At 66.7% G+C, this 99,192-nt stretch carries 97 protein-coding genes, 6 tRNA genes and 1 pseudogene; 33 read left to right on the plus strand and 71 right to left on the minus strand.

The window, feature by feature from the left end:
- Positions 1-251: 251 nt before the first annotated feature.
- The 6 genes from ACW4E8_RS31095 to ACW4E8_RS31120 all read right to left on the minus strand — a co-directional run bounded on the left by ACW4E8_RS31095 (position 252) and on the right by ACW4E8_RS31120 (position 6,392).
- Entirely contained in the window at positions 252-1,982 is a 1,731-nt protein-coding gene (locus ACW4E8_RS31095) for an ABC transporter substrate-binding protein (RefSeq protein ID WP_456808109.1), read from the minus strand.
- 116 nt (positions 1,983-2,098) lie between these two features.
- Positions 2,099-2,407 (minus strand): DUF2160 domain-containing protein, encoded by a 309-nt coding sequence (locus tag ACW4E8_RS31100; RefSeq protein ID WP_035818272.1) that lies wholly within the window; start codon positions 2,405-2,407, stop codon positions 2,099-2,101.
- Between the two features lie 42 nt (positions 2,408-2,449).
- Positions 2,450-3,280 carry a carbohydrate ABC transporter permease gene (locus ACW4E8_RS31105; protein ID WP_456808033.1) on the minus strand — a complete coding sequence of 277 codons (831 nt, stop codon included), beginning with the start codon at positions 3,278-3,280 and terminating at the stop codon, positions 2,450-2,452.
- Complete coding sequence (locus ACW4E8_RS31110; RefSeq protein WP_035818277.1) at positions 3,273-4,157, minus strand: carbohydrate ABC transporter permease; 885 nt, start codon at positions 4,155-4,157, stop codon at positions 3,273-3,275. The genes ACW4E8_RS31105 and ACW4E8_RS31110 overlap by 8 nt, the downstream gene beginning before the upstream one ends.
- Positions 4,154-5,260, minus strand: coding sequence for an ABC transporter ATP-binding protein (locus ACW4E8_RS31115; RefSeq protein ID WP_456808034.1), 1,107 nt, complete (start codon positions 5,258-5,260; stop codon positions 4,154-4,156). Before ACW4E8_RS31115 ends, ACW4E8_RS31110 begins: the two co-directional genes overlap by 4 nt.
- Before the next feature lies 1 nt (position 5,261).
- Complete coding sequence (locus tag ACW4E8_RS31120; RefSeq protein ID WP_456808035.1) at positions 5,262-6,392, minus strand: ABC transporter ATP-binding protein; 1,131 nt, start codon at positions 6,390-6,392, stop codon at positions 5,262-5,264.
- Between the two features lie 156 nt (positions 6,393-6,548).
- On the opposite strand from ACW4E8_RS31120, the gene ACW4E8_RS31125 reads away from it, so the two are divergent.
- Positions 6,549-7,319, plus strand: a complete 771-nt coding sequence (locus ACW4E8_RS31125; protein WP_456808036.1) for a DeoR/GlpR family DNA-binding transcription regulator — start codon at positions 6,549-6,551, stop codon at positions 7,317-7,319.
- A gap of 91 nt (positions 7,320-7,410) precedes the next feature.
- Here the strand turns inward: ACW4E8_RS31125 and purU are convergent, their stop codons facing one another.
- Both purU and ACW4E8_RS31135 read right to left on the minus strand, forming a co-directional pair.
- Positions 7,411-8,277, minus strand: a complete 867-nt coding sequence (gene purU, locus ACW4E8_RS31130; protein ID WP_316150550.1) for a formyltetrahydrofolate deformylase — start codon at positions 8,275-8,277, stop codon at positions 7,411-7,413.
- Positions 8,278-8,373: 96 nt separating this feature from the next.
- Entirely contained in the window at positions 8,374-9,273 is a 900-nt protein-coding gene (locus ACW4E8_RS31135; protein WP_456808037.1) for a DUF4743 domain-containing protein, read from the minus strand.
- A gap of 56 nt (positions 9,274-9,329) precedes the next feature.
- Here ACW4E8_RS31135 and glpK point away from each other — a divergent pair, with 56 nt between their 5' ends.
- The 4 genes from glpK to ACW4E8_RS31155 all read left to right on the plus strand — a co-directional run bounded on the left by glpK (position 9,330) and on the right by ACW4E8_RS31155 (position 13,451).
- Positions 9,330-10,901, plus strand: a complete 1,572-nt coding sequence (glpK, locus tag ACW4E8_RS31140; protein WP_456808038.1) for a glycerol kinase GlpK — start codon at positions 9,330-9,332, stop codon at positions 10,899-10,901.
- A 39-nt stretch (positions 10,902-10,940) separates the two neighbouring features.
- Complete coding sequence (locus ACW4E8_RS31145; RefSeq protein WP_456808039.1) at positions 10,941-12,545, plus strand: glycerol-3-phosphate dehydrogenase/oxidase; 1,605 nt, start codon at positions 10,941-10,943, stop codon at positions 12,543-12,545.
- Positions 12,546-12,623: 78 nt separating this feature from the next.
- Entirely contained in the window at positions 12,624-13,001 is a 378-nt protein-coding gene (locus tag ACW4E8_RS31150) for an MliC family protein (RefSeq protein ID WP_456808040.1), read from the plus strand.
- A 69-nt stretch (positions 13,002-13,070) separates the two neighbouring features.
- The gene (locus ACW4E8_RS31155; protein ID WP_456808041.1) at positions 13,071-13,451 is read left to right on the plus strand and encodes a hypothetical protein; all 381 of its coding nucleotides are present in this window, start codon (positions 13,071-13,073) and stop codon (positions 13,449-13,451) included.
- 55 nt (positions 13,452-13,506) lie between these two features.
- Here ACW4E8_RS31155 and ACW4E8_RS31160 read toward each other — a convergent pair whose 3' ends face one another.
- The 6 genes from ACW4E8_RS31160 to ACW4E8_RS31185 all read right to left on the minus strand — a co-directional run bounded on the left by ACW4E8_RS31160 (position 13,507) and on the right by ACW4E8_RS31185 (position 15,938).
- On the minus strand, positions 13,507-13,791 hold the full coding sequence (locus tag ACW4E8_RS31160) for a hypothetical protein (protein ID WP_456808042.1): 285 nt from the start codon (positions 13,789-13,791) through the stop codon (positions 13,507-13,509).
- A 77-nt stretch (positions 13,792-13,868) separates the two neighbouring features.
- Positions 13,869-14,093, minus strand: a complete 225-nt coding sequence (locus ACW4E8_RS31165; protein ID WP_010814355.1) for a hypothetical protein — start codon at positions 14,091-14,093, stop codon at positions 13,869-13,871.
- 113 nt (positions 14,094-14,206) lie between these two features.
- Positions 14,207-14,629 carry a YXWGXW repeat-containing protein gene (locus ACW4E8_RS31170; protein ID WP_456808043.1) on the minus strand — a complete coding sequence of 141 codons (423 nt, stop codon included), beginning with the start codon at positions 14,627-14,629 and terminating at the stop codon, positions 14,207-14,209.
- A gap of 110 nt (positions 14,630-14,739) precedes the next feature.
- On the minus strand, positions 14,740-14,940 hold the full coding sequence (locus ACW4E8_RS31175; RefSeq protein WP_456808044.1) for a hypothetical protein: 201 nt from the start codon (positions 14,938-14,940) through the stop codon (positions 14,740-14,742).
- Between the two features lie 67 nt (positions 14,941-15,007).
- Positions 15,008-15,310: a lysozyme inhibitor LprI family protein gene (locus ACW4E8_RS31180; RefSeq protein WP_456808045.1), complete on the minus strand. Its 303-nt coding sequence runs from the start codon at positions 15,308-15,310 to the stop codon at positions 15,008-15,010.
- Positions 15,311-15,476: 166 nt separating this feature from the next.
- Entirely contained in the window at positions 15,477-15,938 is a 462-nt protein-coding gene (locus ACW4E8_RS31185; RefSeq protein ID WP_456808046.1) for a CopD family protein, read from the minus strand.
- 305 nt (positions 15,939-16,243) lie between these two features.
- On the opposite strand from ACW4E8_RS31185, the gene ACW4E8_RS31190 reads away from it, so the two are divergent.
- The 3 genes from ACW4E8_RS31190 to ACW4E8_RS31200 are packed head-to-tail and all read left to right on the plus strand — an operon-like array spanning position 16,244 to position 18,635.
- The gene (locus ACW4E8_RS31190; protein ID WP_456808047.1) at positions 16,244-16,843 is read left to right on the plus strand and encodes a YfiR family protein; all 600 of its coding nucleotides are present in this window, start codon (positions 16,244-16,246) and stop codon (positions 16,841-16,843) included.
- A complete protein-coding gene (locus tag ACW4E8_RS31195; RefSeq protein WP_456808048.1) occupies positions 16,840-18,105 on the plus strand; it encodes a diguanylate cyclase domain-containing protein in 1,266 nt (421 codons plus the stop codon). Before ACW4E8_RS31190 ends, ACW4E8_RS31195 begins: the two co-directional genes overlap by 4 nt.
- An 8-nt stretch (positions 18,106-18,113) precedes the next feature.
- Positions 18,114-18,635 carry an OmpA family protein gene (locus ACW4E8_RS31200; protein WP_456808049.1) on the plus strand — a complete coding sequence of 174 codons (522 nt, stop codon included), beginning with the start codon at positions 18,114-18,116 and terminating at the stop codon, positions 18,633-18,635.
- Positions 18,636-18,651: 16 nt separating this feature from the next.
- Here the strand turns inward: ACW4E8_RS31200 and ACW4E8_RS31205 are convergent, their stop codons facing one another.
- From ACW4E8_RS31205 to acs, 5 genes are all read right to left on the minus strand, one after another.
- On the minus strand, positions 18,652-18,927 hold the full coding sequence (locus tag ACW4E8_RS31205) for a hypothetical protein (RefSeq protein ID WP_013957332.1): 276 nt from the start codon (positions 18,925-18,927) through the stop codon (positions 18,652-18,654).
- A 51-nt stretch (positions 18,928-18,978) separates the two neighbouring features.
- Positions 18,979-19,827, minus strand: coding sequence for a D-amino acid aminotransferase (locus ACW4E8_RS31210; protein WP_456808050.1), 849 nt, complete (start codon positions 19,825-19,827; stop codon positions 18,979-18,981).
- A gap of 459 nt (positions 19,828-20,286) precedes the next feature.
- Positions 20,287-20,377, minus strand: a tRNA-Ser gene (locus tag ACW4E8_RS31215).
- An 85-nt stretch (positions 20,378-20,462) separates the two neighbouring features.
- On the minus strand, positions 20,463-22,514 hold the full coding sequence (locus ACW4E8_RS31220) for a VC_2705 family sodium/solute symporter (RefSeq protein WP_456808051.1): 2,052 nt from the start codon (positions 22,512-22,514) through the stop codon (positions 20,463-20,465).
- 100 nt (positions 22,515-22,614) lie between these two features.
- Entirely contained in the window at positions 22,615-24,597 is a 1,983-nt protein-coding gene (gene acs / locus ACW4E8_RS31225; RefSeq protein ID WP_456808052.1) for an acetate--CoA ligase, read from the minus strand.
- Between the two features lie 259 nt (positions 24,598-24,856).
- On the opposite strand from acs, the gene ACW4E8_RS31230 reads away from it, so the two are divergent.
- From ACW4E8_RS31230 to murI, 4 genes are all read left to right on the plus strand, one after another.
- Complete coding sequence (locus tag ACW4E8_RS31230; RefSeq protein ID WP_456808053.1) at positions 24,857-25,828, plus strand: DMT family transporter; 972 nt, start codon at positions 24,857-24,859, stop codon at positions 25,826-25,828.
- A 113-nt stretch (positions 25,829-25,941) separates the two neighbouring features.
- Positions 25,942-26,484, plus strand: a complete 543-nt coding sequence (locus ACW4E8_RS31235) for a TIGR00645 family protein (RefSeq protein ID WP_456808054.1) — start codon at positions 25,942-25,944, stop codon at positions 26,482-26,484.
- Positions 26,485-26,685: 201 nt separating this feature from the next.
- The gene (locus tag ACW4E8_RS31240; protein ID WP_456808055.1) at positions 26,686-28,209 is read left to right on the plus strand and encodes a fumarate hydratase; all 1,524 of its coding nucleotides are present in this window, start codon (positions 26,686-26,688) and stop codon (positions 28,207-28,209) included.
- Between the two features lie 98 nt (positions 28,210-28,307).
- Positions 28,308-29,117, plus strand: a complete 810-nt coding sequence (gene murI / locus ACW4E8_RS31245) for a glutamate racemase (RefSeq protein ID WP_456808056.1) — start codon at positions 28,308-28,310, stop codon at positions 29,115-29,117.
- A 12-nt stretch (positions 29,118-29,129) separates the two neighbouring features.
- On the opposite strand, the gene ACW4E8_RS31250 is transcribed toward murI, so the two are convergent.
- A complete protein-coding gene (locus ACW4E8_RS31250) occupies positions 29,130-31,430 on the minus strand; it encodes an AAA family ATPase (RefSeq protein WP_456808057.1) in 2,301 nt (766 codons plus the stop codon).
- A gap of 486 nt (positions 31,431-31,916) precedes the next feature.
- Between ACW4E8_RS31250 and ACW4E8_RS31255 the strand changes: the two genes are divergently transcribed.
- The 4 genes from ACW4E8_RS31255 (at position 31,917) to ACW4E8_RS31270 (ending at position 34,371) form a co-directional block, all read left to right on the plus strand.
- The gene (locus tag ACW4E8_RS31255) at positions 31,917-32,576 is read left to right on the plus strand and encodes an energy transducer TonB (RefSeq protein WP_456808058.1); all 660 of its coding nucleotides are present in this window, start codon (positions 31,917-31,919) and stop codon (positions 32,574-32,576) included.
- 62 nt (positions 32,577-32,638) lie between these two features.
- Complete coding sequence (locus tag ACW4E8_RS31260) at positions 32,639-33,367, plus strand: MotA/TolQ/ExbB proton channel family protein (RefSeq protein WP_340520398.1); 729 nt, start codon at positions 32,639-32,641, stop codon at positions 33,365-33,367.
- A gap of 21 nt (positions 33,368-33,388) precedes the next feature.
- Positions 33,389-33,802, plus strand: coding sequence for an ExbD/TolR family protein (locus ACW4E8_RS31265; protein ID WP_456808059.1), 414 nt, complete (start codon positions 33,389-33,391; stop codon positions 33,800-33,802).
- Positions 33,803-34,041: 239 nt separating this feature from the next.
- A complete protein-coding gene (locus tag ACW4E8_RS31270; protein WP_018309364.1) occupies positions 34,042-34,371 on the plus strand; it encodes a hemin uptake protein HemP in 330 nt (109 codons plus the stop codon).
- A gap of 271 nt (positions 34,372-34,642) precedes the next feature.
- Here ACW4E8_RS31270 and ACW4E8_RS31275 read toward each other — a convergent pair whose 3' ends face one another.
- From ACW4E8_RS31275 to ACW4E8_RS31285, 3 genes are all read right to left on the minus strand, one after another.
- Entirely contained in the window at positions 34,643-35,050 is a 408-nt protein-coding gene (locus tag ACW4E8_RS31275) for a heme-binding protein (protein WP_456808060.1), read from the minus strand.
- A gap of 158 nt (positions 35,051-35,208) precedes the next feature.
- On the minus strand, positions 35,209-35,502 hold the full coding sequence (locus ACW4E8_RS31280) for a hypothetical protein (protein ID WP_456808061.1): 294 nt from the start codon (positions 35,500-35,502) through the stop codon (positions 35,209-35,211).
- 274 nt (positions 35,503-35,776) lie between these two features.
- Entirely contained in the window at positions 35,777-36,136 is a 360-nt protein-coding gene (locus ACW4E8_RS31285) for a hypothetical protein (protein WP_340520388.1), read from the minus strand.
- Between the two features lie 208 nt (positions 36,137-36,344).
- On the opposite strand from ACW4E8_RS31285, the gene ACW4E8_RS31290 reads away from it, so the two are divergent.
- Positions 36,345-36,431: transfer RNA gene (locus ACW4E8_RS31290), tRNA-Leu, on the plus strand.
- Positions 36,432-36,524: 93 nt separating this feature from the next.
- Here the strand turns inward: ACW4E8_RS31290 and ACW4E8_RS31295 are convergent.
- Positions 36,525-37,619, minus strand: coding sequence for a YeiH family protein (locus tag ACW4E8_RS31295; RefSeq protein ID WP_456808062.1), 1,095 nt, complete (start codon positions 37,617-37,619; stop codon positions 36,525-36,527).
- Between the two features lie 98 nt (positions 37,620-37,717).
- Here ACW4E8_RS31295 and ACW4E8_RS31300 point away from each other — a divergent pair, with 98 nt between their 5' ends.
- Positions 37,718-38,647 carry a LysR family transcriptional regulator gene (locus tag ACW4E8_RS31300; RefSeq protein ID WP_035818344.1) on the plus strand — a complete coding sequence of 310 codons (930 nt, stop codon included), beginning with the start codon at positions 37,718-37,720 and terminating at the stop codon, positions 38,645-38,647.
- An 18-nt stretch (positions 38,648-38,665) separates the two neighbouring features.
- Here the strand turns inward: ACW4E8_RS31300 and ACW4E8_RS31305 are convergent, their stop codons facing one another.
- From ACW4E8_RS31305 to uvrC, 6 genes are all read right to left on the minus strand, one after another.
- Positions 38,666-39,898: a cation:proton antiporter domain-containing protein gene (locus ACW4E8_RS31305; RefSeq protein ID WP_456808063.1), complete on the minus strand. Its 1,233-nt coding sequence runs from the start codon at positions 39,896-39,898 to the stop codon at positions 38,666-38,668.
- Between the two features lie 395 nt (positions 39,899-40,293).
- Positions 40,294-40,367 (minus strand) — tRNA-Cys (locus tag ACW4E8_RS31310).
- A 120-nt stretch (positions 40,368-40,487) separates the two neighbouring features.
- Positions 40,488-40,563, minus strand: a tRNA-Gly gene (locus ACW4E8_RS31315).
- 60 nt (positions 40,564-40,623) lie between these two features.
- Positions 40,624-40,699: transfer RNA gene (locus ACW4E8_RS31320), tRNA-Gly, on the minus strand.
- Positions 40,700-40,871: 172 nt separating this feature from the next.
- Positions 40,872-41,471, minus strand: coding sequence for a CDP-diacylglycerol--glycerol-3-phosphate 3-phosphatidyltransferase (gene pgsA / locus ACW4E8_RS31325; protein ID WP_316150654.1), 600 nt, complete (start codon positions 41,469-41,471; stop codon positions 40,872-40,874).
- 113 nt (positions 41,472-41,584) lie between these two features.
- The gene (gene uvrC / locus ACW4E8_RS31330) at positions 41,585-43,657 is read right to left on the minus strand and encodes an excinuclease ABC subunit UvrC (protein WP_456808064.1); all 2,073 of its coding nucleotides are present in this window, start codon (positions 43,655-43,657) and stop codon (positions 41,585-41,587) included.
- A 122-nt stretch (positions 43,658-43,779) separates the two neighbouring features.
- On the opposite strand from uvrC, the gene earP reads away from it, so the two are divergent.
- Entirely contained in the window at positions 43,780-44,940 is a 1,161-nt protein-coding gene (gene earP, locus ACW4E8_RS31335; RefSeq protein WP_456808065.1) for an elongation factor P maturation arginine rhamnosyltransferase EarP, read from the plus strand.
- A gap of 211 nt (positions 44,941-45,151) precedes the next feature.
- Positions 45,152-45,712 (plus strand): elongation factor P, encoded by a 561-nt coding sequence (efp, locus tag ACW4E8_RS31340; RefSeq protein ID WP_456808066.1) that lies wholly within the window; start codon positions 45,152-45,154, stop codon positions 45,710-45,712.
- Between the two features lie 88 nt (positions 45,713-45,800).
- Here the strand turns inward: efp and nagZ are convergent, their stop codons facing one another.
- The 23 genes from nagZ to ACW4E8_RS31455 all read right to left on the minus strand — a co-directional run bounded on the left by nagZ (position 45,801) and on the right by ACW4E8_RS31455 (position 65,960).
- On the minus strand, positions 45,801-46,850 hold the full coding sequence (nagZ, locus tag ACW4E8_RS31345) for a beta-N-acetylhexosaminidase (RefSeq protein ID WP_456808067.1): 1,050 nt from the start codon (positions 46,848-46,850) through the stop codon (positions 45,801-45,803).
- A gap of 29 nt (positions 46,851-46,879) precedes the next feature.
- Positions 46,880-47,287, minus strand: a complete 408-nt coding sequence (acpS, locus tag ACW4E8_RS31350; protein ID WP_114132452.1) for a holo-ACP synthase — start codon at positions 47,285-47,287, stop codon at positions 46,880-46,882.
- Complete coding sequence (gene pdxJ / locus ACW4E8_RS31355; RefSeq protein WP_456808068.1) at positions 47,284-48,066, minus strand: pyridoxine 5'-phosphate synthase; 783 nt, start codon at positions 48,064-48,066, stop codon at positions 47,284-47,286. Before pdxJ ends, acpS begins: the two co-directional genes overlap by 4 nt.
- A 41-nt stretch (positions 48,067-48,107) precedes the next feature.
- Positions 48,108-49,001 (minus strand): DNA repair protein RecO, encoded by an 894-nt coding sequence (gene recO, locus ACW4E8_RS31360; RefSeq protein ID WP_456808069.1) that lies wholly within the window; start codon positions 48,999-49,001, stop codon positions 48,108-48,110.
- 19 nt (positions 49,002-49,020) lie between these two features.
- On the minus strand, positions 49,021-49,959 hold the full coding sequence (gene era / locus ACW4E8_RS31365; protein WP_456808070.1) for a GTPase Era: 939 nt from the start codon (positions 49,957-49,959) through the stop codon (positions 49,021-49,023).
- Positions 49,956-50,726, minus strand: coding sequence for a ribonuclease III (rnc, locus tag ACW4E8_RS31370; protein WP_010814690.1), 771 nt, complete (start codon positions 50,724-50,726; stop codon positions 49,956-49,958). Before rnc ends, era begins: the two co-directional genes overlap by 4 nt.
- Position 50,727: 1 nt before the next feature.
- Entirely contained in the window at positions 50,728-51,120 is a 393-nt protein-coding gene (locus ACW4E8_RS31375; RefSeq protein ID WP_456808071.1) for a DUF4845 domain-containing protein, read from the minus strand.
- Between the two features lie 50 nt (positions 51,121-51,170).
- Positions 51,171-52,070: a signal peptidase I gene (gene lepB / locus ACW4E8_RS31380; RefSeq protein WP_456808072.1), complete on the minus strand. Its 900-nt coding sequence runs from the start codon at positions 52,068-52,070 to the stop codon at positions 51,171-51,173.
- Between the two features lie 108 nt (positions 52,071-52,178).
- Positions 52,179-53,972: a translation elongation factor 4 gene (gene lepA, locus ACW4E8_RS31385; protein WP_456808073.1), complete on the minus strand. Its 1,794-nt coding sequence runs from the start codon at positions 53,970-53,972 to the stop codon at positions 52,179-52,181.
- Positions 53,973-54,181: 209 nt separating this feature from the next.
- Positions 54,182-54,466 carry a glutaredoxin family protein gene (locus tag ACW4E8_RS31390; RefSeq protein ID WP_456808074.1) on the minus strand — a complete coding sequence of 95 codons (285 nt, stop codon included), beginning with the start codon at positions 54,464-54,466 and terminating at the stop codon, positions 54,182-54,184.
- Positions 54,467-54,492: 26 nt separating this feature from the next.
- Positions 54,493-55,977 carry a DegQ family serine endoprotease gene (locus ACW4E8_RS31395; RefSeq protein WP_456808075.1) on the minus strand — a complete coding sequence of 495 codons (1,485 nt, stop codon included), beginning with the start codon at positions 55,975-55,977 and terminating at the stop codon, positions 54,493-54,495.
- A gap of 133 nt (positions 55,978-56,110) precedes the next feature.
- Positions 56,111-57,190 carry a MucB/RseB C-terminal domain-containing protein gene (locus ACW4E8_RS31400; protein WP_456808076.1) on the minus strand — a complete coding sequence of 360 codons (1,080 nt, stop codon included), beginning with the start codon at positions 57,188-57,190 and terminating at the stop codon, positions 56,111-56,113.
- Between the two features lie 8 nt (positions 57,191-57,198).
- Positions 57,199-57,828 (minus strand): sigma-E factor negative regulatory protein, encoded by a 630-nt coding sequence (locus ACW4E8_RS31405; RefSeq protein WP_456808077.1) that lies wholly within the window; start codon positions 57,826-57,828, stop codon positions 57,199-57,201.
- 115 nt (positions 57,829-57,943) lie between these two features.
- Positions 57,944-58,543, minus strand: coding sequence for an RNA polymerase sigma factor RpoE (rpoE, locus tag ACW4E8_RS31410; protein WP_456808078.1), 600 nt, complete (start codon positions 58,541-58,543; stop codon positions 57,944-57,946).
- A 111-nt stretch (positions 58,544-58,654) separates the two neighbouring features.
- Positions 58,655-59,200 carry a hypothetical protein gene (locus tag ACW4E8_RS31415; protein WP_456808079.1) on the minus strand — a complete coding sequence of 182 codons (546 nt, stop codon included), beginning with the start codon at positions 59,198-59,200 and terminating at the stop codon, positions 58,655-58,657.
- On the minus strand, positions 59,181-60,413 hold the full coding sequence (gene fabF, locus ACW4E8_RS31420; protein WP_456808080.1) for a beta-ketoacyl-ACP synthase II: 1,233 nt from the start codon (positions 60,411-60,413) through the stop codon (positions 59,181-59,183). The genes ACW4E8_RS31415 and fabF overlap by 20 nt, the downstream gene beginning before the upstream one ends.
- 190 nt (positions 60,414-60,603) lie before the next feature.
- Positions 60,604-60,843, minus strand: a complete 240-nt coding sequence (acpP, locus tag ACW4E8_RS31425) for an acyl carrier protein (protein WP_008644813.1) — start codon at positions 60,841-60,843, stop codon at positions 60,604-60,606.
- 170 nt (positions 60,844-61,013) lie between these two features.
- Positions 61,014-61,763 carry a 3-oxoacyl-ACP reductase FabG gene (fabG, locus tag ACW4E8_RS31430; RefSeq protein ID WP_018309408.1) on the minus strand — a complete coding sequence of 250 codons (750 nt, stop codon included), beginning with the start codon at positions 61,761-61,763 and terminating at the stop codon, positions 61,014-61,016.
- Between the two features lie 16 nt (positions 61,764-61,779).
- A complete protein-coding gene (gene fabD, locus ACW4E8_RS31435; RefSeq protein WP_456808081.1) occupies positions 61,780-62,709 on the minus strand; it encodes an ACP S-malonyltransferase in 930 nt (309 codons plus the stop codon).
- Positions 62,710-62,792: 83 nt separating this feature from the next.
- Entirely contained in the window at positions 62,793-63,773 is a 981-nt protein-coding gene (locus ACW4E8_RS31440; protein ID WP_456808082.1) for a beta-ketoacyl-ACP synthase III, read from the minus strand.
- 52 nt (positions 63,774-63,825) lie between these two features.
- A complete protein-coding gene (gene plsX, locus ACW4E8_RS31445; protein WP_456808083.1) occupies positions 63,826-64,905 on the minus strand; it encodes a phosphate acyltransferase PlsX in 1,080 nt (359 codons plus the stop codon).
- A gap of 165 nt (positions 64,906-65,070) precedes the next feature.
- Positions 65,071-65,250, minus strand: coding sequence for a 50S ribosomal protein L32 (gene rpmF / locus ACW4E8_RS31450; protein ID WP_010814675.1), 180 nt, complete (start codon positions 65,248-65,250; stop codon positions 65,071-65,073).
- Between the two features lie 119 nt (positions 65,251-65,369).
- Positions 65,370-65,960 carry a DUF177 domain-containing protein gene (locus ACW4E8_RS31455; protein WP_456808084.1) on the minus strand — a complete coding sequence of 197 codons (591 nt, stop codon included), beginning with the start codon at positions 65,958-65,960 and terminating at the stop codon, positions 65,370-65,372.
- A 206-nt stretch (positions 65,961-66,166) separates the two neighbouring features.
- On the opposite strand from ACW4E8_RS31455, the gene ACW4E8_RS31460 reads away from it, so the two are divergent.
- Both ACW4E8_RS31460 and ACW4E8_RS31465 read left to right on the plus strand, forming a co-directional pair.
- Positions 66,167-66,766 (plus strand): Maf-like protein, encoded by a 600-nt coding sequence (locus ACW4E8_RS31460; RefSeq protein ID WP_456808085.1) that lies wholly within the window; start codon positions 66,167-66,169, stop codon positions 66,764-66,766.
- 16 nt (positions 66,767-66,782) lie between these two features.
- A complete protein-coding gene (locus ACW4E8_RS31465; protein WP_114132440.1) occupies positions 66,783-67,514 on the plus strand; it encodes an SAM-dependent methyltransferase in 732 nt (243 codons plus the stop codon).
- Positions 67,515-67,571: 57 nt separating this feature from the next.
- On the opposite strand, the gene ACW4E8_RS31470 is transcribed toward ACW4E8_RS31465, so the two are convergent.
- From ACW4E8_RS31470 to ACW4E8_RS31485, 4 genes are all read right to left on the minus strand, one after another.
- On the minus strand, positions 67,572-68,756 hold the full coding sequence (locus ACW4E8_RS31470) for a S49 family peptidase (protein ID WP_456808086.1): 1,185 nt from the start codon (positions 68,754-68,756) through the stop codon (positions 67,572-67,574).
- Between the two features lie 79 nt (positions 68,757-68,835).
- Entirely contained in the window at positions 68,836-69,234 is a 399-nt protein-coding gene (locus tag ACW4E8_RS31475; protein WP_456808087.1) for a Rieske (2Fe-2S) protein, read from the minus strand.
- On the minus strand, positions 69,227-69,886 hold the full coding sequence (locus ACW4E8_RS31480; RefSeq protein ID WP_456808088.1) for an HAD-IA family hydrolase: 660 nt from the start codon (positions 69,884-69,886) through the stop codon (positions 69,227-69,229). Before ACW4E8_RS31480 ends, ACW4E8_RS31475 begins: the two co-directional genes overlap by 8 nt.
- A gap of 30 nt (positions 69,887-69,916) precedes the next feature.
- The gene (locus ACW4E8_RS31485; protein WP_456808089.1) at positions 69,917-70,921 is read right to left on the minus strand and encodes an RluA family pseudouridine synthase; all 1,005 of its coding nucleotides are present in this window, start codon (positions 70,919-70,921) and stop codon (positions 69,917-69,919) included.
- A gap of 793 nt (positions 70,922-71,714) precedes the next feature.
- Here ACW4E8_RS31485 and ACW4E8_RS31490 point away from each other — a divergent pair.
- The 5 genes from ACW4E8_RS31490 to ACW4E8_RS31510 all read left to right on the plus strand — a co-directional run bounded on the left by ACW4E8_RS31490 (position 71,715) and on the right by ACW4E8_RS31510 (position 78,577).
- Complete coding sequence (locus ACW4E8_RS31490) at positions 71,715-74,840, plus strand: Rne/Rng family ribonuclease (RefSeq protein ID WP_456808090.1); 3,126 nt, start codon at positions 71,715-71,717, stop codon at positions 74,838-74,840.
- Between the two features lie 220 nt (positions 74,841-75,060).
- On the plus strand, positions 75,061-76,185 hold the full coding sequence (moaA, locus tag ACW4E8_RS31495; protein WP_456808091.1) for a GTP 3',8-cyclase MoaA: 1,125 nt from the start codon (positions 75,061-75,063) through the stop codon (positions 76,183-76,185).
- Positions 76,186-76,205: 20 nt separating this feature from the next.
- Positions 76,206-76,805 carry a molybdenum cofactor guanylyltransferase MobA gene (gene mobA / locus ACW4E8_RS31500; RefSeq protein ID WP_114132433.1) on the plus strand — a complete coding sequence of 200 codons (600 nt, stop codon included), beginning with the start codon at positions 76,206-76,208 and terminating at the stop codon, positions 76,803-76,805.
- 6 nt (positions 76,806-76,811) lie between these two features.
- Entirely contained in the window at positions 76,812-78,101 is a 1,290-nt protein-coding gene (moeA, locus tag ACW4E8_RS31505) for a molybdopterin molybdotransferase MoeA (RefSeq protein WP_456808092.1), read from the plus strand.
- Between the two features lie 194 nt (positions 78,102-78,295).
- The gene (locus ACW4E8_RS31510; RefSeq protein WP_010814663.1) at positions 78,296-78,577 is read left to right on the plus strand and encodes a hypothetical protein; all 282 of its coding nucleotides are present in this window, start codon (positions 78,296-78,298) and stop codon (positions 78,575-78,577) included.
- A 79-nt stretch (positions 78,578-78,656) separates the two neighbouring features.
- Here ACW4E8_RS31510 and rmuC read toward each other — a convergent pair whose 3' ends face one another.
- From rmuC to ACW4E8_RS31540, 6 genes are all read right to left on the minus strand, one after another.
- The gene (gene rmuC, locus ACW4E8_RS31515; RefSeq protein ID WP_456808093.1) at positions 78,657-80,135 is read right to left on the minus strand and encodes a DNA recombination protein RmuC; all 1,479 of its coding nucleotides are present in this window, start codon (positions 80,133-80,135) and stop codon (positions 78,657-78,659) included.
- A 27-nt stretch (positions 80,136-80,162) separates the two neighbouring features.
- Positions 80,163-81,158 carry a 2-hydroxyacid dehydrogenase gene (locus tag ACW4E8_RS31520; RefSeq protein ID WP_456808094.1) on the minus strand — a complete coding sequence of 332 codons (996 nt, stop codon included), beginning with the start codon at positions 81,156-81,158 and terminating at the stop codon, positions 80,163-80,165.
- Positions 81,159-81,162: 4 nt separating this feature from the next.
- Positions 81,163-82,587 (minus strand): sodium:proton antiporter, encoded by a 1,425-nt coding sequence (locus tag ACW4E8_RS31525; RefSeq protein ID WP_456808095.1) that lies wholly within the window; start codon positions 82,585-82,587, stop codon positions 81,163-81,165.
- A gap of 156 nt (positions 82,588-82,743) precedes the next feature.
- Complete coding sequence (locus ACW4E8_RS31530) at positions 82,744-83,430, minus strand: LutC/YkgG family protein (protein ID WP_456808096.1); 687 nt, start codon at positions 83,428-83,430, stop codon at positions 82,744-82,746.
- A gap of 108 nt (positions 83,431-83,538) precedes the next feature.
- Positions 83,539-84,717 (minus strand): nicotinate phosphoribosyltransferase, encoded by a 1,179-nt coding sequence (gene pncB / locus ACW4E8_RS31535; protein WP_456808097.1) that lies wholly within the window; start codon positions 84,715-84,717, stop codon positions 83,539-83,541.
- Between the two features lie 65 nt (positions 84,718-84,782).
- A complete protein-coding gene (locus ACW4E8_RS31540) occupies positions 84,783-85,355 on the minus strand; it encodes a hypothetical protein (protein WP_456808098.1) in 573 nt (190 codons plus the stop codon).
- Between the two features lie 315 nt (positions 85,356-85,670).
- On the opposite strand from ACW4E8_RS31540, the gene fdxA reads away from it, so the two are divergent.
- The 3 genes from fdxA to ACW4E8_RS31555 all read left to right on the plus strand — a co-directional run bounded on the left by fdxA (position 85,671) and on the right by ACW4E8_RS31555 (position 87,498).
- On the plus strand, positions 85,671-85,994 hold the full coding sequence (gene fdxA, locus ACW4E8_RS31545; protein ID WP_010814656.1) for a ferredoxin FdxA: 324 nt from the start codon (positions 85,671-85,673) through the stop codon (positions 85,992-85,994).
- A gap of 77 nt (positions 85,995-86,071) precedes the next feature.
- On the plus strand, positions 86,072-87,181 hold the full coding sequence (locus ACW4E8_RS31550; RefSeq protein WP_456808099.1) for an NAD(P)/FAD-dependent oxidoreductase: 1,110 nt from the start codon (positions 86,072-86,074) through the stop codon (positions 87,179-87,181).
- Between the two features lie 241 nt (positions 87,182-87,422).
- Positions 87,423-87,498, plus strand: a tRNA-Asn gene (locus ACW4E8_RS31555).
- 105 nt (positions 87,499-87,603) lie between these two features.
- On the opposite strand, the gene ACW4E8_RS31560 is transcribed toward ACW4E8_RS31555, so the two are convergent.
- From ACW4E8_RS31560 to ACW4E8_RS31590, 7 genes are all read right to left on the minus strand, one after another.
- A complete protein-coding gene (locus tag ACW4E8_RS31560; protein ID WP_456808100.1) occupies positions 87,604-88,371 on the minus strand; it encodes an IclR family transcriptional regulator in 768 nt (255 codons plus the stop codon).
- Positions 88,372-88,440: 69 nt separating this feature from the next.
- On the minus strand, positions 88,441-89,604 hold the full coding sequence (locus ACW4E8_RS31565) for a CaiB/BaiF CoA transferase family protein (protein WP_456808101.1): 1,164 nt from the start codon (positions 89,602-89,604) through the stop codon (positions 88,441-88,443).
- Between the two features lie 12 nt (positions 89,605-89,616).
- Positions 89,617-90,783, minus strand: coding sequence for an acyl-CoA dehydrogenase family protein (locus ACW4E8_RS31570; protein ID WP_456808102.1), 1,167 nt, complete (start codon positions 90,781-90,783; stop codon positions 89,617-89,619).
- 48 nt (positions 90,784-90,831) lie between these two features.
- Positions 90,832-91,809, minus strand: a complete 978-nt coding sequence (locus ACW4E8_RS31575; protein WP_456808103.1) for a tripartite tricarboxylate transporter substrate binding protein — start codon at positions 91,807-91,809, stop codon at positions 90,832-90,834.
- Between the two features lie 50 nt (positions 91,810-91,859).
- Positions 91,860-92,249 (minus strand): cupin domain-containing protein, encoded by a 390-nt coding sequence (locus ACW4E8_RS31580; protein WP_456808104.1) that lies wholly within the window; start codon positions 92,247-92,249, stop codon positions 91,860-91,862.
- A gap of 173 nt (positions 92,250-92,422) precedes the next feature.
- Positions 92,423-93,118 carry a two-component system response regulator KdpE gene (gene kdpE / locus ACW4E8_RS31585; protein ID WP_456808105.1) on the minus strand — a complete coding sequence of 232 codons (696 nt, stop codon included), beginning with the start codon at positions 93,116-93,118 and terminating at the stop codon, positions 92,423-92,425.
- Positions 93,119-93,149: 31 nt separating this feature from the next.
- The gene (locus ACW4E8_RS31590) at positions 93,150-95,999 is read right to left on the minus strand and encodes a DUF4118 domain-containing protein (protein WP_456808106.1); all 2,850 of its coding nucleotides are present in this window, start codon (positions 95,997-95,999) and stop codon (positions 93,150-93,152) included.
- A gap of 388 nt (positions 96,000-96,387) precedes the next feature.
- On the opposite strand from ACW4E8_RS31590, the gene rpsU reads away from it, so the two are divergent.
- The 3 genes from rpsU to ACW4E8_RS31605 all read left to right on the plus strand — a co-directional run bounded on the left by rpsU (position 96,388) and on the right by ACW4E8_RS31605 (position 98,593).
- Positions 96,388-96,600 carry a 30S ribosomal protein S21 gene (gene rpsU / locus ACW4E8_RS31595; protein ID WP_010814647.1) on the plus strand — a complete coding sequence of 71 codons (213 nt, stop codon included), beginning with the start codon at positions 96,388-96,390 and terminating at the stop codon, positions 96,598-96,600.
- A gap of 200 nt (positions 96,601-96,800) precedes the next feature.
- Positions 96,801-97,712 (plus strand): nodulation factor ABC transporter ATP-binding protein NodI, encoded by a 912-nt coding sequence (gene nodI, locus ACW4E8_RS31600; RefSeq protein ID WP_456808107.1) that lies wholly within the window; start codon positions 96,801-96,803, stop codon positions 97,710-97,712.
- Between the two features lie 14 nt (positions 97,713-97,726).
- Positions 97,727-98,593 (plus strand): ABC transporter permease, encoded by an 867-nt coding sequence (locus ACW4E8_RS31605; RefSeq protein WP_456808108.1) that lies wholly within the window; start codon positions 97,727-97,729, stop codon positions 98,591-98,593.
- A gap of 19 nt (positions 98,594-98,612) precedes the next feature.
- Here ACW4E8_RS31605 and ACW4E8_RS31610 read toward each other — a convergent pair.
- Positions 98,613-98,837: pseudogene (locus ACW4E8_RS31610) on the minus strand (DMT family transporter); the annotation flags it as partial.
- Positions 98,838-99,192: the final 355 nt, after the last annotated feature.

The following is a 99,192-nucleotide window of genomic DNA, read 5'->3' on the forward strand; positions in this document are numbered from 1 at the left end:
AGCTGAAGCTCAAAGGACTGAGCCCCGTACAGTACAGGGCTCAGTTCGGTTCCACCTAGCTTTGACTCTCCAACTTTACGGGGTCAGTTCATTGCGGGAGAGGGTTGGGGAGAGGGCCGGTGCGTCAACGAAGTGAGGTGTGCCAGTATGCCAGTGCCTGCCCTCACCCCCTGCCCCTCTCCCGCAAGCGGGAGAGGGGAGCAAACCGCCAGCATTCGAGCGTTGCCGGCAACCTAAAGTACACCAAAGCCTCAGCGCACCTTCCCTTCCTTCCACGCCTGCAGCAGCTTGTCGTAAGGAATGGTCTCGCCCTTCGGCTTTTCGTTGGCCAGCTTCTTCCACGGCGCATGGTCGTTCGACAGCCACTTGCCCGGATCTCCCTTCGGGTTGAGCTTGGGCGCGCAGTTGCTCATGCCGGCGCGTTGCAGCCGCGCCATGACCTGGTCCATCTCTTCGGCCAGCGTGTCCATAGCGGCTTGCGGCGTCTTCTCGCCGGTCACCGCGGTGGCCACGTTCTTCCACCACAGTTGGGCCAGCTTCGGGTAGTCGGGCACGTTGGTGCCGGTCGGCGTCCAGGCCACGCGCGCGGGGCTGCGGTAGAACTCGATCAGCCCGCCGTACTTGGCCGCGTTCTTGGTCAGGTAGTCGTGGTGGATGTCGCTGTCGCGGATAAAGGTCAGCCCGGTCAGCGACTTCTTCAGCGAGACCGTCTTGGACGTCACGAACTGCGCGTACAGCCAGGCGCCCGCCAGCTTGTTGGGATCGGTGTTCTTGAAGAAGGTCCACGAGCCCACGTCCTGGTAGCCGTTCTGCATGCCCTGCTTCCAGTACGGGCCGTAAGGCGACGGCGCCATGCGCCACTTGGGCGAGCCGTCGGCGTTGACCACCGGCAGGCCCTTCTTGGTCATGTCCGCGGTGAAGGCGGTGTACCAGAAGATCTGCTGCGCCACCTGGCCTTGCGCGGGGACCGGGCCGGCCTCGGAGAAGGTCATGCCCATCGCCTGCGGCGGCGCGTACTTCTTCATCCAGTCGATGTACTTGGTCAGCGCATAGACTGCCGCCGGGCTGTTGGTGGCACCGCCGCGCGACACCGAGGCGCCCACCGGCGTGCACTTGTCCTCGGCCACGCGGATGCCCCACTCGTCCACCGGCATGCCGTTGGGCAGGCCCTTGTCGGCGGTGCCGGCCATCGACAGCCAGGCGTCGGTGAAGCGCCAGCCCAGCGACGGGTCCTTCTTGCCGTAGTCCATGTGCCCATAGACCTTCTTGCCGTCGAGCTCCTTCACGTCGTTGGTGAAGAAGTTGGCGATGTCTTCATAGGCCGACCAGTTGGTCGGCACGCCCAGGTCGTAGCCGTACTTGGCCTTGAACTTGTCCTGCAGGTCCTTGCGTGCGAACCAGTCGGCGCGGAACCAGTACAGGTTGGCAAACTGCTGGTCGGGCAGCTGGTACAGCTTGCCGTCCGGCGCGGTGGTGAACTTGGTGCCGATAAAGTCCTTCACGTCCAGGCCGGGGTTGGTCCATTCCTTGCCGGCTCCGTTCATATAGTCGGTCAGCGGCAGGATCGAGCCATAGCGGTAGTGCGTGCCGATCAGGTCCGAGTCGGAGATCCAGCCGTCGTAGATCGACTTGCCGGACTGCATCGAGGTCTGCAGCTTCTCGACCACGTCGCCTTCCTGGATCAGGTCGTGCTTGACCTTGATGCCGGTGATCTCCTCGAACGCCTTGGCCAGCGTCTTGGATTCGTACTCGTGCGTGGTGATGGTTTCAGACACCACGCTGATCTGCGTGACACCCTTGGCCTTGAGCTTGGCGGCGGCGTCGATGAACCACTTCATTTCGGCCTGCTGCTTGTCCTTGGCCAGCGACGAGGGCTGGAACTCATTGTCGATCCACTTCTTCGCTTCCGCCTCGCCCGCCCAGGCGGACTGGCCGCAAGCCAGCGCAGCCGCGCAGGCAAGGGCTGACATCCCCAACTTCACGTGCACTTTCATCGGTGTCTCCTCAAGAATTCCCCCTCCCCGGCTTGTCGTCTGGGTGGCGGCCCCGGGGCAGGGACAAGCCGCGTTTCCCATTCATGCCTGTTGTTCAGGTACCGCTAGCCTTTGCGCATGATCAGCGCCAGCACCAGCATGGACACCACAAAGCTGATCCACACTGATGGCTCCTCGGCCAGCGACAGCCAGGCCGTGACCTTCTCGCCCAGCCCCACCCATGCCAGGTTGACCCAGGCCGCGCACATCAGGCCGATAAACAGCCGGTCACCACGCGTGGTCGCGATCGGCAGGAAGCCCTTGCGCAGCACCGAAGGCGCGCGTATTTCCCAGATAGTCATGCTGATCAGCATGACCACGATGCAGCCGAAGAACACCGCTACCGGCGTCGTCCAGACCATCCAGCTCAGCATTGCGCCGTCTCCTTGTGTTGTGATCAGGGTTACGCCGTGCGCCTACACGCGGCCCATCGCGAAGCCCTTCGCGATGTAGTGCCGCACGAACCAGATCACGATGCCGCCGGGCACGATGGTCAGCACCCCGGCCGCGGCCAGCACGCCCCAGTCCATGCCCGAGGCCGACACCGTGCGCGTCATGGTGGCGACGATGGGCTTGGCGTTGACCGAGGTCAGCGTGCGCGCCAGCAGCAACTCCACCCAGCTGAACATGAAGCAGAAGAACGCCGCCACGCCCACGCCGGCCTTGATCAGCGGCAGGAAGATGGTCAGGAAGAAGCGCGGGAACGAGTAGCCATCCACATAGGCGGTCTCGTCGATCTCGCGCGGCACGCCCGACATGAAGCCCTCCAGGATCCACACCGCCAGCGGCACGTTGAACACCAGGTGCGCCAGCGCCACGCCAAGGTGGGTATCCATCAGCCCGATGGTGCTGTAGAGCTGGAAGAACGGCAGCAGGAACACCGCGGGCGGCGTCATGCGGTTGGTCAGCAGCCAGAAGAACACATGCTTGTCGCCGATGAACTGATAGCGAGAGAAGGCATAGGCCGCCGGCAACGCCACCGAGATCGAGATCACCGTGTTCATCGCCACGTAGATCATCGAGTTGACGTAGCCCGAATACCAGGACGGGTCGGTGAAGATGGTCTTGTAATGCTGCAGCGTGAATTCCGCGGGCCACAGCGACAGCGTGGAGACGATCTCCTCGTTGGTCTTGAACGACATGTTCACCATCCAGTAGATCGGCACGATGGCGAACAGCAGGTAGACCAGCAGGAAGCCGGCGCGCCACCAGGTGGCGCGGTTGGCGGTAGTGCGCAATTCAGCCATGAGGCATGTCCTCGCTGCCGGCGGTGCCCGCGCGCTGCATCCAGTTATAGAGGATGAAGCACATGAGCAGGATGATCAGGAAATAGACGATGGAAAACGCCGCCGCCGGGCCCAGGTCGAACTGGCCCACGGCCTTCTGCGTCAGGTACTGCGACAGGAAGGTGGTGGCGTTGCCGGGGCCGCCGCCGGTCAGCACGAAGGGCTCGGTATAGATCATGAAGCTGTCCATGAAGCGCAGCAGCACCGCGATCATCAGCACGCCGCGCAGCTTGGGCAGCTGGATATAGCGGAACACCGCCAGGCGCGAGGCGCCGTCGATCTGCGCGGCCTGGTAGTAGGCGTCGGGAATGGCGCGCAGGCCGGCGTAGCACAGCAGCGCCACCAGCGGCGTCCAGTGCCAGACGTCCATTACCAGCACCGTGACCCAGGCATCGAAGGCGCTGCCGGTGTAGTTGTAGTCGAAGCCCATCGCTGCCAGCGCGGCACCGAGCAGGCCGATATCGGTGCGCCCGAAGATCTGCCAGATGGTGCCGACCACGTTCCACGGGATCAGCAGCGACAGCGCGATGATCACCAGCACCGCCGACGCCTTCCAGCCCCTGGCCGGCATTGACAGCGCCAGCAGGATGCCCAGCGGGATCTCCACCAGCAGCACCGCCAGCGAGAAGCCCAGCTGGCGCAGCAGCGCGTCGTGCAGCTCGCCGTCGCGCAGCACGGTGCGGAACCATTCGGTCCCGACAAACACGCGCCGCTCGGGCGAGATGATGTCCTGCACCGAGTAGTTGACGATGGTCATCAGCGGCAGGATGGCGGAGAACGCCACGCATGCCACCACCGGCAACACCAGCAGCCAGGCCTTCTGGTTGACGGGCTTCATGGCACCAGTTCCTCGTTGACGTAGTAGCAGGTATGGCGGTTGAACACCGACAGCCAGGCCGTGTCGCCCGGGCGCAGATCGGCTGCCTCGATACCCAGCCGCGCGCGCAGCGTGCCGGCCAGTGCGCCCGCCTCCTGCACGCCGCCGGTCAGCAGCCAGTAAGTGCCGATGTCCTGCGCGCGCTCCACCCGCACCGGCACCGCCTGCACGTCGCTCTCCGGCGCCAGGTGCAGGTACTCGGGCCGCACGCCGATGCGGAAGCTGCCAGCCTCGCGCAACGCCGCTTCGACTGACGGCGACAGCTCAGGCATGTAGCGGCGCCCGGCCAGCTCAATCGCGCCGTCGCGCCACTGCCCGGGCAGGAAATTCATGCCCGGCGAGCCGATGAAATGCCCGACGAAGGTATGCGCAGGCCGCTCGAACAGCGCATCGGCCGGCCCCACCTGCACCGCCTTGCCGCGCGACATCACCACCACCTGGTCGGCAAAGGTCAGCGCCTCGGTCTGGTCGTGCGTCACGTAGATCAGCGTCAGGCGGAATTCGTGGTGGATTTCCTTGAGCTTGCGCCGCAGCTGCCATTTGAGCTGCGGGTCGATCACCGTCAGCGGCTCGTCGAAGAGGATGGCCGACACGTCCTGGCGCACCAGCCCGCGCCCCAGCGAGATCTTCTGCTTGGCATCGGCGGCCAGGCCGCTGGCGCGGCGATCGAGCGTGGCCGACAGGTCCAGCATCTCGGCCACGCGCCCTACCCGCTCGCGCACCTGGGCTTCCGGCACGCCGCGGTTGCGCAGCGGGAAGGCCAGGTTCTCGCCGACGGTCATGGTGTCGTAGATCACCGGGAACTGGAACACCTGGGCGATGTTGCGCGCCTGCGGCGTGGCAGCGGTCACGTCGCGGCCATCGAAGGCAATGGTGCCGTGCGAGGGCCGCAGCAACCCGGAAATGCAGTTCAGCAGCGTGGTCTTGCCGCAGCCGGACGGGCCCAGCAGCGCATAGGCGCCGCCGTCTTCGAAAGTGAACTGCAGGGGCAGCAGCGCATAGTCCTCGTCGGTACGCGGATTTGGCACATAGGAGTGCGCAAGGTCCAGGTCGATGCGCGCCATCTCAGGCCCCTGCCCCGGCAGCCGCGGCCGCGCCGCCGGGCACGTCCGCCGCCAGCCCGCCCGGCCGGCGCGGCGCGTGGATGCGGCGTCCTTCGGCGTCGAACAGGTAGATCTGCTCGGGCAGCAGGTGCAGCGACACCGGCTCGCCCAGCGCCAGGTCGAGCACGCCGGCGAACTGCGCCACCAGGTTGCCCACCGGAGTATCGGCGTGGACAAAGGTGTCTGAGCCTGACAGCTCGGCCAGCGCCACGCGCCCGGGCACCACCACCGCGCCCGGCTCACCGGCCAGGCGCAATGCCGATGCGCGCACCCCCATCGTGACCGGGCCGTCGTGCCCGCCCGCGCCGGGCACCGGCACTGAGATATCGCCGGCCAGCGTGACCCAGCCGCCCTGCAGCCTGCCCTCGACCAGGTTCATCGGCGGATCGTTGAACGCACGCGCCACGCGCAGCGAATCGGGATAGTGGAAGACCTGGGGCGTCGGGCCGTACTGCAGCAATTCGCCGGCGTCCAGCACCGCGGTATGCCCGCCCAGCAGCAGCGCTTCGCCGGGCTCGGTGGTGGCATAGATTACGGTGGCGTCGCCATGCGCGAACAGCTGCGCCAGTTCCTCGCGCAGTTCTTCGCGCAGCTTGTAGTCAAGGTTGACCAGCGGCTCGTCCAGCAGCATCAGCGGCGCCTCCTTGGCCAGCGCGCGCGCCAGTGCCACGCGCTGCTGCTGGCCGCCGGAGAGCTCGGACGGATAGCGGTCCAGCAGGTGCTCGATATGCAGCCGCCCGGCCAGCTCGCGCACGCGCGCGGCAATCTCGCCGGCCGGCGCCTTGCGCCGCAGCCGCAGCGGCGAAGCGATGTTGTCGAAGACCTTGAGCGACGGGTAGTTGATGAACTGCTGGTAGACCATCGACACATTGCGCTCGCGTACCGGCATGCCGGTCACGTCGTCGCCGTCGACCAGCACGCGGCCGGCGCTGGGCCGGTCCAGCCCGGCCATCACCCGCATCAGCGACGTCTTGCCCGCCTGCGTGGCGCCCAGCAGGATGGTCACCGCGCCCGGAACCGGCGCGAGCGTCATCGGATAGAGATACGCCTGCGAACCTGCCTGCTGTGCGACGCCGTCCAAACGTAGCTGCATCCGGTCTCCATGTTCGATATGCTTCCCGCATCACAGCTTTGGCTCGATGCAGGCGCACAAGTCTTGGCTTTACGCTCGTTTTAGCAACAAAACGAACATAAAACAATAGTGCACCGCATCATTTGTTTTCGTTTCTGTTTGAACTAGAATCCCGGCATGACCCTGAATCCCCGCCAGACGGCCCTGCTCGAAGAAGTCCGCACCCAGGGCTTTGCCTCCATCGACGAACTTGCGCGCAAGTTCGGCGTCACGCTCCAGACGGTACGCCGCGACGTCAACCTGCTGGCCGAGAACGGCATGCTGGCGCGCTTCCATGGCGGGGTGCGGGTGGATGGCTCCACCACCGAGAACATCGCCTACCGGCAGCGGCAGGTGCTCAATGCCGAGGGCAAGGCGCGCATCGCGCGCGCGGTGGCCGCCGCGGTGCCCGAGGGCTGCTCGCTGATCCTGAACATCGGCACCACGGTGGAAGAGATAGCGCGCGAGCTGATGCACCACCGCGGGCTGCGCGTGATCACCAACAACCTGAACGTGGCCAATATCCTTGCCGACAACCCCGATTGCGAGGTCATCGTCGCCGGCGGCGTGCTGCGCTCACGCGACCGCGGCATCGTGGGCGAGGCCACGGTGGAGTTCATCCGCCAGTTCAAGGTGGATATCGGGCTGATCGGCATCTCGGGCATCGAGACCGACGGCACGCTGCGCGACTACGACTTCCGCGAGGTCAAGGTGGCGCGGACCATCATCGAGCATTCACGCGAGGTGTGGCTGGCGGCGGACGCCAGCAAGTTCAACCGCCAGGCGATGGTGGAGCTGGCGCATGTGTCGCAGGTCGACCGGCTCTTTACTGATGAGCCGCTGGCAGCGCCGTTCGACCAGATCGTGGCCGACAGTGGGGTGAAGTGTGTGGTGGCGGAGCGGGACTGACCCGCTGGCCCGGCATCCCCGCGCCGGCGGGGATGCGGCAACCGTGAAGCGGCAGGATTCCCGCGGGCGCGGGAACCGGGAGGCGGCGAGCTTACTTGAACACCACGGTCTTGTGGCCGTTCAGCAGGATACGGTGTTCGGCATGCCACTTGACCGCGCGCGCCAGTGCCACGCATTCCACGTCGCGGCCGACGGCGGTCAGTTGCTCCGGGTCCATGCTGTGGTCCACGCGCTCGATCTCCTGCTCGATGATCGGGCCTTCGTCCAGGTCGGCGGTGACGTAGTGCGCGGTCGCGCCGATCAGCTTCACGCCGCGGTCATGCGCCTGGTAGTACGGCTTGGCGCCCTTGAAGCTGGGCAGGAACGAGTGGTGGATATTGATCGCGCGGCCGGCCAGCTTGCGGCACAGGCCGTCGGACAGCACCTGCATGTAGCGCGCCAGCACCACCAGGTCGATCTTCTGCTCCTGCACCACGTCGAAGACGCGCGCTTCCTGCGCGGCCTTCTGCTCGGCCGAGGCGTTCATCAGCGGCAGGTGGAAGAACGGCACGTCGTACGACGCCGCCAGCTGGTAGAAGTCGCGGTGGTTCGAGACGATGGCCGCGATCTCGACCGGCAGGCCGCCCACCTTGGCGCGGAACAGCAGGTCATTCAGGCAGTGGCCGATCTTGGACACCATGATCATCACGCGCGGCTTGACGGCGGCGTCGTTCAGCTCCCACTGCATGCCGAACTGGTCGCCCACCGGCGCGAACGCGGCCTTCAGCGTGTCCAGGTCCGGGCCGCCGGCGGCCGGCGTGAAATGCACGCGCATAAAGAAGCGGCCGGCGTACTCGTCACCGTACTGGTCGGAATCGACGATATTGCAGCCGTGCTGGAACAGCAGGCCCGAGACGGCATGGACGATGCCCGGCTGGTCGGGGCACGAGAGGGTCAGGATGAATCCGGTGTTGCTCATGGTGTGTTGTTCTGTCGGAGTGGCGCGGCGCAAGGCCGGGAAAATCAGGTCAGCGAGGTCGGCAAGACCGGCACAGGCGGAACCCGCGGCGTCGGCTCAGGGGCGATGGTCAGGACCAAGCCAGCCGCGCCGCCCAAGGGCATCCAGCGTCACCAGTGTCGCATCGACCGTCATGGCGCCGGCCGACATGATAGCAAGCAATGCGGCCACGTCGACACGCCGGTGCTCGCTGACCTCGCCATCCTGGTTGCGCGGCGTAAAGCCGGGCGGCAGCAGCAGGTCGTAGACGTAGACCTGCTCCCACTGTACGCCTTCGGGCAGGTCGCGCAGCACCTCGATCATGCCGTGGGCCTGCGCGCCCTGCGCCAGCGCGGGCGGGATGCCGGATTCTTCCTCGCATTCACGCACCAGCGTCGCCAGCGGATCGCTGCCGTGCGGCATGCCGCCGGCAACCAGGTTGTCCCACATGCCGGGGTCGACCGACTTGGCGGGGCTGCGCCGCGAGATCCACAGGGCGGGACCGCCACCCACATCGCCATCGACAATGCCGTTCATGTGCGAGGCAAAGGTCAGCAGCCCGAGAAAGCGCGCCGCCGCGCGCTCCACCACGGCGAGTGCGGGCGCGTCCAGCGCGGGCGTGACCGCGAACAGTTCGTCGCGCCAGCCGCGCACGTGGCCGGCATCGGCCAGCTGGCGGGCCAGCGCCTGCAGCGCGGCGCTGCGCGCGTCGAAGTCATTGCGCCCGGGCAGCAGTTCAACCGCCGTGGTGCCATCGGCCAGGCGCTCGTCCGGGCCGAGGATGGCGCCCATGCCACGCAGGATTGCCGCATGGGCACGCGGCAGCCAGCCAACCTGCTGGCCGGCCACCACCAGGCGCAGCTTGGCGGCGGCATCGAAACCGCTGCGCGCCGCCAGCGAGGCGGCGATCTGCGCGGCGGGATCGGCGGCAAGGTTGCCCGCGGGGTCCGCGGGCGGCAAGGAAGACGTTTCAGCCATCAGGAATCCATGCGCCGGCCGGGCCGGCTTGCTTTGTCATTATCAGGATTGAACGCATGAACCAGCCAGCCGCGCAGGCCCAGCGCCCTGCATCGTCCCAGCTTCCCACCGAGCCGCAATATGTGCTGGCGCTCGACCAGGGCACCAGCAGCTCGCGGGCCATCCTGTTCGACCATGCCGGCAATGTGGTGCGACTCGCGCAGCGCGAGTTCCGCCAATATTACCCACATCCCGGCCATGTCGAGCACGACCCTTACGAGATCTGGCAATCGCAGCTGGCGGTGGCGCACGCGGTGCTGGCCGATGCCGGCATCTCGGCCTCGCAGGTGCGCGCCATCGGCATCACCAACCAGCGCGAGACCACCGTGCTGTGGGACCGCAAGACCGGCGAGCCGGTCGGGCGCGCGCTGGTCTGGCAGGACCGCCGCACCGCGCCCATGTGCGAGGCGCTGCAGGCCGCCGGCCACGGCGAGCTGTTCCGCGACAAGACCGGCCTGATCATCGATGCGTATTTCTCCGGCACCAAGCTGCGCTGGATGCTCGACAACATCGAAGGCGCGCGCGAACGCGCCCAGCGCGGCGAGCTGGCCTTCGGCACCGTCGACAGCTGGCTGATCTGGCAGCTGACCGACGGCGCGCGCCATGTCACCGATGTGTCAAATGCCTCGCGCACGATGCTGTTCAATATCCACAGCTTCGAGTGGGACGACGCGCTGCTGGCGCTGCTCGACATCCCGCACGCGCTGCTGCCCGAGGTGGTGGCGTCCAGCGGCGAGGTGGCGCGCACCTCGGCGCGGCTGTTCGGCATGCAGATCCCCATTGCCGGCATCGCCGGCGACCAGCAGGCCGCCACCTTCGGCCAGGCCTGCCTGTCGCCGGGCATGGCCAAGAACACCTACGGCACCGGCTGCTTCCTGCTGATGAATACCGGCTCGCAGCCGGTCACGTCGCACAACCGGCTGCTGACCACGATCGGCTGGCAGTTCCGCGGCCAAACGCAATATTGCCTGGAAGGCAGCGTGTTCATGGGCGGCGCCACCATCCAGTGGCTGCGCGACGGCCTGAAGATCATCAACAGCGCGCCCGAGGTCGAGCCGCTGGCGCGCCAGTGCGACGACACCGGCGGCGTGGTGCTGGTGCCCGCCTTTGCCGGCCTGGGCGCGCCGCACTGGGACGCCTTTGCACGCGGCACGCTGGTCGGCATGACACGCGGCACCGGCCGGCCGCAGATCGCGCGCGCGGCGCTGGAATCGATCGCGATGCAGAGCGTCGATGTGCTGGAAGCCATGCAGAAGGACGCCGGCATCTCGCTGGCCGAGCTGCGCGTGGACGGCGGCGCCTCGCGCAGCGACCTGCTGATGCAGATGCAGGCCGACCTGCTCGGCACCCCGGTGGTGCGCCCGCGCGTGACCGAAACCACCGCGCTGGGCGCCGCCTACCTGGCGGGCCTGGCCACCGGCTACTGGAGCGATCCGGCAGAGATCGCGCAGCAATGGCAGGTGGAGCGGCGCTTTGAGCCGAACCTGTCGGCTGACGCGCGTGGCCACCAGCTGGCGCGCTGGCATCGCGCCGTCGACCGCGCGCGCGACTGGGCGCGCGAGGACGAAGCCAACGGCAGCCACGCCTGAGCGCCGGTCCACCCCGAACACACCCCCAAGAAAAGCGTCATGCAGAGAGTCTCCACCCCGATCCAGCCCCCCAACCGCGCCGCCCTGCTCGCCACCCTGGAGCGCGAGCCGCGCTGGGACGTGATTGTCATCGGCGGCGGCGCCACCGGCCTGGGCACCGCAGTCGACGCCGCCTCGCGCGGCTACCGCACGCTGCTGGTCGAAGCCGCGGATTTTGCCAAGGGCACCTCCAGCAAGGCCACCAAGCTGGTGCATGGCGGCGTGCGCTACCTGGCCCAGGGCAATATCAGCCTGGTGCGCGAGGCCCTGCACGAGCGCGGCCTGCTGGCGCGCAACGCGCCGCACCTGGTGTGGCCGCTGGGCTTCGTGGTGCCGGCCTACCAGCTGTTCGACCAGCCCTTCTACGGCATCGGCCTCAAGGTCTACGACATGCTGGCCGGTGACCTCAACCTGGCCGGCAGCCGCTGGCTGAACCACCGCGAGGTGCTGGCCGAGGCGCCCAACCTGGCCGAGCACGTCGGCGGGCGTCCGCTGCGCGGCGGCAACCTGTATTTCGACGGCCAGTTCGACGATGCGCGGCTGGCGGTGGCGCTGATGCGCACGCTGTTCGACGTGGGCGGCACCGCGGTCAACTACATGCGCGTGACGGGCCTGAGCCAGCAAGGCGGCGTGATCAGCGGCGTGACCGTGCAGGATGCGCTGGGCGACGCCACCTTCCACCTGCGCGCTGACTGCGTGATCAACGCCACCGGCGTGTGGGTCGATGCGGTCCGGCAGATGGAGGACGGCCACGCGCGCGCCATGGTCGCGCCCAGCCAGGGCGTGCACCTGACGCTGCCGCACAGCTTCCTGCCCGGCGAGCGCGCCATCCTGATCCCCAAGACCGACGACGGCCGGGTGCTGTTCGTGGTGCCCTGGAACGGCCACACCATCGTCGGCACGACCGACACGCCGCGCCGCGACCTGCCGCTGGAGCCCGACGCCGGTGCCGACGACGTCGATTTCATCCTGGAAACCGCGTCGCGCTACCTGGCCAGGGACCCGACCCGTGCCGACGTCACCAGCGTCTGGGCCGGCCTGCGGCCGCTGGTGCGGGCCACCGGCGAGGCCTCTACCGCGTCGCTGTCGCGCGAGCATACGATCCTGGTGTCCAGGGCCGGGCTGATCACCGTCACCGGCGGCAAGTGGACCACTTACCGCAAGATGGCCGAAGACGTGATCGAGACCGCGATCCAGCGCCAGATGGTGCGCGCGGCCCCGTGCGTGACTGCCGAGTTGCCCCTGCACGGCGCGGTGGGGCTGCCGGCCGGGCTGCCGCCGCCGGATTCAGGCTCGCCGGACCGCTACTACGGCAATGAGCTGGACCTGCTGCGCGCGCTGCCCGGATATGACCGGATGCTGGCACCGGCGTCGGGCCTGACCGAGGCGCACGTGCGCTTTGCGGCCCGGCACGAACTGGCCCGCCGGGTCGAGGACGTGCTGGCCCGCCGCAACCGCGCGCTGTTCCTGGACGCGCGCGCCGCCGTGGACGCCGCGCCGGCCGTGGCCGCGATCCTGGCCGAGGAGCTCGGCGAGGACGAGGCCTGGCAGGCGCGCGAAATCGAGAGCTTCCGTACGCTCGCCGCCGGCTACATGCTCGGCTGACCCGGACGCCGGCGCAACCGCCGCCGGCGCCGCCCCTCTCAACTGGCTGGCACGCCACCCATCGACCAAGGCAAACCCATGACCACTCGCCCGATCCTGTCCTGCGCCCGCGCCGTGGCCCTGCTCGCAACCCTCGGCGCCTGCGCCGCGGCGCACGCCGCCCGCGCGCCCGGCATCGACGGCGTGCGCTTCCCGGACGTGCGCACCGTGCGCTACCAGTGCGACGGCGGCAAGACGCTTTCCGTGCGCTATTTCAACAGCCCGGACAACCAGGCGGCGGTCTTCCGCATCGAAGGCAAGCTGGTGCTGGCGGTCAGCACCGTGTCGGCCTCCGGCGCGCGCTATGTCGGCGGCCGCTACGAATGGTGGACCAAGGGCGAGGAAGGCACGCTGCGCGACCTGATGCAGGCCGAAAACGCCGCGCCGGCGCTGGCCAACTGCCAGGCAAAGCCCTAAGCGCCACGTCACCGTTTGAGGTGGCGGCGTTCCGGGCGATAATGCGGGGATTGAATCAGGGAGAACACCATGGACGAGATTGAAGATCTGTCCGATCTGCCGATGCCCCGCTTTATCTGGGGCTTCGCCGTTATCGCAGGCAAAGCCGGCGAGGTCATGCACGACGAGTTCGAGTATCTGACCCACACCCGCAGCCCGCGCTTCACCTGCCGCGTGGTCGAGCTCGAGGACATGCCGGCGGAAAGCGAGGAAGACGCCATCGATGGCCGCATCGTCCATGAAGACGATCCGAGCCGGATGTTCTATATCACCGATGCCGGCATGGCGCTGGTCAATTTCCAGCTGTTCGACAAGATGCCGGACAAGCAGAAATTCAAGCGCATCTGCGACGAAGCCATCGCCAACTGGATGCTGCGCCGCGAATTCCTTGACGATGAAGAGGAGGACTGACCCGCTCGTAACCTGATGGGGTCAGGCAGGTGGCCGCGGGCGCGGCCACCATGTTTCAGCTCTCGCCCTGCTCCGGCGGCAACGCGCCCGCCAGCAGTTCATTGAGCAGCCCGGTCATGCCACCCGGGTGATCCACGGCAAGCGCCTGCAGGCGCTTGACCAGCGTGCCGTCCAGCTTGCACGCAAAGGGCACCAGACCTTGCTCCTGGTCCAGCCGGCGCTGTTCGCGCCGGTCCGGGCGCGCAGCGCCGCCGGGAATACCGCCCCGCCCCGCCGTAGCCTGCTTCAGGCTGTTGGCGAGCTTCAGGCCCTTGTTTTTTTCCAGGTCCGTTTTCTTCACGGCATTATCCGAAAGTCTGTAGAGGCCGGTATTGTACTCACCCGCGGCATCCACCGGCCGCAAGGCGACCGGCACCGCTATTCGTTGCCGACTTCGATCAGTTCGGCAGCCACCCGCTGGATTTCCGCATAGACCGGAATGGCCTCCATCGGCCCGGTGCAGCCCACGGCCGTGGCCTGGCTGGCATCGGCGCCAGGCGGCAGGAACACAAAGGCCATGCCGGGCTGCCAGCCGGGATGCTTGCGCAGGCTGTCATTGAGGATGTCGAGATACTGCGCGCGCGTGAAAACGTGCTTTGCCATTGCTACCTCCGGTATCCGCTGCCGATGCGCCGCGCGGGCGCAGTTGTCATGGCGGCGATCGTAGCATGGCAAAGCCACCCGTCGTCACCGTGCGGCGCCGGGCGGCTGGCACATCAGCACTCGCCCTTCTTGGCGTGGCCGGGCGGGCAGTGATAGCCCTTGTCCTTGTGGCCCTTATCCTTGTGCCCCTTGTCGTTGTACCCGCCCTGGTCCCAGCGACCCGGCACCAGCACCCAGCCGTCGCGCGACTGGATCCAGCGCGGCGACTCATAGACATAGCCTGGGCGTTCCCGTTCCCAGCGTCCCTTCTTCCAGGCGTGCTTGTGGTGGTGATCATCCCAGTCCCAGTAGCCCGGCATCCAGACATAGCCTGAGCGCGCCGCGGGCACGACCTCGTAGATCGGGGCCGGCGGTGGTACGCCAATGGCAATGTTGACCGACACCTGCGCCATCGACGCCGCACTGAACGTCAGGCCAGAACCCAGCAGGGCCGCCAAAAGGAGGGCCTTGGCCGGCCGGAGCGCGCGATGTGTCATGGGAGTCCTTTCTTGTGGAGGAACATGCCCACAGTCTAGCGCGCACCGATCCCGGCGCAATGTAAGAAACGGTATCCGTTGACCACAAAGATGCCGGCGCGCAACACTCGCTAGTGGTCTTCGGCCATCGCCTTGAGCTGGGCCTCGCCCGCTACCCGCGCGGCATCCGAGGTGGTGAAGGTGTCGTCCGAGACGATGGCGCGCCGGATCTGCTGCGCGCCAAAGTCCACCAGCGCGATGACCCACACATAGCGCCCCGCCTGGGGCGCGGTCTGCACAAAAGCCTTCATGTTCCGCGATTCACTTGCCATGATCCATCTCCTGGTGAGACGTGCCGCAGCACAGGTGTCTGAGAACTCTAGCACATGGCCCGCCCGCTCACCGGGCGCCGGCCTCGGTGGCGAAGTCACGCAATTCGCGCGCCCGCGCGGCCGTCATCTGGGCCATGCAGGTCGCCCCGGCCACGCGCGCGGCCGTGCCGCCGGCCGGATTGGCCACATAGGCGCAATTGGCCTGGCGGAACTCCAGCCAGACACGCTGCGCCACCCGCAACTGGCCGGTGCGCGGCGCTTCCAGCCGCCTCAGCAAGGTTTGATAGGCACTGTTCAGCGCCACGTCCTGGATCCGTGCTTCGGCCGAAGCGCAGCCGAGCATGTCGGCAGTCGACATGGCCTTGGCCATGCAGCGTTCATATTCAGCGCTCAGGCCATTGCTTTGCGCGGCGCGGGCCGGTGCGCCCGCCACTGCAAGACCAAGGACGGCAAGACATGCGATGACGCGCATAACGGCTCTCCCTTTGCCTGGTGGTGACACGACGATGCAGGGCCATGCCGGGGCATCGGGCCGCTCAGGCCAGCCAGCGCCCCAGCGTGGCCACGGCGATATTGACCAGCCCGAGCACCAGGTTGGTCCCCACCGCCTGCCGGATGCGGTTCAGCGCGGCACCGGCGGCCGGCCAGTCCTGGGCATCCACGGCCCGGCCCAGCACACGATACGGCCCGAACCACACGTAGCAGAAAATCACCGTCATGACGAGGCCGATGCCCATCATCAGGTGCCAGTTGCGTGGGGCAGCGGACATGCCCACTGCGGCCATCATCGCCGCGCCGCTCAGCAGGATCGCGATCACCGCCGCCCACACCCACGGGAAGAAGCGGGCAAACACGCCGCGCCAGAGCCGCAGCCGCGGCGGCGGTTCCAGCACGGTGCCGGCCACGGGCCGCAGGCACAGGTAGGCGAAGAACATGCCGCCCACCCAGACGGCAACGCCGGCAACGTGCAGGAAGCGGAAAAGCGGGTCGGCAATCATGGCGGCATGCGGCGGCGAGGCGCGCGTTGGGGACGATGGCCCCATTCTAAGTGTTGTGTCCGCCACGGCGAAGCGCTGCGCGCGTTCCCGCCTGACTTCAGGAAAACGACTCAAAACCGTTAAACATTCCGTATCACGCCGCGTCGCAAACGGGCCCCACGGAAGCATGCCCGCACAAGCGCGTTCCGGGGCCGGGCCCGCCCGTGCCGAACGCTTGACCGCCCGGAACCCGCCCCCGGACAATAACCGCGGCTGCGGCCAGCCAGCCACCCATACCGGCCGTACCGAACCTCCTGCCCCAGACCATGGCTCCTGCCCCAGCCAGCGCCCTTCCCAGTGCCGATTCCGCCCGACGGCCCCCGCTGCTGCGCCGCGCCCTGCCGGCCCTGCTCGCCGTGACGCTGGCGGTGCTGCCGGCCATGCTGCCGCCGGCGGTGACGGCGCAGCCCGCGCCGCAGCGCACCGACCTGGTCGCGCGCGTGGTCTTCAGCCTGCTGGGGTATGCACGCTGGCCAGTTGAGCGCGACCCCGTGCGGCTGTGCGTGGACAGCACCAGCCGCTACTCCGCACGGCTGATGGAAGGCGGCACACTCGCCAACGGCCGGTCGGTGCGCACGCGCCAGGTCGACGTGCTGGCGGACATGCTGCATCCGGCCTGCGATGCCCTCTATGTCGGCGCCATGAACGAAGCCCGCCGCAAGCGCCTGTCGGGCGAACTGACCGGCCGCCCGGTGCTGGTGATCGCCGAGGAAGACTTCGAGTGCGAGGTCGGCAGCATGTTCTGCCTGAACATCCGCGACCAGCAGGTCTCGTTCCGCGTCAACCTCGACACGCTCGCCCGCAGCGGCGTGCACGTGCACCCCGGCGTGCTGCAACTGGGCCGCCGCAAGGGAGCGCCGTCATGAGCGCCCGCCAGCCGGCGCGCGGCAACGGCGCCCGCCCCACCCTCTACAGCGTGCTGCGCCGGATCCACCTGGGCGTGGCGCTGATCGCGGTATTTACTGCCGGGGTGTCGCTGACCGCCCTTGGCCTGACCGCACTGCGCGTCTATGCCGAGCACAACGTGCGGCTGGTGGCCCGCTCGATCGCCTACACGCTGGAAGCGCCGGTCGTATTCCGCGACCAGGCGGCCACCGGCGAGACGCTGGCGGCCATCGCCGCGTCCGAGGACATCGCGCGCGCCACCGTCTACGACCACGACAACCACGTGCTGGCCGAATGGCAGCGCCCCGGCCAGGCGCCACTGACCGGCTTGCGCCGCGTGCTGAGCGAGTGGCTGAGCATGGGCGTCGTGGAACAACCGATCCTGCACCAGACGCAACCGGTCGGCATGCTGCGCGTCAGTGGCGACCCCCGCAACCTGCTGCATTTCCTGCTGCAGGGCGCGCTCGGCCTGCTTGGCTGCCTGCTGCTGACCGCCGTCGGCGCCCACTACCTGGCCAGCCGGCTGCTGGTGCAGATCGTCGAGCCGCTGCGCAACCTGATGCGCGTGGCGCACGCGGTGCGCTCCAAGCGCGATTTCGCGCAGCGCACGCCGCCGGCCAGCATCGCAGAACTCAATGCCCTCAGCGAGGACTTCAACGGCCTGCTGGATGAACTGCAGACCTGGCAGAACCAGATGCAGCACGAGAACCGCTCGCTCGCCCACCGCGCCAACCACGATGCACTGACCGGCCTGCTCAACCGCGCCGCCTTCGTCGAAGCGCTGGAGCACGCCGTGCGCCATGCCGCGGCCAACGCCGAATACGCGGCCGTGCTGTACCTGGACAGTGACGATTTCAAGAATATCAACGACCGCCACGGCCATGCCGCCGGCGACGCCGTACTGGTGGCCGTGGCCCAGCGCATCCGCGCCAGCCTGCGCGCCGGCGACACCGTGGCGCGCATCGGCGGCGACGAATTCGCCGTGCTGGCCGCAGCGCTGCGCGCGCCGCACGACGCCATCCATATCGCCGAGCATATCCTGCAGGCGATATCCGCCCCGATCGACCTGCCCGACGGCAGCACGGTGCAGGCCTCGCTCAGCATCGGCCTGGCCGTCTTCCCCGTCCACGCGCAAGGCAGCCAGGCGCTGCTGCACGCGGCCGACGCCGCCATGTACGGCGCCAAGCGGCGCTCCGGCGGCACCTGGCAAAGTGCCGAGCCGCGCCTGGACGTCACGCAGTGAGAACCCGCATGCCCGAACGCCTGACCCTGCCCTACTGGAAGTCCCTGTGGAAACTCTGGCTCGCCGCCGTCGTGCTGACGGGGCTGTCGCTGGCCGGCTGCCAGACCGCGCCGCCAGCCACCGGACTGTCTCCGGCCCAGGTCGCGGTGCTGAAGCAGGAAGGGTTCGCGTTGACCGATGAAGGCTGGGAACTCGGCTTGTCAGACAAGCTGCTGTTCGGATTCAATGAGGACCTGATCGACGCTGAGCGCGCCGCCAATGTGCAGCGCCTCGGCCGGGCGCTGAAGGGCGCGGGCATCGAGCGCCTGCGCGTGGATGGCCACACCGACGACGCGGGCTCGGCCGAATACAACCAGTCGCTGTCAGTGCGGCGCGCCGAAGCCGTGGCAAAGCTGCTGGCGGGCGCCGGCTTTGCGCCGGAAAACATCGAAGTTCGCGGACGGGGCAAGACCCGCCCGGTAGCCGACAACCGCACCGCCGCCGGACGCAGCGAGAACCGGCGCGTCGCCATCGTCGTATCGGTCGACTAGGACGGCGGCCGGCGCTTCAGTCCCCGAACGGATTGGGCGCGCGGTTCTCCGGCGCTTCGCTCAGGTCGAACTCGTCGCGCACCTTGTCGACCACCGCGCGGATGCTGGCCTCGTAGCCGGACGCATTGCCGAAGCCCGTCATATTCCAGTTGCGCCCGCGGGCATCGCGCGCGTGCGGCACAGGCGCCGGCACCCGGACCTTGGCGCCGTCCTCGCCGATTTCATAGATTTGCTGGATGCGCCGGCTCACCTCGTCCTGCAGGGCACGCCGGCCACGCTCACGCTTGGCCATGGCTGACTCCTCGATGAATCCCGAGGCATCCTAGCACGCACGCAAATCAGCTCAAAGCGCAGCCTTGGCAGCCTGGTACGCAGCGTAAAGCCGGGCAAAGACCGGCCCCGGCACCCCCTTGCCGATGGTGCGGCCATCGATGGTCACCACCGGCAGCAGCTCCTTGCTGGCCGACGACAGCAGCACCTCATCGGCGGCGAACACCTCTTCCTTCGCGATGCGGCGCGCCTCCAGCGCAATCCCCATCGCGGCACAGACCTCTTCCATGAACCCGTAGCGGATGCCTTCCAGGATCAGGTTGTCCTTGGGCGGCGCCATCACGCGGCCATCGCGCACCACCCACACATTGGACGCCGACGCCTCGGTCAGCCAGCCATCCCGGAACTGGATCGCCTCGATCACGCCGTGCTCCACCGCATGCTGCGCCGCCAGCACGTTGCCCAGCAGCGACGTCGACTTGATCTGGCAGTTCAGCCAGCGCCGGTCCTCCATCGTCACGCACGCCACGCCCTGCTCAAGCATCTGCGCCGACGGCAACGCCATCGGGTTGGTCATGATCAGCACCGTCGGCACGACCTCCTTCGGAAACGCATGCGTGCGCTTGGCGACGCCGCGCGACACCTGGATGTAGACCAGCTGGTCCGACAGGCCGTTGGCCTGGGTCACCTCGCCGACCAGCTCCAGCCACTGCCCGGCGCTGTACGGATCAGGAATCCCGATGCCCTCCAGGCTGCGGTGCAGGCGGGCCAGATGCTGGTCCCCGCGGAATGGCTTGCCGTTGTAGTAAGGGATGACTTCGTAGATGCCATCGCCAAAGATGAAGCCGCGGTCGAGGACGGGGATGCGGGCTTCGGAGAGGGGGGTCAGGGTGCCGTTGAGGTGGACGATGGGGTCGGACATGGGGGCAAGTGCCAGAGATTCGAAAGAGATGCCTGATTCTTTCACGGGCAGGCAGGCAGGTTCATGCAATTTGCGCATGAGGTTGGCTACCCGTGCCATGTCGGCGCCGGCGCGCAGACTCAGGCTGGCGGCACCCACGGACACTGAAATTTGGCGGACAGAGCAACTGGATCGGCGCGCTCAGCCAATCCGGCACGCCGAGATGGAAGCCATGCCTTCGTCGCGGTGACTGACATAGCCATGTCGCCTTGCGGCAACACCTCTATTTAGAGGGATGCGCGATACAAGGTCCTATACGACCATCCTCACGGGCGATCCCGCGACTCGCCCACTACTATTTCAAGCCCTCGCCTACCCTGGCCGAGGGCTTTTCTTTGAGCCCATCAGGCATCACGAAACCACCAGGGACTGGAAACAAAAAAGCCGCCCAGACGGGCGGCTTCGCTGTGAACAGTGTTCTGGCGGAGAGACGGGGATTCGAACCCCGGATAGGCTATTAACCTATACACGCTTTCCAGGCGTGCGACTTAAACCACTCATCCATCTCTCCGGGAAGTCCGAGATTATAGCAGAGTTGTCTGGCGAATCCAGTGCTTCGTCGCCGTATCCCGCCTTACTTGACAACCCCACCCGCCCTACCCCTTGCGCAGGTAGCTCACCAGCCGGTCGATCACCGGCGCATTGCGTGGCGTCAGCAGGCTGACGATGATGGCCACGGCGAAGCCGGCGGGCACGCCGAAGGCGCCGGAGGCGATCGGGTCGACGCCGAACCAGCGGTTGCCGAAGATGCCGGTCATGCGGGTGAAGAACGGGTAGTTGACGATGATGTAGTAGACCGCCACGCCCAGCCCGGCGGCCATGCCGGCGACGGCGCCGGCGGCGGTGGTGCGGCGCCAGAAGATGCCGAGGACCAGTACCGGAAAGAAGCTGGAGGCGGCCAGCGAGAACGCGGCGCCGACCAGGAACAGGATATTGCCTGGGCGCAGCGATGTGACGTAAGAGGCAAAAAGCGCCACGCCCAGCAACACGATCTTGGCGGTGGTGACGCGGCGCTGGTGGCTCGCCTGGCGGTCGACCATGTGATAGAAGACGTCGTGCGAGAGCGCATTGGCGATGGTCAGCAGCAGGCCGTCGGCGGTGGACAGCGCCGCGGCCAGGGCGCCGGCGGCGATCAAGCCGGAGATCACGTATGGCAGGCCGGCGATCTCCGGGGCGGCCAGCACGATCATGTCTGGCTGGAGCAGGATCTCGGCCCATTGCACGATGCCGTCGCCGTTGACATCGCGGATGCCGAACACCGGTGGATCGACCTTGCGCCATTGCACCACCCACTGCGGCAATTCGGCGTAGGAGGTGCCCACCAGGTGCTGGAAGAACTCGTATTTCACCAGCGCAGCCAGCGTCGGCGCGGAAACGTACAGCAAGGCGATGAAGAACACGGCCCAGGCCACGGAGTTGCGCGTTTCCTTGACCGACGGCGTGGTGTAGAGCCGCGTCAGGATGTGCGGCAGGCTGGCGGTGCCGACCATCAGGCAGAACACCAGCAAGACAAAATTCAGCCGCTTGGTCTCGCGTTCCTGCTCCGATGCCGCGGGATAGGGCTCAGTCGATGACAGCGAATGGCGGCTGCGGGCCAGTGCGTCGGCCCGCTGCTGGTTCCACTGCTGCTGTGCCGCCGCGGGGTCACGCGGGAATTCCAGCCGTTCGCGCTCCAGCGACTTGATCTCGCGCAGCGGGGCATTGCGCGTGCGCAGGTCCTGCAGGCGCGCGTCGAGCGCGTCGCGCTCCTGGGCAAAGGAATCGGGCAGCCGGGCGATGCGCTCCTGCAGCAGGATGGCCTGCTGCCGGTAGTACTCGCGCACGGCCTGCTCGGCCGGCTCGCGCTCCAGCTGTTGCTCGCGCGCGTCGAGTTGCGACAACAGCGTGCCGTAGCTGAGCTGCGGCAGCGGTTCCTGGTGATGCTTCCAGGCGATCATCGATACCGTGACCAGGAAGGCCACGATCATCATGATGTACTGCGCCACCTGCGTCCACGTGACCGCGCGCATGCCGCCAAGGAACGAGCACACCAGGATGCCGGCCAGCCCGAAGAAGATGCCGACGGCAAACTCCACGCCGATAAAGCGCGTCACCACCAGCCCCACGCCCTGGATCTGCGCCACCAGGTAGACGAAGGAGCAGAGCGAAGCCGCCAGCACCGCGATCGCGCGCACTGGCAGGTTGCCGCCCGGCTTGCCGTTGCCATAGCGCGCTGCGAGGAAATCGGGAATGGTGTAGCCGCCGTACTTGCGCAGGTATGGCGCCAGCAGGAAGGCCACCAGGCAGTAGCCGCCGGTCCAGCCCATCACGTAGGCCAGCCCTTCGTAGCCCGAGGAAAACAGGATGCCGGCCAGGCCGATGAAGGACGCCGCGCTCATCCAGTCGGCGGCAATCGCCATGCCGTTGAACAGCGCCGGCACGCGCCGCGAGGCAACGTAATACTCGTTCAGGTCAGAGGTGCGGCAGATCAGCCCGATGCAGGCATAGATCGCAATGGTGATGAAGAGGAAGACGTAGCCGAGCCACAGCGCATCGGCATTGGAGCGTTCCAGCAGCCCCATCATGCCGACGAAGCCGAACAACCCTAGCGTGAACAGGCCGTAGTACAGCAGCAACCGTCGGCGAAAGCGCGACTGGGCTTCAGGCATGGGACGGTCCGTGGTCGGTGGGGGGCTATCGTAACAAACCCGCCGGCGCGCGGGAACGCGGCGGCGGGTTCAAGGGCTCGATCGGGCCGAAGCTAGACGATCACTGCGCCTGCTTGAGCTGCTCCAGGATGGCCGGATTCTCCAGCGTCGAGGTGTCCTGCGTGATCTCCTCTCCCTTGGCCAGCGACCGCAGCAGGCGCCGCATGATCTTGCCCGAGCGCGTCTTGGGCAGGTTGTCGCCAAAGCGGATGTCTCTGGGCTTGGCGATCGGACCGATCTCCTTGCCGACCCAGTTGCGCAATTCCGTCGCGATCTTGACGGCCTCTTCGCCAGTCGGACGCGAACGCTTCAGCACGACGAAGGCGCAGATGGCCTCGCCGGTCATGTCGTCGGGGCGGCCCACCACGGCGGCTTCGGCCACCAGCGGGTTGGACACCAGCGCCGACTCGATCTCCATTGTCCCCATGCGGTGGCCCGACACGTTCAGCACGTCGTCGATGCGGCCCATGATGGTGAAGTAGCCGGTGTCCTTGTCGCGGATCGAGCCGTCGCCGGCCAGGTAGAGGTTGCCGCCGAGTTCTTCGGGGAAATAGCTCTTCTTGAAGCGCTCCGGATCGCCCCAGATGGTGCGGATCATGGCCGGCCACGGGCGCTTGACTACCAGGATGCCGCCGTTGCCGTTGGGCACGTCATGGCCGGTCTCGTCGACGATGGCGGCCATGATGCCCGGCAGCGGCAGCGTGCACGAGCCCGGCACCAGCGGCGTCGCGCCCGGCAGCGGCGTGATCATGTGGCCGCCGGTCTCGGTCTGCCAGAAGGTGTCGACGATCGGGCAGCGCTCGTTGCCGATGTTCTTGTAGTACCACATCCACGCTTCCGGATTGATCGGCTCGCCCACGGTGCCGAGCAGGCGCAGGCTGGACAGGTCGTATTGCTTCGGATGGATCTTCTCGTCGGCCTCGGCGGCCTTGATCAGCGAGCGGATCGCGGTCGGCGCGGTGTAGAAGATGCTGACCTTGTGGCGCGCGATCATGTCCCAGAAGCGGCCGGCGTGCGGGTAGGTCGGCACGCCTTCGAACACCACCTGGGTCGCGCCGGCGGCCAGCGGACCGTAGGCGATATAGGTGTGGCCAGTGACCCAGCCGATATCGGCGGTACACCAGAACAGGTCATCGGGCTTGATGTCGAAGCTCCACTTCATCGTCATCAGCGCCCACAGCAGGTAGCCGCCGGTGCTGTGCTGCACGCCCTTGGGCTTGCCGGTGGAGCCGGAGGTGTAGAGCACGAACAGCGGATGCTCGGCGCTCACCGGCTCGGCTTCGCAGGTATCGGGCTGACCGGCGCTGACGTCTTCCATCCAGCGGTCGCGGCCTTCGGTCCAGGCGACCTTGCCGCCGGTGCGGCGGTAGACGATCACGTTCCTGACGGCCTCGCAACCGCCCAGTGCCAGCGCGTCATCGGCGATGGCCTTCAGCGGCAGCGCCTTGCCGCCGCGCATCTGCTCGTCGGCGGTGATCAGCGCCACCGCGCCCACGTCCACCAGCCGCTCCTGCAGCGACTTGGCCGAGAAGCCGCCGAACACCACCGAGTGCGTGGCGCCCAGGCGTGCGCAGGCCTGCATCGCGACCACGCCTTCGACCGACATCGGCATGTAGATCACCACGCGGTCGCCCTTTTTGACGCCGAGCGACTTCAGGCCGTTGGCAAAGCGGCACACCTTCCCGTGCAGCTCGCGGTAGGTGACGCGGGTCACGGTGCCGTCGTCGGCCTCGAACACGATCGCGACCTTGTCCGCATTGCCGTTCTGCAGGTTGCGGTCCAGGCAGTTGTATGAGGCGTTGAGTTCGCCGTCTTCGAACCACTTGTAGAACGGTGCGTTGCTTTCGTCCAGCACCTTGGTGAAGGGCTTGGTCCAGTGCAGCAACTCGCGCGCATGGCGGGCCCAGAAACCTTCGTAGTCGCGTTCGGCCTCGTCGCACAGGGCGCGGTAGGCCTCCATGCTGGGGATCGCGGCCTGGCTGGCGAAGCCTTCAGGCGGGTTGAACACGCGATGCTCTTGCATCACCGACTCGATGGCGGACATAGGCTTGTCTCCTGATTTTGGACTGGCTTTGGCTGCCAAGTTACGCCCGACGGCTTACTTAAACCTGACGGGGTGTTGACAGTCCGCCGGGGCGTGACATGCAACTTGTTGCAATGCAGCGGGAAAAGTCTGGGCGCTCGCCGCGAAAGTGCAGCCTTCTCCATTAGGCTAGCACAGCTATAATGCCGCGAGCCCTATACCTGAACGCGGCGCTTCCTTTTGCCGCTTCCCTCCCGCTCTTGCGACCGAGGCAGTATCCGTGTCCGCCAATCCTCCCGCCCGAACCGTCGCCTACCACCCTGTCTACGCCCTCTTCCTGATCGCCTCGATGGCGCTGGTCGGCAGCAATGTCGGACTCGGCAAATCGATCATCGCGCATGTGCCGGTGCTGCTGTTCGCGCTGCTGCGCTTTGTCATTGCCATCGTCTGCCTGGCGCCCTGGTACCGGCCCGCGCGCATGCGCCGGGTCTCGCGCGGGGAATGGCTGAACCTGTTCCTGCAGGCGTTCTTCGGCACCTTCCTGTTTACGCTGCTGATGCTCAATGGCGTGCGGCTGACCAGCGCCATGGCTGCCGGCGTGATCACCAGCACCATCCCCGCCACGGTGGCGATCCTGTCGTGGCTGCTGCTGCGCGAGCGGCTGTCGCGGCGCACAGTGGCGTCGGTGCTGCTGGCGATGACCGGCATCGCGGTGCTGAACATCGCCCGGGGCGATGCGCACGGTGCCGGCAGCGGCAGCCAGGCATGGCTGGGCAACCTGATGATTATGGGCGCGGTGGTATGCGAGTCGATCTACGTAATCCTGTCGCGCCGGCTCACGCAGACCCTGGCCGCGATCGAGATCTGCGCCTACACGCACCTGATCGGCGGGCTGCTGATGCTGCCGCTGGGGCTGGTCCCGCTGCTGAGCTTCGATGCTGCCACGGTGCCGGCGCAGACCTGGCTGATGGTGCTGTGGTATGCGCTCTCGGCCAGCGTGTTCTCGTTCTGGCTGTGGATGAAGGGCATCCGCCATGTGCCGGCGCAGCTGGCGGGGGTGTTCACCTCGGTGCTGCCGGTGGCGGCTGCCACCTACGGCATCGTCGTCCTGGGCGAGCAACCGGGCTGGCCGCATGGGGTGGCGCTGGCGTGCGTGCTGGCCGGGATCGTGATGGCCAGCTGGCCGGGGCGGATCGCGCGCGGCGCGTGGCGTGGCAAGGCGGCCGGCGCCGATCCTGGCGCCGCGGGTTGAGCCACGCCGGCGACAAACGGTAACCGTCTTCGGTTACGGTCGGTAACACCGCCCGGTCATCGGCGCTTGGTACAATCCACGCCGACTTTCAACTCGCCGACACCGCCCCGCCCATGGCTTCCAATCCAATGACCAGGCCGCAGACCATGCGGCCGATCCCGAGCATCATCTTCGCGTCGCGCTGGCTGCAGTTGCCGCTTTACCTGGGCCTGATCGTGGCCCAGGGCGTCTATGTCTACCACTTCCTGGTCGAGGTCTGGCACCTGCTGGCGCATGTGACCGAGTTCGACGAGAACAAGATCATGCTGGTGGTGCTGGGCCTGATCGACGTGGTGATGATCTCCAACCTGCTGATCATGGTGATCGTGGGCGGCTATGAGACCTTTGTTTCGCGGCTGGGCATCGACAACCACCCGGACGAGCCGGAATGGCTGGACCACGTCAACGCCGGGGTGCTCAAGGTCAAGCTGTCGATGGCGCTGATCGGGATTTCGTCGATCCACCTGCTCAAGACCTTCATCGATGCCGAGCAACGCACGACGCACACCATCATGTGGCAGGTGGCCATCCATATTGCCTTCCTGCTGTCGGCGGTCGCCATGGCCTGGGTGGACCGGATGGTGACGCACCCGGCCGGCGCACATGGCAAGCACTAATCACATTAGTGTGCCATCGGACGCCTAGTCCCAGCCAGACCGCGGCCATGTGCCGCGGTTTTTGCTTTTGGGGCCGCCCCCACGCAGCCAGCGGCGTTTGCCGCACATTATCGGCTGTGGACGGATGTATGCAGCCGGGCAGAGCGCCCTGGCTCAGTGTATGATTTCAGGCTGTGTTTCACCGCTGCCCTCCCCCACAAAATGACTGTCATCAAGCAAGAAGACCTCATCCAGAGCGTCGCCGACTCCCTGCAGTACATCAGCTACTACCACCCGATGGACTACATCACCAGCCTGGGCCGCGCCTATGAGCTGGAGCAGAGCCCGGCGGCCAAGGACGCAATTGCGCAGATCCTGACCAACAGCCGCATGTGCGCCGAGGGCAAGCGCCCGATCTGCCAGGACACCGGCATCGTCACGATCTTCGTCAAGGTGGGGATGGACGTGCGCTGGGACGGCGCTACCATGGGCCTGACCGACATGATCAACGAGGGTGTGCGCCGCGGCTACACGCACCCGGACAACGTGCTGCGCGCCTCGATCGTCAGCCCGCCCGAAGGCGGCCGCAAGAACACCAAGGACAACACCCCGGCCGTGATTCACTACGAAGTGGTGCCGGGCAACACCGTCGACATCCAGGTCGCGGCCAAGGGCGGCGGCTCGGAGAACAAGTCCAAGTTCGTGATGCTGAACCCGTCCGACTCGATCGTCGACTGGGTGCTGAAGACCGTGCCGACCATGGGCGCCGGCTGGTGCCCGCCGGGCATGCTGGGCATCGGCATCGGCGGCACCGCCGAGAAGGCCATGGTGATGGCCAAGGAATCGCTGATGGAGTCCATCGACATCCAGGACATCATCGCCCGCGGCCCGAAGGACTGGGTCGAGGAACTGCGCGTCGAGCTGTACGAGAAGGTCAATGCGCTGGGCATCGGCGCCCAGGGCCTGGGCGGCCTGGCCACCGTGCTGGACGTCAAGATCATGGCCTGCCCGACGCACGCCGCGTCCAAGCCGGTCGCGATGATCCCCAACTGCGCCGCCACCCGCCACGTGCACTTCACGCTGGACGGCAGCGGCCCGGCCAAGCTGGAAGCGCCTGACCTGTCGCAATGGCCGAAGGTCGAGTGGGCACCGAACACTGAGACCTCCAAGCGCGTCGACCTGAACACGCTGACGCCGGAAGAAGTCGCCTCGTGGAAGCCGGGCCAGACCCTGCTGCTCAACGGCAAGATGCTGACCGGCCGCGACGCCGCGCACAAGCGCATCGCCGACATGCTGGCCAACGGCGAAAAGCTGCCGGTGGACTTCAAGAACCGCGTGATCTACTACGTCGGCCCGGTCGATCCGGTGCGCGACGAGGCCGTCGGCCCGGCCGGCCCCACCACCGCCACGCGCATGGACAAGTTCACCGAGATGATGCTGGCCGAAACCGGCCTGATCTCGATGATCGGCAAGGCCGAGCGCGGCCCGGTGGCAATCGAGGCCATCAAGAAGCACAAGTCGGCCTATCTGATGGCCGTGGGCGGCGCCGCCTACCTGGTGGCCAAGGCGATCAAGGAAGCCAAGGTGGTCGGGTTCGAAGACCTCGGCATGGAAGCGATCTACGAGTTCGACGTCAAGGACATGCCGGTGACGGTCGCCGTGGACAGCGAAGGCACCTCGGTGCACAAGACTGGCCCGGCCGAATGGCAAGCCAAGATCGGCAAGATCCCAGTCGCCGCGCTGTAAGCTTGGCAAGACGGTAGAATCTGCCGTCGCGCTCGAAAAAAAAGCCGGGTTCCGACCCGGCTTTTTTCTACCTCGTTTCTTGTCGTCCCTGCACCCCCGTGAACCCCGCACCCATCGGCGTCTTCGATTCCGGCCTCGGCGGCCTGTCCGTGCTGCGCGAGATCCGCGCGCTGCTGCCCCATGAATCGCTGCTGTACCTGGCGGATTCGAGGTACGCGCCCTATGGCGAGAAGCCCGAGGCCTTTGTCGAGGCGCGCACGCTGCAGGCCTGCGAATGGCTGCTCGGGCAGGGTTGCAAGGCACTGGTGATCGCCTGCAATACCGCCACCATGCATGCGGTGCAGACGCTGCGCGAGCGGCTGACGGTGCCGATCATCGGCGTCGAGCCCGGCCTGAAGCCCGCCGCCGCCGCCAGCCGCAGCAAGGTGGTGGGCGTGCTGGCCACCGCCAATACCCTCAAGAGCGCCAAGTTCGCGCGGCTGCTGACATCGCTGGAAGGCGAAAGCCGCTTCCTGTGCGAGGCGGGCCTGGGACTGGTGTCGCTGATCGAACAAGGCGAGACCGACGGCCCGGCCGTGCGCCAGCGCCTGGACGCCTACCTGACGCCCATGCTGGAGGCCGGCGCCGACACGCTGGTGCTGGGCTGCACCCACTACCCTTTTCTCTCCGGCACCATCCGCGCGATGGTTGGCGACCAGCTGGCGCTGGTTGACACCGGCAGCGCCATTGCGCGCCAGCTGGCGCGCAAGCTGGCCGAACACAAGCTGGCCGCCGCGCCCGATGCCACCCCGCACGACCGCTTTGCCTCCACCAAGGACGCCGCGCACCTGCGCGCGATGGCAGCCACGCTGCTGCAGGTGGAAGCCGATACTGAAACGGTGGTGATCGAGCCGGCGCCGGCGCTCTGACCGGCGCCCTGCTTACTGCAGGAAGCCCAGTGGCCGGTGCTCCCGCACCTCGGGCTTGATCGCGTGTTCCTGGCGCAGCTGCGCCAGGAACTCATCCGGCGTCAGCGCCTCGCCCAACAGCACGCACTGGCGCTTGACCGTGGCGAAGTCGCCCGGCGTCAGGCAATCCATCGTATCCAGCTCACGGCGCATGCTGTCGGTCAGGCCGGCGGCGTCGCCGTCGAGCGCCTCGTCGACAAACATCGCCATACGCTGCGCGGGCTTGAGCGCCAGGAAGCGGATCTTGAACGAGAAACGGCGCAGCGCGGCCTCATCGATGCGGTCGAACAGGTTGGTGGTGCAGATAAAGATGCCGTTAAAGCGCTCCATGCCCTGCAGCATCTCGTTGACCTCGGAGATCTCATAGGTGCGCACCGCCTGCTGGCGGCTCTGCATGAAGCTGTCGGCCTCGTCCAGCAGCAGCACCGCCCCATCCTCTTCGGCGCGCGCGAACATGGCGGCGATCTGCTGCTCGGTCTCGCCCACATATTTGCTCATCAGGTCGGAGGCGCGGCGGATCATCAGCGGCAGGTCCAGCTCGGCCGCGATATGCTCGGCCAGCGCGGTCTTGCCGGTGCCGGGCGGGCCGTAGAAGCACAGCGTGCCGCGCTGGCGCACGCGCAGCGCGTCGACGATCTTGACCACCTCGTAGCGGGTTTCCAGGTGCAGGTTCTCCAGCCGGTAGTGCGTGACGACCGGGCGCGCCTCGGCCTCGGGGCGCAGCCCCATGGCGCGGTCGGCGTGTTCCAGCTGGCGCAGGATCAGCGCTTCCACCGGTTCTTCCACGTCGGGCCGTGCCAGCTCGACAAAGCGCGCGGCCGACTGCACCTGTGCCGGCGTCAGCGTCTTGCGCCCGGCCAGCCCGGTGATAAAGGCGTCGCTGACATCCAGCCCGCCCAGGTGCTTGCGAATGATGTTCTCGCGCACCAGCGGCGGCGGGATCTTCAGCTCCAGGTGGAACTGGAAGCGGCGCAGGTAGGCCGGGTCGATCTGCCGGATCGAATTCGAGATCCAGATCACCGGCACCGGGTTCTGCTCAAGCGTCTGGTTGACCCAAGCCTTGCCGTTCACCGATGCGCGCGTGTCTTCCTGGCCGAACAGGCTCATCAGCTCGCGCGCGCTGCCGGGGAAGACGTCTTCCACCTCATCGAACAGCAGCGCGGTATGGGCACGCCCGCGCAGGAAGGCCTGCGACACCTGCAGCGAGCGGTAGCGGTCCTTGCCCGACAAGCTGTTGCCGTCGCGGTCCAGGCAATCGACTTCGTACAGCTCGCAGCCCGCCTCGCGCGCCAGCAGCCGCGCAAACTCGGTCTTGCCGGTGCCGGGCGGACCATAGATCAGCACGTTGACGCCGCTGGCGTGCTGGCGCGTGGCATTGCTCAGCAGCGCGCACAGGTAGCGCGCGTCGGTCTCGACATGGGGATAGTCGGCGGTGGTCAGCGTGGGCGGCGCGGCCGGGCGGGTGAAGACCGCCATCATCTCGGCTTCGTTGGCGTAGTTGCCCAGCAGCACGTGCAGCAGCCGGTCTGAGAGCCGCATCAGGTCGCCCAGGTCGGTCACGCTGTTTTCCGGCAGCGGCTGCTCGATCAGGTTCAGCGTCTCGAGCCGCGAGCCCGGCCGCAGCGAGGCGGCCACGTCAGCCGCGCCGGCGCCGGTCAGCCCGGCCAGGATCTGGAACGCTTCCTGGCTGTGCGCCACCTTGCAGTCGACCATCACCGCGCGCAGGTCGCGCTTGTACTTGGCCAGCGCCGCGTACAGCAGCAGCGTGCGCTCGTGCTCGGGCAGGTCCAGCACATGGCTGAGCATGTCGATATTGCGCACCAGCAGCACGCGCTCGCCTTCCAGGCGCTGGGCGATGGCAGCGGCCGAAGCGTCGAACACGGCGAACATGTCCTTGGCGTGGTGCTTGACGTACTCGTCCAGGTAATAGAACAGCGCGCTTTCGTCGAAGGCGCTGTTCCACTGGCCGTGGCGGTCAAGGAATTCCTCAGGGGTCAGGCGGGCGGTGCCCTTCCAGGCGGGCATGTCGGCGCAGCGCGCGGCCAGGAAGCGCTGCACGCGCAGCACCACGCCGTACGGCCACACCATCTCCTGCGCGCTGACGGTCAGGACATCGTTGATATTGCTGCGCAGGTTGAAGCGCGGGCCCAGTGCGCAGACCACGCGCAGGGCAAACTGGGCGCACATCCAGTCCAATGCTGAACTGGACGATGCGCCAGGCATGGAGCGCAGAATCGTCGAACGGTCATCTTCAGCAAAACGTGTGAAGTCCATGGACGGGTCCCCGAGCGCGCTGTGCGCGATGGCGGGGCCGCGACCGGGGCACCGCCACGTCTGCAGTTTCTTCCTATGCTAGCGCGCTTTGGTGCCAACCGCGCATGCCTGTGCGCAACGGGCACCGGCGATTGTGGCCTGGGGCACCGAAGCGCAGCAAAGTGCCAGAGCGCGCCAGCGCGCGTGCACCGCTGCATCACCTCCCGAAATGCTGCCTGGACTTGCCGGTATAACGTGCCGCGCCAGAAAATTCCAGTTGCGACGCACAAATCACAACAAATAAGAATCATTATCGTTTATACTCGCCGACTGACACGCTGCCCCAGAGTGGCGCTCCCACGGCAACCCAGTTGAAGGAGCGTTTATCATGGAATTGCTGCTTAGCCTGCTGGTCGGTTGCGGCATCTCGCTGATCCTGTTTTATCGCAAGTGACGGCGCACAGCGCCGCTGCGGTGCCACCGCTGGCAGACTTTTGTTGTTGACACATGTTCGACCAACGCTTCTTCAAGATTACGCTCGCCGTACTGCTGTTCCACGTCGGCCTGCTCTACCTGATCCAAAGCGGCCTGGGCCGCAAGCTGACCGAGGCGGTGATCTCGCCGGAAATCGTCGCGCGCATCATCCCGCTGGAGCTTCCCAAGCAGGAAGCCCCGCCGGAGCCGCCCAAACCCAAGCCCAAGCAGGAAACCCCGCCCAAGCAGGTGAAGGTGACCACGCCCAAGCCGACCCCGCCGCAGCCCAAGCCAACCCCGCAGCCGGTAGCCAGCCTGCCGCCGACACCGAACGCGCCCGAGGCCCCTCCCGCGCCGCCGGCACCCCCGGCACCGGCCGCTGAGCCCGCCCCGGCGCCGGTATCCGCCGCGCCGCGCGCAGTCGGCATCGGCGAAATCCAGTGCACGCCGCCGCAACCGAAGTATCCTTCCCAGTCACGCCGCATGGGCGAGACCGGCAAGGCCGTGGTGCGCCTGACCACCGACGAAAGCGGCAAGGTCGTGAAGACTTCCGTCGTATCCTCGAGCGGTTCGTCGCGCCTGGACCAGGCCGCGGTAGAGGCCGTGCAGACCATGCGCTGCAAGCCTTACATGGACAACGGCCGCGCCGTCGCCGTCACGGCGCAGCAGCCGATCGGCTTCGAACTGAACTGACCGCCCCAGATTTCCGATCTCTGATCTGACCTAAACCAAGCGAACTCACCAGGAACCAACACATGCAGGACCTCGGACTCTCCCACCTCTGGACGCAAGGCGACTTCGTCATGCGTGCGACCGCGATCATTCTGCTGATCATGTCGCTCGCCTCATGGATCGTGATCCTTACCAAGGCGTGGGATCTGGTGCGCCTGAAGAAGATGGCGCACGGCGCGGAAAAGCGCTTCTGGCACTCGGACGACTTCGACCACGCACTCGAAACCCTGGGCGCCGGCGATGCCAACCCGTTCCGCACGCTGGCCATCGCCGGCAAGGAAGCCGCCCAGCACCACCGCGCCAGCCAGCCGCAGCTGCACGACGTGATGGACATCTCCGACTGGCTGACCCGCTCGCTCAAAAGCTCCATCGACGAGTCGGTGGCGCACATGCAATCGGGCCTGGCAGTGCTGGCCTCGGTGGGCTCGACCGCACCGTTCGTCGGCCTGTTCGGCACCGTGTGGGGCATCTACCACGCGCTGATCGGCATCGGCGCCTCGGGCGTGCCGACCATCGACAAGGTTGCCGGCCCCGTGGGCGAGGCGCTGATCATGACCGCCTTCGGCCTGGCCGTGGCAATTCCCGCCGTGCTGGGCTATAACGCCCTCACCCGCGGCAACAAGTCGGTGATCTCGAAGCTCAACCGCTTTGCCCACGACCTGCACGCCTACTTCGTCACCGGCGCGCGCGTGCGTCCCACCGGCGCCCGCACCGAAGACGGCACCGTGCGCCTGGCCGCGGCACAGCGCTAAACCGCTAGCAAGGAAGTCATCATGGCATTCGGTACTATCGACGGCGACGACGACGAGGTGATGAGCGAGATCAACATGACGCCGCTGGTCGACGTCATGCTGGTGCTGCTGATCATCTTCATCATCACCATCCCCGTGATCAACCACGCGGTGAAGATCGACCTGCCGCGCGCCTCCAACACCCCGAACGACCCCAAGCCGCAGAACATCAACGTCTCGATCGACGCCAGCGGCAAGGTCTTCTGGAACCAGGTGGAAGTGGACCAGACCACGCTGGAAAGCAATATCGCGCTGGCCGCGCAGCAGCAGCCGCAGCCTGAGCTGCACCTGCGCGCGGACCGCGAGGTGCGCTACGAGCGCGTGGCCGAGGTCATGGCCGCCGCGCAGCACGGCGGCCTGGGCAAGATCGGCTTTATCACCGAACCCAAGCACTAAGCGGGTGCCGCCAGGCGCTCCGGAACGACAAAGGGCACCTCAGGGTGCCCTTTGTCGTTGATGCCGCCGATTCATGCCACCAGCCTGCGCTGCGTCGTCCCTGCGCCCCTTCCCAGCCGCTCATGGTCGTTCCGCGAATCTTGGTCGGAGTCTATTGTAATGATAACAATTCTCATTTAATATTCTTCCATCGACTGCGCCATGACCGGCGCGCCCTTATTGCAGAACGGAGCCAGAAGATGAGCACACTTTCCCTGCCGCTGTCGCAACCGCGTGAAGTCACCCGCCGCCGGCTGTCGCTGCGCCGCGTCGAGGTCGCCGCGCAACCGCGCCGCGAGGCCAGCGCGAAGGCTGCACCGTCGACCATCGCATCCGTGAAGTCCGCGGTGGCGGCCCTGCCCGCCCGGCTGGAGGCACTGGTGCGCGACAGCCTGTCGCCGGCGCCTGTCGGCGAGCCGGTGGCCCTGGACGCCATCATGCACGGCGCCAGCACCCTGCCGATCCTGCACAACGGCGATGTCTACACGCTGCGCGTCACGCGCTACGGCAAGCTGATCCTGACGAAATGACGCGGCCCTGCGGCGATACCGCAAGGTTGAAGCCAGAGGGAAGCGATCGAGACCCGCGTTGGGCGCGGGTGCCACGTACGTGGCAGTAAAGACTTTTGTGGGGACCACCTCGGAACGAGGTGTTGGGCAGTAGCCAGGTACTGGTGTCGCGGGCGGGATTCAGACCCCACGCCGGGCCGACCGTACCCAGCCATGCCCTCTTTTATGCCGCCCCGCAGGCCATGCCTGCGGGGCATTTTCATGCGCCGGCACAGTGGCCGGCGCAAAGGCTTTACAGGCCCAGCGCAGCGATGCCGGCACGCGCGATCTGCGCGTCTTCGGTCGACTTCACGCCCGACACGCCCACGGCACCGACCACCTGATCGTTGCAGACGATGGGCACGCCGCCCTCCAGCATGCCTTGCAGCACCGGCGCCGTCATGAACGAGTAGCGGCCGTTGTTGATCATGTCTTCGTAGACCTTCGACTCACGACGGCCCAGCGCCGAGGTACGGGCCTTTTCGCCGGCAATATAGGACGAGATCGGCGCGGCACCATCCAGGCGCTGCATCGCCAGCATATGGCCGCCATCGTCCACCACGACGATCGACACGGCCCATTGATGATTCTTCGCCTCGGTTTCCGCTGCGGCCATGATCTTCTTCACGTCGTCTGCCGTCAGAACCGTTTTTTGCTGCATGCCACTCTCCTGGTCACTCATTTGGTTGAGGCCGAAGTATAGCGCCGCACCCCGGCCATCGTCATGACAGGAGCCCCGTTGCGGTACGCCGGAGCACGGGCGAAAACAAAAATGGCCCGCGTTTAGCGGGCCATTCATCATGGACGGACAACAGCGATTCAGGCGCCGTCCGAGAACGGATCCGGCTTGCCCGTGCGTGCGCCGTCGGTAAACGGATCGGGCTTGCCCATGCGCGCGCCATCGGTGAACGGATCGGGCTTGCCGAGGCGGGCACCGTCGGTGAACGGATCAACCTTGCCCATCTTGGCACCATCGGTGTACGGGTCCGCCTTGCCGACCCTGGCGCCGTCCAGGTACGGATCGACCTTGCCGACGGCGGCAAATGCGGAGGTGGAAAGCGCGCCCAGCGCGGCCAGCGCTGCGACGGCAGCAACGGCTTGTGTGATCTTCATGGATATTCCCCTTGCTATTCTTGGTTGGTCGAGGCACCGTGCAGCACTTTGCGGTGCCGTCATCACGATGTCACAACAGTAGTTTAGGGGAAAACCCTTATGCCGATAGAGGTGACGCTTTGAGCAGTCTGTTCAAATAATTTGACTACGCTCAGCAAGGGGGCGAATTTCCGGGAACTGGCTTCAGCGCCTCATGTCGCAGTGCGGCAGGAAAAAGGAAAGGGCCCCGGAGGGCCCCTTCTCTTTCAAAAAGCTTGCGCAGGTCGAACGACGATCAGTCGTCGTGCCAACGGCCGTGGCCGTGTCCGTGGCCATGACCACGGCCACGATGGTATCCCGGCGGGCCATAGTAGCCGCGGTGGCCGCCGTAATAACGCGGCGGGCCGTAGTAGCCAGGACCGTAGTAGACCGGACGCGGGCGTACCACCACCGGGGGCGGGCCGTAGTAGACCGGCGCAGGCGCCACCACGACAGGCGGCGGTGCATAGTAAACCGGGGCTGGCGGATAGTAGGCGGGCGCGCCAACCACTACGCCCGGCACGCCGATTGCCACGCCGACGCTCACATGGGCCATTGCTGCCCCAGACGCAAGCCCGGCTGCGACACCGAATGCTGCGAGCCACCAACGTTTCATATCCGCCTCTCAATGTGAGATTTCTCTTAATTGGTATTGTAGAGGTTCGGAATTTTCCAGGTGCAACGGCGAGGTCGACATTGTTACCAGCCGTAACAATGACGTCACTTTTTCGCGCGCCCGGCGCGCTTTCGGCCACCGCCGGCGCCCGCAGCAGCAACGCGCTTGCATCCGGGATGCGGAGCCACCACAATACCGGGCTTGCCGTGCGGCCGTGGAGAAATTGGTAGACTCAGCAGACTTAAAATCTGCCGCCTTTCCAGGCTTACGGGTTCGAGTCCCGTCGGCCGCACCAGAGCGCACAGCCGCCCCCTTCCGCTCCCGCCCCAAAACAAAAGAAGGGGGCCATCGCCCCCCCTCTTCTGATGCCTTCAGGTCCGCGAGCGCGTCAGGCCATCGCGTAGCACATCAGCGCACCCACACCCATCAGGAACACGAACAGCACACCGGCCAGCGCCAGCGGCTTGCGTCCGGCGCGCACCAGGTCGCCGATGCGGGTGTGCAGGCCGATCGCCAGCATCGCGCAGGCCAGCAGCCAGTTGTCCAGCGCGATCAGCGGCGCCTTCCAGGCCATGGGCACGGCGCCGGCCGAGTTGACCGCCATCACCGCGACAAACCCTACCGCGAACCACGGCACCGACTTCAGGATGCCTTGCAGGCGGCTGCCGCCTGCAGTGCCTTGCTCCGCTTGCTCGCCGCCCTGCGGCCACAGCGCCATCACCAGCAGCAGCGGACCCAACGCCAGCACGCGCACCATCTTGGCCACCACGGCAGCGTCGGCGGTCGGCTCGCTGATCATCTTGCCGGCGGCGATCACCTGGGCCACCTCGTGCAGCGTCGCGCCGGTAAAGATGCCGAACATGCGCTCGCTGACGGCCCAGTGCCAGTGGCCAGTCGCCAGTTCGTACAGATAGGGATAAAGCAGCATGCCGACGGTGCCGAACAGCACCACCGTCGCCACCGCCACGGCGGTCTGCTTGTCGTCGGTGCGCACCACCGACGATACGGCGATGGCCGCGGCGGCACCGCAGATGGCGCTGCCGGAGCTGACCAGGATCGCTTCGCGGCGGCTCAGGCCGAAGAACTTCGTACCCACCCAGGTGCCGAACAGCAGCGTGGCCACCAGCATGGTCAGCGGCACCACGATGCCCGGCAGGCCCAGCGCGACGATCGAGGCAAAGGTCAGCCGCAGCCCATACAGCGCCACGCCCAGGCGCAACAGGTAGTGGCGTGCGACCTGCATGCCGGGCGCCAGCGGCGCCAGCCAGTGGCGCGGCAGTGTATTGGCCGCGACCATGCCGGCACACATGGCCAGCGTCAGCGCGCTGAGCCCATAGCGCGCCACGGCCGGATGCTCGGCCAGCGCAATCGCCAGCCAGGCAATGCCGCCCAGCGGGACCAGCGTCAGCAGGCGCTGCGACCACGGCGGCGGCAAGGCCGGCGCAGCGGCCGGGGGGGTGCGGGGGGCGGAGACGGAGGACATGGCAGGCTCGGGTCGTGTTCTTTAGTGACTCAAGCGTACTGGCGCCCATCTAACCCGTAAAACGGGTAATATCGTTATGCGTTATTGATTATATCGATATGGACCATCGCCCCGACCCCCGTCCTGAACACCGCCCCCTGCGCCTGACGCTGCGCCAGCTGTCCGTCTTCGTTGCCGTGGCCCAGCATGGCAGCACCATGGCGGCGGCGCAGGCACTTGCGATGTCGCAGTCGGCCGTCAGCGCCTCGCTGGCCGAGCTGGAGCGCGCGCTCGACAGCCCGCTGTTCGACCGCGTGGCCCGCCGGCTGAGCATCAACGAGACCGGACGCCAGTTTTTCCCGCGCGCGCTGTCGCTGCTGGACCAGGCCCAGGAACTGGAGCGCTTTGCCACCCAGACCGGCGTGCAGCTGCGCATCGCGGCCAGCAATACCATTGGCAGCTACATCCTGCCGCCGCTGCTGGCGGGCTTCCGCCATTCGCGCAGCGGCCCATGCACGCTGGACCTGCGCATCGGCAATACCCGCGAGGTGCTGCAATCGTTGCTGCAGTTCGACGCCGATATCGGCCTGGTCGAAGGCGCCAGCCATGAGCGCGACCTGCGCAGCGTGCGCTGGTGCGACGACGAGATGGTGGTGGTGGTCGGCCCCTCGCATCCGCTTGCGGCCGTGCCGCATGACCTGGTGGCGCTGCGCGATGCCGAGTGGATCGTGCGCGAGCCCGGCTCGGGCACGCGCGAGGTCATCGAGGAACGGCTGGTGCCGCTGCTGGGCGAGTTGCGCTTCGCGCTGGAGCTGGGCAACGCCGAAGCCATCAAGCGCGCCGTGATGAGCGGCTTCGGCGTCAGCTGCTTGTCGCTGCATGTGGTGCGCGATGAACTGGAACGCGGCACGCTGGTGGCGATCCGCGACGGCCTGCCACGCATCGTGCGGCCGCTGCAGCTGGTGGTGCACCAGGACAAGTTCCCGACCCAGGGGCTGCTGGCCTTTACCGAATACCTGCGCACCATGGCGCCGCGGATCGGCGGCTGAGCCGCACCCAGGCTCCGGTCAGGCCGGCTGCGGATCCGCGCTGCGATTGCGCCGCGCCGTGTACAGGTCGAGCAGGTGGAACAGCACCGGATTGAGCATGATCGACAGCAGCGCCCCGGCCAGGATCAGCGCCTGGCCGCGCTCGGGCAGGATCTTCAGGTAGACGCCGAGGCTGGCGAGAATGAACGAGAACTCGCCGATCTGCGCCAGGCTCACGGCAATGGTCATGGCGGTCTGCCCGGAATGCCCGAAGGCACGCACGATGCCCAGCGCCGCCAGCGACTTGCCCACCACGATGATAAACACCGTCGCCAGCACGCCCCACGGGTCGTTGACCAGCACCATCGGGTCGAACAGCATGCCCACGGAAACGAAGAAAAGCACGGCGAAGGCATCGCGCAGCGGCAGCGACTCTTCGGCCGCACGATGGCTGAACTCGGACTCCGCCAGCACCATGCCGGCAAAGAACGCGCCCAGCGCGAACGACACGCCAAAGAGCGCATAGGCGCCGTAGGCCACGCCCAGCGCCGTTGCCAGGACGCCCAGGCGGAACATCTCGCGGTTGCCGGTCCAGACGATGCGCTCCAGCATCCACGGGATAAAGCGCCGGCCGATCACCAGCATCACCGCGACGAAGGCGGCCACCTTGCCCAGCGTCGCGAAGATCGCGAACACCACGCCACCGGTAGCCGGCGCGGCCTCGCCCGATGTTTCGCCGGCGCCCGCCAGCAGACCTGCCATGGCCGGCAGCAGCACCAGGGCCAGCACCATCGCCAGGTCTTCCACGATCAGCCAGCCGACCGCGATGCGGCCCTGCGGCGATTCCACTAGGTCGCGCTCCTGCAGGGCCTTGAGCAGCACCACGGTGCTGGCCACCGACAGCGCCAGCCCGTACACCAGCCCCTGCCCCCATGACCAGCCGAAGCCCCAGGCCACCAGCATGCCCATCAGCGTGGCGATGCCAATCTGCACCACCGCCCCCGGAATGGCGATGCGCTTGACCGCCATCAGGTCCTTGATCGAAAAGTGCAGCCCCACGCCGAACATCAGCAGGATCACGCCAAGCTCAGCCAACTCCGGCGCCAGGGCCTGGTCGGCGGTATAGCCGGGTGTATGCGGACCGACCACGATGCCCGCGCACAGGTAGCCGATCAACGGCGGCAGGCGCAGCCGGCTGGCGATGGCGCCAAGGATAAAGGCCAGGACGATACCGCCGACGATGGTACTGATAAGCGGGGTGGCGTGATGCATGCGTGCGGGATTCCTCGTGTCAGGGGCTGAACGGCTAACCCGCTCCCTGCCCAGGCAACCGCAACAGCGCATCCGGCGCGCACCAGCGGTCAGCGCGGGAAAGTCGCCGCAACAATCGGCAGCAGCATCGGAACGGGGAAGAACGGGAAGTGCCGCAGCGGCCCCGGACACGCCGGCGGCGCGTCACGGATCGGGGATGGCGATTGACATGCGGCCCCGCTATCCATCACGCGGAGCCCCCCGAAAAGCGTACGACAGGAGTAATGTAACATGCCCGCCACGTGCCCGAGGCGCGGAGATGGCGGACGATCCGGTGCCTGCTTGCCTGAACGCGAGGTAAGGAACTGGCCCGGAAAACAAAAACGGCGCCGCGAGGGCGCCGTTCTGCATGCAACTGGAGGCGGAGGTCGGAATCGAACCGGCGTACACGGCTTTGCAGGCCGCTGCATAACCACTCTGCCACCCCGCCAGGTGACGTGCTGCTGGATTGTATCCGCATTCAGCCGATGCTGCCGGAGCGCAGCTTTCGGCAATGTCTTGCGGCGATTCAACCCAAACAAAAAGGGAAGCGGTGCTTCCCTTTGGGGATTGGAGCGGGAGACGAGTCTCGAACTCGCGACCTCAACCTTGGCAAGGTTGCGCTCTACCAACTGAGCTACTCCCGCATACAACTTTTTACTGCCAGCCCCGCATCGTGCGAGCACGCTGCCGGACCTTCTTTAACCTGGAGCGGGAGACGAGTCTCGAACTCGCGACCTCAACCTTGGCAAGGTTGCGCTCTACCAACTGAGCTACTCCCGCAGGGGCACTACCGAAATCCAACTAAGGTGTTTTATGCCACAACACGCTGTTATCTCACAACATCTTGCGCTAAACCAACCTTATCTCGCTGCTTTCGTTTGCGTCGTCAGCAACGAGAATGAGATTATGCAAAGAACTGCTCTCGTCGTCAACACCTTTTCAAAAATTCTTTTCACTTCTGCGCGCCGGCGCGCGCCACCATCCCGCTGCGCTCGCGGATCTGCGGCCAGGCAAGCTTCATGTAATAGAACATCGACCACAGCGTCAGCACCGCCGCCACGTAGATCATCCACGTGCCGAGCAGGTGGGCATCGAAGCCGAGCAGGCGGTCGCTGTACAGCAGCAGCGGGATCGCCACCATCTGCACCGTGGTCTTGAGCTTGCCGAGGAAGTTCACCGCGACGCTCTTGGAGGCGCCGATCTGCGCCATCCATTCACGCAGCGCCGAAATGGTGATCTCGCGCCCGATGATCACCAGCGCGATCAGGTCCGTGACCCGGCCCAGCGCCAGCAGCGAAAGCAGCGCCGCCGTCACCATCAGCTTGTCGGCGACCGGGTCCAGGAAGGCGCCGAACGACGAGGTCTGGTTCCAGCGCCGCGCAAGGAACCCGTCCAGCCAGTCCGTGACCGCGGCAATGATGAAGAACGCCGCCGCCGTCAGGTTCTTGACGTGCATCGGCAGCCACGCGTCGGGCAGGTAGAACACGCCTACCACCAGGGGAATCATGGCGACGCGAAGCCAGGTCAGCAGGATCGGGAAATTGAAGGGCATGGAAATCGGGCGGCGGGGGACGGTAACCAATCTTGCGATTGTCGCCGATTTCCGGACCAATCGACCATCATTGGCCAATTTCCCACCCCGCACGCCCCCGCGGCCCCACGCGCTCAGTGCAACTGCCGGTAGATCTCTTCGGCCAGGCCGCGTGAAATGCCCTCGACGCTGGCCAGCTCATCGATGCTGGCGGCCATCACGCCGCGCAGCCCGCCAAAGCGGGTCAGCAGCTTCTGGCGCCGGCGCGCGCCAATGCCCTCGATCTCTTCCAGGCGCGAGGTGGTGCGCGTCTTGGCGCGGCGCGCGCGCATGCCGGTGATGGCAAAGCGGTGCGCCTCGTCGCGGATCTGCGCAACCAGCATCAGCGCGGCGCTGCCCTGCCCCAGTTCCAGCGAGGGGCGGCCATCGGCGAACACCAGCGTCTCCAGGCCAACCTTGCGGCCCTCGCCCTTGGCCACGCCGACCAGCAGCCCGATATCCAGCCCAAGCTCTTCGAACACCTGCCGCGCCACCTCGACCTGGCCCTTGCCGCCGTCGATCAGCACGATCTGCGGCACCTGCGCCGCGGCTTCGCTGCCGGCCTCCATGCCGCCGTCTTCCTGGATCTGCTCAACCAGCTTCTGGTAGCGCCGCGTCAGCACCTGGCGCATGGCCGCGTAATCATCGCCAGGAATGATGTCCTGGATGTTGTAGCGGCGGTATTCGCTGTTCTGCATGTCGTGGTGGTGGTACACCACGCACGACGCCTGGGTGGCCTCTCCGGCAGTATGGCTGATGTCGAAGCACTCCGCGCGCAGCAGCGCCAGGTCTTCCAGGTCCAGCCCGATGGTCTCGGCCAGCGCGCGCGTGCGCGCCTCCTGGCTGCCCTGCTCGGCCAGCCGGCGCGACAGCGCCAGCGCCGCGCCCTGCTGCGCCATCTCCAGCCAGACCTTGCGCTGGCCCTGCGGCTGGCGCACCAGCGTGACCTTGCGCCCGGCGTGCAGCGTCAGCGCCTCGAGCACCGTGGCATCGTCCGGCGCATGGCTGACGACGATGATAGGCGGCGCCGGCTGCTCCAGGTAGTGCTGCACCATGAAGGCCGACAGCACCCGCGTGGCGATGCGGTCGACGGTCAGCGGCAGCGCGGCTGCGGTGCTGTCCGCCCCCTCCTCGCGCTCCTCGGCGCGCTCATCGGCATCCTCGACGATCATCGCCGCTTCGTCAGCATGGGCCGGGAAGTAGGCCTTGTCGCCCAGATGGCGGCTGCCGCGCACCATGGCCAGGTTGACGCAAGCACGCCCACCCTCCACGGCGACGGCCAGCACGTCGATGTCGCGCGCCTGCCCGCCCACCTCTTCCACCGCCTGGCGCTTGAGCACGGTCGACAGCGCCGCGATCTGGTCGCGCACGGCCGCGGCCTGCTCGAACTCCAGCCGCTCGGCGTGCTGCTCCATCTTGCCCTGCAGGCCTTCCAGCACCTCGGTCTGGCGGCCTTGCAGGAAGCGCGCCGCGTTGGCGACATCGCGCGCGTAATCCTCTTCGCTGATGGCGTTGACGCACGGCCCGGTGCAGCGATGGATCTGGTGCAGCAGGCACGGCCGCGTGCGGTTGTTGAAGACGGTGTCCTCGCAGGTGCGCAGCTGGAACACCTTCTGCAGGATCTGCATGCTCTCGCGCACCGCATAGGCGCTCGGGAACGGCCCGAAGTACTGGTGCTTGCGGTCGGTGGCGCCGCGGTAGTACGCCATGCGCGGGAAGCGGTGACCGGTCAGCTTCAGGAACGGGTACGACTTGTCGTCGCGGAACAGGATGTTGTAGCGCGGCGCCAGCGCCTTGATCAGGTTGTTCTCGAGCAGCAGCGCCTCGGCCTCGGTGCGCACCACGGTGGTGTCGATACGGGCAATGCGCGCCACCATCATCGCAATGCGCGGCGATAACTGGGTCTTGTTGAAATAGCTCGATACCCGCTTCTTCAGGTCGCGCGCCTTGCCGACGTACAGTACATTGCCGGCCGCATCGAAATAGCGGTACACACCCGGCAAGCCGGGCAGGCGGGAAATGACCGGGCGCGGGTCGAACGGCTCCGGCGGCGCTTCAGTAGTCGCCTCGGCAGTCACCTCGGCTGGCCGGGCGGCCGGCGCTTCGGCCGGCATTTTGGCCGGAACTTCGTCGGCGGGTTTCGGGGAATCGGGTTGCTGGTCGGACATTGGGGACGGTGACCGCTACACGGCCTGCGCGCAGGAAAACGGCATGGCCTCTAAAATCGCAAGTTTAGAGCAATTCAGCGGGCGCCCTGCCCGCGTGCCCTGCCCACACGCCCTTACCTCTCATGCCTATCCGCTCCTGGGATATCTTCTGCACCGTGATCGACAACTTCGGCGACATCGGCGTCTGCTGGCGGCTGGCCCGCCAGCTGGCGCAGGAGCACGGGCACGCGGTGCGGCTGTGGGTCGATGACCTGGCCAGCTTTGCGCGGCTGGCGCCGGAACTCGATACCGGCGCCACCGTGCAGCGCATGGCGGGCGTGGAGATTCGTCCGTGGCGGCCGGGTGGCGATAGCGACGTGGATGACACCGCCGGGGTCGAGCCACACGATGCCGTCATCGAAGCCTTCGCCTGTGAGGTGCCGCAAGCCTTCCTGGCCCGCATGGCCGCGCGTGACCCCAAACCCGCCTGGATCAATCTGGAATACCTGAGCGCCGAGCCGTGGGTACGGGAGCACCATGCGATGCCCTCGCCCCATCCGCGGCTGCCGCTGGTGAAGCATTTCTTCTTCCCCGGCTTCGAGCCGGGCACCGGCGGCCTGCTGCGGGAATCGATGCTGGGCGCGCAGCGCGCAGCCTTCCTCGGCGGCACGGCCGCCCAGGCGGCCTTGTGGCACCGGCTGAGCGTGACACCCCGGCCCGATGCGCTGCGCGTGAGCCTGTTTGCCTACCGCAACCCGGCTCTGCCCGCGCTGCTGGAGCAATGGCGCGATGCCGCCGAGGCGGTCCATTGCCTGGTGCCCGCAGGCTTGGCCGCGGACCAGGTCGCCGAATGGCTGGGCGCCCCGCTGCGGATTGGCGACCCGGTGGAACGCGGCAGCCTGTGCGTGCAGCTGATCCCTTTCGTACGCCAGGAGCACTTTGACGAACTGCTGTGGGCCTGCGACCTGAACTTCGTGCGCGGCGAGGATTCCTTCGTGCGCGCGCAGTGGGCGGCGCGGCCGCTGGTCTGGCACATCTACCCACAGGACGATGCCGCACACCGGGCGAAGCTCGATGCCTGGCTCGACCTGTTTCGCCAGAGCGGCGTGGCGCTGGATGCGGCCAGCGCGCTGACGGAGTTCTGGCACGCCTGGAACGGTTTTGGCGTTCCCCTCGACTGGCCGCGTCTGCGTGCGCACCTGCCGGCACTTGCTGCGATCGCACCGCGATGGGAGCGGCGCATGCAGCATCCCGGCGATCTTGCTGCCAACCTGGTGGCGTTTTGCGAAAATCAGGTAAAATAATCGGTTGATTCAAATGGCGACCGGGCCGGAAAACCAGAGCCTTTCCCAGGCGTCAGACCGACGCTGGGCGAAGACCTGAATGCAAGCTGAGCACGGGGTCGCGAGCGCGTGAACGCCTCTCATTGGGGCTCACAGGCTCACCGCAGGTGATGCCGGCAGCGCGCCTTCGCCATTCCAAATTCCTACTTTCTATTTCAGGAAATCAGTTCAGATGAAAACCGCACAGGAACTCCGCGTCGGCAACGTATTCATGATCGGCACCGATCCGATGGTCGTGCAGAAGGCCGACTACAACAAGTCGGGCCGCAATGCCGCCGTGGTCAAGATGAAGTACAAGAACCTGCTGACCGAAGCCCCGGGCGAATCGGTGTTCAAGGCCGACGACAAGTTCGAAGTGGTCATGCTGGAGCGCCGCGAATGCACCTACTCGTACTTCGCTGACCCGATGTACGTGTTCATGGACACCGACTTCAACCAGTACGAAGTCGAGCAGGACAGCATGGGCGACTCGCTGAACTACCTCGAAGACGGCATGAACGTCGAAGTGGTGTTCTACAACGACAAGGCCATCTCGGTTGAAATGCCGACCACGCTGGTCCGTGAAATCGTCTACACCGAGCCGGCCGTCAAGGGCGACACCTCGTCGGGCAAGGTGCTCAAGGGCGCCAAGATCAACACCGGCTTCGAGCTGCAAGTGCCGCTGTTCTGCAACATCGGCGACAAGATCGAAATCGACACCCGCACCGGCGAATACCGCAGCCGCGCCAACTAAGGCGCTTGCTTCGCCCCGCTTCAGCGCGGGGCCGGTCAACAAAAATGGCAGCCTCGGCTGCCATTTTTGTTTCTGCACGAGACCCCGTTCAGGCGATCAGGTCGTGCTCTTTCAGCGTGCGCAGCGCGGCGCGGTACTCGCCCTCCTGGTGCAGCTTGTTCCAGTCCAGCGGCTTCCTGCGCGCGAACAGCTTGCGGATGCGGCGCTGCGAGGTCTTGTCGATGCCCACGTCCAGCTCGGTCAGCAACTGGTCGGCGCGCTCCGGATGGTTGCAGATCAGCACCATGTCGCAGCCCGCGGTCAGCGCGGCGCGCGCGGCCTCGGTGACATTGCCGGCGACGCTGGCGCCTTCCATGCTGAGGTCGTCACTGAAGATCACGCCCTCGAAGCCCAGCTGGGCGCGCAGCACATCCTGCAGCCAGTAGCGCGAGAAGCCGGCCGGGTTCGGGTCGACCTTGGGGTAGATCACGTGCGCCGGCATCACCGACGACAGCGACAGGCCCATCCACTCGTATGGGCGCGCATCCTGCGCCAGGATCTCGTCCAGCGAGCGCTCGTCGACCGGGATCGCCACATGCGAATCGGCCTCGACGTAGCCGTGGCCGGGGAAGTGCTTGCCGCAGTTGCTCATGCCGGCCAGCAGCAGGCCGTGGTTCAGGTGGCCGGCCAGCATCGACACCACGCGCGGATCGGCGTGGAAAGCGCGGTCGCCGATCACGGCGCTGCGGCCGTAGTCCAGGTCCAGCACCGGGGTGAAGCTCAGGTCGATGTCGCAGGCGCGCAGCTCGGCGGCCAGCACGTAGCCGCAGGCGACTGCCGCCTTGGTCGCGGCCAGCACGTCGCGCTCCCACAGTTCGCCCAGGCGGTGCATCGCCGGCAGGTGGGTGAAGCCGTCGGTCTTGCAGCGCTGCACGCGCCCGCCTTCATGGTCGATGCAGATCAGCACGTCGTCGCGCACCGCGCGGATGGCGCGCGTCAGCGCCTGCAGCTGCGCGCGCGACTCGAAATTGCGCGCGAACAGGATCACGCCGCCGGTCAGCGGATGCGCGATGCGGCGCGCATCCTCCGCGTCGAGCTGCTTGCCGACGACGTCGAGGACCACCGGGCCCGGCCGCTTGCCGGAGTTCTTCTTGGACATGGAAGTTGTTGGATTCACAAGGCTGTAGGTTAGGAAGCCGCCCCGCCCGCACGCTCGGCAATGGCGAAGGCGACGGCAAAGTCATGCTCGTCACTGACACTGACCCGTACGGTGAGCCCGCGTTCCGCCAGCCATGCGGCCAGCTCGCCATGGCACACCGGCGTGGGCTCGCCGGACGGCAGGTTCATCAGCTCCATCGCGCGCCACGTCATCGGCCAGCGCATGCCCAGGCCGATGGCCTTGGAGAACGCCTCCTTGGCAGCGAAGCGCGTGGACAGGAAGGCCAGCCCGCGCTTTTCGGAACGCGCCTTGCGGGCGTGGTACTTGGCCAGCTCATCCGGGCCCAGCACCTTCTCGGCGAAACGGCCGTTGGTGCGTTCCATCACGCCCTGCACGCGGGCGATCTGGATGATGTCGGTGCCGACGCCGTAGATCACGCCGGGGCGCCCGCGGCAGGATAGCGCGTGCCCAGGCGCGCGGCGACCATGATGGCCTTCATCTCGCGCACCGCGTTCTCCCAGCCCGCGAACACCGCATGCGCCACGATCGCGTGGCCGATGTTCAGCTCCTTGATGCCGGGCAGCGCGGCGATCGGCTGCACATTGGTGTAGTGCAGGCCATGGCCGGCGTTGACCACCAGGCCGTGCTTCTGGCCGGCATCGACGCCATCGGCGATGCGGCGGAACTCGAGCGCCTGCTCATCGGGCGTATGCGCATCGGCATAGCTGCCGGTATGCAGTTCGATCACCGGCGCGCCGCACGCGGCCGCCGCGGCGATCTGGTCGACGTCGGGATCGATGAACAGCGACACGCGGATGCCGGCACCGGCCAGCTGCGCGCACGCCGCCTTGACCTGCTCGAAGCGCCCGGCCACATCCAGCCCGCCCTCGGTGGTCACTTCCTCGCGGCGCTCCGGCACCAGGCACACGTCCTGCGGACGGATCTCGCAGGCGATGTCGAGCATCTCCTGCGTGATCGCGCATTCCAGGTTCATGCGCGTGGCCAGTTGCGGGCGCAGTGCGCGCACGTCGGCATCGCGGATATGGCGGCGGTCTTCGCGCAGGTGCAGCGTGATCAGGTCGGCGCCGGCCTGTTCCGCCAGCAGCGCGGCACGGATGGGATCAGGGTACACGGTGCCGCGCGCGTTGCGCAGCGTGGCCACGTGGTCGATATTGACGCCAAGGTCGATGACGCCCGGATTTGCGTGGAAGATCATGCGAGCAGGTGCAGGAGTAAGTCGGATGGTTCTTGAGTCGGTCAGAGATACTGCAGGTCGATCAGAATCTGGCGCGTCTTCAGTGGCGCGCCTTGCAGATAATAATGCAGCAGGAACCGCATCAGCGCGCGGCTTTGCGCGGCGGTCTGCGCGCGGCTGTAATCGTCCTGCGCCATGTCCAGCAGCGTCTGGCCAGTTACCACCGGCCACGACGACGGGTCGCTCGGCTGCGCGCGGCGCACGCCGCGCTCTGGCTGGTAGACATAGTCCAGGCCCGGCTGGACCCGCTCGCCGGTGCTCAGGCACTGGTCGAAGGCAACCGCGAAGCCGGTTTCCTGCAGCAGCACGCGTTCAAAGCTGCGCAGCACCAGCCCGGCTTGCTCGCCGTGCGCCAGCCGCGTCAGCGTCATCAGGTAATGGCGGAACAAGGCCGGATGCGCGTCCTCGCGCGGGCAGAAGCGCATCAGCAGCTCGTTCAGGTAGAACGCCGACAGCAGCGCGTCGCCGGCCAGCGGCGGCATGCCGCCGACCCACTCGGCCTTGGTCAGGGTCTTGACCTCGCCGCGGCCGCTCCATGACACCGAGACCGGGTGGAAATGCTGCAACACCGCGCGCAGCGCGGAGTGCGGGCGCTTGGCGCCCTTGGCGACCATCGAGATGCGGCCGTAGTCGCGCGTGAACAGGTCCAGGATCAGGCTGGTCTCGCGATACGGCCAGGCGTGCAGCACAAAGCCGGGCTGCTCGGCCACGCGCGACTCGGGCCGAGCCGGCACGATGCGCATGGCGCGGTCCATCATCGCGCGCGCGGCCGCGTCGGCCATGCCGGGCAGCGCCTTGCTGTCGAGCAGTTCGGCGGCCTCGTCGACCACGGGGTCGGCGCGGCGGGGCCGTGGCGCCGGCGCCGGCGCGCGCGCGATGTCAGCCGTCTTGCTCACTGGTCGCTCGCGGTTGTGCTCACTCGTAGCCGTACGCGCGCAGCCCTGCTTCGTTGTCGGCCCAGCCGCTCTTCACCTTGATCCACATTTCCAGGTAGACCTTGCCATCGAACAGCTTTTCCATGTCCAGGCGCGCCTCGGTGGAGATCGTCTTGAGCTTGGCGCCCTTGTTGCCGATGATCATGGCCTTGTGCGCGTCGCGCTCGACCAGGATGGTGGCAAAGACGCGGCGCAGGCGGCCTTCGGTCTCGAACTTGTCGATGATCACGGTGCTGGTGTACGGTAGCTCGTCGCCGGTCCAGCGGAACACCTTCTCGCGGATAATCTCCGAGGCCAGGAAGCGCTCGCTGCGGTCGGTCATGGCGTCGGCGTCGTACATCGGCTCGCCTTCCGGCAGGTAGGGCCGGAGGATCTCGAACAGGCGCGCGATATGGTCGTGGGTCTTGGCCGTCATCGGCACCACTTCGCGGAACTGGAACTGCTGCCCCATCTTTTCCAGGAAGGGCATCATCACTTCCGAGCGGTTCTCGCCGTTGACGCGGTCCAGCTTGTTGGCGATCAGCAGCACCGGCGTGTTCTTCGGCAGCAGCGACAGCACCCTCTCGTCGTCGGCGCCGTAGTAGCCGGCCTCGACCACGAACAGGACCAGGTCCACCGACGACAGCGTGGACGTGACCGCGCGGTTCAGCGAACGGTTCAGCGCGCTGGCGTGGCGGGTCTGGAATCCCGGCGTGTCGACGAACACATACTGCGCGTCATCCGTGGTCTGGATGCCGACGATGCGGTGCCGCGTGGTCTGCGCCTTGCGCGAGGTGATGCTGATCTTCTGGCCGACCAGCGCGTTCATCAGCGTGGACTTGCCCACGTTGGGGCGGCCGACGATGGCCACGGTGCCGCAGCGGAAAGCCGCGGCCGGGGTATCCGCCGCGTCTTGCTGCGGATGGGTAGATTCGGTCATTCCTTCAACCTGAGAGACAGCTGTGGGTCTTGCGGCACGGGTTGCTTGCGGGTCTTGCCGGTGCGCTCGGCGCGGCTGCGCTTGAGCAGCTGCGGCACCAGCTTCTGGACTTCATCCAGCGCCAGCTTGGCGGCGGCCTGCTCGGCGGCGCGCCGCGAGGCGCCGGTGCCGAACACCCGGACTTCCAGTTTAGGCACCGTGCACTCGACTTCAAACTGCTGGCTGTGCGCGGCCCCGTGTGTGGCGATTACGTTATATTGCGGCAGGGCAATCTTGTGGCCCTGCAGGTATTCCTGCAGCAGGGTCTTGGCGTCCTTGCCCAGCGTGCGCGGATCAACCTGCTCCAGGATCGGGATATAGAGCTTGCGGATCAGCGCCCGGGCGGCATCGAAACCGGCATCCAGGAACACCGCGCCGACGATGGCTTCCAGCGCATCGGCCAGGATCGACGGGCGGCGAAAGCCCCCGCTCTTGAGCTCGCCCTCGCCCAGGCGCAGGGTATCGGACAGCTGCAGCATCTGGGCGATCTCATACAGCGCCTGCTGCTTGACCAGGTTGGCCCGCACGCGCGACAGGTCGCCCTCGTCGAGCTTGCCGAACATGCCATAGAGCATGTCCGCCACGGCGCAGTTGAGCACCGAATCGCCCAGGAATTCAAGGCGTTCGTTGTGCTGGGCGCTGTGGCTGCGGTGCGTCAGCGCCTGTTGCAGCAATTCGGGCTTGCTGAATCGGTAGCCGAGTCGTTGCTGCAAGGCGTCGAGGTTCATATCAGTGCTGCGTTCCTGAATAGGTAATCAGTAGGCTCAGGGGTCCGTAGACGGGCACCTCGGTCCGGTACGAGAAATCGACCGACTGGATGGTGCCGTTCTCGTCTTCCCGGATCAGGAGGTCCTCGCCCTTGACTGCGGTAATCCGGTCGATGACTGCCTGTTTTTCAAAAAAGTCGACCACTTCGCGCTTGTTGGCGGCGCGCTGCTTGGCATAGCTGGCGGCGCGCTTGACCGAAAAATACTCCACCAGGCTCGGGATCGCGCGCAGGGCCGGCAAGGCCACTCCGATCACGAACACCACGATCACCAGCAGCGTCCAGACGGAAAACCCGCCCATGCCCGCCCGGCGTCGTGCCGGATTCCTGCCCCCCACCTTCCCAAATTGACCCATGATGCGCTTGTCCTCGTTTTGCGTTGAGTGTTCTTGCGCCGCGGGGATTCTTATTTAAACGTTCCCACGCGTCCGAAATTGCCCAGGTTCATCCAGATCACAAAGGCCTTGCCGACGATATTCTCGTCCGGCACGAACCCCCAGTAACGGGAATCCAGGCTGTTGTCCCGGTTGTCACCCATGACGAAATAGTGACCTGCAGGTACCTTGCAGGTCACACCCTGCTGATTGTAAGTGCAGTTTTCCCGGTACGGGAAATCCGGGTCCGCCCCCGCGATAAACGCCGGGCGGTCGGCGTCGTTCAGGATGCCATGATCGACGCTGCCCGGCAGCTTTTCGCGGAAATGCTTGGAATACGCCAGGCGCTCCTCGTCCAGGAATTCCGGCAGCGCGGTGTACGCGGCCGGCTTGCCGTTGATGGTCAGGCGCTTGTTGGCATACTGCACCACGTCGCCCGGCACGCCGATCACGCGCTTGATGTAGTCGAGCGACGGGTCCTTCGGGTAGCGGAACACCATTACGTCGCCGCGCTGCGGCTCGCCCATGTCCACGACCTTCTTGTTCACCACCGGCAGGCGAATGCCGTACTCGTACTTGTTGACCAGGATGAAGTCGCCGATCAGCAGCGTCGGGATCATCGAGCCGGACGGGATCTTGAACGGCTCGACCACGAACGAGCGCAGCACGAACACGGCCAGGATCACCGGGAAGAAACTGGCCGAATACTCCAGCCACCACGGCTGGCGCAGCTTTTCCTCGGCCAGGCGCTTGCGCGTGGCGTCAGCTTCCGCCGCGCCGAAGCGGCCCTGCAGGTCGGCCTGGCGCGAATCGAACTCCGCCAGCGCCAGCCGCGCCGAAGAGCGGCGCTGCCGCTCGAACACGAGCTTGTCCGCAACCCACGCGACGCCCGTAATCACCACCAGCACAAAAAGGATCAGTGCAAAATTCATGACGGCTTCTGGTTCTTGGAAATCCTGGTACAGCCTTTGTTATTGCCAGGGCATCACGCTGTGCAAGCGCTGCCCACGCCAACGCGCGCAAGCGCGCGATTTGCCAGTTTATTTGTCGTCCACCTGCAGGATGGCCAGGAAAGCCTCCTGCGGGATCTCGACCGTACCGACCTGCTTCATCCGCTTCTTGCCGGCCTTCTGCTTTTCCAGCAGCTTCTTCTTGCGCGTGATGTCGCCGCCGTAGCACTTGGCCAGCACGTTCTTGCGCAGCGCCTTGACGTTTTCGCGCGCAATGATATTCGCGCCGATGGCGGCCTGGATCGCCACGTCGTACATCTGGCGCGGAATGATCTCGCGCATCTTGGCCGCGACCTCGCGGCCGCGGTATTGCGAGTTCGAACGGTGCACGATCACCGACAGCGCATCGACCTTGTCGCTGTTGATCAGGATGTCGACCTTGACCACGTCCGACGGGCGATATTCCTTGAACTCGTAGTCCATCGACGCATAGCCGCGCGACACCGACTTCAGGCGGTCGAAGAAGTCCATCACGATTTCCGCCATCGGGATTTCGTAGGTCAGCTGCACCTGCTTGCCGTGGTAGCTCATGTTGATTTGCGAGCCGCGCTTCTGCGTGCACAGCGTAATCACCGAGCCGACATATTCCTGCGGCATATACAGGTTCACGGTGACGATCGGTTCCAGGATCGCCTCGATCTTGCTCGGGTCCGGCATCTTCGCCGGATTTTCCACGGTGACCATGGTGCCGTCGCGCATCTCGACCTGGTACACCACCGTCGGCGCGGTCGTGATCAGGTCCATGTCGAACTCGCGCTCCAGGCGCTCCTGCACGATTTCCATGTGCAGCAGGCCGAGGAAGCCGCAGCGGAAGCCGAAGCCCAGCGCCTGCGACACTTCCGGCTCGAACATCAGCGAGGCATCGTTGAGCCGCAGCTTTTCCAGGGACTCGCGCAGCGCCTCGTACTGGTTGGCCTCCACCGGGTACAGGCCGGCGAACACCTGCGGCTTGACTTCCTTGAAGCCCGGCAGCGGCGCCTCGGCCTTGCGTTGCACGGTGGTAATGGTGTCGCCGACCTTGGCCGCCTTCAGCTCCTTGATGCCGGCGATGACGAAGCCGACCTCGCCCGCCGTCAGCGCATCGCGGGGGATCGACTTCGGCGTGAACACGCCCACCTGCTCGACCAGGTGCTGTGAGCCGTTGGCCATCAGCAGTACCTTGTCCTTGGGACGCAGCGTGCCGTTGACCACGCGCACCAGCATCACCACGCCAACGTAGTTGTCGAACCACGAGTCGATGATCAGCGCCTGCAGCGGCGCGTCGGCGTTGCCCTTGGGCGGCGGCACCTTGGCGATCAGCGCCTCGATCACGTCCTGCACGCCCTGCCCGGTTTTGGCCGAGCACGGCGTGGCGTCCTGCGCGTCGATGCCGATCACGTCCTCGATCTCCTGGATCGCGTTATCGGGGTCGGCCTGCGGCAGGTCGATCTTGTTGAGCACCGGCACCACTTCCACGCCCAGCTCGATCGCGGTGTAGCAGTTGGCCACGGTCTGCGCCTCAACGCCCTGCGAGGCGTCTACCACCAGCAGCGCGCCTTCGCAGGCGGACAGCGAGCGGCTCACTTCATAGCTGAAGTCGACGTGTCCCGGGGTGTCGATCAGGTTCAGGTTGTAGACCTGGCCGTCGCGCGCCTTGTAGCTGAGCGCAGCGGTCTGCGCCTTGATGGTGATGCCGCGCTCCTTTTCGATATCCATCGAATCGAGGACCTGCGCTTCCATCTCCCGATCCGACAGCCCTCCACAAAGCTGAATGATCCGGTCGGCCAGGGTGGACTTCCCATGGTCGATATGGGCAATGATCGAAAAATTACGGATATGGTCCATCTAGTGTTCAGGGGAGCGCCGGCGTGAGGGCCCGGGCGGCAACAAGCGGTTGAGCGGCCCGGCGCCGCGCGCCGCAAGGCGTGCGCGGGCGTACCGCAGGTTCGGGGGGTGCAATTTTTGCGCCAATCCCGTAATTTTACCGGATTTTCAATGACTTCCGGGTCGTCAAATGGCGGCGTGGCGCGGTTGGCGGCGGTTACCGGCGGGGATCAGCGGGTGGTGTGCGCGCCACCATGTGCGGCAAGCCACACCCTTGCGGCCGCTTCGTCGAGGAAATAGTGGCAAAGCTCCACGGCGCTGCCTTGCAAGGCTGCTGGCGTGCCCGGCATCAGTACCGGCACCAGCTCGCCAAAGCGGTCTTCCAGCCCCGCATCGGCATCGACATCCACCTCATGCAGGGTGAAAGAAAAATCGCGCCGGAGCGGCTCCAGCGCGACCCTCATGTCTTCGCAAAGGTGGCAGTATGCCCGGCCGTACAGCGTCAGCGCGGGCATACCAGTCACGGCGCGATCACGGCGGATCAGCGGCTGGACGTGGCGCCCGGACGCAGCGTCAGCACCTGGGTGGCGTCGCCGCGCCGCACGAACACCGCGGCAATCCGGTTCTTGTCCAGGCTACGCACCAGCTCGTTGAACTGGCGGGCGTTGGTCACGTCCGTATCGCCCAGGCGCAGGATGATGTCGCCCGGACGGATGCCGGCACGCAGCGCCGGGCCGTCGGCCACTTCCACCTCAACGCCCGACTTGAGCTTGAGCTCCTTCAGGCGCGCCTCGGGCAGGTCGTTGACCACCAGGCCAAGCGCGTTGGGCTTGCCGGCCTGTGCCGCGCTGTCGTCCTTGGGCGTTGCGCCGCTGCGGGCCTTCGCCTTGCCGTCCGGCTCCAGCTCGGTGACGGTGATCGTGACCTCGCGGGTCGCGCCCTTGCGCCACAGCTGCAGCGGCACGCGCGTGCCCGGCTTGGTCTCGCCCACCATGCGCGGCAGGTCCGAGGCCCGCTCGATATCGCGGCCGTTGAACTTGAGGATGATGTCGCCGGCCTCGATGCCCGCCTTCTCGGCAGGACCGCCTGGCTCGACGCTGCCGACCAGCGCGCCGCGTGCACGGCCCAGGCCCAGCGAATCGGCCACCTCCTTGGTGACGTCGCCGATCGCCACGGCGATGCGCCCGCGCGTCACGCGCCCTGAGGTCTTGAGCTGCTCCGACACGCGCATTGCCTCGTCGATCGGGATCGCGAACGAGATGCCCATGTAGCCGCCGCTGCGGCTGTAGATCTGCGAGTTGATGCCGATCACCTCGCCGCGCAGGTTGATCAGCGGGCCGCCGGAATTGCCGGGGTTGACCGCCACGTCGGTCTGGATGAACGGCAGGTAGTCGCCCGTGTCGCGGCCCTTGGCCGAGACGATGCCGGCGGTCACGCTGTTGTCCAGCCCGAACGGCGAGCCGATGGCCAGCACCCACTCGCCGGCGCGGACCTTGTTGGAATCGCCCAGCGGCAGGCGCGGCAGGCCGCTGGCCTCGACCTTGAGCAGCGCCACGTCGGTGCGCTTGTCCGAGCCGATCAGCTTGGCCTTGAATTCGCGCTTGTCGGGCAGCGTCACATAGATGGTTTCGGCGTCGGCCACCACGTGCGCGTTGGTCATCACGTAGCCGTCCTGGCTGATGATGAAGCCCGAACCCACGCCGCGGCTCTGCTCTTCCTGCTGCGGCGGCTGGCCGCGGCGGGGGGCGCCGGGCGCCGGGGCACCGGGCATCGGCACGCCGAAGAAGCGCCGGAAGAATTCCGCCATCTCGTCATCGCCGCCGGGCGCACCGCGCTGGCGCACGAGTTCCGTGGTGCGGATATTGACGACGGCCGGGCTGGCCTTTTCCACCAGGTCGGTGAAATCGGGCAGGTTGTAGTTGGAGGCGGCAGCCTGGGCATGGCTGACTTCGGCAACAGTCGGGCCGAGCAGCATCATGGCAACCATGACCACGGCCCGCGCCAGGGCTGGAGATCTGAACATCATCGACAACTCCCGGGATTCAGCGAATAGAAGAGAAACCATCTGGATGTGATCCCGTGGCGGGGACCCCTGCGCAGGTTTCATGGAGCCGGCGCCGGGACAGAGTCCGGCGGCGTCGGCTGCACCTGCGTCAAGCTCAGTGTACCGCCTTGGGCGGGCGATACTCCACGGCCGTCGCAAACTGCCGGACGGTGCTCGCCGGCACCTCGCCCACCACGGTAATCCAGAAATCGGCAATCCGGCGCACCACGACCTGGGTCGCGCCGAGCGCGGCCACGCCCTCGCGGCGCACACGTTGCTCGGAAACCGGTTCAATGAAGACCGACAGGCCGGTCAGCCCGTCGCTGTAGACGACCTGCAGCACTTCGAAGACCTGGCCGCGCGCGTTGCCTGGCGTGGGCGCGCGCAGCTCGCCGAGCGGACGGCGCACTTCGCGGATTTTCTGGAAGCCCTTGAGCGGCACGGCAATCGACCAGCCCTCGTCGGCGATATTGGTCGGCTGGTAGGTCACCTCATAGCGATTCCAGCTGCTGGAATTCTTGATCGCACTGAGGATACGCTGCTTCTCGGACGGCACCCCGATCTGCACCTGCGAGAACGCGACCTGCTCCAGCACCTTGCCGCCGTCGCCGATGGTCTGCGCGCGCATCAGCAGGCCGGAGTTTTTCTCCGCCCACAGGCGCACCGCATAGCGCGCGGCATCGTGCGGCTCCAGGGCAAAGACCTCGCACTCCATGCCCGCCACCCGCTCGGCGGGCATCTTGCGCATGTCGTACAGGTCCAGCACGTCGTTCTTGTTGGTGGCGAGCAGCGCCGGGAAGCGGTCCTTGGCTTCCTGCTTCTCCACCACCACCAGCTTGGCTTCGGGGATCAGGCTGTGCACCACGTCATTCTGCCGCAGCACCTCGCGCGGCTTGCCGTCGAGCGTTTCCAGGCGTTCGTACTCGTTATGGACGAGATCGCTGTAATGCTGGATACGCGAGGCGTGCATGACGCTGCCGCGCTGATAGATCAGCGTGCCGACATAGTTCTCGCGCTGTGCGGCTTTGTGGATCTTGTTGAGCCAGGCGGTGGCGTCGCGTCGGTTCAGCGTACTATCTGAAGGCTGCGCGGTGGCCGCGGCAGCGCTCAGACACAAGGCCAGAAAAAAGGACCTACGCAGGGCCCTGATTTTCTGTGCGCCCACTACATAGGCGGGCGACCCTCCTTTATGCATGTCCGGCATTATTCCTGCGTATTTTCCTGAGTGAAGTTTGCACCGTTGGCAACCGTGCGCATGGTGGGCACGAACGCATCCGTTGCCACTGACGTGCGATGGGCACGCAGGTATTCGTCCAGGCGCGGGTCGCGGATCATCTGGGGACTTTCCGCCGCCACGGTAACGATGCCAGAGGCCGGGCCGGCCGCGGGCTGGTCGGCGCGCGCCACCACGGCATCGGGCGTGGCCAGCGTGGCGGGGCCGCGCATCTGCGGCACGACCACCCAGCTGACCGCTGCCACGGCGGCAGCAATCGCGGTGCCCGGCATCACGCGGCGCACCCACGACGGCCTGACCAGCAGGCGGTGGCGGGCGCTGGCCTGCGCCACTGCCGGCACCAGTACGTGCGGCTCGGCTTCCAGGCGCGCGGAGAAACGAGAGAGGAAAGCAGTGGTGGAACCCGCGTGCGTCAGGTCTTCTGAACGCAGCGTGTCGCCGATCAACTGGTAAGTGGCCCAGTCGGACATGCCGGCATCGCCTTTCGCGAGACCCAGCACGGCATCGACTTCGTGCGCCGCCAGTTCGCCATCCATCAATACGGAGATCTGCTCCGCTGCTTCCACTACATGAACCGACTGCTTATGAGCCTGACCCATTTCCCACCCCAAGACATTCCATTGAACACCGATAATCCCGTCACTTCTGTCGCTTATCGATGCAGGAATACGCTGCAACGCTGGCTGCACGACATTCTTCTTTACTACCCGACTACTACCACCGCTTGCCCTCTGCCGTTCCCAGCAGCGGACGCAATTTCTCGGCAATCGCCTCGCGCGCCCGGAATATCCGCGAACGCACCGTGCCGATCGGACATCCCATCGCTTCGGCGATCTCCTCATAGCTGAGGCCCTCGATCTCGCGCAGCGTGATGGCAGTCCGCAATTCCTCCGGAAGGGCCTCCATTGCGCGGTTCACCGTCTCGGCGACCTGGCGCGTGTGGAGCATCGACTCCGGCGTATTGATATCCCTTAGTTGCTCACCGTCCGCAAAAGTTTCAGCCTCTTCTGCATCGATATCGCTGGACGCTTCCGGGCGGCGGCTCTGGGTGGCCAGGTAGTTCTTGGCCGTGTTGACGGCGATCCGGTACAGCCACGTATAGAAGGCCGACTCCCCGCGGAACTGGGGCAAGGCGCGATATGCCTTGATAAAGGCATCCTGCGCCACATCCTCCACCTCAGCGGGGTCCCTGACCAGGCGCGAAATCAGGCGAATGATCTTCCGATGGTATTTGGTCACCAGAAGTTCAAAGGCCCGCTTGTCGCCCTGCTGGACGCGTTCAACTAGGAGCTGATCGGCTTCGCGTTCGCTCACGTATGGCTCACCTGCAGTGTATCTCTTGGTTTGGTCGTCACGACAAACGTTGTATTTTACCTACGATTCTAAGCCCGCCCGGTGAAGCAACGCGCATCCTGTGACCGTAAGCTAACAAAATCGTTCCCCTGCCGGCATATCAGGTTGCACCCGCAGTGCAACTCTGGCGGCGCGTTGCAACCGCCGCGCCATCTCGGGCGAACCCGCCTGCCAGGGAAGAAAGATGGCGCCCGGCATCCCGGGCGCTTCGGGGACCAGGCGCACGACCGCGGCGCCGCCGGCCTGCCAGCATTGTCGGACCACAGCCTCGTGCCGGGCACCGCCCGGCCCTTGCAGGCGGATCCGCAATGGCCCCTTGTCGTCGGGCGCGTGCAGCACTGCCGTGCAGCGCCAATGCAGGCCGCGCCACCACGCCGGCCAGGCACGCACCGTCGCCGTGGCGGCAAGCGCGAGTCCCAGCGCCATGGCGGCATGCCCCCAATGGAACCCAGCCTGACTACCGGCTACCACATCGGCCAGCGTCCGCGCCAGCAGCGCGAGCGCCAGCGTTTCGCCGGCACAAAACACGAACAGGGCCCACCGCAACGGGTGGACCCTGCCCTGGCGCAGCCCGCGAAGGGCCCGCCTCAACCACGGATCAGGCGCGGCGGAAAACAAGCGTGCCGTTGGTGCCGCCGAAACCGAAGTTGTTCTTCACCGCAACGTCGATCTTCATCTCGCGTGCCGTGTTGGCCACGTAGTCCAGGTCGCACTCGGGATCCTGGTTGTCGAGGTTGATCGTCGGCGGCGACACCTGGTTGTGCAGCGCCAGCACGGTGAAGACCGATTCCAGGCCGCCGGCACCGCCCAGCAGATGGCCGGTCATCGACTTGGTCGAGTTCACCACCATCTTGTAGGCCTGCTCGCCGAATGCGGCCTTGATCGCATCGGATTCGTTCTTGTCGCCCAGCGGCGTGGACGTGCCATGGGCGTTCAGGTAGTGCACCTGGTCCGTATTGATGCCGGCGTCCTTGAGCGCATTGACCATGCAACGGCGCGGGCCGTCCATGTTCGGCGCGGTCATGTGGTAGGCGTCGCCGCTCATGCCAAAGCCGATCAGCTCGGCATAGATGCGCGCGCCGCGCGCCTTGGCCGACTCGTACTCCTCCAGCATCATCACCCCCGCGCCTTCGCCCAGCACGAAGCCGTCGCGGTCCTTGTCCCACGGACGCGAAGCGGCCGCCGGATCGTCATTGCGCGTCGACAGCGCACGCGCAGCGGCGAAACCGCCGATGCCCAGCGGCGACACGGTCGACTCGGCACCGCCCGCCAGCATGGCGTCGGCATCGCCGGCCTGGATCAGGCGGGCGGCCAGGCCAATGCTGTGCAGGCCGGTCGTGCAAGCCGTCACGGCAGCCAGGTTCGGGCCCTTGATGCCGTGGATGATCGACAGATGGCCCGCGATCATGTTGATGATCGAGCCCGGCACGAAGAACGGCGAAATCCGGCGCGGACCACGCTCGGTCAGCACGGCGTGGGTCTCTTCGATCAACGGCAGGCCGCCGATGCCCGAACCGACCAATACGCCGATGCGCTCGGCATTGGCTTCGGTCACTTCCAGGCCGCTGTCCTTCAGGGCCTGCGTGCCGGCTGCGATGCCGAAATGGATAAAGGTATCCATCGCGCGGGCTTCCTTGGCGGGGATGTAGTCCTCGGCATTGAAACCCTTCACTTCACCGGCAAAGTGCACGGAAAGCGCGGAGTGATCGAATTTGGTGATGGTGGCGATGCCGGACTTGCCGGCAACCAGGTTGGCCCAGCCTTCGGCAACCGTGTTTCCGACCGGAGACACAAGGCCAAGCCCAGTGACGACGACGCGACGACGGCTCACTATGTTTTCCTACGGGTGCGTGAAACGGGAACGGAACGGAGATCAGCCCGCCGCCGGCCTTGCGGGCCGCGCGGCGCAGCACATTCCATTCTGCTTCTTCAAACAGACGAAAGCCACAGAAAACAGCAAGGCGCGGCCGCAACGGCCCGCCCACCTGCCTTCTGTGGCTCGGAATGCAGAGACGACGGGCTTAGGCCTTGACGTGCGCGGTGGCGTAGTCGATAGCCTGTTGCACGGTCGTGATCTTTTCGGCTTCCTCATCAGGAATTTCCATGCCGAATTCATCTTCCAACGCCATCACGAGTTCAACCGTGTCCAGCGAGTCCGCACCGAGATCGTTCACGAACGACGATTCGTTCTTGATGTCTGCCTCGGCCACGCCAAGCTGTTCTGCCACGATTTTCTTGACGCGTTGTTCGATATTGTCCATGTAACCCTCCAGGGAAGTTCGACAAAAAGTGGGCGCATTTTAGCAGGTTTGAGGCGACAGAAATGCCGCCTGCCAAGCTTTGCAAGAATCGCGCCCGTTTGGTTCGGAAAACTACTACTTCAGGCAGCTTCTTCGGGCTTCTCCCCCGAAACCAGCCATCCAAAAACTCATTAATTCATGTACATCCCGCCGTTCACATGCAGCGTAGTGCCGGTAATGTAAGCGGCTTGCGGACCAGCCAGGAAGGCCACCGCGTTGGCGATATCCTCCGGCTGGCCAAGGCGACCCAGCGGAATCTGCGTCTTGAGCGAAGCATGCTGCTCTTCGGACAGCGCCTTGGTCATGTCGGTGTCGATAAAGCCCGGTGCGACACAGTTCACGGTCACGTTGCGGCTGCCGATTTCCGCGGCCAGCGAGCGGGTCATGCCCGCCACGCCCGCCTTGGCAGCAGAGTAGTTCATCTGGCCGGGATTGCCGACCGAGCCCACCACCGAAGTGATATTGATGATGCGGCCCTGGCGGGCCTTCATCATCGGGCGCAGCACCGCGCGCGACAGGCGGAACACCGAAGTCAGGTTGGTCTGGATCACGGCCAGCCAGTCCTCGTCCTTCATGCGCATCGCCAGCTGGTCCTGCGTGATGCCGGCATTGTTGACCAGCACGCCGATGCCGCCGTGGGTCTTGACGATCTCGTCGATGAGCGCGTCGCAAGCGGCCGCGTCATTGACGTTGAGCACGGCGCCCTTGCCCTTCAGGCCATCGGCGCCGAGGTAGTCGGTGATGCCGGCCGCGCCGGCTTCGCTGGTGGCGGTGCCGATCACGGTGGCGCCCTGGCGGGCCAGTTCCAGCGCGATGGCGCGGCCGATGCCGCGCGAGGCGCCGGTGACCAGCGCAACCTGGTTGTCGAGAAGTTTGGTCATGCGGATGTCCTCTTGCTTACTTCAGCAGTGCCAGCGTGTCTTGCAGCGAGGCCGGATCGAAGATCGCACCGCCGGTCAGGTTGCCGTCGATGCGCTTGGTCATGCCGGCCAGCACCTTGCCCGGGCCGCACTCGATCACGTGCGTGATGCCTTCGGCGGCCATCTTCTGCACGCACTCGACCCAGCGCACCGGCGCGGCGGCCTGGCGCACCAGGGCGTCCTTGATCGCGTCCGGATCATTGACGATGGCGACGTCGACGTTGTTCACCAGCGGAATCGACGGCGCCGAGAAAGCCAGGCCGGCCATGCGCTCGCGCAGGCGGTCCGAAGCGGGCTTGAGCAGCGACGAGTGGAACGGCGCCGACACCGGCAGCGGCAGCGCGCGCTTGGCGCCCTTGCCCTTGGCGATTTCGCAGGCCCTCTCGACCGCGGCCTTGTGGCCGGCGATCACCACCTGCGACGGCGCGTTGAAGTTCACGGCCTCGACCACGCCGGCGGTCGATGCCTCGGCGCAAGCGGCGCGCACGTCGTCATCGGACAGGCCCAGGATCGCGGCCATGGCGCCCTCGCCCACCGGAACGGCTTCCTGCATGGCTTGCGCGCGGAAGCGCACCAGCGGCACCGCATCGGCAAACGGGATCACGCCCGCAGCCACCAGCGCCGAGTACTCGCCCAGGCTGTGGCCGGCAACCAGCGCCGGCGCCGGGCCACCGGCGTCGAGCCAGGCACGGTAGACCGCCACGGCGGCGGTCAGCATCACAGGCTGCGTGTTGGTGGTCAGGTTCAGCTCTTCGGCGGGGCCTTCGGCGATCAGGCGGCCGAGGTCCTGGCCGAGCGCGGCCGAGGCTTCTTCCACGGTGGCGCGCACCACGGCGTTATCCGCGAAAGCATTGAGCATGCCGACCGACTGCGAACCCTGGCCGGGAAATACGAAAGCGAATTTCATCGGAATGGAACCCTAACAAGAAACGGGTGGCCGGCACCGCGGCATGTCCTGCATGCGCGGCATGCCATGGTGCCGGCCGCGAATCACATGCGCAACAGCACCGCGCCCCAGGTGAAGCCGCCGCCCACGCCTTCCATCAGCACGGTCTGGCCCGGGCGGATGCGGCCGTCGCGCACCGCGACGTCCAGCGCCAGCGGGATCGACGCGGCCGAGGTGTTGCCGTGCTCATGCACGGTGGCGACCATGCGCTCCGCCGGCAGGCCCAGCTTCTTCGCCGTGCCCTGCATGATGCGGATATTGGCCTGGTGCGGGATCAGCCAGTCGACCTGGCCCGGCGTCACGCAGGCAGCCTCCATGGCTTCGCGCGCGACCTTGTCCAGCACATTCACGGCCAGCTTGAACACAGCCTGGCCGTCCATGTGCAGGAACGGGTTGCCGGTGATGTTGCCGCCGGCGACGTTGCCCGGCACGCACAGGATATCGACATGCTTGCCGTCCGAGTGCATCGCGGTGGACAGGATCCCCGGCTCCTCGGACGCCGACAGCACCACGGCGCCGGCACCGTCGCCGAACAGCACGCAGGTGGTGCGGTCGTTGAAGTCCAGGATGCGCGAGAACACCTCGGTGCCGATCACCAGCACGTTGCGGTGCGAGCCGCTGCGGATGAACTTGTCGGCCGTGGCCAGTGCGTACACGAAGCCCGAGCACACCGCCTGCAGGTCGAACGCCGGGCATTGGTTGGTGATCCCCAGCTTTTCCTGCACGATGCAGGCCGTGCTGGGGAACACAAAGTCCGGCGTCGAGGTGGCGACGATGATCAGGTCGATGCTCTGGCGGTCGATGCCGGCGGCTTCGATGGCCTGCTCGGCAGCCTTGACCGCGAGATCGCTGCTGGTCACATCCGGCTCGGCCCAGTGGCGTGCCGAAATGCCGCTGCGCGAGACGATCCAGTCGTCGCTGGTCTCGATGCCCTTTTCGGCAAGCTGCGCGGCCAGGTCATGGTTGGTCACGCGCCGCGGAGGCAGGTAGCTCCCGGTACCGATGATTTTTGCGTACTTGGTCATGTATTGTCGGATCGTATGGCCCGCAGGCACCCTCGACCGGCGCGCGTGGCGCTCAGGCGACGTGGGGGCTGGGATGCGTGCCAGGCACCTCTGTCTCCGGGGCGGGCTGTGCAGCGCCTGCGGCGCTGGATTTATCGGCAAAAGCCCGGGTGATGCGGGCGATCACGCCATTCTTGGCGGCATCATACCCGCGTTTGATGGCCCACTCAAAAGAATGGGCATCGGCCGAGCCGTGGCTCTTGATCACCAGCCCGCGCAACCCAAGCAGCGAGGCGCCGTTGTAGCGCGCCGGGTCGAGCCGCCTGGCCAGGCGCGACAGCACCGGCATTGCGACCGCGGCGAGCAGCTTGGTGAACCACGAGCGGGTGAATTCTTCCTTGATCATACTGCCGATCATCTTGGCCAGGCCCTCGGTGCTCTTGAGTGCCACGTTGCCGACAAAGCCGTCGCAGACCACGATGTCGGTAGTGCCCTTGAAGATGTCGTTGCCTTCCACGTTGCCGTAGAAGTTCAGCTCCGAGGCGCGCAGCAGTTCACCCGCACGCTTGACCACCTCATTGCCCTTGATGACTTCCTCGCCGATGTTCAGCAGGCCCACCGTGGGGTGTTCCTTGTGGTCGACCACGGCCACCATGGCTTCGGCCATGCGCGCGAACTGCAGCAGGTGCTCGGGCTCGCAGTCGGCATTGGCGCCCAGGTCCAGCACGGTGGTGCCCCAGCCTTGCTCGTTCGGGATGGTGGTGGCGATGGCCGGCCGCTCGATGCCTTCGAGCGTCTTGAGCACATAGCGCGACACCGCCATCAGCGCGCCAGTATTGCCGGCGGAGATGCAGGCACCGGCCAGGCCTTCCTTGACCTGCGTGACGGCGACGCGCATCGAGGAGTCCCTCTTCTTGCGCAGCGCCACCTCGACCGGGTCATCCATGGTGATGACCTCGGTGGCCTCGACGATAGTCACGCGCGGATGGTCCAGCGCGTGCAGCTTTTTCAGCTGCGTGCGGATGGCGTCGGGCAAGCCGACCAGCACCATCTCGGCGTCGTCGTGGCGGGAAAGAAAACTGATCGCCGCAGGCACCGTCACGGAGACTCCGTGATCGCCGCCCATGCAGTCGATAGCGATTTTGATCGTCATTGTTCCTGGTACGGATAGCGCGGCGGCGCACGCCACGCCCGGCGAGAATCCCGAGCGCCCAACAAAAAAGCGGCAACGATCTTGCCGCTTTTTTGTCTCTGACCTTTTAGTGTCCGACCTACAGGCATGCGCGAGCGAGACGCAACGTCACGCCGAACGAAGCTATCAGTCGTTCTTGGTCTTGATGACCTTGCGGCCACGGTAGTAGCCGTTCGGGCTGACGTGGTGACGCAGGTGGGTTTCGCCGGTGGTCGGCTCAACTGCCAGCGGCGCGGCCGACAGGTGATCGTGCGAACGGTGCATGCCGCGCTTGGACGGCGACTTCTTGTTCTGTTGAACAGCCATGATGACTCCTTCGAGAATTTTTCAATATTAACACACGCATCCCGCCCAAGGCGTAGCCGGGGCCCGGCCGGATGCTTCAGATTCACCTGCAAGACCTTGCTGTCCGCCTGTTGGCGGCATCAATGCTTGGTCTTCAGGCCGGCCAGCGCCGCAAAGGGCGAAGGCCGCTTTTCTTCCTCAGGCTCAGCCTCTGGCTGCGCCTCGCCGTCCGAACCGGTCACGAGGCTTTCGTGCACCGTCGGGCAGACGTCATGCTTGGGGGCCACCGGCAACGCCAGCAGCACTTCATCTTCAATCAGTTCCAGCAGCGGGAAACGCTTCGAGCCGGCGATCACGTCGACTTCGTCGTCGTCCATCGGCGCGGCGTCGGCCGCTTCCTCGCTTTCCACCACCTCGAAACGCGTTGCCGTATCGATCGGCTCGGCATAGGGGGCCAGGCAGCGCTGGCAATCCAGCCATATCCGGCCCTGCACGGTCACGTCGAGAAACAGCCGCCGCGCCGCCGCGGCGCCCGGCTCGGCCGCATCTTCACGCATGAAGCCAGTGGCCGTATAGGCAAACGTCTCATCGGGTGCCGAGGCTGGCGCTTGCGCGGCGGTCTCGGCTAAGATGCGCGGCAAATCCCGCACCGCCACGTCGCCGGCCAGGCTTTCACCCTTCCGGCACAAGGCGAAGAGATCAAGCGCGCGCAGGTCAATCGGCTGGGTCATGTGCGTGGCTCCGGTCGCAATTCAATGACTGGTTCGCCACATTCCACGCCTGTCGGACTACGGGCCGCGCACATTGGCGGCACTGCGCCCGGGTGCGGATGCGGCTAAACGCGCGATTGTACGACGTAAACCGTGTCGAGGTCAAAGGTCTTGCAACGCGGGCCGCACCTTTTACTGTTTCGCTTCCTGTTCCGATTCAATTACTTATGTCCCCAGACCCCCGCCCCAGGCTGATCCTTGGCTCCGGCTCGCCCTACCGCCGCGAACTGCTGGAGCGCCTGCGCATCCCGTTCGAGGTGGCCGTGCCCGACATCGACGAAACCCCGCTTGCCGGCGAAGCGCCCGAAGCCACCGCGCTGCGCCTGTCACAGCGCAAGGCCGAAGCCATTGCCGCGCGCCATCCGGGCGTGCTGGTGATCGGCTCGGACCAGGTGCTGACCCTGGACGGCGAACAGATGGGCAAGCCCGGCACGCACGAGAAGGCCGTGGCGCAACTGCGCCGCATGCGCGGGCGCACCGCCACCTTCCACTCGGCGCTGTGCCTGCTGGACGCACGCACCGGCATCGTGCAGCTGGCCGACGTGCAGACCTGCGTGACCATGCGCGACCTGACCGACGCTGATATCGAGGCCTACCTGCAGCTGGAGCGCCCCTACGACGTAGCCGGCAGCGCCAAGTCCGAAGGCCTGGGCATCACGCTGCTGGAACGCGTCGAGTCGGACGACCCGACCGCACTGGTCGGCCTGCCGCTGATCGCGCTGACCGGCATGCTGCGCCAGGCCGGCTACCCTCTTCTTTCCACATGACCCGCACGAGCCTACGATGAGCGGCACTCTTTACCTGATCCCCAACACCCTCGGCAAGCGCGACGAAGCCGACCCGCTGGCCGACGTGATCCCGGCCGGCGTGCAGCAGGTCGCGGCCAACCTCGATTACCTCGTCGCCGAGAACGCCAAGACCGCGCGCGCCTTCCTGAAGAAGCTGGGCGAGACCACGCCGCTGGCACGCCCGATCCAGCAGATCGAGATCCGCGAGCTGAACGTCAACACGCGCGCCGACGCCCTGGCCGCGCTGCTGGCCCCGCTCGAAGCCGGCCGCGACGGCGGCCTGCTGTCCGAGGCCGGCGTGCCGGCGGTGGCCGACCCGGGCGCCGACCTGGTGCGCCTGGCCCATGCGCGCCGCATCCGCGTGCGGCCGCTGGTCGGGCCCAGCTCGATCCTGCTGGCGGTGATGGGCTCGGGCCTGAACGGCCAGAGCTTTGCCTTCAACGGCTACCTGCCGGTCGATGCCGGCGAGCGCGCGCAGCGCCTGCGTGAGCTGGAGCAGCGCTCGCGCAAGTCCAGCCAAACCCAGGTGTTCATCGAAACGCCCTACCGCAATGCGGCGCTGCTGGAAGCCATGCGCCAGCACTGTGCCGGCACCACGCTGCTGTCCGTGGCCGTGGACCTGACCCTGCCGGGCGAGACCATCGTCACGCTGCCGCTGTCAGACTGGCGTCCCGAGCGGATCGACCTGCACAAGCGCCCGGCGATCTTCTCGCTGCTGGCCATGTAAGAAACGACAAAGGGGGCGTGAACGCCCCTTTTGTCATTGCCGCCGCGCCATCCAGGCTCAGTGCATGCCCTGCATGCGGTTGCTCCACAACATGGTCTTCATCGCCGCTGAACCCACCGCCGCGCCAAAGCGCTTGGCCACGCGCTCGGCAATGTTCTCCTTGACGGTGTAGTCGACGATGTCCTCGGCCTTGAGCACATCGCGCGCGACATAGTCGGCACTGCCCAGCCCGTCGGCCAGGCCCAGCTCCACGGCGCGCTCGCCCGACCAGAACAGGCCGGAGAACAGCTCCGGATCATCCTTGAGCCGGTCGCCGCGCCCTTCCTTGACCACGTCGATGAACTGCTGGTGGATCTGCTTGAGCATGGCCTCGGCAAAGGCCTTCTGCTTGGGCACCTGCGGCGAGAACGGGTCCAGCATGCCCTTGTTGGCGCCCGAGGTGTACAGCCGGCGCTCCACGCCGAGCTTGTCCATCAGCCCGGTAAAGCCAAAACCGTCCATCAGCACGCCGATCGAACCCACGATACTGGCCTTGTCGACATAGATCTTGTCGGCCGCCGCGGCCACGTAATAGCCGCCCGAGGCGCAGATCTCTTCCACCACCACATAGAACGGCTTGGACGGATAAAGCGTGCGCAGCCGCTGGATCTCATCGTTGATGATGCCCGCCTGCACCGGCGAGCCGCCCGGCGAGTTGATCTTCAGGATCACGCCAGCGGCATTGCTGTCAGCGAACGCCGCCTGCAGCGAGGCATTGATCGATTCCGCGCTGGCCGGGGTGCCCGCGGCGATCTCGCCCTCCAGCGTGACCATGGCCGTATGGCGGCCCGAGGTGCTGATGGCGCCATCGCCCTTGAAGTCGAACAGCGCGACCAGGACCAGCGCCAGCAACGCCAGCCCGACAAAGCGGAAGAAGATGCGCCAGCGCCGTGCCGCGCGCTGCTCGCGCAGCGATGCGGTGAGCACTTTTTCCAGCAGATCGCGCTCCCAGCCGGCGCCGCCGCCAACCGGGGGCCCCGCGGTGGCACCGGCCATGCGCGCCTTGCGCTCGCGCGCTTCACGCCTTGCCGCGTCGTCGCCGGCGCGCAATTCGTCTTCCAGCGGGTAGTCGGCGTGCGGTGCGGTGACCAGGCGCTCCGACTCCGCCTGGGGCGCCCCTTCGCCCGGCGCACCCTCGCCGGCTGGCTTGTGCTCGTCCGGCTGACCCGATTCACCCGATGGCGGCTTCTGTTGTTCTGTCATGCAAATCGCTCGTGGAAACGCCTGGCAACCCAGGCCTGGAAATACAACGGCCGGCCTGACCGCCGGCCCTGCCCGTCATTCAGGCACCGCCCATGCGCGCAGCGATCCGGTATGGCGCTTCCGGCAGCCAGTAGACCTGGCCGTCGCGCTCCTCGATGCACAGCTTGGCCAGCGATGCACCGCGGCAGGGACCGCCGACGCACTCGCCGCTGTCCGGCGCATAAACCGCGCCATGTGTGGCGCACATCAAGTATAGGCCTGAGGCATCGAAGAACCGGCCTTCCTGCCAGTCCAGCTCCATCGGCACATGGGCACACTGGTTCAGGTAACCGTGCGCGGCGCCGTCGAAACGCACCACGAAGGCGCCGATCTCGCGCTGGTCCAGCGCCACCGAGAAGCGCACGCCCAGGCCGCCTTCCTCCAGGTCCGCGGCAGCGCACAGCCGCACCGGCGCCTGGCCGGCCGCTGCCTCAGGCATGGGCCAGCAGCCAGTCGGTCAGGTCGGGGATGGAGGTAGCGCAATGCACCGGCGCCATCGCGCGCAGCGAATCCGCGGGATGTGCGCCATAGCACACGCCAATCCCCTTGGCGCCGGCATTGGCCGCCATCTGCAGGTCATGGGTGGTGTCGCCGACCATCACCGTGCGCTCCACGTCCTGGCCCAGTTCGCGGGTCAGTTCGTGCAGCATGGCCGGGTGCGGCTTGGAGAAGGTCTCGTCGGCACAGCGCGTGGCGTCGAACAGGCGGGTCAGGCCGCTCGCAGCCAGCGCGCGCTGCAGGCCGACGCGGGTCTTGCCGGTGGCCACGCCAAGAAAATAGTGTTCGCCGCGCAGGGTCTCCAGCATTTCGCGCACGCCGTCGAACAGCACCAGGTCGGCGTCGCGAGCGAGGAAGTGGTAGCGGTAGCGTTCGGCCAGGCGCGGGTAGTCGACGGGGTCCAGCGTCGGCACCGCGTAAGACAGCGCATCCTTCAGGCCCAGCCCGATCACGTGGCTGGCGGCGCGGTCATCCGGCACCGGCAGGCCCAGGTCGCGGCTGGCGAGCTGGATGCACTTGGCGATGGTCGGAGTCGAGTCCATCAGCGTCCCGTCCCAGTCGAAAACGATCAGGTCAAATTGTTGCCTGGCCATGGAAGTCCTTGTGGCGTTTGATGCACTACCCTACTCCGGGGCACGCAGTTCACGCAATTGTTGCAGGAATCCGACGCATTCGTCGGGCAGCGGCGCTTCCACCGCCAGTGGCTCGCCCGTGGCCGGGTGGATAAACACCAGCCGGTGGGCGTGCAGGAACATGCGCTTGAGGCCCGGCTTGGCGCCGGAACGCGCCAGCGCCTTGTTCAGCGAGAAGTCGCCATATTTTTCGTCACCGACGATCGGGAAACCTGAGTGGGCCAGGTGGACGCGGATCTGGTGGGTACGGCCGGTCATCAGTTCGGCCTCCAGCAGGGTGAAGCCCTGGAAGGCCTCGACCCGGTTGAACACGGTGTGCGAGGCCAGTCCGTCGGCCTGCACTCGCACCCGGCGCTCGCCGTCCGGTGTGCTGTACTTATATAGAGGCAGCTTCACATGCTGGCGCGCATTCGGGAATTCGCCGGCCACGCAGGCGAAATAGCGCTTGTCCATCGCGTTGCCGCGAATCTGCTCGTGCAGGTGGACCAGCGCCGAGCGCTTCTTGGCCAGCATCAGGATGCCGGAGGTCTCGCGATCGAGCCGGTGCACCAGCTCCAGGAACTTGGCCTGGGGCCGGGACCGGCGCAATTGCTCGATCACGCCGAAGGCCACGCCCGAGCCGCCGTGCACGGCCACGCCGGCCGGCTTGTTGATCACCAGCAGTTGGGCGTCCTCAAACAGCACCGGGAACTCGCCCGCCGGCACATGCTGGGCATTGGCGGATTGCGCCGAATTCGCCACCCGCATTGGCGGAATGCGCACGACATCACCCGACTGCAGGCGATAAGTGGCATCGATCCGGCCCTTATTGACGCGAACTTCCCCCGAACGCAGCACCCGGTAGATATGGCTCTTGGGCACGCCCTTGGCCACCTTCAGCAGGAAGTTGTCAATGCGCTGACCTTCCGAGCCTTCGTCAATCGTGACATACGCCACCTGTGGGCTGGCCGGCGCAGCTTCGGCAGCCTTTTCAATTTGATGGCGTAACTCATTCATTTTCAATATAATTTCCTCGCTGTCCCGGCTTGTGGCCGGCAGCGCAAGACCTGTGTAAGCGATTGATCTTCGAGTTTTCTTGGATTTTTCGCATTCTACACTTGGGGTTGCCGCCAACCCCGCCCGTCTCCCGCAACTTTGCGTTCCGCCAAGCGCCAGACGGGCAAATGGCAGTAAAAAGCAGCACGCACGGTGCCGCCGGCATGCAGGAAGTCGCCCAAAGGAGGCTTCGGCGAGGCAGGCGGTGACGTGGGAACTGAGTGTTCAGGTAAAACAGAATTTAAAGGCGGATGCCACTGCCGGCATCCGCTTCGGTGAGAGAAGTCCTGCCCGCACCGGGAAACGGTGCCGGCCGGCAGGTTAGCCTGCCGCCTGACTGGAAATACCGGCGCCCGGTCGCAGAATTCCAAGAAGTAGTAGGTGCGCCCGCCAGGAGTAGTCAGGCAGCAACGGCAACCATGCCGTGTCCGAAAAATTTGCTCTTTGACGCGTCTAGGCCTTCCGCGGCCGGCCGCGATGCCGCCGGCGCCGGTTGCGCCGGCGTTCAGCATCGCCTCCGGCACGGGAACGCGCCGGATGTCTGCGCAAGAGCAGCCTCCGGTGTTCTCTCCTGCCCCGCGGACGTTACCCCGACGTCATCGCTCTCTTTCACCCGCGCCCAGCCGCTCGCCTATCCCGCGCAGCGGCGCTTTCCGGCAATTCTCGCGCCTCGCTCGCTCCCTCGCGTGCTCCATAGATCGCCGCGGACACCGCCCAGACGGTGCCACCCGCGACACTGGAGTGAGGTATTGCGATGAAACGCATGCTGTTCAACGCGACGCAACAGGAAGAATTGCGCGTCGCCATCGTCGACGGTCAGAAACTGATCGATATCGACATCGAGACTGCCGGGCGCGAACAGCGCAAGGGCAACATCTACAAGGGCGTCATCACCCGCATCGAGCCCTCGCTGGAAGCCTGCTTCGTCAACTACGGCGAAGAGCGCCACGGCTTCCTGCCGTTCAAGGAAGTCGCCCGCGCCTTCTTCAAGGAAGGCATCGACGTGCGCAACGCGCGCATCCAGGATGCCCTGCATGAAGGCCAGGAACTGATCGTCCAGGTCGAGAAAGAAGAGCGCGGCAACAAGGGCGCGGCCCTGACCACCTTTATCTCGCTGGCCGGCCGCTACCTGGTGCTGATGCCCAACAACCCGCGCGGCGGCGGCGTGTCGCGCCGCATCGAGGGCGAGGACCGCCAGGAACTGCGCGAAACCATGGCGCAGCTGGCCGTGCCGGAAGGCATGAGCATCATCGCCCGTACCGCCGGCATCGGCCGCTCGGCCGAGGAACTGCAGTGGGACCTGAACTACCTGCTGCAACTGTGGAAGGCCATCGACGGCGCCGCCGGCGACAACAAGGCCCCGCTGCTGATCTACCTGGAATCGAGCCTGGTGATCCGCGCCATCCGCGATTACTTCCAGCCGGATATCGGCGAGATCCTGATCGATACCGACGAGATCTACGAACAGGCCCGCGCCTTCATGAGCGTGGTGATGCCTGACAACATGAGCCGCGTGAAGAAGTACCGGGACGACGTGCCGCTCTTCTCGCGCTTCCAGATCGAGCACCAGATCGAGTCGGCCTATTCGCGCATGGTGATGCTGCCCTCGGGCGGCGCCATCGTGATCGACCACACCGAGGCCCTGGTCTCGGTGGACGTGAACTCGGCCCGCGCCACCAAGGGCGCCGACATCGAGGAAACCGCGCTGCGCACCAACCTCGAGGCCGCCGACGAAATCGCCCGCCAGCTGCGCCTGCGCGACCTGGGCGGCCTGATCGTGATCGACTTTATCGACATGGAGTCGGGCAAGGCCCAGAAGGACGTGGAAACGCGCCTGAAGGACGCGCTGCGCCACGACCGCGCGCGCGTGCAGATGGGCAAGATCAGCCGCTTCGGCCTGATGGAGCTGTCGCGCCAGCGCCTGCGTCCGTCGCTGTCGGAGGGCTCGCACATCACTTGCCCGCGCTGCAACGGCACCGGCCATATCCGCGATACCGAATCGTCCGCCCTGCAGGTGCTGCGCATCATCCAGGAAGAGGCGATGAAGGAAAACACCGCCGCCATCCACTGCCAGGTGCCGGTGGAGGTGGCCGCCTTCCTGCTGAACGAGAAGCGCCAGGAAATCAACCTGATCGAGCTGCGCTTCAAGGTCAACGTGCTGCTGATCCCCAACAAGCACCTGGAAACGCCGCACTACAAGCTGGAGCGCCTGCGCCACGACGACCCGCGCCTGGAAGAGAGCACCGCCAGCTACCGCATGGCCGAGGCTGCCGCCAAGGAACTGGAAGCCGACACCAGCTACAGCAGCCGCCGCAAGGAAGAAGCCAAGCCGCGCCAGGAAGCGGCGGTCAAGGGCATCACCCCGGAACAGCCGGCCCCGGTCTCGGTGCCGCGCCCCGAGCGCGCGCCCAAGCCGGAAGCCCCGATCGCCCCGCCCGTGCCGGCTACCCAGCCGGTGGTCAGCGGCGGTTTCATCGCCTGGCTGAAGGGCCTGTTCGGTGCCCGCCCGGCAACCCCGCCGGTGGTGGAGCCGGCCAAGCCGGCAACTGCAACTGAGGCCCGTAGCGCCGAAGGCCGGCGCGAGCGCGGCCAGCGCGGCGAAGGCCGCGGCCAGCGTGGTGAGCGTGGCGACCGCGCCGAGCGTGGTGAGCGCACGGAGCGTGGTGAGCGTGGTGAGCGTGGTGAGCGTGGCGAGCGCCAGGGCCGTGGCCAGCGCGGCGACCGTGCCGAGCGCGCGGAACGTGGCGAACGCCAGGGTGCCGAGCGCGGCGAGCAACGCGAGGGCCGTGGCGAACGCCAGGGCCGCCAGCCGCGCCAGCAAGGTGAAGGCCAGGCCACCCCGGCCCTGGCCCGCCAGGGCGAGGCTGTGCAAGCCGAGCGCGCCCAGGGCGAGCGCGTGGAGGGCCGTCAGGAAGGCCGCCGCGACCGCAACCAGGAACGCCGCGAGCGCCAGCGTGAACGCCAGCGCGAACGCAGCGAACTGCGCGAAGCCGAAGCCGGTGAAGCACCGCAGCCGGAAGCCATCGCCGCCGCCCAGGCACTGGGCGTGCTGCCACAGCCAGTGACCGAAGAGACGCAAGCCGTCCGCGCCGAGCTGCCGGAAGGTGTCGAGAGCGCCGCCGAGACCGCTGAGGGCGAAGAGCGCCGCCGCCGCAACCGCCGTGGCCGCAACCGCTATCGCCGTGAGCGCGACGAGTCGGCGCAAGGTGCGCAGGGTGAAGGCGAAGGCGACGACGAAACCGCCGCTGCCGAAGGCGTTGCCCCGGTGAGCGCTGAAGCCGCCGTGCCCGCCGAGCCCGCACCGCAAGCTGCCGTGGCCGTGGCCGCCGCAGCCGAGGCCGTCGAAGCAATCCGCATCGCCGTGCCGGAAGACGTGACGCCCGCGCCGGTCGCCGAGGCAGCCCCGGTGACCGCGCCGGTTGCCGAGCCCGTGCCCCAGCAAGCTGCCCCGGTAGCCGCCGCCGTCACGGAAGCCGTTGCCGTCGAAGCGATCGTCGAGTCCACCGCAAGCGTGGCCGTCGAAGCGGCTCCGGTCGTGCCGGCACCTGCCGCTGCACCGGTCACCGCCCCTGTGGCCGAAGCCGCACCGGCCGAGGTGTTCGCGCCGGCAGCCCCGGTGGTTGCTGCAGCGCCGGCCGCACCGGCAGCGTCGGTCACCCCGGCAGCACTGGAGAACCTGGAACCGATGCTCGCCACCGCCGGCCTGCAATGGGTCCATACCGACAGCGACAAGCTGCGTTCGGCCCAGGAAGCCGCCGCCCGCCTTGCGCCCGCCCCGCGCGTGCGGCGCGAGCGCAAGGCGCTGCCGCCGCTGCCCCACGGTCCGATGATCCTGGTGGAAACCGGTGGCCGCGAAGTGGAGATGGCATCGCAGCAGTAAGCGTTGCCGCTGCTCCGCAGCAAAAGCAAGAAGGGGACGGCCTGGCCGTCCCCTTTTTTTATGGGCAGCCGGCCAGATGAATCCCCGCCATCACCGGGGGATGCGGGTGCCCCGCCCCCGCCTCGGCTAGAATGGCAACAGAATGCATCCGGCCCTCGAGCGCCCCTGATTTGGCCACGCCGCCAGGCCGCTCCCCGGACGCCGTGCCCACCCACAGGCCATGACCGAATCCGTCATTCCGATTTTCGACCTGCGCGACCATCGCTACCGCTCGATGACGCCCAGCATTCCCGGCAAGCTGGCTGCCCCCACCGGCCTGGTGGCCGACACCCGCGGCCGGCCGCTGCATGACCTGCGCATCTCGGTGACGGACCGCTGCAACTTCCGCTGCGTCTACTGCATGCCGAAGGAAGTGTTCGACAAGGACTACACCTTCCTGCCGCATTCCGAGCTGCTGAGCTTCGAGGAGATCGAGCGCACCGCGCGCCTGTTCGTCGCCCACGGCGTCGAGAAGATCCGCCTGACCGGCGGCGAGCCGCTGCTGCGCAAGAACATCGAGCACCTGGTGGAGATGCTGGCCAGGATCGAGACCGTCTCGGGCAAGCCGCTGGATCTGACGCTCACCACCAACGCCTCGCTGCTGGCGCGCAAGGCGCGCGCGTTGCGCGATGCGGGACTGACGCGCGTCAGCGTCAGCCTGGACGCGATCGACGACGCCACCTTCCGCCGCATGAACGACGTGGACTTCGCGGTCGCCGACGTGCTGCACGGCATCGAGACCGCGCAGGCCGTGGGGCTGGCGCCGCTCAAGGTCAACATGGTGGTCAAGCGCGGCACCAATGACCAGGAAATCGTGCCGATGGCGCGCCACTTCCGCCACAGCGGCATCATCCTGCGCTTTATCGAGTTCATGGACGTGGGCGCCAGCAACCACTGGCAGATGAATGAAGTGCTGCCGTCCGCCGAGGTGGTGAAGCGCATCGATGCGGAATTCCCGCTCGAACCGGTGCAGGCCAACTACTCCGGCGAGACCGCCGAACGCTGGCGCTACCGCGACGGCAGCGGCGAGATCGGCGTGATCTCCAGCGTCACCCACGCCTTCTGCGGCGACTGCAGCCGCATCCGGCTGTCCACCGAAGGCCGGCTCTACCTGTGCCTGTTCGCCACCGAGGGCTTCGACCTGCGCGCGCTGCTGCGCGGCGGCTACAGCGACCTGGAAATCTCCAATGCGATTGCGCAGGTGTGGCAGGGCCGCACCGACAATTATTCCGAGCAGCGCAGCGACCCGACGGTGCGCGCGAAGCGTGCCGAGCGCAAGATCGAGATGTCCTATATCGGCGGCTGACCCCGCCGCACACACAATCCATGATTGCACGCGACGACATCACCGGCCTGATCCTCGCAGGCGGCAGGGGCAGCCGCATGGGCGGCACCGACAAGGGCCTGCAGCCGCTGCACGGCACGCCGATGGCCATGCACACGATGATGCGCCTTACCCCCCAGGTGGGCGGACTGATGATCAATGCCAACCGCAACCTGGCCGCCTATGAGTCCTTCGGCGTGCCGGTCTACACCGACTCCGTGCCCGACTTCGCCGGCCCGCTGGCGGGGATGCTGGCCGGCCTGGAGCAATGCGCCACGCCGTGGATGGTGACCGCGCCCTGCGATTCGCCCTTCCTGCCGACCGACCTGGTGGCACGCCTGGCGCAGGCGATCGAGGCCGAAGGCGCGGACCTGGCGATCCCCGTCACGCTGGACCAGGACGGCCGGCGCCAGACCCAACCTGTGTTCTGCCTGATGCCGGTCAGTGCGCTCGACAGCCTGGTGGCTTATCTTTCCGGCGGCGGCCGCAAGATCGAGACCTGGGCCGCCTCGCACCGCCTGGCCGAAGTGCTGTTCGACGACGCCGCGGCCTTTGCCAATATCAACACCCTGGACGAACTGCGCACGCACGAAACGCGCTGAGCCACCATGCCCACCCTGCAATCCGTCATCTCCTGCCTTTCCGACTACGACCCCGCCGCCCTGCCGGTGGACCAGGCCAACCGCATCATCGGCGAGGTGGTCGAGCCGGTGCACGGCGTCGAGCAGTTGCCGATCCGCAGCGCCTTGGACCGCGTGCTGGCCGAGGACATCGTCTCGTCCATCGACGTGCCGGCGCATGACAACTCGGCGATGGACGGCTATGCCTTCCAGGGCGCCGCGCTGGCTGCCGCGCAGACCGCCACGGTCGAGCTGGAAGTCATCGGCAGCGCCTTCGCCGGCGCTGCAGGCGCGCTGGCGCCCACGGCGGCGCAGGCGGTGCGCATCATGACCGGCGCGGTGATGCCGGCCGGCTGCGACACCGTGGTGCCGCAGGAATTCGTGGAAGCCATGGACAACGGCGCGCGCATCCGCTTTGCCGCCGACTGCGTGCGCACCGGCGACAACCGGCGCCTGCGCGGCGAAGACCTGGCGCGCGGCCAGGCCGCGCTGCAGGCCGGGCGCATCCTCCAGCCGGCCGACCTGGGCCTGCTGGCCTCGCTGGGCGTGGCCGAGGTGCGCGTACGCCGGCGCCTGCGCGTGGCGTTTTTCTCCACCGGCGACGAGCTGCGCTCGATCGGCGAGCCGCTCGATCCCGGCTGCGTCTACGACTCCAACCGCTACACGCTGCACGGCATGCTGCGCCGGATGAACGTCGACCTGCTCGACATGGGCGTGGTGCGCGACGACCCCGACGCACTCGAAGCCGCCTTCCGCACCGCCTGCGAGACCGCCGACGCGGTCATCACCTCCGGCGGGGTCTCGGTCGGCGAGGCCGACTACACCAAGCAGATCATGGCGCGCCTGGGCGATGTCACGTTCTGGAAGATTGCGATGCGCCCGGGCCGGCCGATGGCCTTCGGCCGGATCAATTCCAATGGCCGCGACGCGCTGCTGTTCGGGCTGCCGGGCAACCCGGTGGCGGTGATGGTCACCTTCTACCACTTCGTGCGCGCCGCGCTGCAGCGGCTGATGGGCGCCAGCGTGTCGCCGCTGCCGCTGCTGCGCGTGCGCAGCGCGCAAGCCATCCGCAAGAAGCCCGGCCGCACCGAGTACCAGCGCGGCATCCTGGCGCGCGCCGACGACGGCCAGTGGGAAGTGCGCATCACCGGCCAGCAGGGCTCGGGCGTGCTGCGCTCGATGAGCGAGGCCAACTGCTTTATCGTGCTCGGCCACGAACAGGACTCGGTCAAGGCCGGCGATGCGGTCGAGGTGATGCTGTTCGACGGACTGGTCTAGCCGGACCGGCAGGCGCTACACGCAAGCGCTTGCCACACGCCGGTAGCAATGTGTCGTTTTTGTGCCGCACATTTGCGGCCGTAGCACAGCCGGCACCTGGCTTTCGCCTGCCCCCGCCGACGGCGGGCTATGCTTGGCATCGGCCAATCGCTACACTTGGCGCACGATTCAGAACCATTCGAGTATCCCCCGTCATGAATCAGGAGATCGCCTACCTCCACCCCGTCAAGACCGCCCGCGCGCTGGTGCTGGTCTACCTGTGCTTCTCGCTGCCGATCGTGTCGCTGGGCCTGTTTGTCACCTTCGTCCGCTATGGTGACCTGCCCGCCATCACGGTCTTCAGCGCAATCATCCTGAATGCGCTGATCGGCTTCGGCCTGCTGTGGCTGGCCTGCAAGGCCTACAACTGGGTGGCCGCCCGCTTCGGCGGCATTGAAGTCCACGTGCGCGAACTGGCGCCCGAAGACGAGCGCTGAGCAGCGCGCCGGCGCCCAGGCCGGCAGCAATCCGGCAGCCCCCTGCGGGGGCTTGCCCTGCCCCTCCCCTGTCGCTGGTTCAGCCGCCGTTGTCTTCGGCGGCGTCCGCCGCTTCTGCTGCATTGAGGCCAAGCACCTGCTGCGCGGCCTCGCCCGGCAGCGCTTCCACCGTGCGCAGCTTGCGCGCCATCTGGCGCGTGCGCACTTCGGCCTGCTCGATATTGCGCGCGGCGCGCTCCAGCGTATCGCGCGTTTTGGCCAGCACGTCGCCGAACTTGCCGAACTCGGTCTTGACCGCGCCCAGCACCTCCCACACCTCGCTTGAGCGCTTTTCCAGCGCCAGCGTGCGAAAGCCCATCTGCAGGCTGTTCAGCAGCGCGGTCAGCGTGGTCGGCCCGGCCACGGTCACGCGGTGGTCGCGCTGCATCAGGTCGGTCAGGCCCGGGCGCCGCAGCACCTCGGCGTACAAACCCTCGGTCGGCAGGAACAGGATGGCGAAATCCGTGGTCTGGGGCGGCGACAGGTATTTCTCGGCGATGGTCTGGGCCTCGCGCCGCAGCGCCACTTCCAGTTCGCGGCCGAAGGCGATGACACCATCCGGATCGCCCCGCTCCTGCGCGTCCACCAGGCGCTCGTACTGTTCCTTGGGAAACTTGGCGTCGACCGGCAGCCAGACCGGCGCATTGTCGCCACCCGCGGCCTTGCCCGGCAGCCGGATCGCAAACTCCACCCGCGCGCCCGAGTTGCGCACGGTCTCGACATTCTTGCCGTACTGCTCCGGCGTCAGCATCTGCTCCAGCAGCATTTCCAGCTGGACTTCGCCCCAGGTGCCGCGCGACTTCACATTGGTCAGCACCTTCTTCAGGTCGCCCACGCCCTGCGCCAGCACCTGCATCTCGCCCAGGCCGCGGTGCACCTGCTCGAGCCGGTCCGACACCAGCCGGAAGGATTCGCCCAGGCGCTGCTCCAGCGTGGCGTGCAGCTTCTCGTCGACGGTGCGGCGCATTTCCTCCAGCTTGGCGGCGTTGTTGGCCTCGATGTCCTGCAGCTTCTTCTCCAGCGTGGCGCGCACTTCGGCCAGGCGCCGCTCGTTGGCTTCGGACATCTGCGCCAGCTGCTGCTGCAGCCCGTCGCCGAAGCGGCGCAGCGTGCCGGCCTGCTCGTCGCGCGCCTGCTGGCCCTGCAGCATCATGTGCTGGCGCACCTGCTCGAGCTGCTGGGTGTTGGTCTCGGTCAGCTTGGCCAGTTGCTGCGCGAAGGTGTCGATCTGGTTGTTCTGCAGCGTGGCGATGCCCGTCAGCTGCGACGACAGCGCCTGCTGGAAGCGCAGCATCTGCTGCGCCGACTCGTCGCGGTTGCCGCGCGCGGCCTCGGCCACTTCGGTGCGCACCTCTCGCTCCAGCCGCTCCATGCCGCGCGCGCTTTCCGCGCGCATGTCGGCCAGTTGCCGGCCAAGCTCGGCCCCCGGCGAGGCAGCCTGCTGGCGCAGCAGTACGATTACCAGCAGGACGACCGCGAGCAGCGCCACGGCCAGCGTCAGGAACGGAATCAGGGTCATGCAGCAGGAAACAGGTGGATGGCAGGCTTAGCGGCGCCGCGACATGACATCGGGGTTGATCACGGTGGGCGGATGGCCGGCCTGCGGGCCCTGGTCGAGCGCGGCGATCAGGTTGTCGGCGGCCAGCATCGCCATCGCACGGCGAGTCTTCTCGGACGCGCTGGCGATATGCGGCGTGAGCACGACGTTGGGCACCGTGAGCAGGTCCGGATGGACGCTGGGCTCGCCCTCGAACACATCCAGGCCGGCGCCGAAGATGCGCTTGTCGCGCAGCGCCTGCGCCAGCGCGGCATCGTCGACGATGCCGCCGCGCGCCAGGTTGACCAGCGTCGCGGTCGGCTTCATCAGCGCCAGCTCGGCCGCGCCGATGGCGTGGTGGCTCTGCGGGCCATAGGGCAGCACCAGCAGCAGGTGGTCGGACTGGCGCAGCAGGTCTTCCTTGCTGACATAGCGCGCGTTGAGCGCGCGCTCGGTGTCCGCCGGCAGCTGGCTGCGGTTGTGGTACAGCACGCTCATGCCAAACCCGCTCGCGCGGCGCGCCAGGGCCTGGCCGATGCGGCCCATGCCGAGGATGCCGAGCGTGCTGCCGTACAGGTCCATGCCGACCAGCATGTCGTAGCTCCAGCGCTGCCACTTGCCGGCGCGCAGGTAGTGCTCGGCCTCGGTCACGCGGCGCGCGGTCGCCATCAGCAGGGCCCAGCCGAAGTCGGCGGTGGTCTCGGTCAGCACGTCCGGCGTATTGGTGGCGACGATGCCGGCGGCCGTCAGCGCCGGCACGTCCAGGTTGTTGTAGCCGACCGCCATATTGCACACGGCGCGCAGCGCCGGCAGCCCGGCGACCACATCGCCGTCGATGCGGTCGGCGGCATTGGCCAGCACGCCGGCCTTGCCCGCCAGGCGCGCCTTCAGCGCGGCGGCGTCCAGCACCGCGTCCTGCTGGTTGTCGTCGACATCGAAATACTGCGCCAGGTGCGCAATGACTTCGGGATAGATGGCGCGGGTGACCAGGACAGACGGCTTCATGGCATCACACTCGGAAGAAAAGGAAGGTCATGATGACGAACAGCGGCATCAGGAAGATGCCCGAGTACAGCATGTAGCCGAAGAAGCTCGGCATGCGCACGCCGCGGTTCTCGGCAATGGCCTTGACCATCAGGTTGGGGGCATTGCCGATATAGGTGTTGGCGCCCATGAACACGGCCCCGGCCGAGATCGCGGCCAGCGTCGAGGCGTCGCGCGTCATCAGCGTGGCCGCGTCGCCACCGGCGGTGTTGAAGAACACCAGGTAGGTCGGCGCGTTGTCCAGGAACGAGGACAGCAGGCCGGTGGCCCAGAAGTACATGCCGTCGACCGGCTGGCCGTTGCTGTCGCTGACCGCGCGGATCACGCCGGAGAAAGCGCCGTCCGTGCCGGCCTTGAGCATGGCGATGACCGGGATGATGGTCAGGAAGATGCCGGCGAAGAGCTTGCCGACTTCCAGGATCGGCTCCCAGTTGAATTCATTGCCGGCGCGCGCCGTCTGCGGCGTCACCAGCAGCGACACCACCGCCACCACCACCAGCAGCGCATCGCGCACCGCGGCCTGCAGCGGCACCTCGGTGCCCAGGATGTCGAACGAAATGCCCGGCTTCCACAGCCCGCTCATCAGCACCAGGCCGATCACGGCCAGCAGCAGCGCGAAGTTGAATTTGCCCTCGATGGCGATGCCGCCCGAGTCCGGCGTGGGGTCGCTGCGCGGCGGCAGTTCCTCTTCCTTGTTGTGGTAGTAGTGACGGTCGACCAGGTAGAACAGCACCAGCAGCACCACGCAGATAAAGACCGTCTCCGGGAAGATGTTGCGCATGGTCCAGAAGAAGTCCACGCCCTTCAGGAAGCCCAGGAACAGCGGCGGATCGCCCAGCGGCGTCAGCGAGCCGCCGGCATTGGCCACCAGGAAGATAAAGAACACCACCACGTGCGCCACGTGGCGGCGGTTGTCATTGGCGCGCAGCAGCGGCCGGATCAGCAGCATGGCCGCGCCGGTGGTGCCCATGAAGCTGGCCAGCAGCGTGCCCAGCGCCAGGATGCCGGTATTGAGCCTGGGCGTGCCGTGCAGGTTGCCGCGCACGCAGATGCCGCCGGCGACGATATACAGCGAGGCGATCAGAACGATGAACGGGATGTACTCGGCAAGCAGCGCGTGCACCGCGCTGGCGGCGGCCGCATGCGTGCCGAACGCTGCCGCGAACGGCAGCAGGAACAGCAGCCCCCAGCCCGCGGCGATCTTGCCGTAGTGGTGGTGCCAGAACTTGGGCGCAACCAGCGGCCACACCGCGATCGACAGCAGGATGCCGGCGAACGGCAGCCCCCACAGCGAGGACAGCGACGCCCCGTCAAGGTCCGCGGCATGGCCGACGGCGGGAAAGGCGGCCAGCACGGCCAGCAGCGGCAACAGCACGGAGGCACGTCGCATCAGGCAGGATCTCCTCGGGAATGCAGCATTCATTGACGCACCGCCGGCACGAAGCCGCGGCACGCAGGCAAGCCTGCAAGTGTAATTCAAGCACCTCTTGCGCCGGGCCTGCTGCAACAGCGGTGCATCGCATTCCGTGCGGCGGAAGCCGCGGGTTCAGGCCTCGTCGACCAGGATCACATGCACGCGGTACGGGCCATGGGCGCCGAGCACGATGGTCTGCTCGATATCGCCCGTGCGAGAAGGCCCGCTGATGATATTGGTGGCGCGCGGCAGTTCGCCGCGCTCGCTGCGCACCAGCGCAAAGGCGTCTTCCAGACCGGCGACGATGCGCGAGCGCGGCACCACCGCCACATGGGTCTCGGGCAGCAGTGCGGCCGAGGCAAAGGTGGCCGGACCCGACAGCAGCATCAGCGAGCCGGTCTCGGCAATCGCGCAGAAGCAGCCGGTGATGCCGACCAGGTCGCCATGCTCGCGGTCGGCCTCGACCTCGCGCACCGGCGGGCGGCATTCCACCGCCAGCCCCGCGGCCTGCCACGGCAGCGGGCCCAGCGCGTCCCACGCCACGGCACGGTGGACCAGGTTCAGGCTGTCGAGGAAGCGCACGGTGGCGGCGGGCACCTCGCCCATCGTCGCCACGCGGTCCACGGTCGAGGCCATGCGCTGCGCCTGCGCCAGGAAGGCCTCGGCCAGGTCGGCCGCCACCGCCGGGCGCGGACCCTGCGGGTGGCGCGACAGGTAGTCGGCCACGGCCTCGCGCTCGCCCGCGCTCGGCCGGGTCGGCCTGCCTTGGGCAGCACGGATGCGGGCAAAGATGCGGTCGCGGGCGTCGTTGGTTTCCATAAGGCCTGGTGGGGGGTCGCGGAGCGCGGCAAGGGCGCGATGCGCCGATTATAGTGGCGAGCGCCGCGCGCAAAGCATGGCGCGGCGGGCGCGATGTGTTGAATTTTGCTACGCCCCGGGCTGAACCGAGTACACCTGGCGCAGGTAGGACAGGTAGCCGACATCGTCGCACATGGTCTTTTCCGGCGTGTCCGACAGCTTGGCCACCGGCTGCCCGTTGCAGCGCACCATCTTGATCACGATCTGCAGCGGGGTATAGCCAAGGTCGTTGGTCAGGTTGGTGCCGACGCCAAAGGCCAACCGGCAGCGGCCATGGAAGCGTTCATACAGCTCGATCACGCGCGGGATGTCGAGGCTGTCGCTGAAGATCAGCGTCTTGGTGCGCGGGTCGACGCGGTTGGCGGCATAGTGGGCGACCATGCGCTCGCCCCACTGCATCGGGTCGCCGGAATCATGGCGCACGCCGTCGAAGAGCTTGCAGAAATACAGGTCGAAGTCGCGCAGGAAGGCATCGAAGCCATAGGTATCCGACAGCGCGATACCCAGGTCGCCGCGGTACTCGCGCGCCCAGCGCTCCAGCGCGTACACCTGCGAATCGCGCAGCCGCGGGCCCAGTGCCTGGCAGGCCTGCAGGTATTCATGCGCCATCGTGCCCAGCGGCACCATATTGTGCAGGCGGGCAAAGTGGACGTTGCTGGTGCCGGCCAGTTGCGGCCCCAGCTGGCGCCGCATGGTCAGCAGCACCTCTTCCTGCCAGTCGCGCGCAAAGCGCCGGCGCGTGCCGTAGTCGGCGATCACGCAATCCGCCAGCTCGGGCGTCTTCAGCAAGGCCAGCTTGTGGTCCAGCCGGCGGCGGCCTTCGGCCAGGTCGGGCCTGGGCTGGGTGCGGCGGAAATAGACCTCGTTGACGATCGCCAGGACCGGCACTTCGAACATGATGGTATGCAGCCACGGGCCGATGATCGAGATCTCGATCTCGCCGTTGCCCTGCGGGGACGGCCGCACCGAGACATATTTCTCGTTCAGGTGGAACAGGCCGAGGAAGTCGACGAAATCGCTCTTGATAAAGCGCAGGCCGCGCAGGTAGGCGAGCTCGTCGTCGGTGAAGCGCAGCTGGCACAGGTGTGCCACCTCGGCGCGGATCTCATCGATATAGGGCGCCAGGTCGACGCCCGCATTGCGGCACTTGAAGCGGTATTCCACTTGCGCCTGCGGGAACTGATGCAGCACCACCTGCATCATCGTGAATTTGTACAGGTCGGTGTCGAGCAGAGACGGGATGATCATAGCGAGGCAGACGGCGATGCCGGGTCAGTACGTCATGCTAACCGAAGTCTGGCCGCAGGCGCCGCTCAACCACCATCGAGGAAGGGCTGTGGCTGCCGCGGCGCCTCCCTGCCCTTTGCCTTGCCCTGCAGGCACCACAGCTGGCGGCCGTCTGTCCCGGGGCACGACACCAGCGTGGCGGCGGCGCGCGGCACCCGCTGCGGCAGCGGCTCGGCAAAGGCGCCATCGCCAGCCATGATGCGCTCGGTGTAGACCTGCGCCCCGGCGCGCTCGAAGCGCAGCACCTGCACCCGGTCGCCCGGCTGCGGCTGCAGCTGCGGCCCGCACGGCATCAGGCCGGCCCGGCTGCAATGGGCGATGGCATCGCCCGCGGGCGAATCGGTCACGCTGAAGTGATCCCAGTCGAACGCGGTCAGCGCCGGCAACGCGACCGGCGCGTCAGTGCGCGCGCGCCACGCCACCAGGCGCGATACCACGCTGTCGGCCATGCCCGGCGACTGGACCAGGGCCTGGGCGGCAACGGACCCGATCGGCACCAGAAATGCCGTCAGCAGCACAGCAATAGGCGCGAGGGTCCGGCACATCGCGGCATGGCGCGGCAGGCTGGCATGGCTGGCAAGGCAAGGCTGGCGTGGCATACGGGTCTCCCGGCACGGATGCAAGTGACTGCTGTCGGCCTTCATCATGCCCGCTGGCGGGCCGGCATGCCAGCAGGCCGCCATGCGTTAAATCAAAAGCGCATAAAGAAATAAGAAAACTATCTGATCCGGCTATATAGACCCGCTATTCTTGCCAGAAGGCTCGGCTACAATATCGGTTTCCGAAAGGCCTCGGCCGGCGTTCGTCCAGCCCATGCTGCCATGCGGCACCATGCGGTAGATGCGGCGCGTCCGCCGGCAAGAAGCGGCCCCACAGTTTCCCATTAAAAGCCGACCTGTTTTCCTGGAACCGAAATGACTCACGTTGTCACCGAATCCTGCATCCGTTGCCGCTACACAGACTGCGTTGACGTGTGTCCGGTCGATTGTTTCCGCGAAGGCCCCAACTTCCTGGCCATCGACCCGGATGAGTGCATTGACTGCGCCGTGTGCGTGGCCGAATGCCCGGTGAACGCCATTTACGCCGAGGAAGACGTGCCGGGCGACCAGCAGCAGTTCATCGACCTGAACGCCGAGCTGGCCCGCAACTGGCCCTCCATCACCAAGACCAAGGCCCCGCTGGCCGAGGCCGAGGAATGGAAGGACGCCACTGACAAGCTGCAGTACCTGCAGCGCTGACAGAACAAGAAGGCCGTCCCCACGCGCTTTCCGCAACACCGGGCACAAGCGGCCCACGCAAACGTATCAGGACGAATATGGACTTGAGCATTCCAAATCCCGTCGCCGACACGACCAAGCAGGTCGACGGCGGCAGCCCTGCAGGCGGCCAGCCGCAGGAAATCGATGCGCTGATCGTCGGTGCCGGCCCGGTGGGCCTGTTCCAGGTCTTTGAACTGGGCCTGCTCGAAATCAAGGCACATGTCATCGATTCCCTGAAGGTGGTCGGCGGCCAGTGCGTGGAGCTCTATCCGGACAAGCCCATCTACGACATCCCGGCGGTGCCCATCTGCACCGGCCAGGAACTGACCGACAACCTGCTCAAGCAGATCGAGCCGTTCGAGCCCACCTTCCACCTGGGCCAGGAAGTCGCCGTCGTGGAGCGCCGCGAAGACGGCCGCTTCTTCGTCGAGACCTCGCTCGGAACCCGCTTTATCACCAAGACCATCTTTATCGCTGCCGGCGTGGGCTCGTTCCAGCCGCGCACGCTGAAGGTCGAGGGCCTCGACAAGTTCGACGGCAAGCAGCTGTTCTACCGCGTCAAGGACCCGAGCCGCTTCCATGGCCGCAACCTGGTGATCGTCGGCGGCGGTGATTCGGCGCTGGACTGGACGCTGGACCTGGCCGGCAAGGCCGAGTCGGTGGTGATGATCCACCGCCGCGACGGCTTCCGCGCCGCGCCCGCCTCGGTCGCCAAGATGAAGGAACTGTGCGAACAGATGGAAATGCAGTTCGTGGTCGGCCAGATCGGCGGCTATGAAGAGAAGGACGGCGTGCTCACCGAGATCAAGGTGACCGGCGCCGACGGCGTGACCCGCCGCCTGCCGGTGGATGACCTGCTGGTGTTCTTCGGCCTGTCGCCCAAGCTCGGCCCGATCGCCGAGTGGGGCCTGGACCTGGAGCGCAAGCAGATCAAGGTGGACACCGAGAAGTTCGAGACCAATATCCCGGGCATCTTCGCGGTGGGCGACATCAACACCTACCCCGGCAAGAAGAAGCTGATCCTGTCGGGCTTCCACGAGGCCGCGCTGGCCGCGTTCGGTGCTGCGCCGTATATCTTCCCCGAGAAGAAAATCCACATGCAGTACACCACCACCTCGCCGAAGCTGCACAAGATCCTCGGCGTGGATTCGCCGGTATTCGACTGACCAGTATGAGTGCCGCAGAAAAAACCGCCACAAGGCGGTTTTTTTCTGGCACAAATCCAAAACCGTAGCTATAATGCGGCCTCGCTGTTCAACGCAACGGCACGAAGCCAGCAGAGATGCCCTTCGCACCGTACGGCAGGCAGCAAGCCGGAAGCTTCCAGACACCTTCTGACAAGAACAAAATGTCGAAAGGGTGTTGACGAAGAAAAGAGAAACTGGCTATAATTTCTTTCTCAGCTGTTCCCCGATAGCTCAGTCGGTAGAGCGACGGACTGTTAATCCGCAGGTCCCTGGTTCGAGCCCAGGTCGGGGAGCCAACCGATACGGAAGCCCGGTGCAAACGCACCGGGCTTTTTCGTTTTGGGCTTCGGCACAATGCGTCACGGCAGACCGACTGCCGCAACGCCCTCCTCTCTTCTACATCATCCCTGCAGCGAAGCGCTGGCAACCTTCAGTGCCGCGACGATGCCCTCCGCATTGACCTCGACCCGATGCAGCGGTCCCGCCACCGACAGGCCATAGGTCACGCCACCCATCGTTACCGGCATGGCGATGGCCCCCAGGTCCGGGAACGACTCACCGAAATTCGGATACCAACCCTGCTTCTGCCAGGCCTGCATCATCGCTTCCAGCTCCTGCGCCGAACCGATGGTGCGCGGCGTGCGCGCGGCGAATGACAGGCCTGAGAGCAGTTCGCCGCGCGCGCTGGCCGTCATTGCGCCCAGGATGGCGCGGCCGATCGAATTGACATGCGCATCGCGCAGCTCGCCCGGCGCGGCGATATAGCGCACCGGATTGGCGGATTCGCGCGCCTCCAGGTACAGCACGCGCCCGTCGTCCTGCAGCTTGCCGAAGATCACGGTCTCGCCGGTGGTGTCGCGCAGCGATTCCAGCACCGGCTGCACGCGCTCCAGCAGCGGGTCGTTGCGCGCGATGCGCTGGGCGATATCGAGCAGCCGGCGCGTCGGGTAGTAGCCCTGGCGGCGTCCGGTCTCGTACAGGTAGCCCAGCGAGGCCAGCGTGCGGATCAGCCCCAGGCAGCTCGACATCGGCGCGCCCAGCAGCCTGGCCAGCTCGGTCAGCGTCAGCGAGCGCCCTTCGCGCGCATAGATCTCCATGATCTCGATCACGCGCAGCGCCGTCTTGACGCTGGCGTAACCGGATTTCTCCGCTGCTTCGTTTTCTGCCATCGTAGGCTTCCTCGACTTCAGTATCTGTTGGCCGGGATTGTACGCGGCGGAGTCGGCCGGCAAGGCGCGTCAGCCGCCCTCCGCGCCGCCTGACCCGGGCAACGCCTGCGGCCAGCTGCGGATATTGCCGGGCGTGCGCGAGAAGCGCGTCGGGATGCCGACCCCGCGCAGGCGGCCTTCGCTGGGATGGTCGTATTCGAACATCATGCCGGTGGCGCGCAAGTGCGGGTCGTCGGCCAGGCTGTCGAAATGCGGCACTTCGCTGTGCGGGATATCAGCGTCGCGCAGCAGGTCCAGCCATTCGGCCGTGGTGCGCTGCGCGACGATCTCGGCCAGCGTGGCGTAGAGCGCGTCGATATTGGCACTGCGCGCGGCCGGGGTGGCATAGCGCCGATCGTGCGCCAGTTCCGCATGGCCTGACACATCGAAAAAACGCAGCCATTGGGCGCTGGTATAGGGCAGCAGCGCAATATGGCCGTCGCGCGTGCGATAGGGCTTGCGGTGCGCCGACATCACGCGCGGATAACCGGCCGGCCCGAGCGGCGGGACGAAGGTCTGCCCGGCCAATTGCTCGGTGGCGAGGAAGGACACCAGCGTCTCGAACATCGGCACCTCGATGGCCTGGCCCTGGCCGGAGCGCTCGCGCTCGTACAGCGCCATCGGGATCGCATAGGCCACGGTCAGCCCGGCCACCTTGTCGGCCAGGATGGTGTTGACGTACTGCGGGCCTTCGTTCGAGTTCGCACCCTGGAACTGCGCCATGCCGCTGCGCGCCTGGATGATGTCGTCGAAGGCCGGCGCCCCTGCGTAGGGCCCTTCTTCCGAATAGCCGTAGGCGCCGCAGTAGATCAGCCGCGGATGGTCCGCGCGCAGCGACGCATAGTCCAGCCCAAGCTTGCGCAGCGACTGCGGCCGCACGTTGGAGACAAAGACATCGGCCGTGGCGATCAGGGCTTTCAGCGCGGCGAGGTCGTCGGGCTGCTTCACGTCCAGCACCACGAACTGCTTGTTGCGGTTCAGGTTCAGGAAGCTGGCGCCCATGGCCGCGTGCCGCGCCGGCTCGGCGTGGCGGAACACGTCGCCGGCGGGCGGCTCGACCTTGATGACTTCGGCCCCCATGTCGCCGAGGATCTGCGTGGCATACGGCCCCATCGCGACCGAGGTCATGTCGATCACGCGGATGCCGGCCAGCGGCCCGGTGGCCGCGCTCGCCTGCGCTTGCTCTGCTTGCATCGTCGCTCCCGCTCAGTACGACTTGGGCAAACCCAGCACGCGCTCGGCGATAAAGCACATGATGAGCTGCGGGCTGACCGGCGCGATGCGCGGGATATAGGACTCGCGCAGCAGCCGCTCCACGCGGTACTCGCGCGAGTAGCCCATGCCGCCCAGCGTCAGGATCGCGGTCTGGCAGGCGTTATGGCCGGCCTCGGCGGCGAGGTACTTCGCCGTGTTGGCCTCGGCGCCGCAGGACTGGCCTGCGTCATAGCGCGCGGCGGCCTTGAGCATCATCAGGTTGGCCGATTCCAGCTGCATCCAGGCCTGCGCCAGCGGATGCTGCACGCCCTGGTTCATACCGATGGGGCGGCCGAACACCACGCGCTCCTTGGCGTACTGCGTGGCGATGGCCAGCGCCGCGCGGCCCAGGCCGATGGCCTCGGCGGCGATCAGGATGCGCTCCGGGTTCAGGCCGTGCAGGATGTATTCAAAGCCCCTGCCCTCTTCGCCGATGCGGTCTTCCTCCGGGATGAACAGGTCGTCGATAAACAGCATGTTGGTATCGACGGCAGCGCGGCCCATCTTGTCGATCTCGCGGATCTCGATCTTGCTGCGGTCGACTTTGGTGTAGAACAGCGACAGCCCTTCGGTCGACTTCTTCACCGCCTCCAGCGGCGTGGTGCGCGCCAGCAGCAGCATGCGGTCGGCTACCTGCGCGGTCGAGATCCAGATCTTGCGCCCGCTCACCGAATAGCCGCCCGGCACCTTGCGCGCAAAAGTCTTGAGCTTGGTGGTGTCCAGGCCCGCGTCGGGCTCGGTCACGCCGAAGCAGGCCTTCTCCTGGCCGGCGATCAGCGGCGGCAGGAAGCGGCCCTTCTGCGCGTCGGTGCCGAACACCACCACCGGGTTCAGGCCGAACACATTCATATGCACCGCCGAGGCGCCGGTCATGCCCGCGCCCGACTGCGAGATGGTCTGCATCACCAGCGCCGCTTCCAGGATGCCCAGGCCCGCGCCGCCGAAGGCCTCGGGCATCGCCACGCCCAGCCAGCCGCCTTCGCACAGCGTCTTGTAGAACTCGTGCGGATAGGTGCCGGACTTGTCCAGGCGGTCCCAGTACTCCATGTCGAACTGCGTGCAGACCTGCTGCACGGCCTCGACGATGGATGCCTGTTCTTCGGAGAGATCGAAATTCATAGCGTTACCTGCCTGATGTCGTTGTCTTGTTCGTTGCCTGTTCGTCGCCTATTCCGGCTGGATGCCTGCGTCCTGCACCAGCCGCGACCACTTCTGCAGCTCGGCCACGACAAACTGGCCGAGCTCGGCCGGGGTGCTGCCGAACGGCTCGAAGCCCAGCGCGTGGAACTGCGGCGCATGCTGCTTGCTGATGGCGATGGCAACCAGTTCACGATTGAGCCGCTGCACCACCGGCGCGGGCACCCCGGCCGGCGCGAACACGCCGTTCCATGAGGTCACGTCGAAACCCTTCAGCTCCGGCACGCTCGCCAGCGGCGGCAGGTCGGGCAGCAGCGCGCTGCGCTGCGCGGTGGTCACCGCCAGCGCACGCAGCTTGCCGGCGCGCACGTTGGCGATGCCCGCGGCAAAGTCGACGAACATCGCCTGCACCTGGCCACCCATCACATCGGTCATCGCCGGCGGCGTGCTCTTGTATGGCACGTGCAGCATCTTCAACCCGGCCATCTTCGACAGCGTGGCGCCCGACACGATGCCGGTGCTGTTGCCGCTGGCATAGCTCAGGCCCGGATGCGCGCGGGCGTAATCGATGAACTCTCGCAGCGTCTTCACCGGCAGCGCCGGGTTGACCACCAGCATGAACGGCAGGTTGCCCATGCGCGAGACCGGCGTGAAATCCTTGACCGGGTCATAGCGCAGCTGCTTCATCAGCGACGGGTTGGCCGAATGCGTGGTGTTGGTGGTCATGAACAGCGTGTAGCCATCGGCCGGGGCCTTGGCCACGAACTCGGCGGCAATGGTGCCGTTGGCGCCCGGCTTGTTGTCCACCACCACCGGCTGCTGCAGCGCCTCGCCCAGGTACTTGGCGGTCAGGCGGGCCACGGCATCGGTGCCGCTGCCGGCAGCGAACGGCACCACCAGGCGCAGCGGCCTGGACGGGAATTCATCGGCCGATAGCGCCGGGGTGGCGGCCAGCGCCGCGGTGCACCCGAGCACCACGCTGGCAAAGGCGTTCTTGAAGGACTTCACGGTGGTTGTCTCCTGTCGTTGTTAAATCCCTTGCCGTGACCAGCCGCGTCTTATGTGGGCCGTATCACGCGCTCGGGGGATTCCTCGTATGGCGGGGAATAGATGACCAGAATTTTGGCCGGCTCCTCGCTGACCACGGTGAACACATGCATCTGGTCCGGCGGGAAGAAGCAGCAGTCGCCCGGGCCCAGTTCCTTGCGCTGGCCGCCGACCTCGGCCACGGCGCGGCCTTCCAGCACGTAGCAGACCTGCTCGATGCCGGGATGCGCATGCGGCAGCGCGCCCTTGCCCTTCTCGATGGTGCCGTGGATCACTTCCAGGTGCCGCGACCCGACGGTCTCGGGCCCGATCAGCCGGCGGTTGAGGGTGCCGACATGGTTGGCGGGGTGGTAACCCTTGACGTAGTCGGTCGAGATGAAATAGACGGGTTGGTCCTGCATGCGGCGCTCCTGCATTAATTCATATTTATGAATAACAGTTTATCCTGTTGAATTTGCGCGTCAAACGATTTCGACGTCGTTGCGGGTTTACCGGGAGTGGACGCGAGGGGGCGAGCGCCAGCCTCACGCGGGGCGTGATCGGCAAAAAAGTGCTTTTTTGAGTGACCCGGCGATCAGCCGGCGAAGCGGTAACCCACCCCGATCTCGGTCAGCAGGTAGGCAGGCTGGGCCGGGTCGGCTTCCAGCTTGTGCCGCAGGTGCCCCATGTAGACGCGCAGGTACTGGCTGCTGTCGGCATGCGACGGCCCCCACACCTCGCGCAGCAGTTCGCGATGGGTCATGACCTTGCCGCGATGCGCCAGCAGCACCGCCAGCAGCCGGAACTCGATCGGCGTCAGGTGCACCGGCTCCCCCGCACGCGTGACCTGGCGGTTGGCCAGGTCCACGGCGATCTCGCCGAAGGCAACCTGCGCCCGCCCCTGCGCGCCGGCACGCACATGGCGGCGCAGCAGCACGCGCAGGCGCGCCACCAGTTCGCCCACGCCGAAGGGCTTGGTCAGGTAGTCATCGGCGCCGGCGTCGAGCGCGCGGATCTTCTCGGCCTCGTCGGTCCGCGCCGACAGCACCAGCACCGGCACTTCAGTCCAGGTGCGCAGGTCGCCGATCATCGATACGCCGTCGCCATCGGGCAGCCCCAGATCCAGGATCACCAGGTCCGGCTGGCGCGTGCCCGCCTCGATCAGTCCGCGCTGCAGCGATTCGGCCTCGTGCACGGTGCAGCCCTTGTCCTGCAGCGCCGCGCGCACGAAGCGGCGGATATGGGGCTCGTCTTCCACCAGCAGCACTGTGGGCGAAAACTCGAATGGCATGACGCGTCGGATCCTTGAAAGGTTGTCGGGTTCAGGCCGGCAAGCCGGCCGCTTCCGGTTCCAGCACCGGAGGGTTGCCGCGCGGCAGCGTGACCACGAAGCGCGCGCCGGTGCCTTCGCCCTGCGCCTGCGCATGCACCGGCTCGACGCGGATGCTGCCGCCATGCGCCTGCACGATGGCCTCGCACACGGCCAGCCCCAGGCCCACCCCGGTGGTGGCGGACTCGCGCTCGCCGCGGGTGAATTTCTCGAACACCTGCCGCGCCATTGCCGCCGGCACGCCGGGGCCGTCGTCCTCGACGACCAGGTGCACGGCGTCATCGGAGACCTCGCCGCGCACGCGAATCTCGGTGCCCGGCGCAGAGTACTTGGCCGCATTCTCCAGCAGGTTGCACAGCACGCGCTCCATCAGCACGCCATCGCATTCCACCAGCGGCAGCGCCGACAGGTCGGCCACCACCACGCGGTGCCGCGCCAGCGCATCGCGCAGCGACGCCAGCGCCGCGCCGGCCAACTCTTCGAACGACTGCCATTCCTTGCGCAGCGCCACACTGCGGCTTTGCAGCCGTGCCATGTCGAGCAGGTTGGCCACCATCGCGTGCATGCGGCGCGCTTGGTCGCGCATGGCGCCGACGGTCTCGGCCACCTCCGGCGCCAGCGGCGGCGTGCCGCGCTGCAGGGTCTCGGCCATGCCGATCAGGCTGGTCAGCGGCGTGCGCAGGTCGTGCGACACCGCGGCCAGCAGCGAGCTGCGCAGGCGCTCGGACTCCATCGTCAGCAGCGCCTGCTGCGCCACCTCGACATAGTGCAGCCGCTCGATCGCAATCGCGATCAGCGTGGCAAAGACATCGACCTGGCGCCGCAGCGCGGGCTGCGCAAACGCGCGCCAGGTGCGCGGCTCCACCGCCAGCACGCCGCGCACCTGCATCGGCGCCTTCAGCGGCAGGTACAGCACCGTGCCGGAAGGCAGCGTGTCGGTGCCGGTGCCGGCCGGCTGGCCGTGGTTGAAGACCCATTGCGCCAGCACGTGGTCGACGGCATCGCTCTGTGCCGCGCCGCCGGCGTCGGGGTCCGTGGCTGCGGGCAGCAGCCGGCCGTCCGCGCCGACCAGGAAAAAAGCGGCACGCGCATCGAACGCCGCGCGCAGGAAGCGGCTGCCGATGCCGACGATCTGCGCGTCGGTCAGCGCCGCCGACAGCTCGCGCGCCAGCTCGTACAGCGTGCGCGCATCGGTCTCGCGCTGCACCGACACCTGGGCCTGCTCGCGCAGGCCGGCCGTCAGCTGGCCGATCACCAGCCCGACTGCCAGCATCACCAGGAAGGTCACCAGGTATTGCACGTCGCTGACCGCAAACGACAGCTGCGGCGGCACGAAGAAGAAATCAAACGCCCCCACCGCCACCAGCGAGGCGAACGCCCCCGCGGTGCGTCCGTGGCGCAGCGCCACGCCGGCCACCGCCAGCAGGAACAGCATGGCGATATTGACCAGGTCGAACCACGGCCGCGCCAGCGCCGACAGCGCGGTGGCACCGGCGCACCAGGCCACCGCCCACAGCAGGCCCGGCCACTGCGCAGGCCGGGCTTCTGCCTGCGGCGGCTCGGTGCCGGGCAGCATGGGCGCATCACCGGGGGTGTCCTGCCGGACGCTGTCGGCCGCCACGCGGATCACGTCGATCTCGGGACACGCCGCAGCCAGCGCATCGGCAAAACTGGTGCGCCCGAACAGCCACGCGCGCGCGCCCAGCCATGGCGCCAGCGCGCGCGCCAGCAGCGCGTGCACGCGGCCGGGCAACGACGTCCCGCCGTCGGCCCAGCGCGCCGGCGTGCGGCCGATCAAGACCTTGGTCAGGTTATGCCGCCGCACATAGCCGGCCACCGCCGCCACCATGTCGCTGCCGGCCAGCGTTTCGGTACGCGCGCCCAGCGCCTCGGCCAGCCGCATGGCTTCGTCGAGCTGCTCGCGCTGGGCGTCGGGCACGGGTGCCAGGCGCGGTACTGACACTGTCACCACATGGCAGTCGCAATCGAGCTGCCCGGCCAGCCGGCGAGCGCTGCGCACCACCTGCGCGGCATCGCTGCCATGGCCGATGCAGGCCAGCACCGCTTCACGCGTGCGCCAGACCGGCTCGATCGAGGCTTCCTGCCGGTAGGCGCGCACGTCGTCGTCGACACGGTCGGCGGTGCGGCGCAGCGCCAGCTCGCGCAGCGCAATCAGGTTGCCCTTGCGGAAGAAATGCTGGACGGCATGGCGGGCCTGCTCGGGCACGTACACGCGCCCTTCGCGCAGGCGGCGCAGCAGTTCGTCGGCGGGCAGGTCGACCAGCACCACCTCGCCGGCATCGTCGAAGACCGCGTCGGGCACGGTCTCGCGCACGCGGATGCCGGTGATGCCGGCCACCGCCTCGTTCAGGCTGTCCAGGTGCTGGACGTTGACCGTGGTCCAGACATCGATGCCGGCCGACAGCAGCTCGGCGATGTCCTGCCAGCGCTTGGGATGGCGGCTGCCGGGCGCGTTGCTGTGCGCCAGCTCATCCACCAGGATCAGCGCGGGCCGGCGTGCCAGGGCTGCGTCGAGATCGAATTCCTGCAGCGTGCGGCCGCGGTAGTCGACGCGGCGCAGCGGCACACGCTCGATGCCTTCGGCCAGCGCCTCGGTCTCGGCGCGGCCATGGGTTTCGACCACGCCCACCACCACGTCGCCCCCCTGCCCGCGCTGCGCGCTCGCCGCGGCCAGCATGGCGAAGGTCTTGCCGACACCGGCCGAAGCGCCGAAATAGATGCGCAGGCGCCCGCGCGCGGCGCGTTCGCCGGCGGCCTGCATGCGCTGCAGCAGGTAGTCGGGGTCAGGGCGGAGATGGTCGGGTTGGCGCGGCTCAGGCATGATGGGCGCTCTTGCCTCGCAGCGGCGGAGCGCAGCCAGATTGTGCCACGCAGGCGGCGGCATAAAGTGCGCCAAAGTAGACTAACGGCGATTTCCGACGCTGCGCCCGCGCGCGCATTGCACTGCATTCTTGACAGTGCCGTCGTATACATGCCATAGTTACGGGCGTATAGCATTCATGGAAACCGGTACTGTCAGGCTCCAGTTGTATAGGACCTGGCGCTATCACCCCTGACACTGGTTGCACGGACTGAAACGTCCACATCTTTCAGGTTCGCGGGGGCGCACCAGGGCATTAGCCCGGCGTGCAATACCAGTCGCTCCGGCGACCGCAGTTTCCCCCCGTGTGAACCAGCCGCTCCTTGCGGCAATCCCCTAAAGGACTGAATTGACTAAGATCGTCTTGAAACCCGGTGAGCCCGTTGAAGTCGCGATGCGGCGTTTCCGTCGCGCCATTCTGCAGACTGGCCTGATCGTTGAACTCAAGAGCCGCACCGCTTACGAGAAGCCGACGACCGAGCGCAAGCGCAAGAAGAAGGCCGCCGAAGCACGTCTGCGCAAGCGCCTGCGCATGCAGATGCTGCCGAAGAAGATGTACTGATCCAGTACGCTTCGCCGCCTGGCACCGCCGGGCATAAAAAACCGCCAGTTCGCTGGCGGTTTTTTTATGCCCGCGCGCCAGGCCAGCCCCGCTGCCCGTTGCGGCCGCGGCCTTTGCTGCACTGCGCCACCTGAGCGTTGCGCCGATGACCGGCATAATGGCGGATATTGCGCCCGTGCGGCGCCACACCGGACCCTGCCTTGACTGCCATCCTAGAGTTGCGCAAGGTGCGCAAGCAATACGGCGACACGGTCGTGGTCGACGACCTCGATCTCCAGGTATTTCGCGGCCAGTGCTTCGGCCTGCTGGGCCCCAACGGCGCCGGCAAGACCACCACGCTGCGCCTGCTGCTGGGCCTGACCACGCCCATGGCCGGCACGCTCACGCTGTGCGGCGAGCCCATCCCCGAGCGCGCCCCGCAGGCGCGCATGCGCGTGGGCGTGGTGCCGCAGTTCGACAACCTCGACCCGGATTTCTCGGTGATCGAGAACCTGCGCATCTTCGGGCGCTACTTCGGGCTGTCGTCGACCGAGATCGAGCGGCGCGTGCCGATGCTGCTGGAATTCGCCCGGCTGGAAAACCGCGCCGATGCCCAGGTGCGCGACCTCTCCGGCGGCATGCGCCGGCGCCTGACCGTGGCGCGCGCGCTGATCAACGACCCTGACCTGCTGGTGATGGACGAGCCCACCACCGGCCTGGACCCGCAGGCGCGCCACCTGATCTGGGAGCGGCTCAAGTCGCTGATGGCCAGCGGCAAGACCATCCTGCTGACCACGCACTTCATGGAAGAGGCCGAACGGCTGTGCAACTACCTGTGCGTGATCGACGGCGGGCGCAAGATTGCCGAAGGCAAGCCGCACGAGCTGATCGACAGCCAGATCGGCTGCGACGTGGTCGAGGTCTATGGCGATGAACTGGACACGCTGCGCGGCAGCCTGACGCCGCTGGCGCAACGTACTGAAATGAGCGGCGAGACGCTGTTCTGCTATGTGCGCGAGCCCGCCCCGCTGCTGGCGGCGCTGCACGGCAGGAACGGCGTGCGCTACCTGCACCGCCCGGCCAACCTGGAGGACGTGTTCCTCAAGCTGACCGGCCGCGAGATGCGGGACTGAACCGAGGGACTGACATGAGCGAACAGGATCCCCGCCCGGATACCACCGATACCGCCCCCGCGGCCAGTGGCGGCCACGCCGCCGCGGCACCGCGCCAGCGCTATCCGCAGCCGCTGCTGCCGCGCAACCTGCGCAATTGGATGATGGTCTGGTACCGCAACTACATGGTGTGGAAGAAGCTGGCCATCCCGTCGATGATCGGCAACCTCGCCGACCCCATGATCTACCTGTTCGGCCTCGGCCTCGGGCTGGGGCTGATGGTGGGCCAGGTCAACGGCGTGTCGTATATCGCCTTCCTGGCCGCCGGCACCACCGCGTCCAGCGTGATGATGTCGGCCAGCTTCGAGTCGATGTATTCGGCCTTCTCGCGCATGCACGTGCAGCGCACCTGGGAGGCGATCATGCATGCCCCGCTGACGCTGGGCGACGTGGTGCTGGGCGAGATTGCCTGGGCCGCCAGCAAGGCGGTGCTGTCCGGGCTGGCCATCATGCTGGTGGCGGGCGCGCTCGGCTATGCGCAGATGCCCGGCGCGCTGCTGGCGCTGCCGGTGATCGTGCTGGCCGGCATTGCCTTTGCCGCGCTGGCGATGATCGTCACCGCGCTGGCGCCCAGCTACGACTTCTTCATGTTCTACCAGACCCTGGTGATGACGCCGATGCTGCTGCTGTCCGGCGTGTTCTTCCCGCTGGAACAGTTGCCCGAAGGCGTGCAGGCAGCCACCAAGCTGCTGCCGCTGGCGCATGCAGTGGCGCTGATCCGGCCGCTGATGCTGGGCCGTCCGTCGGAGGATGTCGGCCTGCACCTGGCGGTGCTGGGCGCCTATGCGGTGGTGGCGCTGGTGGTGTGCCTCGTGCTGCTGCGCCGCCGGCTGCTGCGCTAAGACTGCCGCATGCCGAGCCTCAGGCGCTGCCCACCAGCTTGAGCCCGGCAATCCCGCACACGATCAGGCCGATGCAGGCCAGCCGCGCCGCGGTGGCGGGCTCATTGAAGAGTATGATGCCGAGGATCGCGGTGCCGACCGCGCCAATGCCGGTCCAGACCGCATAGCCGGTCCCGACCGGGATATGCCGCAGCGCCAGCAGCACCACGCTGATGGCCATGCCGATCAGCGTGATGACGCCAGGGCCTGTTCACATATAAAACGTGCGCGCGTTGGCCCGAGCCGGGGTCAGCTACGCGAAGGGCGTCGCCGCAAAGGGTCATTCCCTTTGCAAGACGCCCGACAAAGTAGATGGCCCCGGATCGGGCCAACCCGTAGGGCAAGGGGGATACGCGGCGCATTGCGTCGTTGCCGGCCGCTTGCTTGGAATAACCAAGCGGCGCGACCGGCGCCTAGCACTGCACCGCGTATCCCCCTTGCGCGCGCACGTTTTATATGTGAACAGGCCCTAGTGTCCTGAGTCAGAAATTCATTGCATTATTGATATCTCCTTGTACTCTGCATTGAAGGCACACACAGGGCGAGGCAGCGATGAGAGG

The sequence above is a fragment of the Cupriavidus sp. CP313 genome, from assembly GCF_054072015.1.

Bases quoted from the DNA above. Each gene is read 5' to 3' on its own strand.
- ACW4E8_RS31260 (WP_340520398.1), top strand. From the start codon at position 32,639: ATGCAGGACCTCGGACTCTCCCACCTCTGGACGCAAGGCGACTTCGTC.
- ACW4E8_RS31115 (WP_456808034.1), bottom strand. From the start codon at position 5,260: ATGGCGCGCATCGACCTGGACCTTGCGCACTCCTATGTGCCAAATCCG.
- ACW4E8_RS31455 (WP_456808084.1), bottom strand. From the start codon at position 65,960: ATGACCCAGCCGATTGACCTGCGCGCGCTTGATCTCTTCGCCTTGTGC.
- ACW4E8_RS31270 (WP_018309364.1), top strand. From the start codon at position 34,042: ATGAGCACACTTTCCCTGCCGCTGTCGCAACCGCGTGAAGTCACCCGC.
- mobA (WP_114132433.1), top strand. From the start codon at position 76,206: ATGATTGCACGCGACGACATCACCGGCCTGATCCTCGCAGGCGGCAGG.
- ACW4E8_RS31570 (WP_456808102.1), bottom strand. From the start codon at position 90,783: ATGAATTTCGATCTCTCCGAAGAACAGGCATCCATCGTCGAGGCCGTG.
- ACW4E8_RS31200 (WP_456808049.1), top strand. From the start codon at position 18,114: ATGCCCGAACGCCTGACCCTGCCCTACTGGAAGTCCCTGTGGAAACTC.
- ACW4E8_RS31470 (WP_456808086.1), bottom strand. From the start codon at position 68,756: ATGACAGAACAACAGAAGCCGCCATCGGGTGAATCGGGTCAGCCGGAC.
- ACW4E8_RS31125 (WP_456808036.1), top strand. From the start codon at position 6,549: ATGACCCTGAATCCCCGCCAGACGGCCCTGCTCGAAGAAGTCCGCACC.
- pgsA (WP_316150654.1), bottom strand. From the start codon at position 41,471: ATGCCCTTCAATTTCCCGATCCTGCTGACCTGGCTTCGCGTCGCCATG.
- ACW4E8_RS31265 (WP_456808059.1), top strand. From the start codon at position 33,389: ATGGCATTCGGTACTATCGACGGCGACGACGACGAGGTGATGAGCGAG.
- rpmF (WP_010814675.1), bottom strand. From the start codon at position 65,250: ATGGCTGTTCAACAGAACAAGAAGTCGCCGTCCAAGCGCGGCATGCAC.
- ACW4E8_RS31560 (WP_456808100.1), bottom strand. From the start codon at position 88,371: ATGGCAGAAAACGAAGCAGCGGAGAAATCCGGTTACGCCAGCGTCAAG.
- acs (WP_456808052.1), bottom strand. From the start codon at position 24,597: ATGTCCGCCATCGAGTCGGTGATGCAAGAGCATCGCGTGTTCAACCCG.
- ACW4E8_RS31255 (WP_456808058.1), top strand. From the start codon at position 31,917: ATGTTCGACCAACGCTTCTTCAAGATTACGCTCGCCGTACTGCTGTTC.
- ACW4E8_RS31440 (WP_456808082.1), bottom strand. From the start codon at position 63,773: ATGACCAAGTACGCAAAAATCATCGGTACCGGGAGCTACCTGCCTCCG.
- ACW4E8_RS31305 (WP_456808063.1), bottom strand. From the start codon at position 39,898: ATGCATCACGCCACCCCGCTTATCAGTACCATCGTCGGCGGTATCGTC.
- ACW4E8_RS31375 (WP_456808071.1), bottom strand. From the start codon at position 51,120: ATGGGTCAATTTGGGAAGGTGGGGGGCAGGAATCCGGCACGACGCCGG.
- ACW4E8_RS31110 (WP_035818277.1), bottom strand. From the start codon at position 4,157: ATGAAGCCCGTCAACCAGAAGGCCTGGCTGCTGGTGTTGCCGGTGGTG.
- ACW4E8_RS31295 (WP_456808062.1), bottom strand. From the start codon at position 37,619: ATGTCCTCCGTCTCCGCCCCCCGCACCCCCCCGGCCGCTGCGCCGGCC.
- ACW4E8_RS31145 (WP_456808039.1), top strand. From the start codon at position 10,941: ATGCAGAGAGTCTCCACCCCGATCCAGCCCCCCAACCGCGCCGCCCTG.
- ACW4E8_RS31395 (WP_456808075.1), bottom strand. From the start codon at position 55,977: ATGATGTTCAGATCTCCAGCCCTGGCGCGGGCCGTGGTCATGGTTGCC.
- rnc (WP_010814690.1), bottom strand. From the start codon at position 50,726: ATGAACCTCGACGCCTTGCAGCAACGACTCGGCTACCGATTCAGCAAG.
- ACW4E8_RS31605 (WP_456808108.1), top strand. From the start codon at position 97,727: ATGAGCGAACAGGATCCCCGCCCGGATACCACCGATACCGCCCCCGCG.
- lepB (WP_456808072.1), bottom strand. From the start codon at position 52,070: ATGAATTTTGCACTGATCCTTTTTGTGCTGGTGGTGATTACGGGCGTC.
- acpP (WP_008644813.1), bottom strand. From the start codon at position 60,843: ATGGACAATATCGAACAACGCGTCAAGAAAATCGTGGCAGAACAGCTT.
- ACW4E8_RS31170 (WP_456808043.1), bottom strand. From the start codon at position 14,629: ATGACACATCGCGCGCTCCGGCCGGCCAAGGCCCTCCTTTTGGCGGCC.
- glpK (WP_456808038.1), top strand. From the start codon at position 9,330: ATGAACCAGCCAGCCGCGCAGGCCCAGCGCCCTGCATCGTCCCAGCTT.
- ACW4E8_RS31590 (WP_456808106.1), bottom strand. From the start codon at position 95,999: ATGCCTGAGCCGCGCCAACCCGACCATCTCCGCCCTGACCCCGACTAC.
- ACW4E8_RS31220 (WP_456808051.1), bottom strand. From the start codon at position 22,514: ATGCCTGAAGCCCAGTCGCGCTTTCGCCGACGGTTGCTGCTGTACTAC.
- ACW4E8_RS31120 (WP_456808035.1), bottom strand. From the start codon at position 6,392: ATGCAGCTACGTTTGGACGGCGTCGCACAGCAGGCAGGTTCGCAGGCG.
- ACW4E8_RS31235 (WP_456808054.1), top strand. From the start codon at position 25,942: ATGGCTTCCAATCCAATGACCAGGCCGCAGACCATGCGGCCGATCCCG.
- plsX (WP_456808083.1), bottom strand. From the start codon at position 64,905: ATGACGATCAAAATCGCTATCGACTGCATGGGCGGCGATCACGGAGTC.
- kdpE (WP_456808105.1), bottom strand. From the start codon at position 93,118: ATGCCATTCGAGTTTTCGCCCACAGTGCTGCTGGTGGAAGACGAGCCC.
- ACW4E8_RS31520 (WP_456808094.1), bottom strand. From the start codon at position 81,158: ATGAAGCCGTCTGTCCTGGTCACCCGCGCCATCTATCCCGAAGTCATT.
- ACW4E8_RS31275 (WP_456808060.1), bottom strand. From the start codon at position 35,050: ATGCAGCAAAAAACGGTTCTGACGGCAGACGACGTGAAGAAGATCATG.
- moeA (WP_456808092.1), top strand. From the start codon at position 76,812: ATGCCCACCCTGCAATCCGTCATCTCCTGCCTTTCCGACTACGACCCC.
- ACW4E8_RS31525 (WP_456808095.1), bottom strand. From the start codon at position 82,587: ATGCGACGTGCCTCCGTGCTGTTGCCGCTGCTGGCCGTGCTGGCCGCC.
- ACW4E8_RS31580 (WP_456808104.1), bottom strand. From the start codon at position 92,249: ATGCAGGACCAACCCGTCTATTTCATCTCGACCGACTACGTCAAGGGT.
- ACW4E8_RS31405 (WP_456808077.1), bottom strand. From the start codon at position 57,828: ATGGGTCAGGCTCATAAGCAGTCGGTTCATGTAGTGGAAGCAGCGGAG.
- ACW4E8_RS31210 (WP_456808050.1), bottom strand. From the start codon at position 19,827: ATGTCCGACCCCATCGTCCACCTCAACGGCACCCTGACCCCCCTCTCC.
- earP (WP_456808065.1), top strand. From the start codon at position 43,780: ATGCCTATCCGCTCCTGGGATATCTTCTGCACCGTGATCGACAACTTC.
- ACW4E8_RS31475 (WP_456808087.1), bottom strand. From the start codon at position 69,234: ATGCCTGAGGCAGCGGCCGGCCAGGCGCCGGTGCGGCTGTGCGCTGCC.
- ACW4E8_RS31205 (WP_013957332.1), bottom strand. From the start codon at position 18,927: ATGGCCAAGCGTGAGCGTGGCCGGCGTGCCCTGCAGGACGAGGTGAGC.
- ACW4E8_RS31100 (WP_035818272.1), bottom strand. From the start codon at position 2,407: ATGCTGAGCTGGATGGTCTGGACGACGCCGGTAGCGGTGTTCTTCGGC.
- ACW4E8_RS31155 (WP_456808041.1), top strand. From the start codon at position 13,071: ATGGACGAGATTGAAGATCTGTCCGATCTGCCGATGCCCCGCTTTATC.
- ACW4E8_RS31480 (WP_456808088.1), bottom strand. From the start codon at position 69,886: ATGGCCAGGCAACAATTTGACCTGATCGTTTTCGACTGGGACGGGACG.
- ACW4E8_RS31250 (WP_456808057.1), bottom strand. From the start codon at position 31,430: ATGGACTTCACACGTTTTGCTGAAGATGACCGTTCGACGATTCTGCGC.
- ACW4E8_RS31565 (WP_456808101.1), bottom strand. From the start codon at position 89,604: ATGCAAGCAGAGCAAGCGCAGGCGAGCGCGGCCACCGGGCCGCTGGCC.
- ACW4E8_RS31485 (WP_456808089.1), bottom strand. From the start codon at position 70,921: ATGAATGAGTTACGCCATCAAATTGAAAAGGCTGCCGAAGCTGCGCCG.
- ACW4E8_RS31165 (WP_010814355.1), bottom strand. From the start codon at position 14,093: ATGGCAAAGCACGTTTTCACGCGCGCGCAGTATCTCGACATCCTCAAT.
- ACW4E8_RS31390 (WP_456808074.1), bottom strand. From the start codon at position 54,466: ATGCCCGCGCTGACGCTGTACGGCCGGGCATACTGCCACCTTTGCGAA.
- ACW4E8_RS31240 (WP_456808055.1), top strand. From the start codon at position 26,686: ATGACTGTCATCAAGCAAGAAGACCTCATCCAGAGCGTCGCCGACTCC.
- ACW4E8_RS31490 (WP_456808090.1), top strand. From the start codon at position 71,715: ATGAAACGCATGCTGTTCAACGCGACGCAACAGGAAGAATTGCGCGTC.
- uvrC (WP_456808064.1), bottom strand. From the start codon at position 43,657: ATGTCCGACCAGCAACCCGATTCCCCGAAACCCGCCGACGAAGTTCCG.
- ACW4E8_RS31185 (WP_456808046.1), bottom strand. From the start codon at position 15,938: ATGATTGCCGACCCGCTTTTCCGCTTCCTGCACGTTGCCGGCGTTGCC.
- ACW4E8_RS31190 (WP_456808047.1), top strand. From the start codon at position 16,244: ATGGCTCCTGCCCCAGCCAGCGCCCTTCCCAGTGCCGATTCCGCCCGA.
- era (WP_456808070.1), bottom strand. From the start codon at position 49,959: ATGACCGAATCTACCCATCCGCAGCAAGACGCGGCGGATACCCCGGCC.
- fabD (WP_456808081.1), bottom strand. From the start codon at position 62,709: ATGAAATTCGCTTTCGTATTTCCCGGCCAGGGTTCGCAGTCGGTCGGC.
- moaA (WP_456808091.1), top strand. From the start codon at position 75,061: ATGACCGAATCCGTCATTCCGATTTTCGACCTGCGCGACCATCGCTAC.
- ACW4E8_RS31180 (WP_456808045.1), bottom strand. From the start codon at position 15,310: ATGGCCAAGGCCATGTCGACTGCCGACATGCTCGGCTGCGCTTCGGCC.
- ACW4E8_RS31460 (WP_456808085.1), top strand. From the start codon at position 66,167: ATGTCCCCAGACCCCCGCCCCAGGCTGATCCTTGGCTCCGGCTCGCCC.
- ACW4E8_RS31105 (WP_456808033.1), bottom strand. From the start codon at position 3,280: ATGGCTGAATTGCGCACTACCGCCAACCGCGCCACCTGGTGGCGCGCC.
- pncB (WP_456808097.1), bottom strand. From the start codon at position 84,717: ATGATCATCCCGTCTCTGCTCGACACCGACCTGTACAAATTCACGATG.
- ACW4E8_RS31300 (WP_035818344.1), top strand. From the start codon at position 37,718: ATGGACCATCGCCCCGACCCCCGTCCTGAACACCGCCCCCTGCGCCTG.
- ACW4E8_RS31550 (WP_456808099.1), top strand. From the start codon at position 86,072: ATGGACTTGAGCATTCCAAATCCCGTCGCCGACACGACCAAGCAGGTC.
- ACW4E8_RS31530 (WP_456808096.1), bottom strand. From the start codon at position 83,430: ATGGAAACCAACGACGCCCGCGACCGCATCTTTGCCCGCATCCGTGCT.
- fdxA (WP_010814656.1), top strand. From the start codon at position 85,671: ATGACTCACGTTGTCACCGAATCCTGCATCCGTTGCCGCTACACAGAC.
- ACW4E8_RS31510 (WP_010814663.1), top strand. From the start codon at position 78,296: ATGAATCAGGAGATCGCCTACCTCCACCCCGTCAAGACCGCCCGCGCG.
- ACW4E8_RS31135 (WP_456808037.1), bottom strand. From the start codon at position 9,273: ATGGCTGAAACGTCTTCCTTGCCGCCCGCGGACCCCGCGGGCAACCTT.
- ACW4E8_RS31285 (WP_340520388.1), bottom strand. From the start codon at position 36,136: ATGAAACGTTGGTGGCTCGCAGCATTCGGTGTCGCAGCCGGGCTTGCG.
- purU (WP_316150550.1), bottom strand. From the start codon at position 8,277: ATGAGCAACACCGGATTCATCCTGACCCTCTCGTGCCCCGACCAGCCG.
- lepA (WP_456808073.1), bottom strand. From the start codon at position 53,972: ATGGACCATATCCGTAATTTTTCGATCATTGCCCATATCGACCATGGG.
- fabG (WP_018309408.1), bottom strand. From the start codon at position 61,763: ATGACCAAACTTCTCGACAACCAGGTTGCGCTGGTCACCGGCGCCTCG.
- rmuC (WP_456808093.1), bottom strand. From the start codon at position 80,135: ATGACCCTGATTCCGTTCCTGACGCTGGCCGTGGCGCTGCTCGCGGTC.
- ACW4E8_RS31280 (WP_456808061.1), bottom strand. From the start codon at position 35,502: ATGAAGATCACACAAGCCGTTGCTGCCGTCGCAGCGCTGGCCGCGCTG.
- ACW4E8_RS31400 (WP_456808076.1), bottom strand. From the start codon at position 57,190: ATGCATAAAGGAGGGTCGCCCGCCTATGTAGTGGGCGCACAGAAAATC.
- ACW4E8_RS31465 (WP_114132440.1), top strand. From the start codon at position 66,783: ATGAGCGGCACTCTTTACCTGATCCCCAACACCCTCGGCAAGCGCGAC.
- efp (WP_456808066.1), top strand. From the start codon at position 45,152: ATGAAAACCGCACAGGAACTCCGCGTCGGCAACGTATTCATGATCGGC.
- ACW4E8_RS31195 (WP_456808048.1), top strand. From the start codon at position 16,840: ATGAGCGCCCGCCAGCCGGCGCGCGGCAACGGCGCCCGCCCCACCCTC.
- ACW4E8_RS31540 (WP_456808098.1), bottom strand. From the start codon at position 85,355: ATGCCACGCCAGCCTTGCCTTGCCAGCCATGCCAGCCTGCCGCGCCAT.
- ACW4E8_RS31175 (WP_456808044.1), bottom strand. From the start codon at position 14,940: ATGGCAAGTGAATCGCGGAACATGAAGGCTTTTGTGCAGACCGCGCCC.
- pdxJ (WP_456808068.1), bottom strand. From the start codon at position 48,066: ATGATCTTCCACGCAAATCCGGGCGTCATCGACCTTGGCGTCAATATC.
- ACW4E8_RS31150 (WP_456808040.1), top strand. From the start codon at position 12,624: ATGACCACTCGCCCGATCCTGTCCTGCGCCCGCGCCGTGGCCCTGCTC.
- nagZ (WP_456808067.1), bottom strand. From the start codon at position 46,850: ATGTCCAAGAAGAACTCCGGCAAGCGGCCGGGCCCGGTGGTCCTCGAC.